The sequence below is a fragment of the Micromonospora sp. NPDC023956 genome, assembly GCF_040639195.1.
In the GTDB taxonomy this organism is placed as follows: Bacteria; Actinomycetota; Actinomycetes; order Mycobacteriales; family Micromonosporaceae; genus Micromonospora.
This window is the reverse complement of sequence record NZ_JBEZZN010000002.1, coordinates 226,053-341,395: the sequence shown is the minus strand read 5'-3', so window position 1 is coordinate 341,395 and position 115,343 is coordinate 226,053. Positions and strand designations below refer to the sequence as shown.

Annotated in this window: 99 protein-coding genes, 1 tRNA gene, 1 pseudogene and 1 riboswitch (2 of these 102 cut by a window edge); of the genes and pseudogenes, 68 read left to right on the top strand and 33 right to left on the bottom strand. The window is 72.6% G+C overall.

The features are described 5' to 3' along the window. Both AB0F58_RS04005 and AB0F58_RS04000 read right to left on the bottom strand, forming a co-directional pair. On the bottom strand, positions 1–211 hold the 5' portion of the coding sequence (locus tag AB0F58_RS04005; protein ID WP_357137545.1) for a hypothetical protein. 146 nt of this gene lie to the left of the window's left edge; the window shows 211 of its 357 coding nt (coding positions 1–211); its start codon is at positions 209–211; the stop codon falls past the left edge of the window. 1,721 nt (positions 212–1,932) lie between these two features. After that, positions 1,933–3,471, bottom strand: a complete 1,539-nt coding sequence (locus AB0F58_RS04000; protein WP_357137542.1) for an NlpC/P60 family protein — start codon at positions 3,469–3,471, stop codon at positions 1,933–1,935. 258 nt (positions 3,472–3,729) lie between these two features. Between AB0F58_RS04000 and mqnE the strand changes: the two genes are divergently transcribed. From mqnE to AB0F58_RS03985, 3 genes are all read left to right on the top strand, one after another. Continuing rightward, positions 3,730–4,899: an aminofutalosine synthase MqnE gene (gene mqnE, locus AB0F58_RS03995; RefSeq protein WP_357137539.1), complete on the top strand. Its 1,170-nt coding sequence runs from the start codon at positions 3,730–3,732 to the stop codon at positions 4,897–4,899. A 58-nt stretch (positions 4,900–4,957) separates the two neighbouring features. Then, complete coding sequence (locus tag AB0F58_RS03990) at positions 4,958–5,389, top strand: hypothetical protein (RefSeq protein WP_357137537.1); 432 nt, start codon at positions 4,958–4,960, stop codon at positions 5,387–5,389. Positions 5,390–5,506: 117 nt separating this feature from the next. Further along, positions 5,507–5,812, top strand: a complete 306-nt coding sequence (locus AB0F58_RS03985; protein ID WP_357137534.1) for a DUF4229 domain-containing protein — start codon at positions 5,507–5,509, stop codon at positions 5,810–5,812. A gap of 74 nt (positions 5,813–5,886) precedes the next feature. On the opposite strand, the gene AB0F58_RS03980 is transcribed toward AB0F58_RS03985, so the two are convergent. Continuing rightward, positions 5,887–7,233 carry a C39 family peptidase gene (locus tag AB0F58_RS03980; RefSeq protein WP_357137531.1) on the bottom strand — a complete coding sequence of 449 codons (1,347 nt, stop codon included), beginning with the start codon at positions 7,231–7,233 and terminating at the stop codon, positions 5,887–5,889. Between the two features lie 215 nt (positions 7,234–7,448). Between AB0F58_RS03980 and AB0F58_RS03975 the strand changes: the two are divergent. From AB0F58_RS03975 to AB0F58_RS03960, 4 genes and pseudogenes are all read left to right on the top strand, one after another. Next, a pseudogene (locus tag AB0F58_RS03975) lies at positions 7,449–8,759 on the top strand (M14 family metallopeptidase); the annotation flags it as partial. Between the two features lie 357 nt (positions 8,760–9,116). Further along, positions 9,117–10,055, top strand: a complete 939-nt coding sequence (locus AB0F58_RS03970) for an ABC transporter substrate-binding protein (protein ID WP_357137529.1) — start codon at positions 9,117–9,119, stop codon at positions 10,053–10,055. A 32-nt stretch (positions 10,056–10,087) separates the two neighbouring features. Next, positions 10,088–11,206, top strand: coding sequence for an iron ABC transporter permease (locus tag AB0F58_RS03965; protein ID WP_357137526.1), 1,119 nt, complete (start codon positions 10,088–10,090; stop codon positions 11,204–11,206). Positions 11,207–11,316: 110 nt separating this feature from the next. Beyond that, positions 11,317–12,087, top strand: a complete 771-nt coding sequence (locus AB0F58_RS03960; protein ID WP_357138675.1) for an ABC transporter ATP-binding protein — start codon at positions 11,317–11,319, stop codon at positions 12,085–12,087. A 35-nt stretch (positions 12,088–12,122) separates the two neighbouring features. Here AB0F58_RS03960 and AB0F58_RS03955 read toward each other — a convergent pair whose 3' ends face one another. Both AB0F58_RS03955 and AB0F58_RS03950 read right to left on the bottom strand, forming a co-directional pair. Continuing rightward, positions 12,123–12,887: a VOC family protein gene (locus AB0F58_RS03955; protein ID WP_357137524.1), complete on the bottom strand. Its 765-nt coding sequence runs from the start codon at positions 12,885–12,887 to the stop codon at positions 12,123–12,125. Between the two features lie 199 nt (positions 12,888–13,086). Further along, the gene (locus AB0F58_RS03950; RefSeq protein WP_357137522.1) at positions 13,087–15,183 is read right to left on the bottom strand and encodes an AAA family ATPase; all 2,097 of its coding nucleotides are present in this window, start codon (positions 15,181–15,183) and stop codon (positions 13,087–13,089) included. 410 nt (positions 15,184–15,593) lie between these two features. On the opposite strand from AB0F58_RS03950, the gene AB0F58_RS03945 reads away from it, so the two are divergent. Continuing rightward, positions 15,594–16,445 (top strand): menaquinone biosynthesis protein, encoded by an 852-nt coding sequence (locus AB0F58_RS03945; protein ID WP_357137520.1) that lies wholly within the window; start codon positions 15,594–15,596, stop codon positions 16,443–16,445. Between the two features lie 181 nt (positions 16,446–16,626). Here AB0F58_RS03945 and AB0F58_RS03940 read toward each other — a convergent pair whose 3' ends face one another. Together AB0F58_RS03940 and AB0F58_RS03935 are read right to left on the bottom strand one after the other, a co-directional pair. Further along, entirely contained in the window at positions 16,627–17,580 is a 954-nt protein-coding gene (locus AB0F58_RS03940) for a hypothetical protein (protein ID WP_357137517.1), read from the bottom strand. After that, positions 17,580–18,518, bottom strand: coding sequence for a hypothetical protein (locus tag AB0F58_RS03935; protein WP_357137515.1), 939 nt, complete (start codon positions 18,516–18,518; stop codon positions 17,580–17,582). Before AB0F58_RS03935 ends, AB0F58_RS03940 begins: the two co-directional genes overlap by 1 nt. Before the next feature lie 368 nt (positions 18,519–18,886). Between AB0F58_RS03935 and paaA the strand changes: the two genes are divergently transcribed. The 5 genes from paaA to paaE are packed head-to-tail and all read left to right on the top strand — an operon-like array spanning position 18,887 to position 22,572. Continuing rightward, complete coding sequence (gene paaA, locus AB0F58_RS03930) at positions 18,887–19,957, top strand: 1,2-phenylacetyl-CoA epoxidase subunit PaaA (RefSeq protein WP_357137512.1); 1,071 nt, start codon at positions 18,887–18,889, stop codon at positions 19,955–19,957. Then, positions 19,954–20,241, top strand: coding sequence for a 1,2-phenylacetyl-CoA epoxidase subunit PaaB (gene paaB, locus AB0F58_RS03925; RefSeq protein ID WP_357137509.1), 288 nt, complete (start codon positions 19,954–19,956; stop codon positions 20,239–20,241). Before paaA ends, paaB begins: the two co-directional genes overlap by 4 nt. Continuing rightward, positions 20,238–20,990 (top strand): 1,2-phenylacetyl-CoA epoxidase subunit PaaC, encoded by a 753-nt coding sequence (gene paaC / locus AB0F58_RS03920; RefSeq protein WP_357137505.1) that lies wholly within the window; start codon positions 20,238–20,240, stop codon positions 20,988–20,990. Before paaB ends, paaC begins: the two co-directional genes overlap by 4 nt. Further along, a complete protein-coding gene (gene paaD, locus AB0F58_RS03915) occupies positions 20,984–21,460 on the top strand; it encodes a 1,2-phenylacetyl-CoA epoxidase subunit PaaD (RefSeq protein WP_357137502.1) in 477 nt (158 codons plus the stop codon). Before paaC ends, paaD begins: the two co-directional genes overlap by 7 nt. Next, entirely contained in the window at positions 21,457–22,572 is a 1,116-nt protein-coding gene (gene paaE / locus AB0F58_RS03910; protein WP_357137499.1) for a 1,2-phenylacetyl-CoA epoxidase subunit PaaE, read from the top strand. Before paaD ends, paaE begins: the two co-directional genes overlap by 4 nt. Here paaE and AB0F58_RS03905 read toward each other — a convergent pair. The 3 genes from AB0F58_RS03905 to AB0F58_RS03895 all read right to left on the bottom strand — a co-directional run bounded on the left by AB0F58_RS03905 (position 22,560) and on the right by AB0F58_RS03895 (position 25,336). Beyond that, positions 22,560–23,480, bottom strand: a complete 921-nt coding sequence (locus tag AB0F58_RS03905) for a DUF559 domain-containing protein (protein WP_357137498.1) — start codon at positions 23,478–23,480, stop codon at positions 22,560–22,562. The two genes, paaE and AB0F58_RS03905, sit on opposite strands and share 13 nt — an antisense overlap. 174 nt (positions 23,481–23,654) lie before the next feature. Beyond that, positions 23,655–24,530, bottom strand: a complete 876-nt coding sequence (locus AB0F58_RS03900; RefSeq protein WP_357137495.1) for an ATP-grasp domain-containing protein — start codon at positions 24,528–24,530, stop codon at positions 23,655–23,657. A gap of 41 nt (positions 24,531–24,571) precedes the next feature. After that, positions 24,572–25,336: an N-acetylmuramoyl-L-alanine amidase gene (locus tag AB0F58_RS03895; RefSeq protein ID WP_357137493.1), complete on the bottom strand. Its 765-nt coding sequence runs from the start codon at positions 25,334–25,336 to the stop codon at positions 24,572–24,574. 351 nt (positions 25,337–25,687) lie between these two features. Here AB0F58_RS03895 and mqnC point away from each other — a divergent pair, with 351 nt between their 5' ends. The 20 genes from mqnC to AB0F58_RS03795 all read left to right on the top strand — a co-directional run bounded on the left by mqnC (position 25,688) and on the right by AB0F58_RS03795 (position 48,807). Continuing rightward, positions 25,688–26,878, top strand: a complete 1,191-nt coding sequence (mqnC, locus tag AB0F58_RS03890) for a cyclic dehypoxanthinyl futalosine synthase (protein WP_357137490.1) — start codon at positions 25,688–25,690, stop codon at positions 26,876–26,878. Positions 26,879–27,392: 514 nt separating this feature from the next. Next, on the top strand, positions 27,393–28,598 hold the full coding sequence (locus tag AB0F58_RS03885; RefSeq protein WP_357137487.1) for an LPXTG cell wall anchor domain-containing protein: 1,206 nt from the start codon (positions 27,393–27,395) through the stop codon (positions 28,596–28,598). Positions 28,599–28,681: 83 nt separating this feature from the next. Next, entirely contained in the window at positions 28,682–29,392 is a 711-nt protein-coding gene (locus tag AB0F58_RS03880) for a demethylmenaquinone methyltransferase (protein WP_357137484.1), read from the top strand. Positions 29,393–29,452: 60 nt separating this feature from the next. Next, positions 29,453–29,683, top strand: coding sequence for a hypothetical protein (locus AB0F58_RS03875; RefSeq protein ID WP_357137482.1), 231 nt, complete (start codon positions 29,453–29,455; stop codon positions 29,681–29,683). 136 nt (positions 29,684–29,819) lie between these two features. Next, the gene (locus tag AB0F58_RS03870) at positions 29,820–31,094 is read left to right on the top strand and encodes a geranylgeranyl reductase family protein (RefSeq protein ID WP_357137479.1); all 1,275 of its coding nucleotides are present in this window, start codon (positions 29,820–29,822) and stop codon (positions 31,092–31,094) included. Positions 31,095–31,185: 91 nt separating this feature from the next. Beyond that, on the top strand, positions 31,186–31,551 hold the full coding sequence (locus AB0F58_RS03865; protein WP_357137478.1) for an NADH-quinone oxidoreductase subunit A: 366 nt from the start codon (positions 31,186–31,188) through the stop codon (positions 31,549–31,551). 14 nt (positions 31,552–31,565) lie between these two features. Continuing rightward, entirely contained in the window at positions 31,566–32,243 is a 678-nt protein-coding gene (locus AB0F58_RS03860; RefSeq protein WP_357137475.1) for an NADH-quinone oxidoreductase subunit B family protein, read from the top strand. A gap of 37 nt (positions 32,244–32,280) precedes the next feature. Continuing rightward, on the top strand, positions 32,281–33,018 hold the full coding sequence (locus AB0F58_RS03855; protein ID WP_357137473.1) for an NADH-quinone oxidoreductase subunit C: 738 nt from the start codon (positions 32,281–32,283) through the stop codon (positions 33,016–33,018). Continuing rightward, positions 33,015–34,340 carry an NADH-quinone oxidoreductase subunit D gene (locus AB0F58_RS03850; protein ID WP_357137470.1) on the top strand — a complete coding sequence of 442 codons (1,326 nt, stop codon included), beginning with the start codon at positions 33,015–33,017 and terminating at the stop codon, positions 34,338–34,340. Before AB0F58_RS03855 ends, AB0F58_RS03850 begins: the two co-directional genes overlap by 4 nt. 53 nt (positions 34,341–34,393) lie before the next feature. After that, the gene (nuoE, locus tag AB0F58_RS03845; protein WP_357137466.1) at positions 34,394–35,440 is read left to right on the top strand and encodes an NADH-quinone oxidoreductase subunit NuoE; all 1,047 of its coding nucleotides are present in this window, start codon (positions 34,394–34,396) and stop codon (positions 35,438–35,440) included. Continuing rightward, positions 35,437–36,753: an NADH-quinone oxidoreductase subunit NuoF gene (gene nuoF, locus AB0F58_RS03840; RefSeq protein WP_357137463.1), complete on the top strand. Its 1,317-nt coding sequence runs from the start codon at positions 35,437–35,439 to the stop codon at positions 36,751–36,753. The genes nuoE and nuoF overlap by 4 nt, the downstream gene beginning before the upstream one ends. Positions 36,754–36,811: 58 nt before the next feature. After that, positions 36,812–39,325, top strand: coding sequence for an NADH-quinone oxidoreductase subunit G (locus tag AB0F58_RS03835; RefSeq protein ID WP_357137461.1), 2,514 nt, complete (start codon positions 36,812–36,814; stop codon positions 39,323–39,325). Continuing rightward, positions 39,322–40,677, top strand: coding sequence for an NADH-quinone oxidoreductase subunit NuoH (gene nuoH / locus AB0F58_RS03830; protein WP_357137458.1), 1,356 nt, complete (start codon positions 39,322–39,324; stop codon positions 40,675–40,677). The genes AB0F58_RS03835 and nuoH overlap by 4 nt, the downstream gene beginning before the upstream one ends. A gap of 1 nt (position 40,678) precedes the next feature. Then, complete coding sequence (gene nuoI / locus AB0F58_RS03825; protein ID WP_357137455.1) at positions 40,679–41,329, top strand: NADH-quinone oxidoreductase subunit NuoI; 651 nt, start codon at positions 40,679–40,681, stop codon at positions 41,327–41,329. Beyond that, the gene (locus tag AB0F58_RS03820) at positions 41,326–42,096 is read left to right on the top strand and encodes an NADH-quinone oxidoreductase subunit J (protein ID WP_357137452.1); all 771 of its coding nucleotides are present in this window, start codon (positions 41,326–41,328) and stop codon (positions 42,094–42,096) included. The genes nuoI and AB0F58_RS03820 overlap by 4 nt, the downstream gene beginning before the upstream one ends. A gap of 58 nt (positions 42,097–42,154) precedes the next feature. After that, the gene (nuoK, locus tag AB0F58_RS03815) at positions 42,155–42,454 is read left to right on the top strand and encodes an NADH-quinone oxidoreductase subunit NuoK (protein ID WP_088981076.1); all 300 of its coding nucleotides are present in this window, start codon (positions 42,155–42,157) and stop codon (positions 42,452–42,454) included. Between the two features lie 13 nt (positions 42,455–42,467). Continuing rightward, entirely contained in the window at positions 42,468–44,393 is a 1,926-nt protein-coding gene (gene nuoL / locus AB0F58_RS03810) for an NADH-quinone oxidoreductase subunit L (protein WP_357137449.1), read from the top strand. Between the two features lie 67 nt (positions 44,394–44,460). Continuing rightward, entirely contained in the window at positions 44,461–45,993 is a 1,533-nt protein-coding gene (locus AB0F58_RS03805; protein WP_357137447.1) for an NADH-quinone oxidoreductase subunit M, read from the top strand. Further along, complete coding sequence (nuoN, locus tag AB0F58_RS03800) at positions 45,990–47,546, top strand: NADH-quinone oxidoreductase subunit NuoN (protein WP_357137444.1); 1,557 nt, start codon at positions 45,990–45,992, stop codon at positions 47,544–47,546. Before AB0F58_RS03805 ends, nuoN begins: the two co-directional genes overlap by 4 nt. Before the next feature lie 175 nt (positions 47,547–47,721). Then, the gene (locus AB0F58_RS03795) at positions 47,722–48,807 is read left to right on the top strand and encodes a polyprenyl synthetase family protein (RefSeq protein WP_357137442.1); all 1,086 of its coding nucleotides are present in this window, start codon (positions 47,722–47,724) and stop codon (positions 48,805–48,807) included. A gap of 30 nt (positions 48,808–48,837) precedes the next feature. On the opposite strand, the gene AB0F58_RS03790 is transcribed toward AB0F58_RS03795, so the two are convergent. After that, complete coding sequence (locus tag AB0F58_RS03790) at positions 48,838–50,034, bottom strand: MFS transporter (RefSeq protein WP_357137440.1); 1,197 nt, start codon at positions 50,032–50,034, stop codon at positions 48,838–48,840. Between the two features lie 185 nt (positions 50,035–50,219). Here AB0F58_RS03790 and AB0F58_RS03785 point away from each other — a divergent pair, with 185 nt between their 5' ends. After that, positions 50,220–51,002, top strand: coding sequence for a helix-turn-helix domain-containing protein (locus AB0F58_RS03785; protein WP_357137437.1), 783 nt, complete (start codon positions 50,220–50,222; stop codon positions 51,000–51,002). Positions 51,003–51,080: 78 nt separating this feature from the next. On the opposite strand, the gene AB0F58_RS03780 is transcribed toward AB0F58_RS03785, so the two are convergent. Then, positions 51,081–53,201: a PhoX family phosphatase gene (locus AB0F58_RS03780; protein WP_357137434.1), complete on the bottom strand. Its 2,121-nt coding sequence runs from the start codon at positions 53,199–53,201 to the stop codon at positions 51,081–51,083. 201 nt (positions 53,202–53,402) lie between these two features. On the opposite strand from AB0F58_RS03780, the gene AB0F58_RS03775 reads away from it, so the two are divergent. Next, a complete protein-coding gene (locus AB0F58_RS03775; RefSeq protein ID WP_357138672.1) occupies positions 53,403–53,918 on the top strand; it encodes a sigma-70 family RNA polymerase sigma factor in 516 nt (171 codons plus the stop codon). Continuing rightward, on the top strand, positions 53,915–54,598 hold the full coding sequence (locus AB0F58_RS03770; protein ID WP_357137431.1) for a zf-HC2 domain-containing protein: 684 nt from the start codon (positions 53,915–53,917) through the stop codon (positions 54,596–54,598). The genes AB0F58_RS03775 and AB0F58_RS03770 overlap by 4 nt, the downstream gene beginning before the upstream one ends. On the opposite strand, the gene rarD is transcribed toward AB0F58_RS03770, so the two are convergent. From rarD to eccE, 4 genes are all read right to left on the bottom strand, one after another. Then, positions 54,583–55,518, bottom strand: a complete 936-nt coding sequence (rarD, locus tag AB0F58_RS03765; protein WP_357137428.1) for an EamA family transporter RarD — start codon at positions 55,516–55,518, stop codon at positions 54,583–54,585. The genes AB0F58_RS03770 and rarD overlap by 16 nt on opposite strands. Further along, positions 55,515–55,958 carry a GNAT family N-acetyltransferase gene (locus AB0F58_RS03760; RefSeq protein ID WP_357137424.1) on the bottom strand — a complete coding sequence of 148 codons (444 nt, stop codon included), beginning with the start codon at positions 55,956–55,958 and terminating at the stop codon, positions 55,515–55,517. The genes rarD and AB0F58_RS03760 overlap by 4 nt, the downstream gene beginning before the upstream one ends. A 79-nt stretch (positions 55,959–56,037) precedes the next feature. Further along, positions 56,038–56,415, bottom strand: a complete 378-nt coding sequence (locus tag AB0F58_RS03755) for a phage holin family protein (protein ID WP_357137421.1) — start codon at positions 56,413–56,415, stop codon at positions 56,038–56,040. Between the two features lie 51 nt (positions 56,416–56,466). Further along, on the bottom strand, positions 56,467–58,224 hold the full coding sequence (gene eccE / locus AB0F58_RS03750; RefSeq protein WP_357137418.1) for a type VII secretion protein EccE: 1,758 nt from the start codon (positions 58,222–58,224) through the stop codon (positions 56,467–56,469). A 380-nt stretch (positions 58,225–58,604) separates the two neighbouring features. Between eccE and AB0F58_RS03745 the strand changes: the two genes are divergently transcribed. Next, complete coding sequence (locus AB0F58_RS03745; RefSeq protein ID WP_357137416.1) at positions 58,605–58,922, top strand: WXG100 family type VII secretion target; 318 nt, start codon at positions 58,605–58,607, stop codon at positions 58,920–58,922. 27 nt (positions 58,923–58,949) lie between these two features. Next, positions 58,950–59,243, top strand: coding sequence for a WXG100 family type VII secretion target (locus tag AB0F58_RS03740; RefSeq protein WP_357137413.1), 294 nt, complete (start codon positions 58,950–58,952; stop codon positions 59,241–59,243). Between the two features lie 73 nt (positions 59,244–59,316). Here the strand turns inward: AB0F58_RS03740 and mycP are convergent, their stop codons facing one another. Further along, the gene (mycP, locus tag AB0F58_RS03735) at positions 59,317–60,507 is read right to left on the bottom strand and encodes a type VII secretion-associated serine protease mycosin (protein WP_357137411.1); all 1,191 of its coding nucleotides are present in this window, start codon (positions 60,505–60,507) and stop codon (positions 59,317–59,319) included. A 151-nt stretch (positions 60,508–60,658) separates the two neighbouring features. Here mycP and AB0F58_RS03730 point away from each other — a divergent pair, with 151 nt between their 5' ends. Continuing rightward, positions 60,659–63,505, top strand: a complete 2,847-nt coding sequence (locus AB0F58_RS03730) for an SseB family protein (RefSeq protein ID WP_357137407.1) — start codon at positions 60,659–60,661, stop codon at positions 63,503–63,505. Beyond that, positions 63,502–63,867, top strand: coding sequence for a hypothetical protein (locus tag AB0F58_RS03725; RefSeq protein WP_357137405.1), 366 nt, complete (start codon positions 63,502–63,504; stop codon positions 63,865–63,867). Before AB0F58_RS03730 ends, AB0F58_RS03725 begins: the two co-directional genes overlap by 4 nt. A 25-nt stretch (positions 63,868–63,892) precedes the next feature. Here AB0F58_RS03725 and AB0F58_RS03720 read toward each other — a convergent pair whose 3' ends face one another. From AB0F58_RS03720 to acs, 4 genes are all read right to left on the bottom strand, one after another. After that, a complete protein-coding gene (locus AB0F58_RS03720; RefSeq protein WP_357137402.1) occupies positions 63,893–64,825 on the bottom strand; it encodes an alpha/beta hydrolase in 933 nt (310 codons plus the stop codon). A gap of 122 nt (positions 64,826–64,947) precedes the next feature. Next, complete coding sequence (locus tag AB0F58_RS03715; protein WP_357138670.1) at positions 64,948–67,338, bottom strand: immune inhibitor A domain-containing protein; 2,391 nt, start codon at positions 67,336–67,338, stop codon at positions 64,948–64,950. Positions 67,339–67,598: 260 nt separating this feature from the next. Further along, positions 67,599–70,391, bottom strand: a complete 2,793-nt coding sequence (locus AB0F58_RS03710) for an immune inhibitor A domain-containing protein (protein ID WP_357137399.1) — start codon at positions 70,389–70,391, stop codon at positions 67,599–67,601. A gap of 345 nt (positions 70,392–70,736) precedes the next feature. Next, complete coding sequence (gene acs / locus AB0F58_RS03705) at positions 70,737–72,701, bottom strand: acetate--CoA ligase (RefSeq protein ID WP_357137397.1); 1,965 nt, start codon at positions 72,699–72,701, stop codon at positions 70,737–70,739. A gap of 194 nt (positions 72,702–72,895) precedes the next feature. Between acs and AB0F58_RS03700 the strand changes: the two genes are divergently transcribed. Next, positions 72,896–73,642 (top strand): oxidoreductase, encoded by a 747-nt coding sequence (locus AB0F58_RS03700; protein WP_357137394.1) that lies wholly within the window; start codon positions 72,896–72,898, stop codon positions 73,640–73,642. A 58-nt stretch (positions 73,643–73,700) separates the two neighbouring features. Here the strand turns inward: AB0F58_RS03700 and AB0F58_RS03695 are convergent, their stop codons facing one another. From AB0F58_RS03695 to AB0F58_RS03680, 4 genes are all read right to left on the bottom strand, one after another. Next, the gene (locus tag AB0F58_RS03695; RefSeq protein ID WP_357137391.1) at positions 73,701–74,333 is read right to left on the bottom strand and encodes a TetR/AcrR family transcriptional regulator; all 633 of its coding nucleotides are present in this window, start codon (positions 74,331–74,333) and stop codon (positions 73,701–73,703) included. Further along, positions 74,228–75,595, bottom strand: coding sequence for a methyltransferase (locus AB0F58_RS03690; protein WP_357137388.1), 1,368 nt, complete (start codon positions 75,593–75,595; stop codon positions 74,228–74,230). Before AB0F58_RS03690 ends, AB0F58_RS03695 begins: the two co-directional genes overlap by 106 nt. Then, positions 75,592–76,485: a hypothetical protein gene (locus AB0F58_RS03685; RefSeq protein ID WP_357137385.1), complete on the bottom strand. Its 894-nt coding sequence runs from the start codon at positions 76,483–76,485 to the stop codon at positions 75,592–75,594. Before AB0F58_RS03685 ends, AB0F58_RS03690 begins: the two co-directional genes overlap by 4 nt. Before the next feature lie 422 nt (positions 76,486–76,907). After that, positions 76,908–77,711: an HAD-IB family hydrolase gene (locus tag AB0F58_RS03680; RefSeq protein ID WP_357137381.1), complete on the bottom strand. Its 804-nt coding sequence runs from the start codon at positions 77,709–77,711 to the stop codon at positions 76,908–76,910. Positions 77,712–78,645: 934 nt separating this feature from the next. On the opposite strand from AB0F58_RS03680, the gene AB0F58_RS03675 reads away from it, so the two are divergent. Both AB0F58_RS03675 and AB0F58_RS03670 read left to right on the top strand, forming a co-directional pair. Further along, a complete protein-coding gene (locus AB0F58_RS03675) occupies positions 78,646–79,497 on the top strand; it encodes a hypothetical protein (RefSeq protein ID WP_357137378.1) in 852 nt (283 codons plus the stop codon). 683 nt (positions 79,498–80,180) lie between these two features. Beyond that, entirely contained in the window at positions 80,181–80,462 is a 282-nt protein-coding gene (locus AB0F58_RS03670) for a hypothetical protein (protein WP_357137376.1), read from the top strand. 76 nt (positions 80,463–80,538) lie between these two features. Here the strand turns inward: AB0F58_RS03670 and AB0F58_RS03665 are convergent, their stop codons facing one another. Continuing rightward, a complete protein-coding gene (locus AB0F58_RS03665; protein WP_357137373.1) occupies positions 80,539–81,627 on the bottom strand; it encodes a sigma-70 family RNA polymerase sigma factor in 1,089 nt (362 codons plus the stop codon). A 73-nt stretch (positions 81,628–81,700) separates the two neighbouring features. Between AB0F58_RS03665 and AB0F58_RS03660 the strand changes: the two genes are divergently transcribed. Beyond that, a complete protein-coding gene (locus AB0F58_RS03660; protein ID WP_357137371.1) occupies positions 81,701–82,534 on the top strand; it encodes an alpha/beta hydrolase in 834 nt (277 codons plus the stop codon). 51 nt (positions 82,535–82,585) lie between these two features. On the opposite strand, the gene AB0F58_RS03655 is transcribed toward AB0F58_RS03660, so the two are convergent. Then, positions 82,586–83,251, bottom strand: coding sequence for a hypothetical protein (locus AB0F58_RS03655; protein WP_357137368.1), 666 nt, complete (start codon positions 83,249–83,251; stop codon positions 82,586–82,588). Between the two features lie 295 nt (positions 83,252–83,546). Between AB0F58_RS03655 and ssd the strand changes: the two genes are divergently transcribed. The 7 genes from ssd to AB0F58_RS03620 all read left to right on the top strand — a co-directional run bounded on the left by ssd (position 83,547) and on the right by AB0F58_RS03620 (position 89,080). Beyond that, on the top strand, positions 83,547–84,644 hold the full coding sequence (gene ssd / locus AB0F58_RS03650; RefSeq protein WP_357137365.1) for a septum site-determining protein Ssd: 1,098 nt from the start codon (positions 83,547–83,549) through the stop codon (positions 84,642–84,644). Then, positions 84,641–85,873, top strand: a complete 1,233-nt coding sequence (locus tag AB0F58_RS03645) for a TadA family conjugal transfer-associated ATPase (RefSeq protein WP_357137363.1) — start codon at positions 84,641–84,643, stop codon at positions 85,871–85,873. Before ssd ends, AB0F58_RS03645 begins: the two co-directional genes overlap by 4 nt. Beyond that, positions 85,870–87,033 (top strand): hypothetical protein, encoded by a 1,164-nt coding sequence (locus AB0F58_RS03640; RefSeq protein ID WP_357137360.1) that lies wholly within the window; start codon positions 85,870–85,872, stop codon positions 87,031–87,033. The genes AB0F58_RS03645 and AB0F58_RS03640 overlap by 4 nt, the downstream gene beginning before the upstream one ends. Before the next feature lie 335 nt (positions 87,034–87,368). Then, the gene (locus tag AB0F58_RS03635; protein ID WP_357138668.1) at positions 87,369–87,953 is read left to right on the top strand and encodes a type II secretion system F family protein; all 585 of its coding nucleotides are present in this window, start codon (positions 87,369–87,371) and stop codon (positions 87,951–87,953) included. Between the two features lie 37 nt (positions 87,954–87,990). Next, positions 87,991–88,146 (top strand): DUF4244 domain-containing protein, encoded by a 156-nt coding sequence (locus AB0F58_RS03630; RefSeq protein ID WP_172900371.1) that lies wholly within the window; start codon positions 87,991–87,993, stop codon positions 88,144–88,146. Positions 88,147–88,259: 113 nt separating this feature from the next. Further along, entirely contained in the window at positions 88,260–88,658 is a 399-nt protein-coding gene (locus AB0F58_RS03625) for a TadE family type IV pilus minor pilin (RefSeq protein WP_357137357.1), read from the top strand. A gap of 53 nt (positions 88,659–88,711) precedes the next feature. Next, positions 88,712–89,080, top strand: coding sequence for an Rv3654c family TadE-like protein (locus AB0F58_RS03620; protein ID WP_357137354.1), 369 nt, complete (start codon positions 88,712–88,714; stop codon positions 89,078–89,080). A gap of 134 nt (positions 89,081–89,214) precedes the next feature. Here the strand turns inward: AB0F58_RS03620 and AB0F58_RS03615 are convergent, their stop codons facing one another. The 3 genes from AB0F58_RS03615 to AB0F58_RS03605 all read right to left on the bottom strand — a co-directional run bounded on the left by AB0F58_RS03615 (position 89,215) and on the right by AB0F58_RS03605 (position 92,605). Beyond that, positions 89,215–89,793: a hypothetical protein gene (locus AB0F58_RS03615; RefSeq protein WP_357137352.1), complete on the bottom strand. Its 579-nt coding sequence runs from the start codon at positions 89,791–89,793 to the stop codon at positions 89,215–89,217. A gap of 145 nt (positions 89,794–89,938) precedes the next feature. Next, complete coding sequence (locus AB0F58_RS03610; protein ID WP_357137349.1) at positions 89,939–90,142, bottom strand: hypothetical protein; 204 nt, start codon at positions 90,140–90,142, stop codon at positions 89,939–89,941. Positions 90,143–90,205: 63 nt separating this feature from the next. Beyond that, positions 90,206–92,605 carry a DEAD/DEAH box helicase gene (locus AB0F58_RS03605; RefSeq protein ID WP_357137346.1) on the bottom strand — a complete coding sequence of 800 codons (2,400 nt, stop codon included), beginning with the start codon at positions 92,603–92,605 and terminating at the stop codon, positions 90,206–90,208. A 142-nt stretch (positions 92,606–92,747) separates the two neighbouring features. Between AB0F58_RS03605 and AB0F58_RS03600 the strand changes: the two genes are divergently transcribed. The 6 genes from AB0F58_RS03600 to topA all read left to right on the top strand — a co-directional run bounded on the left by AB0F58_RS03600 (position 92,748) and on the right by topA (position 100,893). Further along, positions 92,748–93,104 (top strand): STAS domain-containing protein, encoded by a 357-nt coding sequence (locus AB0F58_RS03600; protein ID WP_357137343.1) that lies wholly within the window; start codon positions 92,748–92,750, stop codon positions 93,102–93,104. Beyond that, the gene (locus AB0F58_RS03595; protein WP_357138666.1) at positions 93,104–93,538 is read left to right on the top strand and encodes an ATP-binding protein; all 435 of its coding nucleotides are present in this window, start codon (positions 93,104–93,106) and stop codon (positions 93,536–93,538) included. The genes AB0F58_RS03600 and AB0F58_RS03595 overlap by 1 nt, the downstream gene beginning before the upstream one ends. 337 nt (positions 93,539–93,875) lie before the next feature. Continuing rightward, positions 93,876–96,239, top strand: a complete 2,364-nt coding sequence (locus tag AB0F58_RS03590) for a sodium-translocating pyrophosphatase (protein ID WP_357137341.1) — start codon at positions 93,876–93,878, stop codon at positions 96,237–96,239. A 129-nt stretch (positions 96,240–96,368) separates the two neighbouring features. Then, on the top strand, positions 96,369–96,911 hold the full coding sequence (locus AB0F58_RS03585) for a hypothetical protein (protein ID WP_357137338.1): 543 nt from the start codon (positions 96,369–96,371) through the stop codon (positions 96,909–96,911). Beyond that, on the top strand, positions 96,902–97,567 hold the full coding sequence (locus AB0F58_RS03580; protein ID WP_357137336.1) for a hypothetical protein: 666 nt from the start codon (positions 96,902–96,904) through the stop codon (positions 97,565–97,567). The genes AB0F58_RS03585 and AB0F58_RS03580 overlap by 10 nt, the downstream gene beginning before the upstream one ends. Before the next feature lie 446 nt (positions 97,568–98,013). Further along, the gene (gene topA / locus AB0F58_RS03575) at positions 98,014–100,893 is read left to right on the top strand and encodes a type I DNA topoisomerase (RefSeq protein ID WP_357137334.1); all 2,880 of its coding nucleotides are present in this window, start codon (positions 98,014–98,016) and stop codon (positions 100,891–100,893) included. A gap of 60 nt (positions 100,894–100,953) precedes the next feature. Here the strand turns inward: topA and AB0F58_RS03570 are convergent, their stop codons facing one another. Next, on the bottom strand, positions 100,954–102,270 hold the full coding sequence (locus AB0F58_RS03570; RefSeq protein WP_357137331.1) for a D-arabinono-1,4-lactone oxidase: 1,317 nt from the start codon (positions 102,268–102,270) through the stop codon (positions 100,954–100,956). A 219-nt stretch (positions 102,271–102,489) separates the two neighbouring features. On the opposite strand from AB0F58_RS03570, the gene AB0F58_RS03565 reads away from it, so the two are divergent. Further along, positions 102,490–103,155: a TetR family transcriptional regulator gene (locus tag AB0F58_RS03565; protein ID WP_357138664.1), complete on the top strand. Its 666-nt coding sequence runs from the start codon at positions 102,490–102,492 to the stop codon at positions 103,153–103,155. Between the two features lie 11 nt (positions 103,156–103,166). Here the strand turns inward: AB0F58_RS03565 and AB0F58_RS03560 are convergent, their stop codons facing one another. Next, positions 103,167–104,375, bottom strand: a complete 1,209-nt coding sequence (locus AB0F58_RS03560) for an amino acid deaminase/aldolase (protein WP_357137328.1) — start codon at positions 104,373–104,375, stop codon at positions 103,167–103,169. A 307-nt stretch (positions 104,376–104,682) separates the two neighbouring features. Here AB0F58_RS03560 and tmk point away from each other — a divergent pair, with 307 nt between their 5' ends. The 7 genes from tmk (at position 104,683) to ricT (ending at position 110,996) form a co-directional block, all read left to right on the top strand. Continuing rightward, positions 104,683–106,746 (top strand): dTMP kinase, encoded by a 2,064-nt coding sequence (gene tmk, locus AB0F58_RS03555; RefSeq protein ID WP_357138661.1) that lies wholly within the window; start codon positions 104,683–104,685, stop codon positions 106,744–106,746. Then, positions 106,746–108,008 carry a DNA polymerase III subunit delta' gene (locus AB0F58_RS03550; RefSeq protein WP_357137326.1) on the top strand — a complete coding sequence of 421 codons (1,263 nt, stop codon included), beginning with the start codon at positions 106,746–106,748 and terminating at the stop codon, positions 108,006–108,008. The genes tmk and AB0F58_RS03550 overlap by 1 nt, the downstream gene beginning before the upstream one ends. A gap of 139 nt (positions 108,009–108,147) precedes the next feature. After that, the gene (locus AB0F58_RS03545; protein WP_357137323.1) at positions 108,148–108,477 is read left to right on the top strand and encodes a YbaB/EbfC family nucleoid-associated protein; all 330 of its coding nucleotides are present in this window, start codon (positions 108,148–108,150) and stop codon (positions 108,475–108,477) included. 1 nt (position 108,478) lies between these two features. After that, positions 108,479–108,784 carry a hypothetical protein gene (locus tag AB0F58_RS03540; protein WP_357137321.1) on the top strand — a complete coding sequence of 102 codons (306 nt, stop codon included), beginning with the start codon at positions 108,479–108,481 and terminating at the stop codon, positions 108,782–108,784. Next, a complete protein-coding gene (locus AB0F58_RS03535; protein ID WP_357137318.1) occupies positions 108,784–109,452 on the top strand; it encodes a hypothetical protein in 669 nt (222 codons plus the stop codon). Before AB0F58_RS03540 ends, AB0F58_RS03535 begins: the two co-directional genes overlap by 1 nt. Before the next feature lie 145 nt (positions 109,453–109,597). Then, a complete protein-coding gene (locus AB0F58_RS03530) occupies positions 109,598–109,999 on the top strand; it encodes a hypothetical protein (protein ID WP_357137315.1) in 402 nt (133 codons plus the stop codon). Between the two features lie 157 nt (positions 110,000–110,156). Next, the gene (gene ricT, locus AB0F58_RS03525; RefSeq protein WP_357137312.1) at positions 110,157–110,996 is read left to right on the top strand and encodes a regulatory iron-sulfur-containing complex subunit RicT; all 840 of its coding nucleotides are present in this window, start codon (positions 110,157–110,159) and stop codon (positions 110,994–110,996) included. A 40-nt stretch (positions 110,997–111,036) separates the two neighbouring features. Here the strand turns inward: ricT and AB0F58_RS03520 are convergent, their stop codons facing one another. Continuing rightward, positions 111,037–112,776, bottom strand: a complete 1,740-nt coding sequence (locus AB0F58_RS03520) for a metallophosphoesterase (RefSeq protein WP_357137310.1) — start codon at positions 112,774–112,776, stop codon at positions 111,037–111,039. A 173-nt stretch (positions 112,777–112,949) separates the two neighbouring features. Here AB0F58_RS03520 and AB0F58_RS03515 point away from each other — a divergent pair. From AB0F58_RS03515 to AB0F58_RS03505, 3 genes are all read left to right on the top strand, one after another. Further along, positions 112,950–113,023, top strand: a tRNA-Thr gene (locus tag AB0F58_RS03515). A gap of 860 nt (positions 113,024–113,883) precedes the next feature. Next, positions 113,884–114,068, top strand: a riboswitch (cobalamin riboswitch). Positions 114,069–114,111: 43 nt separating this feature from the next. Then, positions 114,112–115,146 carry an iron ABC transporter permease gene (locus AB0F58_RS03510; RefSeq protein ID WP_357138659.1) on the top strand — a complete coding sequence of 345 codons (1,035 nt, stop codon included), beginning with the start codon at positions 114,112–114,114 and terminating at the stop codon, positions 115,144–115,146. After that, positions 115,143–115,343, top strand: partial view of an ABC transporter ATP-binding protein gene (locus AB0F58_RS03505; RefSeq protein WP_357137308.1) — the 5' end (the start) only. Its footprint extends 633 nt past the window's final position; the window shows 201 of its 834 coding nt (coding positions 1–201); its start codon is at positions 115,143–115,145; its stop codon lies beyond the right edge, outside the window. Before AB0F58_RS03510 ends, AB0F58_RS03505 begins: the two co-directional genes overlap by 4 nt.

Below are 115,343 nucleotides of genomic sequence, written 5' to 3'. Positions count from 1 at the left end.
CGGCCCAGCCCTGGGCGAGGATGTGCCCGGTCAGGGACCCGGTGTTCTCGACCGGGTTCCCGGTCGGCAGGGCGACCGTGGCGAAGCCGGGTCCCTCGGTGACGGATCCGCCGTAGACCGTCCCGGACCGGGCGGACGTGCCGGCACGGTCGTCGGCGTCGTTTCCGGTCGCCGGGGCGGCGGGGATCCCGTTGGACGGCAGGTGGTGCACCGGCCCGCCACTGGTGGGCGCCAGGGGCGGGTACCCGGTCGGTGCCGACCGGGCCGTCGGATCGGCCCCGGTGCGTCCGCCGGGCTCGGTCGGCGGCGGCCAGGTCGGCAGGGCCGGCTCCGGGACGAACGGCGCAGTCGACGCGGAAGCCGGTCCGGCCGGCGGTGTCGCCGTGCCGAAGGTGGACGGGGCCCAAGCTGTCGTCGGAGCCGTCGGGCCTGTCGGGGCCGATGGTGTGGCCGGGCCGGAGGTCGGGGCGGCCGGTGGAGCCGAGGTCGGCGGTGCCCACGGCGCGGACGGAGCGGAGTTCGGGCTCCACGAGGCGGGAGGCCCGGAGGCCGGTGGGCTCCACGAGGCGTGAGGTCCGGAGGCCGGTGGGCTCCACGAGGCGTGGGGCCCGGAGGCCGGTGGGCTCCACGAGGCGGGGGGAGCCGAGGTCGGTGCGGCCCACGACGCGGGAGGCCCGGAGGCCGGTGCGGCCCAGGACGCGGGGGGAGCCGAGGTCGGTGGGGCCCACGGCGAGGACGGGCCCGAGGTGGGGGCAACCGGGGGCGGAGGTGTCGGGACCGGGTGGCCGCCCCGGACGACCGGGGAATCCGGTACGCCAGCCGGAGCCGGAGCCGGATCGACGCTCGGCGGAGCGGTGGACGGAGCCAGCGATCCGGGGACGGCGGCGCTACCGGTCACCCGTGCCGGCACCGGAGCGGGGGCGCCAGCGGCAGGGGCCGGACCACCGGAGACCGGGGCGGTGGAGGCGGGCGTACCCGGGCTCGGGGCGGCGGAGGCCGGAGGCGGCGGGAACGGCGGTGCCGGCATCGGTCCGGGCGGTGACGGCGACGGGGGGATCGGCGGGCCGGGCGGCGGTGCGGGCGGTGTCGGTGTCGGTGGCACCGGACCGGGCGGCGTGGGCGCCGGAGGCTTCGGCAGCGGCGGCACCGGAGGCTCGGGTACCGGCTCGGGGCGCGGTTCCGGGGCCGGCGTGGGGGCGGGCAGCGGCTCGGGGCGTGGTTCCGGGACCGGCGTGGGAGCGGGTACCGGCTCGGGGCGTGGTTCCGGGGCCGGCGTGGGGGCGGGCGGGGGCGGCGGCTCCGTCGGTACGGGCGGCGCGACGGGTTCCGGCTGCCGGGCGGACGGAGCACCGGCGGGTGCGCTGGCGGGTGCGCTGGCTTCCGGGGACTCGGCGGGCGTGGACCGGTACACCTTCGCCCCGCCGGTGCGTACCCCGGCGGCGATACCGGCCTCCTGCGGTGACATGCGTTGCAGGCCCGGCACGGCGGCGCTGGCGCGGGCCGGGGAGGCGGGACCGCGTTGGGCCGGCACGACGGGGGTGTCCGGCGTACCCCGGGGTGGGCTGGCGATGCTGGCCCGCCCCCGAGCCGGGGCGACGGTGTCCGGTCCCGGCCGCGGCCCGGCCTCGGGAAACTCGCCGGTCGGCGTCGCGGTGCTGGTCGGCGCGGTGTCGGGTGGCTGCTGCCGGGGTGCGGCGGACGCGCTGCCGGCACTGCCCGGCGCGGACGGGTCCGGTGCGGAGTCGCCGGCACCGGGTGGACCGGTCCGTGGGCGGGACCCGGCACCTGACTCGACGGTCTCGGCCGGACCCTGCTGCTCGCCCATGTTCGTCCTCCGTGCTCGCACCCGGACCCCTGGCGCCGAGCCGGGAGTGCCTGGCTCTCACGGTGCCACATTCCGGTCCGGCCGCACAGCCGGAGTTCGGTTACCGGTCAGCCACCGGTGCTCGGGCTCGCGGATCCGCTCCGCGTCGGGCTGCCGCTGGGCTCTCCGGTGCTGCTGGCCGAGGCGCTCGGCTCGCCGCCGCCGGTGCTGCTCGCGCTCGGCTCCGGCTCGGTCGAGGCGCTCGGCGTCGGGGTGACCGACGGGGTCGCCGTGGGCGTGGGGTCGGGCGACGTGGACGGCGTGCCGGTCGGCTTCGGGGTCGCGCTGCCGGTGGGCTTGGGCGTGACCGAGTTGGTGGGCTTCGGGGAGGCGGTGTTCGTCGGCTTCGGGGTGGGCGACGTGGTGGGCGGCGGCGGGGTCGCTCCCGGCACCGGCACCGCGTCGATGACCCGGGTGGCCGCGTACAGCCGCGACCAGCGGACGGTGGAGATCTTCACCACGTCGCCGGTGGTCGGTGCGTGCACCATCTTGCCGTTGCCGATGTACATGCCCATGTGATGGATCGTCGTCCAGCTGCTGCCCGAGGCGTAGAAGAGCAGGTCGCCGGGGAGTAGAGCGCTGCGGCTGACGGTCCGCTGCCTGGTGTCGTTGTACTGGTCGCGGGAGACCCGGGGGAGGCCGAAGTGGTCGGCGCCCTTCGACCGGTACGCCGCCCAGATCAGGCCGGAGCAGTCGAAGCGGTCCGGCCCCTCGGCCGCCCAGAGGTAGGGGTCGCCGAGCTGTGCCAGGGCGTACCGGACGGCGGCCATGGCGCGCGGGTGGGAGGTGAGCCCGTTGGCGGTCGCGCCCTGGATGTACTGCTCGCCGAGCTGCTGCTCGGCGGCCTCCTGCTGCCGCTCGATCTCGGCGAGCTGGGCGGCGTTGTCCTTCCGCAGCTTGAGCAGGGCGGCTTCCTGGGTGCGGTAGTTCCGCTGGACGGTGGCGAACTGCTCCGTCGCGGTCCGCAGCCGGCCCTCCGCCGCCGTGTACGCCTGCTGGGCGGCCTGCTCGGTGGTGCGGGCCCGGTTCAGTTCGCCGGTCGCGGCGGTGGTGGTGCCCTCCACCTGCTCGCCCCGGTAGATCCGCTCCAGCACGCTCAACCCGTGCAGGTCCGCCGCGAGGCTGCCCGGGGGCAGTTTGGCGGCGGTCTTCACCGCCTCGGCCGCAGCGGCGTCGGCCTCCCGCTGGGCGACGGCGAGGGTTTCGCGGGCGAGCTTCAGGTCGCGGTCGGCGGCGGCGAGCTGGGTCTTCGCTTCGGTCTGGAGTTGTTCGAGCTTGAGCAACTCCTGCCCGAGCAGGCCGACCTGCGCCTCGGCGGCGGCGATCTGCGCGGCGAGCGGGCCGGTGCCGACCGGGGTGATCGGGGCGGTGCCGAGCGGGCCGTTGCCGCCGGGCACCCCGCCGGGCAGGTGCAGCGGCCCGGCCAGGACCGGACGGGTACCGGTGTCCGGGACGGTCTGGGGCAGGGCGGGGTCGGCGAAGACCGGCGTGGCGATGGCCGCCGCGGCGACCAGCCCGAGCAGCGCCGACCAGAGCCCGGGACGCAGGACCGGCGACACCAGCGGTGTCCTCCGTCGCGGTCGTCGCGTGCGCGTGGTGTCGGTCATTCCGCTTCCCGTCCGGCTGTCGGCCATTCCGCTCCCCGTCCGGCGTGGTGAAGCCGCGCTCTCGAAGAGCGCGGCGTCCGGACGCGGGTTGCGCGTCCTACTTTGTCTTACCTGAATGTTTCAGCTGTGTCGATGGTGGGACGGTAACGACAACCTGAGAGTCCGGTGAAGTACGTCGCTGCCGGTGCCCACCCCCGACGGTAGGGGAGGCGCGCGACGTAGGCTCGACCCGACAGAGGTGGAAGGGACGGGCTTTCAATGGACGCCGGACTCAAGCGCGAGCTCGAAGCCAAGGTGTACGCGGGTGAGCGGCTGACCCGGGAGGACGGCATCGCCCTCTACGACAGCGACGACCTCACCTGGCTCGGCCGCCTGGCCCACCACCGGCGTACCGAGGGCAACGGCGACCGGGTGATGTTCAACGTCAACCGGCACCTCAACCTGACCAACGTCTGCTCCGCCTCCTGCGCGTACTGCTCGTTCCAGCGCAAGCCGGGCGAGAAGGACGCCTACACGATGCGGATCGACGAGGCCGTCCGCAAGGCCAAGGAGATGGAGGACGAGCAGCTCACCGAGTTGCACATCGTCAACGGCCTGCACCCGACCCTGCCCTGGCGCTACTACCCCAAGGTGCTGCGCGAGCTGAAGGCGGCGCTGCCGAACGTCAAGCTCAAGGCGTTCACCGCGACCGAGGTGCAGTGGTTCGAGAAGATCAGCGGCCTGCCCGCCGACGCGATCCTCGACGAGCTGATGGACGCCGGCCTGGAGTCGCTGACCGGTGGCGGCGCGGAGATCTTCGACTGGGAGGTCCGGCAGCACATCGTGGACCATGCCTGCCACTGGGAGGACTGGTCCCGGATCCACCGGCTGGCCCACGGCAAGGGCATGAAGACGCCGTCCACCATGCTCTACGGCCACATCGAGGAGCCCCGGCACCGGGTGGACCACGTGCTGCGGCTGCGCGAACTCCAGGACGAGACCGGCGGGTTCGTGGTCTTCATCCCGCTGCGCTACCAGCACGACTTCGTCGACTCGGCGGACGGCAAGGTCCGTAACCGGATCCAGGCGCGGACCACCATGGCCTCGCCGGCCGAGTCGCTGAAGACCTTCGCGGTCTCCCGGCTGCTCTTCGACAACGTCCCGCACGTCAAGTGCTTCTGGGTGATGCACGGGCTCTCGGTGGCCCAGCTCTCGCTGAACTTCGGCGTGGACGACCTGGACGGTTCGGTCGTCGAATACAAGATCACGCACGACGCCGACTCCTACGGCACGCCGAACACCATGCACCGCGACGACCTGCTCCACCTGATCTGGGACGCCGGGTTCCGCCCGGTCGAGCGGAACACCCGCTACGAGGTCGTCCGCGAGTACGACCCGGCCCCGTCGCTGGCCGAGCGGCGTTCCGAGCCGCAGCAGGTGTGGGCCTGACCGCCGCCGGGCCGGTCGCCGTCGGGCGGCCGGCCTGCTCACGTACCCTGCAAGCGTCATGAGCGAACGCGACGAGACGCCGGTCGGTTTCCCCCGGCGGGACGCTGACGGGCGGGTCGTCGCCCTGGGCGACCTGCTCGGGGTGACCCTGGCCGGCGTGGTCATCGGGCTCCTGGCCCTGGTGCTGTTCGACTGGACGTTCGAGCTGATCGGCTCGGGAGACTTCGGCCAGGCCAACGGCTGGCTCGCGGTGATCCTGCCGGCCTGGCTCTTCCTGGAGGACTTCCGGGCCTGGAGCTTCGGGGCCGCCCGGGTGGTCGCCGCGCTGGTCGCCGCGGTGCTCGGGGTGGCCGGGGGCCTGCTGGTGGCGGGCCTGGCCGACGGGTGGCCGCCGCTGGGCTCCGGCGCGCTGGCGGCGACGGTCTTCACCGTCGTCTACGCGACCGTGTGGTTCAACGGCGTGCACTGGCTGGCCCGCAGGACGGGCTGACCGCCGGCCCGCACGGGCTGGACAGCTGGCCCGTCAGGCGGCCCGGACACCGGCCCGACGGACGGGCCGAGACCTCTCGCCGGGCACCCGTCCGGCGCGGGAGAACGGAGTGGGAACGTGAGCGCGGCGGGCAAGTACACGCTGGGCCGGATCGGGCTGTTCACTGTCGTGCTGCTCGCCCTCTGGCCGGTCGAGCTGAACATCTTCATCAAGCTGATGGTGGCGCTGGCCTTCTCCGCCGCGCTCGCCTTCTTCCTGCTGCGCGGCTGGCGGGACGAGATGGCCGAGGAGATGGCGACCGCGGCCGACCGCCGCCGGACCGAGAAGGAGCGGCTCCGCTCCGCCCTGGCCGGCGAGGACCAGGCCGACAGCACGCGGGGGGCGGGGCCGGACGCCCCGTCCACCGACGAGCCCCGCCGCTGACCGCGTAACCGTCGGGGTCCGCCCGGCCCGGCGGACCGGGCCGGGCGGACCCCGACGATGCGACCGGTGACCGACTACCAGTTGGTGGAGCCGGCCGGGCGGGCCGGCCAGGGGCGGTCGACCGGCTTGATCAGGTAGGCGATGCCCCCGGGGCCGCCGGCGACGCCACCGCTGGCCGTGGTCCGCTTGGTCCGCAGCCAGATCTGCTCGAACTGCTCCCGCTTGTAGACGTTGCGCACCACGTCGTTGCTCGACGACGCCGGGTCGTTGACGATCACGTCACCGTCGGCGGTGAAGCCCACCACCACGAAGAGGTGGCCGGCGGTGCCGTAGTTCGCCCCGTCGAGTTCGCTGGCCAGGAAGGACTGGCTGGTCACCACCGGGATGCCGGCGGCGATGAATCGCTCCAGCTCGTCCAGCGAGTGCAGTCGGGTGACGCGTCCCTCCAGGCCCCGGAAGCTGGCCGCGTACGCGGTGTTGAAGGGCCAGTTGCCGGCCCCCGCGTAGGTGTAGTCGTAGACCATCCGGGCGGCGTGGTTCACCGTCGGGTCCGGGTACGTCGGGTCGACCCACGCGGTGTCCCGGGCGCTGGGCCGGCGGCCCCAGTACTCCACCACCATCTCGGTCGAGGTGGGCGAGCACCAGGCCTGACCACCGCCGTCGTACTCGGGGTAGTGGCCGGAGTGGACCATCTGCGAGTACCGGGGCACCGGCAGCTCGACGCCCCAGGCGATGCGCCCGGCGCTCGGGGTGACGGTGAACCGGTCGGGGACGTGTGAACTCATCGCGCCGGCCATCCGTACCACCGGGGACACCCACTGGTCGGTCGCCCGGTACAGGGTCAGCCGGAGCTGGTACTCGCGCAGCAGCGGTGCGGTCGCCGCGTTCCGGACGGAGAGGGTGTCGGTCCAGACGTCGGAACGCCCGTCCCCCTGGTCGTCGACGCTGGCCCGCCGGATGTCGGCGTCCCCCGAGGCCCAGCGACCCATGACGTACCACGGGGTCTGGACGTCGTCGGCGTAGCGGCCCTGCACCTCGACCTGGATCCAGGTGCCGGCCGGGGTGGTCGCGTTCCAGGAGGCGATCATCTCGCTCGCGTCGAAGCCGATCCGGGTGACCGGCGAGGTCCACGTGCCGTACGCCCAGGTGCGGGTGGTGCCGGTGTGCGGGTCCTGGTAGGTGGTGGTGCCGGCCGGGATGCCGAGGGTGAGCCCGGCCGGGGTGACGACCGTGCCGGCGGTGCTGCCCCGCCGCCACTCGCCCGGCCCGGTCCAGTCCTGCCAGGTGATCTGTTCGTCGTGGGTGGTCTGTCCCCTGCGGTCGGCACCCGGGGCCGCGACGGTGGCGGTGGCGGTGCTGGCGAGGAGGGCGAACGCGGTGACGCCGACGACGGCGACCGCGCGCAGACGTGGTCCGGCCATGGAAGCTCCGCTGCTGGTAGGAGGTGGTACATCGTCGGCTTTCACTATCCCGTTCGGCGGGAAGTTTCGCCAGATGTCCATTGAGGGGAAAATTTTTGCCGATGCGAGGATGCGCTTGGCATGAAAGAGATAGCTGTCAATATTGATATGACCATGTAGCCAGTGGTGAAGTGTGATCCACCCGCGGAGACACTCCGCGCCGTCAGGAGGTTGGCATGGCCATCCGAAAGTCCGTCCCGCTCCGCCGTGGGGTGGTGTTCGCCGTCAGTGCCGCGGTGGGGCTCTTCGCCGTCGTCACCGGACCGGTGTCCGCCGAGCCCCGCGCCGACCGGTCCGCGCCGGCCGCCGAGCAGTACGAGGTGCTCGGCCCGCGCACCCTGGCCGACCGCACGGCAGTGGCCCGCACCGGCGCGTCCATCGACAACGTCGACCACGGTCGGCTGACGATCTCGGCCACCAGGGCCGAGGTCGCCGCGATCACCAAGCTCGGCTTCACGCTCGCGCCGGTGACCGCCCCGCACGACCACTCCCACGAGTCGTCGGACGTCGGCGCCGCCGCCTTCCCGCCCGCCGACTCGAACTACCACGACTACGCCGAGCTGACCGCGGTGGTCAACAAGGTGGTCGCCGACCACCCGACCATCGCCAGCAAGATCAGCATCGGTCGGTCGTACGAGGGCCGCGACCTGATGGCGGTGAAGATCTCCGACAACGTCGGCACCGACGAGAACGAGCCGGAGATCGTGATCAACGCGCAGCAGCACGCCCGGGAGCACCTGACCGTCGAGATGGCGATCTACCTGCTCAACCTCTTCACCGACAGCTACGGCAGCGACTCGCGGGTCACCAACGTGGTGAACAGCCGGGAGCTGTGGATCATCCCGACCGTGAACCCGGACGGCAGCGAGTACGACATCGCCACCGGCTCGTACCGTTCCTGGCGGAAGAACCGGCAGCCGAACACCGGTTCGCGGTACGTCGGCACCGACCTCAACCGGAACTGGGGCTTCCAGTGGGGCTGCTGCGGCGGCTCGTCCAGCTCGCCGGCGTCGGAGACCTACCGGGGCCCGTCGGCGTTCTCCGCCCCGGAGACCACGGCGTTCCGCAACTTCGTCAACAGCCGCGTGATCGGCGGGGTCCAGCAGATCAAGGCGAACATCGACTTCCACTCGTACTCGGAGCTGGTGCTCTGGCCGTTCGGCTACACGTACAACAACACCGCCCCGGGGATGACCACCGACCAGTACAACACCTTCGCCACCATCGGTCAGCAGATGGCGAACCTCAACGGCTACACCCCGCAGCAGTCCAGTGACCTCTACATCACCGACGGCGACAGCATCGACTGGATGTGGGGGCAGCACAAGATCTGGGCGTACACCTTCGAGATGTACCCGCGCGGTGCCACCGGTGGCGGCTTCTACCCGCCCGACGAGGTGATCCCGCGCGAGACCACCCGGAACAAGGACGCGGTCCTGTTGCTCAGCGAGTACGCCGACTGCCCGTACCGGGCCATCGGCAAGCAGACGACCTACTGCTAGTAACGCTCTGACCAGCTGAGTCGAGAGGGCGGGCCGACCACCGGTCCGCCCTCTCCGTTCGTGGTGCGCTACCGTTCCCCCGGACCACCCGCAGCGAAGCCGGTTCGAACCCGGCGCTGTCCCGCAACTGTGACGCCTTCCGCCCCGGCCTTCCGGCCGGTCCGTTCCGACCTCCGGGCCGGGCCGCCGCTCGACGCCGGGTCACCGGCCGAGCCGGGCGAAAGGACGAGCCAGGCCGCCTCGGAGGGTCGCGACCCGCGCTCTCGAGGAAGGGCGCCTCGCGGGCGGTCGGGCTCTCGGCCCCTGTCGGCGAAGCACACTCCTCGACCGACAGGAGGCCAAGTGACACGACGTACCCCTCGACTCCTCACCGTGGCGCTCGCGGTCACCGCGCTCGCGCTCGGTGCCTGCGCCGATCCGGACCGCGACGAGCCGACTCCCGGCGCGAGCGGTGCGGCCGGACAGTTCCCGGTCACGGTGGGCAAGCTGACCCTGGAGAAGCGGCCCGAGAAGATCGTCTCGCTCTCCGCCGCCGTCACCGAGATGCTCTTCGCCGTCGGGGCGGGCCCGCAGGTCACCGCGGTCGACGAGCAGTCGAACCACCCGCCGGAGGCGCCGAAGACCGACCTCTCCGGCTTCCAGCCCAACGCGGAGGCGATCTCCGCGAAGAGCCCGGACCTCGTCCTGCTCTCCGACGACAGGAACAAGATCGTCGACCAGCTCACCGCGCTGAAGATCCCGGTCCACATCCTTCCGGCGGCCCAGAACCTGGACGACACCTACCGGCAGCTCGGCGAGGTGGGCCAGCTCACCGGCCAGGTCGACGGGGCGGCCGACCTGACCCGGCGGATGAAGGACGACATCGCCAAGCTGGTCACGGACCTGCCGAAGCGCGCCGAGAAGCTCACCTACTACCACGAGCTGGGCCCGGAGCTGTACACCGCGACCAGCAAGACCTACATCGGCTCGCTGTACGCGCTGGTCGGGCTGGAGAACATCGCCGACGCCTCCGACGCCGACGGCAAGAGCGGCGGCTACCCGCAGCTCTCGCAGGAGATCATCGTCAAGGCGGACCCGGACCTCATCTTCCTGGCCGACACCAAGTGCTGCCAGCAGAGCGCGCAGACGGTGGCCGCGCGCGGCGGCTGGGCCGGCATCACCGCGGTGAAGAACAACCAGGTCGTCCCGCTCGACGACGACATCGCCTCACGGTGGGGGCCGCGCGTGGTCGACCTGCTCCGCGCGATCGTGGACGCCGTCGCCAAGGCACCGGTCGCGTGACCGTGCCGGGTCGGTAGCAGGGGTCCCCTCCCATGCCTGAAGCGGTAACCGGGGACCCCTCGGCACACGGGGGCAGGGCGCGCACAGCCTCGGCCGGTCGGGCGGCGGTGCGGCCGGCCGGGCTGCGGTTGCCCTGGCTGGCCGCCGGGGTCCTCGCGGTGCTCGTCGCGCTCATCGCCGGGGTGTCGTTCGGCGCGGTCAGCCTGCCGCCCGGCAGCGTCGCCGTCGAACTGCTCAATCTCTTACCCGGGGTACGCCTCGACAGCGGGCTCACCGAACGCGAGATCGCCATCGTCACCGAGCTGCGCCTGCCCCGCGCCGTGCTCGGCCTGCTCGTCGGTGGCCTGCTCGCCCTGGCCGGCGGCTGCTACCAGGGTGTGTTCCGTAACCCGCTGGCCGACCCGTACCTGCTCGGGGTTGCGGCCGGTGCGGGGCTGGCGGTCACTGCGGTGATCGCCCTCGGCGGCACCGACGGCACGCTGAGCCGGCTGCCGTTCACCATCCCGCTGGCCGCCTTCGTCGGCTCGCTCGGGGCGGTGGCGATGACGTACCTGCTCGGCGCCGCCGGGGGCCGCGACCGCTCCCCGGCGACCCTGATCCTGGCCGGGGTGGCGGTCTCGGCGTTCCTCTCCGCCGGCCAGACCTACCTGTTGCAACGCAACTCCGACAACATCCAGCAGGTCTACTCCTGGCTGCTCGGGCGGCTGGCCACCGCCGGCTGGCACGACGTGCTGCTGGTGCTGCCCTACTTCGCGCTGACCGCCGGGGTGGTGCTGCTGCACCGGCGTGAACTCGACGTGCTCGCCCTCGGCGACGACGAGGCGAGCAGCCTCGGCCTGCACCCGCAGCGCTCCCGGTACCTGCTGATCGCCGCCGCCTCGCTCGGCACCGCCGCCGCCGTCTCCGCCTCCGGGCTGATCGGCTTCGTGGGGATCATCGTGCCGCACACCGTCCGGCTGCTCGCCGGTGCCAGCTACCGGGCGATCCTGCCGCTGTCGATGCTCTTCGGCGGGGCCTTCCTGGCGCTGACCGACGTGGTGGCCCGGACCGCCGCCGCCCCCGCCGAGGTGCCGATCGGGGTGGTCACCGCCCTGCTCGGCGGCCCGTTCTTCGTGCTGGTGCTGCGTACCGCCCGGCGGGTGCTGACGTGAGCGCCGCCCGGCCCGCCCCCGCCGCGGGCACCGGCCGTCCCCCGGCGGCCCGGTCGGGTGCCGACCGCTCGGGGAGTGCCGGGGCGGGCCCCGCCGTCGAGGTACGGGGGCTGCACGTCAGCCTGGACGGGGTTCCGATCCTCACCGGGGTCGACCTGACCGTCGCCGCCGGGGAGTGGGTGACCGTGATCGGTCCGAACGGCGCGGGCAAGTCCACCCTGCTGCGCGCCGTCGGCGGTCTGCTGCCCGCGTCCGGCACCATCGACCTGTTCGGTACGCCCAGCGCCGCCCTGCGCCGCCGGGACCGGGCCCGGGTGGTCGCCACGGTCGCCCAGTCCCCGGCCGTACCGGCCGGCATGTCGGTCTTCGACTACGTGCTGCTCGGGCGGACCCCGTACGTCCCGCCGCTGGGCCGGGAGTCCGCCGCCGACCTGACCGCCGTGCACGAGGTGCTGGACCGGTTGGACCTGGTCGGTTTCGCCCGCCGCGAGTTGGCCACCCTCTCCGGCGGGGAACGGCAGCGGGTCTTCCTGGCCCGGGCGTTGGCGCAGGGGGCCACGCTGCTGCTGCTCGACGAGCCGACCAGTGCGCTGGACATCGGGCACCAGCAGGAGGTGCTGGAGCTGGTCGACCAGCTCCGGCACGCGCACGGGCTGACCGTGCTCGCCACCATGCACGACCTCACCGTCGCCGGCGAGTACGCCGACCGGCTGGTGCTGGTCGCCGACGGCCGGGCGGTGGCCACCGGCACTCCCCGCGAGGTGCTCACCGAGGAACTGCTCGCCACCCACTACCGGGCCCGGGTCCGGGTCGTCGACGGCACCCACGGTCCGCTGGTGGTGCCGGTCCGTCCCACCCGGTCGCCCTCCACCACGCCCTGACCGTCAGCCGGGTCGACCGTCAGCCGGGTCGACCGTCAGCCGCCGGGCGTGATGACGGCGAAGAGGGCACCCTGCGGGTCACGGAGCGCGGCGTACCGGCCGGACCGGCTGTCCCGGGGTGGCACCAGGACCTCCCCACCGAGCCGGACGGCCCGGTCGGCGGTCGTGTCGGCGTCGGCCACCGCGAAGTACACCGCCCAGTACGCCGGCAGGTCGGCCGGGAACCCGTCGCCGAGCGGCGGCATCATCCCCGCGACGATCCGGTCGCCGAGCCGCCAGCCGGTGTACCGGCCGTCCGTCGGCTGGTCCTCCGGCTGCCAGCCGAAGACCAGCTCGTAGAAGACCTTCGCCCCCTCCGGGTCGGGGGTCACCAGTTCGTTCCAGGCCATCGCGCCCGGGGCACCGAGCAGCTCCGCGCCGGGCATGGCCATCGGCTGCCAGACCGAGAGCACCGCCCCGGCCGGGTCGCTGAAGACCGCCATCCGGCCCTGGTCGAAGACCTCGAACGGTGGGACGAACACCAGGCCACCCGCTGCGGTGACCCGCCCGGCGAGCAGGTCCGCGTCGTCGGTGGCCACGTAGGTGGACCAGATCGGCACCTGGTCGGGGGCGGCCGGCGGGCCCGCCCCGGCGACCGTCCGGCCGTCGTGCCGGAAGGTCGTGTACCCCTGCGCGTCGGGCTCCGGCGAGACGTGCGCCGTCCAGCCGAACAGCTCCGGGTAGAAGCGCCGTGCGTCCGCCAGGTCGGGGGTGGCCAGGTCGGTCCAGCAAGGCGTACCCGGCGGAACGGTGCCGCGCACCGGACCCCCTCTCGCCGGGGCGTACCCCGCGGCACGCCCTGCCGGCATCCTCACACCGGCGACCGCACCCCGTCCGGGGAACCGGTCAGAACGTCAGGGTCGGCGCCTCACCGAAGCGGCGACCCTCGTCCCGTCGGTACGCCCAGGTGGTCGGGCGTGGGCGACGACCGTCGCGGCTCCCCGGGGTGAGCCCGTTGCGCTAGGCCGGCTCGGTGAGGGGGGCGGGCAGGGGAGTGGTGTGCAGGACGGCGAGGCGGGACACCGCCCGGGTGAGCACCACGTAGAGGCGGTGCAGGCCACGCGGCTCGGCGGCGACGATCGCCGTCGGCTCGACGACCACCACGTGGTCGTACTCCAAGCCCTTGACCAGGGTGGCCGGGACGACGGTGACCCTCGCGGCAGCCTCGACGTCGTCCACGCCGACGCTCGGCACACCGGCGGCGTCGAGGGCGGCGCGCAGGGCGTCGACCGTGTCGTCGGCGGCGATGACCCCGACCGAACCGTCATGGGCGAGCGCCGCACGCACCTCGGCCACCGTCGCCGCCGTCAGGTCGGTCACGGTACGCACGTCGAGCGCACCGTCGCGGCGCAGCGACCGGGCCGGCGGTACGTCCACGGCGAGCGCCGGGAGCAGTCGGTTGGCGAACGCCACCACCACGGCCGGCACCCGGAATCCGACGGTCAGCGGGACCACCACCGCGTCCGGCTTGCCCAGGTGCGCCAGGGTCTCCCGCCAGTCGGTGGCGGCCCACGGGGCAGTGCCCTGGGCCAGGTCGCCGAGGAGGGTGATCGAGCCGTGTTCGCTGCGCCGGGCGATGACCCGGCACTGCATCGGGGAGAGGTCCTGGGCCTCGTCCACCACCACGTGTCCGTAGCCGGTGGGTCGTTCGATCAGGCCGGCGGCCTCGTCGACGAGGACCGCGTCGGCGGCGCTCCACCGGGTCGCCTTCGGGGTCCGGGCCGGCTTCGCCCAGCTGAGCAGGGCCTGTTCGGCCGGGGTGAGCAGGCCGTCAGCCGCCTCGGCGAGCAGGTGCGGGTCGGCGAGCAGCCGGTGCACCAGCCCCTCCGGGGTGAGCGCCGGCCATACCGCGTCGAGGAACGCGGTGACCGGCCGGGCCTTCCCCATCCGGCGCAGCCAGGCGTCGCCCGGGGACTCGGCCCGCCGGGCCTCGGCCTGCCGTTGCAGCAGCCCGACCACCCGGGCCCGGACCCGTTCCCGTCCGGTGGCGTACGGCAACCTCTCCCGGCGGGTCTCCTCGACCACCCGGTGCAGCGGGTCCGACCCGATCCGCCAGCGGAACGACCCGTCCGAGACCACGATCGGCTCGGTCGGCCCGCCCACGTGCGACCGGACCGCCCGGTGCAGCACCTCCGCCATCCGTGCGTCGTGCTTGAGCGTCGCCACCGCCGGGTCGTCGACCGCCCGGACGGTGACCCGGTCGACCAGGTCCTCCACGGTGGCCTGTTCCACCTCCACCTCGCCGAGGGCCGGCAGCACCGCCGCGATGTACGACAGGAACGCCCGGTTCGGCCCGACGATCAGGACGCCGGAGCGGCGCAACCGCTCCCGGTGCAGGTAGAGCAGGTACGCGGCCCGGTGCAGGCCGACCGCCGTCTTGCCGGTGCCCGGTGCCCCCTGCACGCAGATCGAGTCGGCCAGGTCGGCGCGGACCAGTTCGTCCTGCTCGGGCTGGATGGTGGCGACGATGTCCCGCATCGGCCCGACGCGTGGCCGCTCGATCTCGGCGGTGAGGATCCGGCTGGTGGTGCCGAGTTCCTCGCCCCGGTCGAGGCGCTCGTCCTCGAAGCTGGTCAGCGTGCCGCCACTGAAGCCGAACCGGCGACGGACCGCCACGCCCTGCGGGTCGCGGGCGCTGGCCCGGTAGAAGGACCGCGACACCGGGGCCCGCCAGTCCAGCACCAGCGGCTCGCCGGCCTCGTCGCTGACGTGCCGCCGCCCGACGTGGTAGCGGTGCCCGGCATGCTCCGGGTCGCTGCCGCCGCTGTGCTCCCCGTCGGCCGTCCCGCCGCTGTGCTCCCCGTCGGCCGTCCCGCCGAAGTCGAGCCGACCGAAGAAGAGCGGGGTGGTGGGGTCGTCGGCGAGTTCCGCGACCCGTCGGGCCATGTGCCGGCCGAGCTGCTCAGCCGTGTACGCGTCGCCGGCGACCTTGTCGCCGCCGGCGAAGAGGACCTCGGCGCGTTCGCGCATCCGGCGCAGTGCCGTACGGGACGCGGCCAGGTGGGACTGCTCGGCGGCGAGTTCGTCCGCCAGGGACACGGGGGCGTGCAGGGACATCCGACGTACTCCTCGACACGGGGGAGAAGACACTGCCGCTCGCGTTTCCGACCGGCTGGGTCGGCGCGGGACGTCCGCTGCGGTGCTCGATCACCGCGGCCGTCGGCGGGAACGAGGAGTCTACGCCCCGGGGCCCGGCACGGCGGCAGATATTCCGCCCGTCGCGGCGGTGACCGTCGCGGATCAACCGGTTGTCCCGACCGGAGGCGCGCAACTAGTTCCGCGAAATGCCCTCCCCCTCCGCGTCTGCTGCCTGATGGTCCTGGTCAGGGCGGCGGTGCCGGTCGCCCGCGCGGTAACGGGCCGAGCGCCGGCACCGCCCGGCCCCGGACGGTGCCGTAGGTGCGGGGTTGCCCACTCCCCGCCCCGCCCGGTGAGCCGGCCGTTCCCGGCGGGGATACGGTCGGGGCATGGTTGACCGCGTCGCACGCCCCCGGGTCGGGCACATCCAGTTCCTCAACTGCCTGCCGATCTACTGGGGCCTGATGCGCTCGGGTGCCCTGATCGACGTCGACCTGCACAAGGACTCGCCGGACCGGCTCAGCGCGGCCCTGGTCGCCGGTGACCTGGACATCGGCCCCATCTCGCACGTGGAGTACCTGCGCCACGCCGACGACCTGCTGCTCCTGCCCGACCTGGCGGTGGGCAGCGACGGCCCGGTGCTCTCGGTCAACGTGGTGTCGACCCGGCCACTGGCCGAGCTGGACGGCCGCCGGGTGGCCCTCGGTTCCACCTCGCGGACCGGGGTGCTGCTGGCCCAACTGCTGCTCGGCGAGCGCTACGGGGTGCGACCCGAGTACTTCCGCTGCCCACCCGACCTGACCCAGATGCTGCTGGAGGCCGACGCCGGGGTGCTGATCGGCGACGTGGCGCTGCGCGCTCTGTACGAGGCCCCGCGCCGGGGGCTGGCGGTGACCGACCTCGGGCAGGCCTGGCGGGAGTGGACCGGCCTGCCGATGGTCTTCGCCGTCTGGGCGGTACGCCGGGACTTCGCCGCCGCCCACCCGGGCCTGGTCAAGGAGGTGCACGAGGCCTTCCTGCGCTCGCGCGACCTCTGCCTGGCCGAGCTGGACGAGGTCGCGGCCTCCGCGGCCCGGTGGGAGCCGTTCGACGCGGAGACGCTGGCGTCGTACTTCCGGGTGTTGGACTTCTCCCTCGGCGAGCGCCAGGTCGCGGGGCTGCGGGAGTTCGCCCGCCGTGCCGCCGAGGCCGGCGAGGCCCCGGCGCTGCCGAGCGGCGGCCCGGAGTTCTTCGCCGGCTGACCCGGACAGCCGCCCCGACGGCCCGGCGCTCCTCGCCGACCGACCCGACCCACCCGACCGACTTGACCCACCCGGCCGACCTGACCCACCCGGCCGACCTGACCCACCGGACCGGCCCGGCTCACCCGACCGACCTGACCCACCTGACCGGCCCGACCGACCTGACGGTCGTCCGACGAGGTCAGGCGGCGGCCGCCCGCAGCTGCTCGGCGACCTTCTCGCAGTTCGCCATGCCGTACTCGTAGCCCAGGTTGATCGGGTAGCGGACCATCACGCCCATGGTCCAGCCGTCGCCGATGGCCAGGCAGTTGACGTGGATCTCCTGCTCGCGGGTCCGGTCGACCCAGCCGTTCTTGATGGCGATCCGCTTCTGCTCGGCGGTCGGGAACGCCTTGCGGATGCCGAAGTCACCGGTGCCCCGGACCAGCTTCATCTCGTTGAGAAGCCAGTCGGTCCGCTCCGGCCCGGCGGCCCGGCCGTCGGCGATGCAGGCCCCCATCCGGGCGGTGTCGCGTGCGGAGAGGTTGGTCCGGCTCCAGCCCCCGTCGGCGGCCGGGCTGCTGTCGGTCAACTTGCACGTGGCGATCAACCGCTTGATCGACGGCTCGCCGCCGAGGGCTTCGTAGAACTGCTGCGTCCGGGTGTTGTCGCTGTCCCGGATGATCCTGGTGGCGTCGGCGAGCTTCGCCTCGCTCACCGTCCGGTCGGCCTCGTCGGCTCGGCGCAGGTAGTCCGCGACGATCCAGGCCTTGATCAGCGAGGCGGTGGTGTTGGTCTCGCTCATGTTCGCCGAGCCGGCGACCTCGCCGGTGCGGGTGTCCAGCAGGCTCCAGCTCCACCAGCCCTCGGCGTCCAGCGTGACCTCGGTGGGGCGCAGCGGCAGCGGCGGTGGCTCGGGCGAGGGGGTCGGGCTCGGCGTGTCGCGGGCACTGCGGTCGGTGGCCTCGTCGGCGACCCGGCCGGCGGGGTCGTCGCTGACGCCCCAGCGGGCGGCGGCATCCGACTCGAACGGCGATCCGGGCAGCAGCCGGAGGGCGACCAGCACCAGCCCGATCAGGACGACGGCGACGCCGAGCAGCCGCAGCGGCGAGGGATCACCGTCTCCCGGCCGGTTGCGCCGGCGGTTGCCCGCCATCAGGGTTTCACCACCGGCTGCGGGACCTTGAGCGCGGCACCCGGCTGCGGGGTGACGAGCTGGGTGGTCACGCTCTGGCAGACCTGCGCGCCGTAGTCCAGCCCGTGGTCCTTCGGGTACCGCATCATCACCGCGAGACTCCACTTGTCGGTCACGGCCAGGCAGTTCAGGTGCCACTGGAGGTCCGCCCAGAGCATCGTCCAGCCGTTCTTGATGCTGACCGGGCCCTGCGTGGTGATCGACGGGGGCAGGCCGTCGATGATTCCCCACCGGCCGCCGCCCTCCTTGAGCTGCTGGTCCTCGGGGGCGGTGGTGCCCTGGACGCTGGCCATCTCCTTCATCAGGAACGGCGTCCACTTCGGGCCGGCGGCCGTGCCGTCGGCGATGCAGTCGCCCATCCGGACCGCGTCCCGGGGCGACATCTGGGTGTACGCCCACCGGGCCCTCGGGTCGAGCCGGGTGTCGGTCAGCTTGCACACGCTGATCAGCCGTTCGAGGACGGCTCCGCTGCCGCCCGCCTGGTAGAGCGACTGGGCAGCGGTGTCGTTGCTGTTCCGGATGGCGACCACGGCCTGCTTGCGCCGCTCGCCGGAGAGCGGCTTGTCACCGAGCCGGCGCAGGTAGTCGGCGACGATCCACGATTTGATCATCGACTCGGTGGAGTTCGTGGTGGTGAGGTTCTTCGCGCCCGAGATGGTGCCGGTCTCCCGGTCCATCAGCGCCCAGGAGAAGTACTTGCCGTCGAAGGGCACCGACACGGAGGCGTGCGTCAGGGTGGGCGGCTGCGGCGCGGCGGGCGGCGGAGCCGCGACGCTCTCGGTGTCACCACCCGAGCCGCCGTCGTCATCGGAGAGGCGGGCGTAGGCGGCGGGGACCAGCATGCCGCCGCCGAGCAGAACCGCCAGAATGGCGAGCACCAGGGTCACGCGGGGACGCATGAGCGGGCGAACTCCCAGAAGTCAGGCCGGGGGAACCAGCTTTTCCGATGTACGTCGGCGGGACGGCCGGGGCCGGGGGAAGCGGCCGGTCGAGGACGGCGAAGGCCCGTTGCCGATCGGTGTGACCGGCAAAGTCTACGTCCGGAACCGGGGCGCGCCGGAACCCGTGCGCTGTGGGCGCGCCGGAAAACCAGGACATCTGGCGCATTGACCCACTTTGTCCAGCTCACTTTCTGTGACATGCCCCACTGTCGGGCGGTTCCCCCACCGGATCCCCCGGCAGGCGGCCGGCCGGACGTCGGCCGCGCAGTTCCGATCGCTGTTACATCCCTCTGGCGCCCGCTGCGGGGAGCTGTAACACTTGACCCGTGTACGGCAACGACTTCGCGAACCCGGACGAGGCACCCGGCGGGGGCCTGCTCGATCAGGTCGAGGCAGCGGAGGCGGCCCTGCGGGAGGCCGCCGCCCGCGGGCGTCCCGACGGCGCTCCACCCGGAGCCGACCTGGAGGCGTACTTCGCCGAGATGGTCAGGGCCGACCAGAAGATCGAGCCCCGCGACTGGATGCCCGAGGCGTACCGGAAGACGCTGATCCGGCAGATCGCCCAGCACGCCCACTCCGAGATCATCGGCATGCAGCCGGAGGGGAACTGGATCAGCCGCGCCCCCTCGCTCAAGCGCAAGGCGATCCTGCTGGCCAAGGTCCAGGACGAGGCCGGGCACGGGCTCTACCTCTACTCCGCCGCCGAGACTCTCGGGGTCAGCCGGGACGAGTTGGTCGACCTGCTCGTCTCCGGCCGGCAGAAGTACAGTTCGATCTTCAACTACCCGACGCTGACCTGGGCGGACGTCGGCGCGATCGGTTGGCTGGTGGACGGCGCGGCGATCGTCAACCAGGTGCCGCTGTGCCGCTGCTCGTACGGCCCGTACGCGCGGGCGATGATCCGGGTCTGCAAGGAGGAGTCCTTCCACCAGCGGCAGGGCTTCGAGATCCTGCACGTCCTCGCGCACGGCACACCGGGGCAGAAGGCGATGGCGCAGGACGCCGTCGATCGCTGGTGGTACCCGTCCCTGGCCATGTTCGGTCCGCCGGACGGCGACTCCACCCACTCCGCGCAGTCCATGGCCTGGAAGATCAAGCGCTTCTCCAACGACGAGCTGCGGCAGCGCTTCGTCGACATGTGCGTGCAGCAGGCCGGCATCCTCGGCCTCACCCTCCCCGACGACGACCTGCGCTGGAACGAGGAGCGGCAGGCGTACGACTACACCCAGCCCGACTACGCCGAGCTGATGCGGGTCATCAAGGGTGAGGGACCGTGCAACCGGCAGCGGATCGAACACCGCCGCCGCGCCCACACCGAGGGGGCCTGGGTGCGCGAGGCCGCCACGGCGTACGCGGCCAAGCAGGCGGAGCGGAAGAAGGAGCAGGTCGCCGCATGAGCCAGGAACTGTCCCCGCTGTGGGAGGTGTTCGTGCGCGCCCGGCGCGGCCTGTCGCACACGCACGTCGGCAGCCTGCACGCCCCCGACGCCGAGGTGGCCCTGCGCAACGCCCGGGACCTCTACACCCGGCGGCAGGAGGGGGTTTCGATCTGGGTGGTCGCGGCCGGCGCGATCACCGCGTCCAGCCCGGACGAGAAGGACGCCTTCTTCGACCCGGCGGCCGACAAGGTCTACCGTCACCCCACCTTCTACCAGGTGCCGGACGGGGTGGCCCACCTGTGAACCGCGACCTCTTCGAGTTCACCCTCCGGCTCGGCGACGACGCCCTGGTCGCCGCGCAGCGCCTCGCCGAGTGGACCACCCGGGCACCGGAGATGGAGGAGGACGTCGCGCTCGCCAACATCGCCCTCGACCAGCTCGGCGCGGCCCGGCTGCTGCTGACCTACGCCGGTGAGCTGGAGGGTGCCGGGCGGGACGAGGACGCGCTGGCGTTCCTCCGCGACGACCGGGAGTTCCGCAACTGCCTCCTGGTCGAGCTGCCCAACGGCGACTTCGCGGTGACCATGGCGAAGCTGCTCTTCCTCGCCGCCTACCAGCGGCTGCTCTACGAGTGGCTGGTGGCCTCCACCGACGAGCGGCTGCACGCGATCGCCGCGAAGGCGCGCAAGGAGTCCGCGTACCACCTCGACCACGCCGCGCTCTGGGTGCGGCGGCTCGGCGACGGCACCGAGGAGTCGCACCGGCGGATGCAGGTCGCCGTGGACGAGATCTGGCCGTACACCCACGAGCTGTTCGCCACCGACGAGCCGACCGCCCGGCTGGACGCGGCCGGGCTGGCCGCCGCCCCGTCGACCCTGCGGGACCAGTGGCTGAAGACGGTGGAGGCGGTGCTCGCCGAGGCGACGCTGACCCGCCCGGCGGACGGCTGGGGTCCGTCCGGCGGACGCGACGGCGTGCACACCGAGCACCTGTCCTACCTGCTCGCCGAGATGCAGGTGCTGCACCGCGCCCACCCGGGTGCCCAGTGGTAGGTGTGTGGGAGGCGGTGGCGGCGGTGGTGGACCCGGAGATCCGGGTGGTCACCATCGACGACCTCGGCATCCTGCGCTCGGTGGAGGAGGACCCGACCACCGGCCGGGTGGTGGTGACCATCACCCCCACCTACACCGGGTGCCCGGCGATGGACGTCATCCGCGCCGACATCCGTCGCGCGCTGGTCGCCGCCGGCCATCCCGACACCGAGGTCCGCACGGTGCTTGCCCCCGCGTGGAGCACCGACTGGATCTCCGAGGCCGGGCGGGCCAAGCTCGCCGCCGCCGGCATCGCCCCGCCGGCTCCGACCCGTGGCGGCGTAGCCGTGCCGCTGACCCTGGCCGTCCGCTGCCCGCAGTGCGGGTCGCCGGAGACCGAGCAGGTCAGCCGGTTCGGCTCCACCGCCTGCAAGGCGTTGTGGCGCTGCCGATCCTGCCGTGAACCCTTCGACCACCTGAAGGCGCTGTGACTGTCACGATCACCCGGCCGGTCCGTCGTCGGCCGGTCTTCCACCCGCTGCCGGTCGCCGCCGTCGACCGGCTCACCGAGGACGCCGTGGCGATCACCTTCGCGGTGCCCGAGGAGCTGCGCGCCACCTTCGCGTTCCGCGCCGGTCAGCACCTCACCGTGCGGCTGCCCGACGGCGGAACCGACGACGCCGACGTGCGCAGGTCGTACTCGATCTGCTCGACGCCGGACGACCTGGCCCGGCACGGTCGGCTGCGGATCGGGGTCCGGGAGGTGCCGGGCGGGGCGTTCTCGACGTACGCCTGCGGCGCGCTGCGCTCCGGCGACACCGTCGAGGTGCTGCCACCGCTGGGGCACTTCACCACGGCGTTCGCGCCGGACCGGGCCCGACACTACGGCGCGGTGGTCGCCGGGTCGGGCATCACCCCGGTGCTCGCGCTGGTCGCGACCGCGCTGGCCGTCGAGCCGGCCAGCACGTTCACCCTGGTGTACGGCAACCGCACGGCGAACACCGTGATGTTCGCCGAGGAGCTGGCCGACCTGAAGGACCGCCATCCCACCCGGCTGCACCTGGTGCACGTGCTCTCCCGGGAGCCGGGCGAGTCGCCCCTGCTCTCCGGCCGCGTCGACGCCGACCGGCTGGGCCGGCTGTTCGACACGGTCGTGCCGGGCGGAGCGATCGACGAGTGGTTCCTCTGCGGCCCGTACGGCATGGTGGTCGACGCGAAGGCGGTGCTGGCCGACCGGAGCGTGCCGGCGGCAGCGGTGCACACCGAACTGTTCCACGTGGACGCGCCGCCGGAGCCGCCGCGCCGACCGGCGGACACTCCGGGGACCGGCGCCGAGGTCACCATCCTGCTGGAGGGGCGGGCGTCGACCTTCACCATGGGCCGCGAGCAGCGGGTCCTGGACGCCGCCCTGAAGGTGCGCGGCGAACTGCCGTACGCCTGCAAGGGCGGGGTCTGCTCGACCTGCCGGGCGAAGGTGGTCTCCGGCGAGGTGTCGATGGCCCGCAACTACGCTCTGGAACCGGACGAGGTGGCCGCCGGCTACGTCCTGACCTGCCAGTCCTCCCCGACGACCGATCAGGTCGTCATCGACTACGACGCCTGACACGTCGACCACCGCCAGCCCCGGTCCCCGGTGCCGACGGTGGGTCCCGTCGGCCGGGGCGGGAGGATTCGGCGGACCTCTCGGACTATGTGATCCGGGCGGAGGTAGAGGTCCCGATCGGTGAAGTAGCGCATGGTCCAGCCGTGGGCCGAGAGCCAGTTCATCCTGGCCCGGTCGCTCCGGAGGCGCTCGCGGGTCAGGTGGGACCTGCCGTCGTACTCGACGCCGACCCGGTGGGCGCGGTAGCCCAGGTCGAGTCGGAAGGTCGGGCGCCCCCACTCGTCGGTGATCCAGAGCTGCGGCTCGGGCCGGGGCAGGCCGCCGTCGAGGAGCACGAGACGGAGCTGGCTCTCCTGCCGGCACTCCGACCGGGCGTCCGCCAGGGGTACGAGGTGCCGAGCCTGACGCACGCCGCGCAACCGGCCATGTCGGGTCACTTCCTGCGCAAGGTCGCCCGGCCGGCAGGCGCCGGATCGCAGCGCAAGATCGAGCAGGGGCAGCGCCTCGATCCGCCGCAGCGTGCGGGCCAGGTCGATGGCACAACGGGCGGCCGGGGCAGTCGGTACGCCGGAGAGCAGCACCGGATCGGGTACCGGCAGCACCGCCTCGTGGACGGTCACCCCGGCGATTCTCGGTACGACCGAGCCGGCCGGCACGATCACGTGAAGCACATCCTGCGGCACGTCACCGAACCCGTGCAGGCGGGCTCCCGTATGAAAACCGACCACTGCCTCGGCTGGCAGCCGCATGAGCATCGCGCGCACCTGCTCGCCGGGTTCACGGTTCGAGCCGGTGTAGATCCCCCGGGTCACCCGGCGGAGACGTCCCGCCTCGACGGCGTGCCGCACGGCACCGCGGGTGTTGCCGGCGGAGCGCAACTCTGGATAGCGATACAGATCATCGGCCACACCGGGGATCCTCGCCGCCCCTCCCAGCCCTCACCCGCCACCTGTGGACAACTCCGCCCCCTGTGGAAAACCCCCCGATCACCCCCACCCCTGCTACACCCCACCCCACCCCGGCCCGCCCCCACCGCCGTCGATCATGGACTTCGGGCACCACCCAAAGCTCACATCCAAGGCTTAATCGGGCGCCACGACTCCATGATCAACGAGGTTGGGGGTGAGGGCCGGAGTGAGGAGGCGGGCTGGCTCGACGGTGGTGGGTCGATCGCTGACCTGGCCGTCACCCAGCTCGACCACCCGCCAGACGCCGTCGTCGCGCAAGGCCAGGTCGACCGTGACGAAGGGCAGTTGGAGGGCGGCCACCAGCGGTGTGACGACGGTCAGGTCGGGGTCGTCGACGGGTGGCCGGTCCGGGGTGTCCGGGTGCGGGCCGACGAGCACGCACCGGCCGTCGCGCCACCAGGTGCGGACCTCCGCCGAGGTGAACCGCTCGAAGCGACGCAGCACGAAGCCGCCCACGAAGTCGTCCTCGCGCAGCTCCCGGAACCGGCGGGCCACCGCCCAGGCGGCCTCGCCGTCGGTCAGGTCGGGGACGAAGGCCGCCTCGTCCCAGTGGTGCTTCATCGACTTGCAGTAGTCGCGGAGCACGGCCGGGCCGTCGCCCAGCTCGACGCGGGCCAGCTCGAAGGCCTCACGCCCGTCGCCTGCGGTCCAGGTCGTCGCCGGGGTCACCGACGTCAGCGCCGGGTACCAGCCGGGCAGTTCGTGCGCCCGCCGGTACTGCTCGGCGCGGGTACGCAGGGTGACGCCCTGGGCGGACAGCGCCTCCGCGAAGGCCGCGTACCGCTCGGCGTGGAGCATCCAGCCCCGGTAGACCGCCTCGCCCCGGCCGGGCAGGCGTCCCAACGCGCCCTTCACGTCGCCCCGGGCGAGCGCGTCGTGGTCCACCACCGCGACCGGTACGCCGGCCTCCCGGGCTGCCGTCGCCTCCGGTGCGAAGTGCTGGTCGGGACGGTGCGGACGGAGCGGGTCGGCAGGTACCAGCAGCAGCATCCCACCATCCTCGCCGAACGCCGCTGCCCCGGCCGCGCAGGTCAGCTGGGGGCCTTGACCTGACCGTCGTAGGCGATGCTGCGCCAGAGGTCGAACTGGCGGTCGTTCCCGACCAGGGGGTTGCCGGCCAGGGCGACGGCGGCGTGCACCTCCTCGTCGTTGCGCAACTGCCGGAAGTAGCCGGGGCCGACCAGGGCGATGCCCCGGCCGGGCGACTGGATCAGCTTCATGTCGTCCTTCCACAGGTCGAGGGGTGGGTTACCGGTGAGCTGACGGGCCACGTCGGCGCGCATCGAGTCGAGGTCGATGAAGGAGGGGTCGATCTTCCCGCTGGTGCTGGTCTCCCGGTGACCGCGGGCGTGGCTGGCGTCCCGGCCGAGTCGCCGCAGCACGGCGGCGGTGGCGAGCACCGAGGCGGAGTACTGGGCGGGGGTCATCGCCTGGTTGACCCCGTTGTAGTCGATCTCCCAGCCGACCAGCATGGTGTTGCCGTCCCCGGCGGGGATCGGTCCGCTGCCCCGGCTGGTACCGGCGTGGTTGGCCCGGCCGCCGGAGATGACGTGGAAGACGCCGTGGTAGTCGACCAGCGCCTGACAGAGCGGGCCGGGCAGGTCGGACCGGCCGTTGATGCAGATGTTCAGCGCGGGGTGCGGGTTGCTGGCGCTGGAGGTCGCGGCGGTGTGGTGCCAGAGCACGCCGATCGGATCGAACGAGCTGCCGGCGACCCGGCCGAGCCAGTTGCCGTGCTCGACCACGCGGACGCCGGCGGCGCGGAGCACGTCGGCCAGCCAGGGAATGGTCGCCATCAGGCCGGGCCCGTCGGCACGGTTCCGCCGGTGGGTGCCGGTCGGTAACGGCGGCCGGGGGGAGCGGGACGGTCGGCTGCGGATCGTTCGGCAGACATGTCGGGGATCGTAGTCGATCAATGCCTTGCCGGGACAGGGGTCGGTCGCGCCGCGTGGTGTCGGTGCGGGGACGCGGTGCCGGCCGGACCGGCTGAACTCACGCATCGTCCAGCAGGCGGCGGCCAGGTCCGGGCCCGACCCCGCCCCGGCCGACCTGGTCGCCGGTTCCGTGAGTGTCTCTGGAGCTGCTGTTCGTCACACCAGGATCCCGACGTGGCGGGGTGGGTTCGCGGGCGAAGTAGGCTCGCAGGTGTGAGTGTGAGCCGGGAGATCGACGACATCCTGCAGCGCGGCGCGGACGGCGGGCGGATCACGCCCGAGGAGGCGCTGCTGCTCTACACCGAGGCGCCCTTCCACGCCCTCGGTGAGGCGGCCGACGCGGTACGGCGCCGGCGGTACCCGGACAACATCGTCACGTACCTCATCGACCGCAACATCAACTACACCAACGTCTGCGTCACCGCGTGCAAGTTCTGTGCGTTCTACCGCGCGCCGAAGCACCGCGAGGGCTGGACCCACCCGACCGAGGAGATCCTGCGCCGCTGCGGCGAGGCGGTCGAGCTGGGCGCGACGCAGGTGATGCTCCAGGGCGGCCACCACCCGGACTACGGCGTCGAGTACTACGAGGAGCTGTTCTCCTCGGTGAAGAAGGCGTACCCGCAGCTCGCCATCCACTCGATCGGGCCGAGCGAGATCCTGCACATGGCGAAGGTCTCGGGGGTGAGCCTGGACGAGGCGATCGCCCGGATCAAGGCCGCCGGGCTGGACTCGATCGCCGGGGCGGGGGCGGAGATGCTGCCGGAGCGCCCACGGCGGGCGATCGCGCCGCTGAAGGAGTCCGGCGAGCGCTGGCTGGAGGTCATGGAGCTGGCCCACCGGCAGGGGGTCGAGTCGACCGCCACCATGATGATGGGCACCGGCGAGACCGTCGCCGAGCGGATCGAGCACCTGCGGATGATCCGCGACGTCCAGGACCGCACGAAGGGCTTCCGCGCGTTCATCCCGTGGACGTACCAGCCGGAGAACAACCACCTCAAGGGGCGTACCCAGGCGACCGCCCTGGAGTACCTGCGTCTGGTCGCGGTGGCCCGGCTCTTCTTCGAGACGGTTCCGCACCTCCAGGCGTCCTGGCTGACCACGGGCAAGGACGTCGGCCAGTTGGCCCTGCACATGGGGGTGGACGACCTCGGCTCGATCATGCTGGAGGAGAACGTCATCTCCTCGGCCGGCGCCCGGCACCGCTCCAACCTGCACGAGCTGATCGCGATGATCCGGTCGGCCGACCGGATCCCGGCGCAGCGGGACACCCTCTACCGCCACCTGGCGGTGCACCGTACGCCGGCCGACGACCCCACCGACGAGCGCGTCGTCTCGCACTTCTCGTCGATTGCGATTCCCGGCGGCGGAGTCGGTCGTTCGCTGCCATTGGTGGATGTCCAATAAACGGTCGGTAATCATCGCCGAATCTGCGGGGTCGACCGAACGGGCAGTGGTCGTCCGGCGGGCGGGCCGATCATGATGCCCATTGGGGCCAGTGTGACCTGCGGTTCGACCCGGCAAGCACATCAATTCGGACAATCCTTAAGTGATTCTTAGCCGAGCAGCTCACCCCGGCTTCACCGAAGGGGTGGCGGGGGCGACCGCCGACCGCTAACGTGCGGTCGGCGGAGCTGGTCGGGTGTCGTGTCCGGCCATCTTCTTTCCGGTTCTCCATGGGGGACACCTTCATGACCTTCCGTGTTCCGACCGTCGCCGCCGGGCGGTCCTGGTGACCCGGGGCGACGAGACGTCGACCGTCTGACGGTCCTCAGCCGGCCCGTGCGGGCCGTATACATAACGCACCGCGATGGGGGCGGGATGGGCGACCGTCCCGCCCCCGTCGTCTCCGCCAGCGCGGTCCACCCGGGCCGGCCCGTCCCCACCCACCTCTCCCACGCATCCAACCTCGAGGGACCGCATGAACCTGTTCACTCGTTCGGCGCTGGCCCGTACCGGCGCCGTGACCCTGATCACGGCCGGGTTGGTCGCGGTCGGTGCGCCGGCCCAGGCGGCCGACCAGGTCGACCTGGCGCTGATCCCGCTCAGCGGCCAGATCGCCAAGGGCGTCTCCGAGGCCAAGGCCAAGCCCTTCAAGTTCACCGTGGACAACAGCCGGGGTACGGCGGACGCCCGCGACGTCACCGTCACGGTGGATGCCCGGAAGGTCAACCAGAAGAAGATCGGCTTCTTCGTCCCCGGCGGCTGCCAGGAACAGGGGAAGGCCGTCTACTCCTGCGTCCTCGGCGACCTCTCCGCAGGGACCAGTGAGGACTTCGGCATCCCGCTGTTCAGCACCGGCAAGCGCGGTGCCGCCGGAACGCTGGTGGTCAGCATCACCTCCGCGACCGCCGACGCGAACCTGGAGGACAACACCGTCGAGGTCGACCTCAACGTGACCAAGCCCGGCTACGACCTGGTCACCTGGGCCCAGGACGTCTACGCCGACGTCGTGGTCGACGGTGACGAGGAGACCGGCCTGCGGCCGGTCCGCCCGGGTGAGACCGCCCCGCTGGACTGGGCCGTCTACAACGGCGGCAGCCGGCGGGCCACCGGGCTGTTCTACGGCATCACCCTGCCGGCCGGGGTCAGCTTCGTCGAGCTGCCGAAGAACTGCGTCCAGGAGGACTTTCTCGGGCTCGCCCAGGCGTTCTGCGACGACCCGGCGGTGGTGCTGAAGCCGGGCGAGTTCTACAGCGACATCGTGCGGGTGAAGGTGGCCAAGGAGGTCGCCGAGCCGGTGCTGCGGATCGGCCACATCTTCGCCGCCGGGCTGGACCAGGTCGGGCCGGGCGAGCCGGAGAGCGAGCCGGAGGTCGCCGCACCGGCGCAGCGTCGGGCGTTCGACGAGGTCGACGAGATCGACAACAACGCGGTCTTCGACGTCTTCGTCGACCTGAGCACCCCGACGCCGGGCCCGAGCGGCTCGCCGTCCGTCTCGCCGAGCGTCCCGCCGGCGGCCGGTGGCGGTGGCGGTGACGGCGGACTGCCGGTGACCGGTGTCCAGGCTGGTCTGATCGGCGGCGTCGGCGGCACCGTCCTGCTCCTCGGCGGCGCGCTGCTGGTGCTCTCCCGCCGTCGTCGGGTCGTGCTGGTGACCCCGGCCGACGAGCGGTCCACCGACTGACGTCCGGAACACGCCCGGGGCCGGGCGGGGTGGGCGACCATCCCGCCCGGCCCCGTCGTGTACGGGGCTGGCAGAGTGGAGGAGTGAGCCGTACCCCGCAGGGCCAGCGCGCCAGTCTGGACAAGCAGCCGCACGAGGTCGCCGCGATGTTCGACGGCGTGGCCGCCCGATACGACCTGACCAACACCGTGCTCGCCTTCGGCCAGGACCGCGGTTGGCGCCGGGCGACCCGGTCCGCGCTGGCGCTGGAGCCCGGTGAGCGGGTGCTGGACGTGGGCGCCGGCACCGGGGTCTCCACCGAGGAGCTGGCCCGCAGCGGGGCGTACGCGGTCGGCGCCGACCTGAGCCTGGGCATGCTCGCCGCCGGTCGGCGGGCACGGCCGGAGGTGCCGCTGCTCGCCGGGGACGCGCTGCGGCTGCCCTTCGCCGACGGGACCTTCGACGCGGTGACCATCTCCTTCGCGTTGCGCAACGTGTCGGACCCGGACGCGGCCCTGCGTGAGCTGGCCCGGGTCACCCGTCCCGGCGGGCGGCTGGTGGTCTGCGAGTTCAGCACCCCGACCAACCCCGCGTTCCGGACGGTCTACCTGTCGTACCTGATGCGGTCCCTGCCCACGGTGGCCCGCGCGGTCGCCAGCAACCCGGACGCCTACGTCTACCTCGCCGAGTCGATCCGGGCCTGGCCCGACCAGCCGGCGCTGGCCGCGCGGATCGGTGGGGCGGGGTGGAGCCGGGTGGCCTGGCGCAACCTGACCGGCGGTGTCGCCGCCCTGCACCGGGCGGTCCGCGACTAGTCACGCCGACTTTCCCTGTTATCCCTTTTTGGGGTTCTTTGTCCACGTAGGCTGTCCGCCATGACGGGAGCAGACGAGGCGTACCGGGCCACCGCGGACGAGGACGACACGCGTGAACTCGTCGCTCATCTCCGCCAGCTCGCCGGTGCCGACCCGGCCGTCGTCCGGCAGGTGGTGGCCGAGGTGCTGACAGCGCTGGACCGGGTGGCCGGCGGCGCGCTGCGTGACCAGCTGCCCGAGGCGATCCGCCTCGACGTGGGCCTGGATCGGGTGACGCCCGGCCATCCCTGAGCGCTCACTCAGGCCGTCCCGATCCCCCTCCAGCCAACTTAGGGTCACCTAACCCTGGGTGGGGGTAAAGACGGTCATAGACTCCTCCTCGACTGGCTTGTGAAGCGTTTCACGAGCGTAGGGGGAGGAGGCCCGGATGACGACGGTGGAACACGACGCCGACGTGATCGTCGTGGGCGCCGGACCCGGCGGCTCGGCGACCGCGTACCACCTGGCGCGGCACGGGGTCCGGGTGCTGCTGCTCGAGAAGACCGAGTTCCCCCGGGAGAAGGTCTGCGGTGACGGGCTGACCCCGCGCGCGGTCCGGCAGCTCATCCGGATGGGCGTGGACACCTCACCCGAGGCCGGCTGGCTGCACAACCGGGGCCTGCGGGTGATCGGTGGCGGCCTCCGGCTCGAGCTGGACTGGCCCGACCTGGCGAGCTTCCCCAACTACGGGCTCGTGCGGACCCGGCTGGACTTCGACGACCTGCTCGCCCGGCGCGCCGTCGAGGCCGGCGCCGAGCTGCGCACCGGCGTGACCGTCATGGGGCCGGTGCTCGACGCCTCCGGCCGGGTGACCGGCGTCGAGGCCGAGGTCGGCCCGGACAGCGTCCCGGCGACCTTCCGTGCGCCGCTGGTGGTCGCCGCCGACGGCGTCTCCGGCCGGTTCCCCCTCGCGCTCGGCCTGGCCAAGCGGGAGGACCGTCCGATCGGCGTGGCGGTCCGGCGGTACTACCGCTCCCCGGCCAAGCACGACGACAACTACCTCGAGTCCTGGCTCGAACTGCGGAGCAAGGGCAGCGACGCGTTGCTGCCCGGCTACGGCTGGATCTTCGGCCTCGGCGACGGTCGGGTCAACGTCGGCCTGGGCGTGCTCAACTCCTCCTCCGCCTTCGGCAAGACGAACTACCGGCGGCTGCTCACCGACTGGCTGGCCAACACCCCGGCCGACTGGGGCATGACCGACGAGGCGAACGCCGAGGGGCCGATCCTCGGCGCGGCGCTGCCGATGGGCTTCAACCGGGTGCCGCACTACACCCGGGGCGTGCTGCTGGTCGGCGACTCGGGTGGCATGGTCAACCCCTTCAACGGCGAGGGCATCGCGTACGCGATGGAGTCCGGCGAGCTGGCCGCGGAGATCGCGGTGCAGGCGCTGGCCCGTCCGGCGGGCGCGGAGCGGGAGCGGGCGCTGACGGCGTACCCGACCGAGCTGAAGGCGCGGTTCGGCGGCTACTACCGGCTCGGCGGGATCTTCGTGAAGCTGATCGGCCGACCGGAGATCATGCGGATCGCCACCAAGCACGGCATGCCGCACCCGATGCTCATGCGCTTCGTGCTGAAGCTGCTGGCCAACCTGACCGACCCGCGCGGCGGGGACGCGATGGACCGGGTCATCAACGCGATGACGAAGGCGGCGCCAGCCGTCTAGGCCGCACCCCCGGCGTGCGTTGCCGGAGGTGAAGTGAATAGTGTGATTTCGCCATCCACCGAGGGCAGGGAAGGACGAGCAGGAGACCACGATGACGCTCTCGCCTTACGCACCCATCATCGGGCTGTTCGCCCTCGCCGCGGCGTTCGCTCTCTTCTCCATCGCGGCTGCCCGGTTCGCCGGTCCGCGCCGCTACAACAAGGCAAAGCTCGAAGCGTACGAATGCGGTATCGAGCCGAGCCCCCAGCCGGTCGGCGGTGGCCGGTTCCCGATCAAGTTCTACCTGACGGCGATGCTCTTCATCGTCTTCGACATCGAGATCATCTTCCTCTACCCCTGGGCGGTCTCGTTCGACGCCCTGCCGATCTTCGGCTTCGTGGAGATGGTCCTGTTCATCGTCGCGGTCTTCGTCGCCTACGCCTACGTCTGGCGGCGCGGCGGCCTGGACTGGGACTGAGGGAGGAACCCCACATGGGAATCGAGGAGAAGCTTCCCGCCGGCATCCTGCTGACCTCGGTGGAGAAGCTGGTCAACTGGTCGCGCAAGTCGTCGGTCTGGGGCGCCACCTTCGGCCTGGCCTGCTGCGCGATCGAGATGATGGCCGCTGGTGGGCCGCACTACGACATGGGCCGCTGGGGCATGGAGGTCTTCCGTGCCTCGCCCCGGCAGGCCGACCTGATGATCGTCGCCGGTCGGGTGAGCCAGAAGATGGCCCCGGTCCTGCGGCAGATCTACGACCAGATGGCCGAGCCCCGCTGGGTGCTCTCGATGGGCGTCTGCGCCAGCAGTGGCGGGATGTTCAACAACTACGCCATCGTGCAGGGCGTCGACCACATCGTCCCGGTCGACATGTACCTCCCCGGCTGCCCGCCCCGGCCGGAGATGCTGATCGACGCGATCCTCAAGCTCCGCGAGAAGATCGGGCACGAGCCGCTCGGCCCGAACGGCCGCAAGATGCTGGAGGCCCGCCAGGCCCGCGGTGACGTGCCCGTGGTCGCCTACGGCTCGATGCCGTCGTCGTACCGGCACGACAAGGCCCGCCGCGCCGAGTGGACCCAGGCGGTCCGGGAGGGGCGCGAGGAGCAGCTCCGGATCGAGAACTGGATGAAGACCCAGAACCACCTCCAGCCACCCAAGGGCATCAAGTGAGCGCGCGGACCACGGTCGCGAACGGAGGGCAGCAACGGTGACCGCACCGAACGACAAGACGAACGACGGTGGTGTTCCGGTACCGGTGACGCCGGCCGGCGCGAGCAGCACCGCGCCGGCCGAGTACCCGCCGGCCAGCCCGGCCGGTCGGGGCATGTTCGGCATCCAGGGTTCCGGTGACACCTCCGGGTTCGGCGGCCTGGTCCGGCCGCGCCGGCCGATCGAGGAGGCCGCCCGGCCGTACGGCGGCTACTTCGACGAGGTCCGCGACGCGCTGGAGGAGGCGTACCCGGCCTTCAACGAGGCGATCGAGAAGGTCGTCGTCGACCGGGGCGAGCTGACCCTGCACGTGCGCCCGGAGAAGATCGCCGAGGTCTGCCAGGTGATGCGGGACGACCTCGCCCTCCGCTTCGAGCTCTGCTCCTCGGTCTCCGGGGTGGACTACCTCGGCGCGGACGAGCGCCGGCTGCACGTGGTCTACCACCTCACCTCGATGACCTACCGCCGCTGGGTGCGGCTGGAGGTCGCCGTGCCGGCCGAGAACCCGCACCTGCCGAGCGTGACCGCCGTCTACCCGACCGCCGACTGGCAGGAGCGGGAGGCGTACGACATGTTCGGCGTCCTCTTCGACGGCCACCCCAACCTGACCCGGATCCTGATGCCGGACGACTGGGAGGGGCACCCGCAGCGCAAGGACTACCCGCTCGGCGGTGTTCCCGTCGAGTACAAGGGCGCCGAGATCCCACCGCCAGACCAGCGGAGGTCCTACCAGTGAGCACCCCGAGCTACGCCACCGAGCGCGAGACGACCGAGGGCAGGGTCTTCACCGTCACCGGCGGGGACTGGGACCAGGTCGTCTCCGGCACCGACCCGATCAACGACGAGCGGATCGTCGTCAACATGGGTCCGCAGCACCCGTCCACCCACGGCGTGCTGCGGCTGATCCTGGACCTGGAGGGCGAGACCGTCCGCGAGATGCGGTCGGTCGTCGGCTACCTGCACACCGGGATCGAGAAGAACCTCGAGTACCGCAACTGGGTGCAGGGCTCGACCTTCGTCACCCGGATGGACTACCTCGCCCCGATCTTCAACGAGACGGCGTACGCCCTGGCGGTGGAGAAGCTCCTCGGCATCGAGGAGCAGATCACCGAGCGGGCCACCACCATCCGGGTCCTGATGATGGAGCTGAACCGGATCTCCTCGCACCTGGTCTGGCTGGCCACCACCGGCATGGAGCTGGGCGCCATCTCGATCATGCTCTACGGCTTCCGGGAGCGGGAGTACATCCTCGAGATCTTCGAGATCATCACCGGCCTGCGGATGAACCACGCGTACGTCCGACCGGGCGGGGTCGCCCAGGACGTGCCGGACGACGCGATCGTCAAGATCCGCAAGTTCCTCAAGGAGATGCCGAAGAAGCTCAAGGAGTACGAGGACCTCCTCTCCGGGCAGCCGATCTGGATCGAGCGGACGAAGAACGTCGCCGTGCTCGACGTGACCGGCTGCGTGGCGCTCGGCGTGACCGGGCCGGTGCTCCGCTCCGCCGGGCTGCCCTGGGACCTGCGCAAGACCGCGCCGTACTGCGGCTACGAGACGTACGAGTTCGACGTGCCGACCCACCCGGACGGCGACGTCTGGGGCCGCTACCAGGTCCGGCTGGCCGAGATGCGGGAGTCGCTCAAGCTCGTCGAGCAGGCGGTGGACCGGCTGAAGCCGGGGCCGGTGATGGTCGCCGACAAGAAGATCGCCTGGCCGGCGCAGCTCGCCATCGGCGTCGACGGCATGGGTAACTCGCTGGAGCACGTCGCGAAGATCATGGGTCAGTCGATGGAGTCGCTGATCCACCACTTCAAGCTGGTCACCGAGGGCTTCCGGGTTCCGCCGGGCCAGGTCTACGTGGCGATCGAGGCGCCCCGGGGCGAGCTGGGCGTGCACGCGGTCTCCGACGGCGGCACCCGGCCGTACCGGGTGCACTACCGGGAGCCGAGCTTCGTCAACCTCCAGGCGCTCCCGGCCATGGCCGAGGGGGGCCTGATCGCCGACGTGATCGCCGGTGGTGCCTCGCTGGACCCCGTGATGGGTGGTTGTGACCGGTGAGCGCGAGGAGTGAGCTTGCGAGCCCCGCAGTCGCGAACGGAAGGGCGGCGCAGATGAGCGTTTTCACCGAAGAGACCCGGGTCCGGGCACGGGAGATCATCGCCCGCTATCCGGCCGACCGGTCGCGTTCCGCGCTGCTTCCGTTGCTGCACCTGGTGCAGTCCGAGGAGGGGTACGTCTCCCCGGCCGGGGTCGAGTTCTGCGCCGAGGTGCTCGGCCTGAACAAGGCCCAGGTCGGCGCGGTCGCCACCTTCTACACCATGTACAAGCGCCGGCCCACCGGTGACTACCTGGTCAGCGTCTGCACCAACACGATGTGCAACGTGCTCGGCGGGCAGGAGGTCTACGACACCCTCGCCGAGCACCTCGGCGTGGGTCACGACGAGACCACCGCCGACGGGAAGGTCACCCTGGAGCACGCCGAGTGCCTCGCGGCCTGCGACTACGGCCCGGTGATGACGGTCAACTACGACTTCTTCGACGGTGTCGACCCGCAGACCGCCCTCGGCGTGGTCGAGGAACTGCGCTCCGGTGGCCGGCCGATGCCGACCCGGGGTGCCCGGCTCTGCACCCTGAAGGAGATGTCGGTCCAGCTCGCCGGCTTCGCCGACGAGCGGGAGGGCGCGGTCGCCGACGGCGGGCCGGGGGAGCCGACCCTGCGCGGGCTGCGCCTGGCCCAGCAGCACGGCATCTCGGTGCCGGGCTTCGACCCGAACACCCCGATCCGCAGCAAGGCGGAGGCCGACCGGGCCGCCGCCGAGGCGAAGGCGCGGGCCGAGGCCGCGAAGCCGGCCCCGGCGCCCGAGCCGGCCGCGCCGAAGGCGGCCACCGGCAGCACCGCGCCGGACGTGAAGGCCCCGGACGACAAGTCGCCCGAGGTGCGGGCCGCCGAGACCCGGCAGCCGGACGCGAAGACCGCTGTCCCGGACGCGCCGGGCACCAAGGCTCCGGTCGACGGCGCGCCGCCGGCCACGCGCGACGCGCAGGCCGCCGAGGCGGCGGGCGTGGCGACCAACACGCCGGCCAGTGACGGCAAGCCCGCCGGTGACGACGCCACCGCGCAGGAGCACTCGCTCAAGGAAGCGGAGGCCAACAAGTGACGACGCCTCGGCCGGAGACGCTGGCCAAGCTGACCCCGGTGCTGACCAAGCGCTGGCTCTCGCCGGACGCCTGGCAGATCGACACCTACCAGAAGCTGGACGGCTACGCCGCCCTGCGCAAGGCGCTCAAGGCCCACCCGGACGACCTGATCCAGCTGATCAAGGACTCCGGCCTGCGCGGACGGGGTGGCGCGGGCTTCCCGACCGGCCTGAAGTGGGGCTTCATCCCGCAGGGCGACGGCAAGCCGCACTACCTCGTGGTCAACGCCGACGAGGGCGAGCCGGGCACCTGCAAGGACCTGCCGCTGATGGCGCACGACCCGCACTCGCTGGTCGAGGGCGTGATCATCGCGTCGTACGCGATCCGGGCCAACCGGGCGTACATCTACATCCGGGGTGAGGCGGTGCACGCCGCCCGCCGGCTGCGCAACGCGGTCCGCGAGGCGTACGACCGGGGCTACCTCGGCCGGAACATCCAGGGCTCGGGGTTCGACCTGGACCTGGTGGTGCACTCCGGCGCGGGCGCGTACATCTGCGGCGAGGAGACCGCGCTGCTGGACTCGCTGGAGGGCTTCCGGGGCCAGCCCCGGCTGCGTCCGCCGTTCCCGGCGACGCACGGCCTCTACGCCAGCCCGACGGTGGTCAACAACGTCGGCACCATCGCCAGCGTGCCGTACATCGTGCTCGGTGGAGCCGACTGGTGGAAGAGCATGGGCACCGAGAAGTCCTCCGGGCCGATGATCTACTCGCTCTCCGGCCGGATCACCAACCCGGGCCAGTACGAGTGCTCGATGGGCATCACCCTGCGCGAGCTGCTGGAGCTGGCCGGGGGCATGCAGCCCGGCCACAACCTGCGGTTCTGGACGCCGGGCGGCTCCTCGACGCCGCTGCTCACCGCCGACCACCTCGACGTGCCGCTGGACTTCGAGGGTGTCGCCGGAGCCGGTTCGATCCTGGGCACCACGGCCACCCAGATCTTCTCCGACCAGGACTGCCCGGTCTACGCGACGTACCGGTGGCTGGAGTTCTACCACCACGAGTCGTGCGGCAAGTGCACCCCGTGTCGGGAGGGCAACTACTGGATGGTCCGGGTGTACCGGCGGATCCTCGCCGGCCAGGGCACCCACGAGGACCTGGACACCCTGCTCGACACCTGTGACAACATCCTCGGCCGCTCGTTCTGCGGTCTGGGTGACGGTGCGACCAGCTCGGTGACCTCGTCGCTCCAGTACTTCAAGCAGGACTACCTCGACTACATCGAGGGACGCACGGCTCCCAAGTTGTCGGAGAAGACCCTGGTAGGGGCGCACTGATGCGAGCGCGAGGAGTGAGCGGAGCGAGCCCCGCAGTCGCGAGCGAAAGGCTGGCCCAGTGACCGACGTAGCGAAGCAGACCGAGACCGTAACGCTCACCATCGACGGCATCGAGGTCACCGCCCCGAAGGGGACGCTGCTGATCCGGGTCGCCGAGCAGATGGGCATCTCGATCCCCCGGTTCTGCGACCACCCGCTGCTGGCCCCGGCCGGCGCGTGTCGGCAGTGCCTCGTCGACGTGGAGGGGCAGCGCAAGCCGGTCGCCTCCTGCACCCAGACGGTGGGCGAGGGCATGGTGGTCCGGACCCAGCTCACCTCCCCGGTGGCCAAGAAGGCGCAGGAGGGGGTGATGGAGCTGCTGCTCCTCAACCACCCGCTCGACTGCCCGATGTGCGACAAGGGCGGCGAGTGCCCGCTCCAGAACCAGGCGATGTCCACCGGCCGCGCCGACTCCCGCTTCCACGAGCACAAGCGGGAGTACGAGAAGCCGCTGAACATCTCCACCCAGGTCCTGCTGGACCGCGAGCGCTGCGTGCTCTGCCAGCGGTGCACCCGCTTCTCCGAGGAGATCGCCGGGGACAAGTTCATCGACCTGATGGGCCGGTCCTCCGCCGAGGAGATCAACATCTACCGGGACGAGGCGTACGGGGCCGCCGAGGGCGAGGACGACGGCGACGTGCCGTTCAACTCGTACTTCTCCGGCAACACCGTGCAGATCTGCCCGGTCGGCGCGCTCACCGGGGCCCAGTACCGCTTCCGGGCCCGCCCGTTCGACCTGGTCTCCACCCCGAGCGTCTGCGAGCACTGCTCGGCCGGATGTGCCCAGCGCACCGACTGGCGGCGGGGCAAGGTGCTGCGCCGGCTCGCCGGTGACGACCCCCAGGTCAACGAGGAGTGGAACTGCGACAAGGGCCGCTGGGGCTTCCAGTACGCCCGCGCCTTCGACCGGCTCACCACCCCGCTGGTGCGGGACGCGAAGACCGGTGAGCTGCGCGAGGCGTCCTGGAGCGAGGCGCTCACCGTGGCCGCCGAGGGGCTGGCCGCCGCGCGGGACGGCGGGCAGGGCACCGCGGTGCTCACCGGTGGTCGGCTGACCGTCGAGGACGCCTACGCGTACGCGAAGTTCGCCCGGGTCGCGCTGAACACCAACGACATCGACTTCCGGGCCCGCCCGGTCTCCCGGGAGGAGACCGAGTTCCTGGCCAGCAACGTCGCCGGGATCACCGAGGTCACCTACGCCGACGTCGAGAACGCCTCGGCCGTGGTGCTGGCCGGGCTCGAGCCGGAGGAGGAGTGCCCGATCCTCTTCCTGCGACTGCGCAAGGCGTACCTGAAGAAGAAGCTGAAGGTGTACGCGCTGGCGCCGTTCGCCACCCGCGGCCTGGAGAAGCTCGGCGCGAAGCTCGCCCGGGTGGTGCCGGGCGAGGAGGCGCTGCTGCTCGCCGAGCACGACACGGTCCGCGAGGCGCTCAGCGCCGAGGGCGCGATCCTGATCGTCGGCGAGCGGCTGGCCAGCGTGCCCGGTGGCCTCTCCGCCGCCGCCGACGTGGCCCGGCGTACCGGTGCGAAGCTGGCCTGGGTGCCGCGGCGCGCGGGTGACCGGGGTGCGGTCGACACCGGCTGCCTGCCGAACCTGCTCCCCGGCGGCCGTCTGGTCACCGAGCCGGCGGGCCGCGCCGAGCTGGGCGAGGCGTGGGACATCGCGGCCGGGGTGATCCCGAGCCAGGCCGGTCGGGACACCGACGGCATCATCGCGGCGGCGGCGGCCGGCAAGCTCGGCGCGCTGGTGGTGGCCGGGGTCGACCCGGCCGACCTGGCCGACCCGCGGCTGGCCGAGCGGGCCCTCGACGAGGTGCCGTTCCTGGTCAGCCTGGAGCTGCGGATGAGCGCGGTGGCCCGGCGGGCGGACGTGGTCCTCCCGGTCGCGCCGGTGGTCGAGAAGGCCGGCAGCTTTCTGGACTGGGAGGGACGGCTGCGGCCGTTCGACGCGGTGCTCCAGACCCCGGCGATGTCCGACGGCCGGGTGCTCGACGCGATCGCCGACCGGCTCGGCGTCCGGCTCGGCACCGGCGACGTGCTCAGCGTCCGCCGGGAGCTGGGCTCCCTGCCCGGCACCCGGACCGACCGCCCGACGGCTCCGAGCGTGGAGCCGCAGCCGGCGCCCCGCACGGGCGACGGCGAGGCCGTCCTCGCCACCTGGCACCAGCTCGTCGACCTGGGCAGCCTCATCGACGGCGACGAGCACCTGGGCGGCACCGCCCGGCCGCCGGTGGTGCGGCTGGGCAAGGGCACCGCCGAGGCGCTCGGCGTTGCCGACGGTGACGCGGTGACGGTGGGGACCGACCGGGGGGCGCTGACCCTGCCGGCGGCGATCACGGAGATGCCGGACGGGGTCGTCTGGCTGCCGACCAATTCACCCGGTTCGACCGTCCGGCGCAGCCTCGGGGCGACGTCCGGCACGGTGGTACGTGTCTCCGCTGCGACGGAGCCGGCCACCGCGACCGAACGCGTCGCCGCGGACGCCGCCGACCGCCCGGGCCCGCTCCTCAACACCGGGGGTGTATCCCAGTGAACGCGGTCTACCTCGCGCAGGACCCGACGCTGGCCGACTTCGGCAGGGACCCGTGGTGGCTGGTCCTGATCAAGATCCTCTTCGCCTTCGTCTTCGGTCTGCTCGCCACCCTGCTCGGCGTCTGGTTCGAGCGGCGTGTGGTGGGTTACATGCAGGTCCGGCCCGGCCCGAACCAGGTCGGTCCGTTCGGCCTGCTCCAGACCCTCGCCGACGGTCTCAAGATGGCCTTCAAGGAGGACATCCTCCCGAAGGCGGCGGACAAGGTCGTCTACTTCTTCGCCCCGGCCGTCTCGGTGATCTGTGCGGTCACCGCGCTGTCGGTGATCCCGTTCGGCCCGATGGTGAGCATCTTCGGGCACCGGACGCCGCTCCAGGTCACCGACGTGTCGGTGGCGGTGCTGGTGGTGCTGGCCTGCTCCTCGATGGCGGTCTACGGCATCGTGCTCGGCGGCTGGGCCTCCGGCTCGACGTACCCGCTGCTCGGTGGGCTCCGCTCCACCGCCCAGATGATCTCGTACGAGGTCGCGCTCGGGCTGAGCATCGTCGCCGTCTTCATGACCGCCGGCACGATGTCCACCAGCGGAATCGTCGCCGCCCAGGCACACGGCACCCAGATCAACGTGTTCGGGCAGGAGTTCTCCGCCCCGGGCTGGTACGCGATCCTGCTCCTGCCGAGCTTCATCATCTTCTTCATCGCCACCGTCGGTGAGACCAACCGGGCGCCGTTCGACCTGCCGGAGGCGGAGTCGGAGCTGGTCGCGGGCTTCATGACCGAGTACAGCTCGCTGAAGTTCGCGCTCTTCATGCTCTCCGAGTACGTCGCGATGGTGACCATGTCGGCCTTCACCGTGACGCTGTTCCTCGGTGGCTGGCGGGCCCCCGCGCCGATCACCACCTTCTGGGAGGGGGCGAACTCCGGTTGGTGGCCGATGCTGTGGTTCTTCGGCAAGGTCGTCATGCTGGTCTTCGTCTTCGTCTGGCTGCGGGGCACCCTGCCCCGGCTCCGGTACGACCAGTTCATGCGGCTGGGCTGGAAGGTCCTGCTCCCGATCAACCTGGTCTGGATCCTGGCGCTGGCCTGGCTGCGCTCGATCGAGGACTGGGACAGCCGGGGTCGGCTGACCGGCATCGGCGTGCTGGCCGGTCTGCTGCTGCTGGCCGTCCTGCTCTGGCCGAGCCGGAAGCCGGAGCGGAAGCTCACCCCGCAGGAGCAGGTCGACAAGCGACCGCACGGCAGCTTCCCGGTGCCCCCCATGGACCTGCAGGTGCCACCGAGCCCGCGCACCAAGCGGGTGGTGGCCGAGCGGGAGCCGGCCAACATCGGCGCCGGCCCGGACTCGAAGGAGGTGTGACGTGAGCGGGATCACCGGAACGTTCAAGGGCTTCGGCGTCACCTTCTCGCACATGTTCAGGAAGGTCGTCACGACCGACTACCCGTTCAAGCCGCCGACCCCGGCGCCGCGCTACCACGGGCGGCACATCCTCAACCGGCACCCGGACGGGCTGGAGAAGTGCATCGGCTGTGAGCTGTGCGCCTGGGCCTGCCCGGCGGACGCGATCTACGTCGAGGGCGGCGACAACACCGACGAGCAGCGCTTCTCGCCGGGTGAGCGGTACGCGAGCACCTACCAGATCAACTACGCCCGCTGCATCTTCTGCGGACTCTGCATCGAGGCCTGCCCGACCCGTTCGCTGACCATGAGCAACGAGTACGAGCTGGCCCGGGACAACCGGCAGGATCTGATCTTCACCAAGGAGCAGTTGCTCGCGCCGCTGCTCGAGGGGATGGAGCAGCCGCCGCACCCGATGCGCCTGGGCGACAGCGAGAAGGACTACTACGTCGGCGCGTTGGAGAACCCGGGCACCTCGGCCGGGGCCGAGCGCTCCCCGATGGGCCCGGGACGGTACGCGCTCGACGAGACCCCGGGCGTGACGTTCCCCGGCGCCGAGCAGGCGGCCCAGCGGGCCGAGGCGGCCAAGGGCAGCAAGGGAGACAGGGCATGACCACGGCTACGGTGCTGGCCGCGGCGGGCGAGGTGTCCGGCGGCGAGGAGATCACCTTCTGGATCCTCGCCCCGCTGGCGCTGCTCGGCGCGATCGGCATGCTCTGGGCGCGCAACGCGGTGCACTCGGCGCTCTGGCTGGTGCTCACCATGCTCTGCCTGGGCGTCTTCTACGTGCTCCAGGCGGGCCCGTTCATCGGCATGGTGCAGATCATCGTCTACACCGGCGCGATCATGATGTTGTTCCTGTTCGTGCTGATGCTGGTCGGCCGGGACTCGTCCGACTCGCTGATCGAGACGCTGCGCGGCCAGCGCGTCGCGGCGATCCTGCTCGGCCTCGGCTTCGCCGCCCTGGTGGCCGGTGGCCTCTCCCGCGCGCTGGACGGCACCACCCCGGTCGGCCTGGACGAGGCCAACGCCGAGGGGAACGTGCAGGGCATCGCCCGGCTGCTCTTCACCAAGTACGTCTTCGCCTTCGAGCTGACCTCGGCGCTGCTGATCACCGCCGCGGTCGGGGCGATGGTGCTGGCGCACATCGAGCGGCGCCGGGAGGACAAGATGGACCAGATCGCGACCATGAAGGCCCGTTTCGCCCCCGGCAACTACCCCGGCCCGAAGCCCGGCCCGGGTGTCTTCGCCACCTCCTCCTCGGTGGCCACCCCGGCCCGGCTGCCCGACGGCCGGCTGACCGACCGCAGCATCCCCGAGATCATGCCGGTGCGGGAGCTGAGCGCGGACGAGACCACCTTGAAGGGGACCGACCGGTGAGCGCGAGGAGTGCAGCGGAGCGGAGCCCCGCAGTCGCGAACGAAAGGCTGGCTCAGGGATGACCCCCGACTACTACCTGATCCTGGCCGCGGTGCTCTTCACCATCGGCGCGGTCGGGGTGCTCATCCGCCGCAACGCGATCGTGCTGTTCATGTGCATCGAGCTGATGCTCAACGCGGCCAACCTGACCCTGGTCACGTTCGCCCGGATCAACGGTGACCTGAACGGGCAGATCATGGCCTTCTTCGTGATGGTGGTGGCCGCCGCGGAGGTCGTGGTCGGACTCGCGATCATCATGTCGATCTTCCGGACTCGACGCTCGGCGAGCGTCGACGACGCCAACCTGCTCAAGTACTAGAGGGGCCGACGCAGTGGAAGAAACTGTGCGTTACGCAGAGGCCACGGGTTTGCTCGGCAGCGTCTGGCTGCTGGTGGCCATCCCCCTGGCCAGCGCGGCGATCCTGCTGCTGCTGGGCCGGCGGGCCGACCGGTGGGGACACTGGCTCGGCGTGGCCGCCATCGGTGCCGCCTTCGTCCTCGGCCTCACCTACTTCTTCCAGCTGCGTGGCCTGGAGAACAAGTCGGTCGAGCGGAGCCTCTGGGACTTCATCGCCGTCGGTGACTTCCGGGTGGACTTCGGCCTGCTCTTCGACCCGCTGGCCGCGGTCTTCGTCCTGCTGATCACCGGCGTGGGCTTCCTGATCCACCTGTACGCGGTGGAGTACATGGCCCACGACGCGGGTCGGCGGCGCTTCTTCGCGTACTTCAACCTGTTCGTCGCCGCCATGCTCCTGCTGGTGCTCGGCAACAACTACGTGATGCTCTACTTCGGCTGGGAGGGCGTCGGTCTGGCGTCGTACCTGCTGATCTCCTTCTGGTACGACCGGCCGAGCGCGGCCACCGCCGGCAAGAAGGCGTTCCTGATGAACCGGGTCGGCGACGCCGGCCTGGCCATCGGCATCTTCATCATGTTCGCCACCCTGGGCACCACCCAGTACGACGAGGTGTTCAACGGGGTGAGCGGCCTGGCCGGTGGCACCGTCCTGGTCCTCGGCCTGCTGCTGCTGCTCGGCGCGACCGGCAAGTCCGGCCAGTTCCCCCTCCAGGCGTGGCTCCCGGACGCGATGGAGGGCCCGACCCCGGTGTCGGCGCTCATCCACGCGGCCACCATGGTCACCGCGGGCGTCTACCTGATCGCCCGGTCCAACCCGATCTACTCGGCCAACGAGACGCTTCAGCTCGTCGTGGTCAGCGTCGGTGCGCTCACCCTGCTGATCGGCTGCGTCATCGGCGCGGCCAAGGACGACATCAAGCGGGTGCTCGCCTGGTCGACGGTGAGCCAGATCGGCTACATGTTCCTCGGGGTGGGGCTGGGCGGCGGGGCGTACGCGCTGGCCATCGTGCACCTGCTGGCGCACGGCTTCTTCAAGGCCAACATGTTCCTCGGGGCCGGTTCGGTCATGCACGGCATGAAGGACCAGGTGGACATCCGCCGCTTCGGCGGGCTGTCGAAGTACATGAAGATCACCTGGATCACCTTCATGATGGGCTGGCTCGCCATCATCGGCATGTTCCCGTTCTCCGGCTTCTTCTCGAAGGAGCCGATCATCGTGGCCGCTTTCGAGCGGGACGACTGGACGGCGTGGCTGTTCGGCGGGGCGGCGCTGGCCGGTGCCGGGCTGACCGCCTTCTACATGACCCGGCTCTTCGTGCTCACCTTCCACGGCCCGAAGCGGTGGACCGAGGAGATCGAGCACCCGCACGAGTCGCCGGCCCTGATGACGATCCCGCTGATCCTGCTGGCCGTCGGCTCGGTCGGTGCCGGTTTCCTCCTCTCCACCTCCGTGCCGGACTGGCTCACCGCCACCGCCGGCCTGGGCGGCGAGGAAGGGCACCACGAGGCGGTCCTGTCGCACACCGTCATCACGGTGCTCTCCCTGCTGGTCACCGTGCTCGGTGCCGGACTGGCCTGGATGCTGTTCCGCAACGGCACCGCCACCGCGCCGCAGCCGGCCGGGGTGCTGGTCACCGCCGCCCGGCGCAACCTCTACACCGACGCGTTCAACGAGGCGGTCTTCGAGAAGCCGGGCATCTTCCTCACCCGGGCGCTCGTCTACCTGGACAACCGGGGTGTCGACGGGCTGGTCAACGGTCTCGCCGCGGCGGTCGGCGGGGGCTCCGGCCGGCTCCGGCGGCTCCAGACCGGCTTCGTCCGCTCGTACGCGACGTCGATCCTGACCGGCGCGCTGCTGGTGGTGGCGGCGTTCCTGGCCGTACAGGCGGGGTGGTTGGCGTGATCGACCTCTTCCCGGGGGCCGCCGCTGCCGGCGGACCGCGCAGTCACGACGGAGGTAAGGCCGCATAATGTCCGACTTCCCTTTCCTCTCGGTGCTGACCGTGGCGCCGCTGGTCGGCGCCCTGATCGTGGCCTTCCTGCCGCGCAGCCGGCCCGAGTTCGCCAAGCAGGTCGCCCTGGTCTGGTCGCTGGCGGTGCTGGCGCTGACCGTGGTCATGTGGGTGGCCTTCAAGACCGGGGGCGAGCGGTTCCAGTTCCGCGAGTCCTACACCTGGATCCCGCAGTGGGACGCCCGGTTCACCTTCGCCGCCGACGGCATCGCCCTGGTGATGCTGATGCTGATCGCGGTGCTGGTGCCGCTGGTGATCCTGGCCTCCTGGCACGACGCGGACGCCTCGAAGCGGTCGGTGCCGGCCTACTTCGCGCTGCTGCTGGTGCTCGAGAGCACGATGATCGGCGTCTTCGCCGCCGCCGACATCTTCCTCTTCTACGTGTTCTTCGAGGTCATGCTGGTGCCGATGTACTTCATCATCGGTAGCTACGGCGGTCACCAGCGTCAGTACGCCGCAGTGAAGTTCTTCCTCTACTCGCTGGTCGGCGGTCTGTTCATGCTCGCCGCGGTGATCGGCCTCTGGGTCGTCGGCGGGAAGACCTTCGACTGGCAGGCGCTGGTGCAGGCGGACATCTCCGCCGGCACCGAGCGCTGGCTCTTCCTCGGCTTCTTCATCGCCTTCGCGATCAAGGCGCCGTTCTTCCCGTTCCACACCTGGCTGCCGGACGCCGGTGGCGCGGCCCCGGCCGGCTCCGCCGCGCTGCTCGTCGGCGTCATGGACAAGGTCGGCACCTTCGGCATCCTGCGCTACTGCCTGCCGATGTTCCCGGAGGCGTCGAAGTGGTTCGCGCCCTGGGCGCTGGCGCTGGGCCTGATCGGCATCATCTACGCCGCGCTGCTGGCGGTCGGGCAGAACGACCTGAAGCGGCTGGTGTCGTACACGTCGATCGCGCACTTCGGCTTCATCGGTGTCGGCATCTTCGCCTTCACCACCCAGGCCGGCACCGGCGCGGTCCTCTACATGGTCAACCACGGCCTCGCCACCGGCCTGCTCTTCCTGGTGGTGGGCATGCTGATCTCGCGGCGTGGCTCGGCCTTGATCAGCGACTTCGGCGGTGCGGGCAAGCTGGTCCCGGTCCTGGCCGGGGTGCTCTTCTTCGCCGGTCTCGCCTCGCTGGCGCTGCCCGGCACCGCGCCGTTCATCTCCGAGTTCCTGGTGCTGATCGGCACCTTCACGGTGAACAAGCCGGTCGCGGTGATCGCCACCCTCGGCATCATCCTGGCCGCCGCGTACGTGCTCTGGATGGTGCAGCGCACCACGCAGGGCACCCTCAACCCGGCGCTGACCGAGGTCGAGGGCATGAAGCGTGACCTGAACCTGCGCGAGAAGGTCGTGGTCGCCCCGCTGATCGCGCTGATCGTGCTGCTCGGCTTCTATCCCAAGCCGCTCACCGATGTCATCAACCCCGCCGTCCAGGCGACCATGCAGGACGTCGGCAAGTCCGACCCCGCCCCGACGGTCGGCAGCGTCCAGGAGGCAGCAAAGTGACCGAGCAGCTCGAGTTGCCCTCGATCGACTACCTGGCGCTCCTACCGGTCCTGATCATGCTGGGCGCGGCTCTGCTCGGCGTCCTGGTCGAGGCGTTCGTGCCGCGCCGGGGCCGTCACCCGGTCCAGCTCCTGCTCGCCCTGGCGGCCGTGGTGGCTGCCTTCGTGGCGGTGGTCTTCGCCGACGACCGGCGCGGCATCACCATCGGTGGGGCGATCACCGTGGACGGGCCGACCCTGTTCCTCCAGGGCGGCATCCTGCTCCTCGCCGCGGTGGCCCTGCTGCTGATCGGGGAGCGGACGGTCGAGCGGGGCGGGGCGTTCGTGGCCCAGGCCGCGGTCCGGGCCGAGTCGGCCGAGGACCGCCAGCAGGCGGAGGGGCAGAACGGGGCGACCGAGGTCTACCCGCTGACCACCTTCGCCATCGCCGGCATGCTGATCTTCGTGGCGGCGAACGACCTGCTCACCATGTTCATCGCCCTCGAGGTCTTCTCGCTGCCGCTCTACCTGCTCTGCGCGCTCGCCCGTCGGCGGCGGCTGCTCAGCCAGGAAGCCGCGCTGAAGTACTTCATGCTCGGCGCGTACGCCTCGGCGTTCTTCCTCTTCGGTGTGGCGCTGATCTACGGCTTCACCTCCGGCACGCCGGGCCGGGACGCCGGGGTGGACCTGGCCACGGTCGCCGCGGCGGTGGGCGAGTCGACCTCCAGCCGGGTGCTGCTCTTCGCCGGTGTCGCCCTGCTCTCCATCGGCCTGCTCTTCAAGGCCGCGGCGGCCCCCTTCCACGTCTGGACCCCGGACGTGTACCAGGGCGCGCCGACCCCGATCACCGGCTTCATGGCCGCCTGCACCAAGGTCGCCGCCTTCGGCGCGCTGCTGCGGATCTTCCACGTCGCCTTCGGCGGGGCCGCCTGGGACTTCACCCCGGTGCTCGGTGGGGTGGCGGTGCTCACCATGCTGGTCGGCGCGGTGCTGGCGGTCACCCAGACCGACATCAAGCGGCTGCTGGCGTACTCGTCCATCGCGAACGCCGGTTACCTGCTGGTCGGGGTGCTCGCCCCCGGCCGGGACGGCGTCGCCGGCACGATGTTCTACCTGGTCGCGTACGGCTTCTCGGTGCTCGCCGCGTTCGCCGTGGTGACCCTGGTGCGCGACGCCGACGGCGAGGCCACCCACCTGTCCCGCTGGGCGGGGCTGGGGCGGCGGTCGCCGTTCTACGCCGCGCTGTTCACCCTCATCCTGCTGGCCTTCGCCGGTATCCCGCTGACCAGCGGCTTCATGAGCAAGGTCGCGGTCTTCGGCCCGGCCCTCGACGGCGGGCAGGCCTGGCTGGTGATCGCCGGTGTGCTGACCAGCATGGTGCTGGCCTTCCCGTACCTGCGGGTCGTGGTGATGATGTGGCTCTCCGAGCCGGGGGAGTCCACTCCCACGGTCGTCGTGCCCGGTGGGCTGACCGCCGCCGCCCTGATGATCGGTGTGGCCGCCACCGTGCTCCTGGGGGTGGCGCCGGCACCGCTGCTCGAACTGGCAGACGGGGCCGCGCAGTTCATTCGATGATCCATCCGGTCGGCCGGCTCCGGCCGCCGTCGTCGCCTCCGGCCCACCGGACGCCACGGCGGCGATCGGGGCCGGCCGACCGTTTCGTCCGCCCTGCTCCGGCAGCGGGTTCCCGGAACGGCCGGTCGGGTGCCGCCGGGGCCGCCCCGACCGGAACAGGCCGAGCGGGTGTGGCATGGTTGAGGGCGTGGAGACAGCGGCTGGCCAGCGAACAGGTGCCCCCGGCTCCGGCGGTCGTCGGACCCGGCCGGGTACGGGGCAATTCGACTCGCTCGGTCTCTACCTCGCCGACGCCCGGGTCGAGGCGTCCGTCCTCGGACTGCTGGAGACCGTCGAGGCCGAGCTGAGGTCGAGCGTGGCGAGTGCGGACCCGCTCGTCACCGAGGCCGCCCGTCATCTGGTGGAGGCCGGCGGCAAGCGGTTCCGGCCGTTGCTGGTGGCGCTCGGCGCCCAGTTCGGCGATCCGACCGGCCCGCAGGTGGTGCCGGCGGCGGTGGTGATGGAACTCACCCACCTGGCCACGCTCTACCACGACGACGTGATGGACGAGGCGTCGGTGCGCCGGGGCGCGCCCAGCGCCAACTCCCGGTGGACCAACTCGGTCGCGATCCTGGTCGGCGACTACCTCTTCGCCCGCGCCGCGGACATCGCGGCCGACCTGGGCACCGAGGCGGTCCGCCTCCAGGCGCGCACCTTCGCCCGCCTGGTGCACGGCCAGATCGCCGAGACGGTGGGCCCGCGTGCCGGGGACGACCCGGTCCAGCACTACCTGCGCGTGATCGCCGAGAAGACCGGTTCGCTGATCGCCACCTCCGCCCGGTTCGGCGGCATGTTCGGCGGTGCTCCGGCCGCGCACGTCGAGGCGCTCGCCGGCTACGGCGAGACCATCGGGCTGGCCTTCCAGCTCTCCGACGACCTGCTCGACATCTCGTCGGAGTCGGTGCAGTCGGGCAAGACCCCGGGGACGGACCTGCGTGAGGGGGTCCCCACCCTGCCGGTGCTCTACGCGCTGGCCTCCGACGACGCGGACGCCGCGTCGGTGCGGCTGCGGGAGATCCTGGCCACCGGCCCGCTCACCGACGACGACCTGCACGCCGAGGCGCTCGGCCTGCTCCGGGAGAGCCCGGCGCTGAAGCGGGCCCGGGAAACGGTGCGCAGCTACGCCGAGGAGGCCCGGGAGCAGCTCGCACCGCTGCCCGACGGCCCCGCCCGGCGTGCCCTCGAATCGCTCTGCGACTTCGTGGCCGACCGCACCAGCTGACCCCCAGCCCACCCCGGTGGGAGTGCCTGCTCAGTGCGGCGTGGCCGGGGACGGCGGGAGGGTACGGGCAGCGACGAGCATGAGGGCGGCGGCCACCAGCATCGCCGCCGCGCCGGTGGCCCACATGGTCGGGTAGCCGAACCGGTCGGCCAGGAGCCCGAGCGCCAGCGGGCCGAGGCAGCCACCCGCGTACACGCCGGTCTGGGTGATCGAGGTGGCGGCGGCCGGGGCCCGGGGATGGAGCCGGACCACGGCGAAGGTCATCACCCCGGGCCAGGCCCAGCCCAGACCGAAGCCGAGCAGCACGCCGACCACCAGCGGCACCGTCCCGGCCATGGCGAGCAGCACCAGCCCCAGCGCGCCCACCCCCAGCATCCCGGCGATGACCGCCACGTGACTGCCGGTGCGCCGGTCGGCGAGCCAACCCGCCGACACCCGGGCCAGTACGCAGACCGCGCTGCCCAGGGTCAGCGTCAGGCCGGCCAGCCCCGGATCGAGCCCACGGCTGGCGGCGGAGTCGACCAGGAAGGTGCCGAGCGCGTTCGCGGCGGCAGCGGCGAGCGTCGCGGCCACCCCGATCAGCACCAGCGGCGCCGGGGGCCGGTCCCGCTGGCCGGTGCCGGTCCGCCGGACCGGCCCGACCCCCGCACCGGGCACGGCGAAGAGCGCGGCCACGGCCGCGGCCGCCGCGACGCCGAACGCCCACCGCCAGCCGGCGGTCAGCGCGACCGCCGGTACGGCGGCACCGGCCAGCAGGGTGGCGACCGGGACCGCAGCCTGCTTCACGCCGAAGGACAGCCCCTGCCGACGGGCGGGCACGTGCCGGGCGAGTGCGGCGTTGCTGGCGAGCTGTCCGAGGGCGTTCGCCCCGGCGCTCACCGCCAGCAGAACCACCAGGACCGGGTACGATCGCGCGACCGTGGCCACCGCGAGCAGCGAGCCGGCGGCCAGCAGGATGCCGGCCCGAGCCGTCCGGGCGGGGCCGAACCGTTCCACCAGTGCCCCCGACGGGACCGAGGCGAGCGCGCTGACCCCGAAGTAGACGGCGACGGCCATGCCCAGTCCGGTGGCGGAAAAGTCCAGCTCCGCGCCCATCTGCACGGCCAGACCACCGACCAGGAACACCGGCAGCACGCAGACGACGGTGGTGGTGACCGCGCCGATGCCGACGCGTACCGGACGGGCCGGGGCGGGGCGGACGGGGGTGGCGGAGACGGTGTCGGTCATGGTCCGGCCAACCTACCCAGCGGGGGTCAACTCCCGATGAATTCGGGCCAGGATCACAGTCGATCTACCCACTGTGTCTGTCGGTGCACACACAGTCGATGGATATCTGGCATCCTCGATCGGGCAGGCATTTCCTACGAGGCCTGTTTTTCATATGGTGTAGATCCCCGGCGGCGGAGGTGGTTGTGCGCGACCCCTTGGCGGAACCTTCCGATCTCATCCGGAGCGTGTCCCGCGCGCTACGGGTGCTCGAGGCGGTCGGTCGCGCCCCGAAGGGCCTGACCGTCAAGCAGATCGCCCGGCGCTGCGAGTTGACGGTGGCCACCACCTACCACCTCGTGCGGACCCTCGCCTACGAGGGATACGTGATCCGGCGCGAGGACGGTACGTACATCGTCGGGCTGGAGATCGCCGACCGGTACCGGGAGCTGGTGACCGCCTTCCGCGGCCCCTCCGTGGTCGGCGAGACGTTACGCCGGGCCGCCCTGGACAGTGGCTACAGCCACTTCCTCGGCCGGTTCGTGGGTGGTCAGGTGGCGATCACGGCGGTGGCCGAGGGGGCCCGCTCGCCGTACCTGGAGGACCTGATGCCCGGCTTCGACGAGGCGGCCCACGCCACGGCGCTCGGCAAGGCCATGCTGGCCACGCTCACCGCCGAGCAGCGCTTCCGCTACCTGCGGGAGTACGGCATGCGTCCGTTCACGGCCGCCACGCTGACCACGGCCGAGGCGTTCGAGACCGACCTGGCCGCCGGCGACCGGCGCGGCATGCAGATGGAGCTGGGCCAGTTCCGGCAGGGGGTGGCCTGCGCCGCGGTGCTCGTCGCCCCGGACAAGGACATCGAACGCCGGGTGGTGCTCGCCTGTGCCATGCCCGCCGGCGAGCTGATGACCTCCGCCCGGGTGGTCCGCGCCAAACTGCTCACCGTGGCCCGGACCGTCGCCGAGGGCCTCACCGCCGACCCCTGAGCCCCACCGAGCTGAGGTGGTTGGCGGCAGGGGACCCTGGGCACCGCTGTTGCGTGACCAGGGCCCCCTGCACCCACCTCACGCGCCGATGTGGCCGCCGTCGAGGCGCCAGGTGACGACCACGCCGGGCTTGGCGAAGTCGCCGTCCGGCCAGTTCGACGCCGGGTTCTCCAGCGAGGCGCCGCTGATCTCGCCGGGGTGCTGTACGGCCACGAAGACCGAGCGGTCGTCGGTGGTGATGAACGGGCCGCAGGCCTCCGCGCCCAGCGGCACGGTGAGGAACTGCCGGAGGTGCCCCCGCTCGGGACCCTCGATCGGCGCGGCGAAGAGGCCGTCGTTGCTGCCCAGCGCGTTGCCGTCGGTGGAGATCCACAGGTTGCCGGTGCTGTCGAAGGCGACGTTGTCCGGGCAGGAGATGGGGGAGACCTTCGCCTTGTCGTACCCGGCGAAGTAGGTCGACGGGTCGGTCGGGTCGCCGCAGACGATCGGCAGGGACCAGGCGAAGGCCTCGGCCGTGTTGTCGCCCCGGTCCTCGACCAGTTCCAGGATGTGCCCGTGCTTGTTGGCGTTGCGCGGGTTGGCCTCGTCCGCCTTCGGGTTGCTGCCGACGCCCCGGTTGGTGTTGTTGGTCAGGGCGACGTACACCTTGCCGGTGGCGAGGCTGGGCTCGACGTCCTCCGGGCGGTCCATCTTGGTGGCCCCGACCTTGTCCCCGGCGAGCCGGGTGAAGGTCAGCACCTCGGCGGCGGTCATCCCGTCGACGTACGAGCGGTTGCCGCTGACCAGCTTGATCCACCGGCCCCGGCCGTTGAACGCGCCGTCGGAGGGGAGTTGGCCCGAGCCGTCGATCTCGTCGGCGCTGGTGTGGTCGAGCGTGGCGACGTAGAGCGTGCCCGACTCGAGCAGGGTCAGGTTGTGCCGGCGGGCGTGCCAGGAGTTGCCCTTCAGGTACTTCTTGTCCGAGACGAACTTGTAGAGGTAGTCGAACCGCTCGTCGTCGCCCAGGTACGCCACCACGTGCCCGCTCCTGGCGACGATGACGTTCGCGCCCTCGTGCTTGAACCGGCCCAGCGCGGTGTGCTTGCGCGGGCGGCCGTCCGGGTCGAACGGGTCGACCTCGACGATCCAGCCGTGCCGGTTCGCCTCGTTGGGGTGCTCGGCCAGGTCGAAGCGCTCGTCGGCGCGTTCCCACTTGCGGCTGCCGGACGGGTACCGCTTGGCGGTGTCGATGCCGTACCGGGCCAGCTTCGGCTTCAGCTCCGCGGCCACCGCGTCGCCGCCGACGAAGTACTGGTTGAAGTTCTCCTCACCGGAGAGCACGGTGCCCCACGGGGTGATCCCGCCGGCGCAGTTGTTGAGCGTGCCGACGACGGTCCGCCCCTTCGGGTCGGCGGCGGTCCGCAACCACGTCGAGCCGGCCGCCGGGCCGGTCACGTCGAACTTCGTCGCCAGCGCGGTGATCCGCCGGTTGTACGGGCGGGCACCCCGGGTCACCGGCCGCCACTGGCCGGTGTCGTCGACCCGCTCGATCTCGACCACGGAGAGCCCGTGCGCGGCCATCGCGGCCCGTACCTGCTCCACGGTGAGCGCGTCCTGGCTGGTGAAGCCGGGGAACATCAGGTCCTCGTTGGTGTACTCGTGGTTGACCACGAGCAGCGCCCGCCGGCCGCGCCGGTCCAGCGGGAGCACCCCGACGAAGTCGTTGTTGTAGCCGAACTGCTTCGACTGGCGGGCCCCGGTCTGGTGGTGCACGTCCAGCTCGGGCGCGCCCGGCACCACCTCGTCGCCCCAGCGGATGACCACCGCGTGGTCGTACCCGTTCGGCACGACCAGGGTGTCCAGCTTGTTCGGCGGGATGGCCCGGAAGGTCAGCGCGCCGTTGCCGGTCCGCTGCCGGGCCGCGAAGTCCGCCACCTCGGGCAGCGCGGGGGTGGCGGCGCCGGAGGGGGCGGCCGAGGCCACGCCGGCTCCGGCGAGCGAGCCGCCGACCCCGAGGACGAGCGCGCCGACCGCGCCGGCCCGGACGACCCCGCGCCGGGACACCTCGGCGCCGACCAGGTCGCCGAGGTACGGGTTGTCGGAGGTGTTGGGGACCGGGTGGTCGCAGGCGTTGCCGCAGCGGTACAGGCAGGTCATCGAGTCGCGGCTGCCGTGGCGGTTCGCGCCCAGCAGGGGAAGCAGCCGGCGTCGGTCGCTCATGGGGAGGAACCTCCTGGAGGGTGGGTGCGCGCGCGGGACATCTCTGGGCACGCGTCCTGCCGGACGCTAGGAGGGCAGGTTGAGCGGGCGCCGGCCTCGGCGTGAACCGGACGTGAACACCTCCGGCTCGGTGAACCGATCGGGCGTGTGGTGCGTATCTTGCGGCGTACGCCCCGCTGCGGCGACTGCGAGGAGACCGCGATCAGCGACCACGACGCCCACCTGCTCCGGGCCCTGCACGACGAGCACGCCGACGCGCTCCACGCGTACGCCCTGCGCCTGGTCGACGGTGACCGGCAACGGGCCGAGGACCTGGTGCAGGAGACCCTGCTCCGGGCCTGGCGCAATCCCGCGTCCCTGGACCCGGCCCGCGGGTCGGTGCGGGCCTGGCTCTTCACCACCGCCCGCAACCTGGCCATCGACGCCTGGCGGCGGCGGTCCGCCCGGGTCGGTGAGGTGGTCACGGACGCGCTGCCCGAGCCGCCGCCGACGGTGGACGAGACCGAGCGGGCGGTGGAGGCCTGGACGATCGCCGAGGCGCTGTCCCGGCTCAGCCCGACCCACCGGGAGGTGCTGGTGGAGTGCTTCTACCGCGGGCGGTCGGTCGCCGAGACGGCGGCCCGGCTCGGCGTGCCGCCGGGCACGGTCAAGTCCCGCACCCACTACGCGTTGCGGTCACTACGGTTGGTGCTGGCCGAGATGGGGGTGATCCGGTGACCGGCTGCGAGTTCGCCTATGACGACGGCGCGTACGTGCTCGGTGCCCTCGCCCCGGCCGAGCGGGCCGCGTACGAGCAGCACCTGGCCGGCTGCGCCGCCTGCCGGGCCGCGGTCGCCGAGGTCGCCGCCCTGCCCGGCCTGCTGGGGCGGCTGGACCCGGCCGAGGTGGAGCACCTGGTGCCGACGCCGGAGCAGCCCCGGGTGCCCGCGCTGCTCGCCGCCGCCGACCGGCAGCGCCGGCAGCAGCGGCGGCGGACCCGCTGGCGGTACGCCCTGACCGTGCTGACCGCCGCCGTGTTCACGCTGGTCGTGGGCTTCGGCGTGGCCGCGTTGCGCCCCGCCGGGCAGCCCGACGACCGGGTCCGGATGGTGGCGATGCGGCCGGTCGCCGGGGCCGCCCCGGTGCGCGCCGAGATCGGGCTGACCGGCACCGAATGGGGTACCGAGATCACCATGCGCTGCGGGTACGACCCGCGCCCCGACTACGTCAAGGCGTACGTCTTCCGGTTGGTGGCGTACGGCCCGGACGGCGCGTCGGAACAGGTCGGCTCCTGGCGGGCGGCCCCCGGCGACGAGGTCCGGTTCACCGGGGCGACCCGGTTCACCGACGCGGAACTGGTCCGGCTGGAACTGCTCCGCGCCGACGGTACCCCCGTGCTCGGCTACGACGTCCGCTGAGCCGACCGGGGAGCGGGCGCCGCGCCGTCCGGGGCGGTCGCGGCCCGGCGGCGGGCGTGCCGCAGGGCGTCCACGGTGAAGACCACCAGCGCCGCCCAGACCAGCGCGAAACCGGCCAGCCGGGCCGGCGGCATCGGCTCGTGCAGGATCAGCACGCCACAGCCGAGCTGGATGGTCGGGGCGAGGTACTGCAACATGCCCAGCGTGGTCAGGGGCAGCCGGTTGGCCGCCCCGGCGAAGCAGAGCAGCGGCACGGCGGTGGCCGCGCCGAGCAGCACCAGCAGTGTGGTGTGCCCGGCCGAGACCCGACCGAAGGTCAAGCCGTCGGTGGACCAGAGCCAGGCCAGGTAGCCGACGGCGGGCAGGAGCAGCGCCGCCGACTCGATGAGGAGCCCCTCGGCGGCGGGCAGCCCCAGTTGCTTCTTGACCAGGCCGTACCCGCCGAAGCTGACGGCCAGGATCAGCGCGAGGTACGGCAGCCGGCCGTAGTCCACGGCGAGCACGGCCACCGCCAGCCCGCCCACGCCCACCGCCGCCCACTGCGCCGGCCGCATCCGTTCCCCCAGGAGGCCCACCCCGAGCAGCACCGACATCAGGGGGTTGACGAAGTACCCGAGCGCGGTCTCCACCACCTGCCCGCTGTCCACCCCGTACGTGTAGACACCCCAGTTGACCGCGATCAGGGCGGCGGCGAGCGTGATCCCGGCGAGGGTACGGGGGCGGCGCAGCAGGTCCCGCAGCACCGTCATCCGACGGAGCACCGCCAGCAGCAACGCCACCACGACCACCGACCAGAAGATCCGGTGGGCGAGCACCTCGATCGGCCCGGTCGGCCGCAGCAGCCGCAGGTAGAGCGGGAAGAAGCCCCATGCCAGGTAGGCCGTGACGGCGTACAGGTAGCCCAGCCGCGCCGGGGTCACGACAGGCCGCGTGTGTCGAGCTGCATCCAGCGGTCCGGATGCTCCATCGGGGCGAAGCCGACCTTCGCGTACACCCCGTGCGCGTCGTTGGTGGCCAGCACGATCCGGCGTACGCCGAGGTCGGCCAGGTGGTCGCGAACCGCGCCGGCCAGCCAGCCGCCCAACCCGCGTCCCCGCTCGGCGGGCTCGACGTAGACGTCGGCGAGCCAACCGAAGGTGGCCGAGTCGGTGACCGCGCGGGCCACCGCGACCTGGACGCCGTCGCCCGGCCGGTACACCCCGAACGGGACGGAGTTGGCGAACGCGCGGGCCACCGTCGCCCGGTCCCGCCCCATCGCCCAGTACGTGTCGGTGGAGAGCCAACGGTGGACGCGGTCCAGGTCGATGCGGGTCGGGTCGGTGGAGATCCGGTAGCCGTCGGCACGGGTCAGATTCAGCACGTGCGCAGGCTAACCCCGGTCACCGGGGCGTTGAACAGCCACTTCCCGCCATGCGGCTCGGGTCACCCGGCCCGGCGGGTCAGTCCCGGTCGAGCAGGGCGCCGAGGAGCCAGGTGACCACGCTGACCAGGAGCGCGCCGAGCACCGCCGCCGGCCAGAAGCCGTCCACCTCGAACGGCAGGCCGACCTGGTTGGCGATCCAGCTGGTGAGCATGAAGAGCAGCCCGTTGACGACCAGCGCGATGAGGCCGAGCGTGAGCAGGTAGAAGCCGCAGCCCACGGTCTTGATGATCGGCTGGAGGACGGCGTTGACCACACCGAAGATCACCGAAACGACGACCAGCGTGGTGACCGTCTCGGTGGCCGAGTCGGAATGGAGGGCGATCCCGGGAATCAGGAGGGTGGCCAGCCAGAGGGCCACCACGGTGCTTCCCAACCGGATCAGCAGAGACGTCATGGCGGCGATGGTGCCACGCCGGGCCAACCGGTGGAACCCGCCCGGTGCGGGTCAGTGGCGGGTGACGGGGCCGATCAGCTGCACCTCGGCCGGGGTCGGGGCGACCAGCGCCCACCGCAGCGCCCGCCGGTTCACCACCGCCACCATGTCCGCCCGGATCCGGGTCAGCCAGTCGGCGGAGCCGCCCAGCCCGAGCGCGACACCGGCGACGGCGGCCTCCGCCGGGTCCAGTGGTTGCAGCACGGCCAGGTCGGCACGGCCGAGGACGGCGGCGTCGGACGGGGTCAGCTCGTCCCGGACGACCAGGCTGGCCTGCCAACCCGCTCCGGGGGCGGGATCGGTGGACACCGGTCCGGCGTCCACCACCAGGAGCAGCGGATGCAGGGGCGTGCCGGCCACTGCGCCCGGTGGCCGGCCGGGCGGGAGCATCGTGATCGCGCCGCCGGGCACACCGACGCCCCGGACGAACGGCTCCCACACCCGGGGGCGTGCGGTCTGCACCACGACCCGGGCGCCGAGCGCCATCGCCCGTACGGCGACCAGCTGGGCGGCGCGGACCCCGCCGACCAGGACGATCCGGGTGGGCTCCGGGCGGAACAGCCGCAGGGTGACCGGGCGGCCGTGCCGGTTCGCGCCGAGCATCAGACCGGCGCTGCCGAGCGGCAGCGTCACCCCGTCGAGCGATCCGGTGGGCGTGGCCCCCCGGGCCCCGGCCCCGGCCAGTGGCAGCGTGGCGGTGAGTCCGGGCAGGTGGTCGCCGTCGAGTCGGCGTACCGCCCCGCCGAGGCCGCCGACCAGCCGGCGCAGCGCCTGCTCGGCCACGGCGAGGTCGCCGGGCGTGTCGGCGGCCAGCCGCACCGACAGGTCGACCGGCACCGCCGCCGGGTCGCCGCCGCGCGGGCCGGCGCAGAGCGACACGGTGATCGCCGAGGCGGGCAGCCCCAGCAGTCGAGGCACCAACTCCCGACCACCCTCGGTGCGCGGGCCGGGCCACCGCCGCAGCCGGTGGGTCGACTGGAGCAGACCGCCCAGCCGGAGCACCTGCCAGCTCTCCCGCCCCGGTTGACCACCGTCGTGGTGGGCCAGTTCGCCGAGCACGCGCAGCGCGGCCGTCCCGCCCAGCGGCCGGGCGGTGACCGGCGCGAGACGGCGGGCCACCTTGCGAACCGCCCCGGAGAGGGCGCGCCGCAGTTCCTCGTCGGACCAGCCGTCGACCCGCAGCGCCCGCACGGCGAGCACCGCCCGCTCGTACCCGGGCACCCGCCCCTCGGTGAGCTGGCGGTACGAGATCGCCACCTGGCTGCCACCCGCTCCGGGCGCGGGGGCCGGTGTGCCGGCGAGCAGCAGCTGGATCCGCAGTGGCGGCGTGTCCGGGCCGACCGGGGGGAGCAGCGCCGCCGGAGTGGGCAGGTTCCGCTCCCCGTCGCCGAGCAGGCCGCCCGGATCGGTCAGTTCGAGCAGGGCGGTCAGCCCGTCCGGGTCGGCGACCACCGCAGCCGGGTCACCGGCCAGTTCGGCGGCGTGGACCGAGGCGTCCGGCGCGACCAGGGCGAGCAGCGCGGCCGGAGCGGCGGCCGGGGGCAGGACTCGCCGCCGGGTCAGGTGGCCGGCGGCGGTACCCAGCCACTCGAACAGCCACCGTCGGCGGATCCGCAGCCAGGCCACCGCCAGCACCAGCACGGCGACCAGCACCGCACCGGCGGTGGCCGGGACGCCCCGGCCGACGGCGGCGCCGATCAGGGCGAGCGCCACCTGGGCCGCGACGACCTGGCCGACCCGTACGCCGAGCACCGGGCGGGGTCGGCGCACGGTCCACCGGACCGGCGGCGGGGGCCGGAACACGGACCCGGCGTCCGGGGTGGTGGACCCCCCGCTCCGGTCCGGCCGCCCGGTCCGGGCCGGGGCCGGCGGGGTCGGTCGTCCGGTCGTCGCCACCGTCACCGTGCGCCCCCTTCGCCGTTACGACCAGTTCGTCCAGCGGCCCATGGTAGGGGTTCGGGCGGGCCGGAGGGGGTGGCGTCCGTCCACAGAAGACCGGGGCGGGGTAGCAGAAGCAGATGGCGACCGCTACCGTCAGCGACGAGTTCCGCTGACCCGCTCCACTACGGCTCGCCGACCCGGCGGGCGGTCGACGCGTCCCCTCCGGGCGTCGGCGGGCAGCCACGACCACGAGACGAGGTGACGTCCGGGTGTCCCAGACCCAGGCAGAAGCCGCGGTGATGCAGCAGACCGCCGCGAAGTTCGAGCAGGTCGACCAGTCGTTGCAGACGATGCTGACCCAGCTCATGTCCGAGCTGGAGGTGTTGCAGCAGGCCTGGCGCGGGGCCGGTGGCCGGTCGTTCGAGCAGGTCCGGCAGCAGTGGTCGCAGGACCAGGCGGCGTTGCAGCGGGCCCTGCGGGAGACCGCCCAGGCGATCCGCACCGCCGGCACGCAGTACGACACCTCGGACGCCGAGGTGGCCAGCCGGGTGGCCGGCACCAACCGTGGCATCCAGCTGCCGCTCTGACCGATCCGCGACTGAGGGGAAGATCCGATGGACAACGGTGTGCTGGTCGTCAACTTCGCTGCGCTCCACCAGGCGGGCGCGGACATCCAGCGGGCGCTGAACACGCTCGACTCGCAGCTCGGCCAGCTGGAGCGGGATGCCGCCCCGCTGGTGGCCGGCTGGACCGGTGAGGCCCGGGAGGCGTACGCGGTCCGCCAGGCGCGTTGGCGTTCCGCTTCGCAGGACCTCCAGGCGATGCTGCGCGACATCAAGGTCGCCGTGGGCGAATCCGCCGCCGACTACCTCAACACCGAGAAGCGCAACGTCAACCTCTTCCAGTGAGCACCGGCCGGTGGACACTCCCGCCGGTGACGCGTCCCCGGTCCCTCCGTTGCCGGCGGTGACGTGCTCCCGGTCAGCCCGACCGCCAGCGGCGGCGGGAACCGCGCGGCACGATCACCGCCAGCAGCACGGCGGCACCGGCCAGGGCGGCGGTGACGGCGGCCACCCGCAGGGCCCGGTCACGGGCGTCGGCCCGCCGGGCGTCCCGGGCCAGCCGTACCGGATCGACGCGTTCGGCCGGGATCGCGGCGGCCCGTCGGGGCGTGCCGACCACACCGGGCCCGGTCCCGGTGACCGCCCGGTACGGGTTGAGCACCCCGGCGCCGTACCCGGCTCCCCGCCCGGGAGCGGGATCGGCGGTGGCCACGATCCGCTGGGTGACCTGGGCGGCGGTCAGCTCCGGCCGGTACTCGCGCAGCAGGGCGGCGGTGGCCGCCACGAACGGGGTGGCGTAGCTCGTCCCCTCCCCTCGCCGGTGGCCCCGACCCGGGGCGGCCAGCACCACGTCGCTACCCGGGGCGACCACGTCGACGTACCCGCCGACCTGGGAGAACTCGGCGCGGACCCCGTTCGCGGAGATCGCGCCGACGCCGATCACCCCGTGGTAGGCGGCCGGGTACGGGCGGGGGTCGCCCTCGGCGTGCAGGTTGCCGGCGGCGGCCACCACCACGACGTCCCGGTCCAGGGCGTACGCGACGGCCGCCCGGACGGCCGGGTCGTCGGCGTACAGCACCACGGAGAGGTTGAGCACGTCCGCGTCCCGGTCGACGGCCCACCGGATCGCCCGGGCGAAGACCGCCGCGCTGACCGTGCGCCCCGCCTCCCGACCGTCGACGACCTGCTGTTCGCTGACGCGTACCGGCAGGATGCGGGCCTCGGGGGCCAGGCCGCGGAAGGCGACCCCGGCCCGGGGCGCGGCGGCGATCAGGCTCGCCACCCCGGTCCCGTGCCCGGCGCAGTCCCGGCTGCCGTCGTCGCCCGGGTCGAGGTAGTCCGTCCCGTCGAGGACCCGGCCGGTGAGCTGCGGATGCCGGCGGTCCACCCCCGAGTCGACCACCGCGACGACGGTTCCCGCGCCGGTCGCCAGCGGGGCCAGCCGGTCGGGGGCGTACCGTACCTGTGGCCAGGGTGCCTCGGTGACCGGTCGGGTCGGCGCGAGCGGGGCGGCACAGCCCGGTGCGGCCGAGGCCGGTACGGCCGGGATCACGGCCGTGAGGAGGGCTGCCAGCGTGGCGGCGACCGGGCGTGGAGTCGATCGCGGCATTCGTCGCCTCCGTATCGTGTCGGCTCCGGGACGGCATGCTATCGGCTCGAAGTCATCGATGCGGATCGCACCAGCCAGACATTGTGATCTTGTTACAACCTTGTAGGTTGTACGCGATGCCTATGGCCTGTTCACGGGAGGAGAGGTGGCCGTGACCGACTGGGAGCCGGCTACCGAGGCCGAGGCGGCGATGCGGGACGCGCTTCGCGCCAACGACCAGGAACTCTACTTCCGGATCCTGGCCCGGACGGACCTGCTGCTGCCGGTCTCCGCGGAGGCCCTGGCGGGGCAGGCCCCGATGGGCTGGGGCACCTGGACCACCAACGGCCGGACACACGTGCTGGCCTTCACCTCCGACACCGCGCTCCGGGCCTGCCTGGGGGCCAGCGGGGGGTCGAGCCGGCGCTGCGCCTATCACGACCTGGCGGCCGGTTGGCCCAACCACGAGTGGTGGCTGGCGGTCAACCCCGGGCTGCCCATCGAGGGCTATCTGCCGGCCTGGTTCGTGTCGCAGCTCTCCCGGGGCGATGTCCGGCTGCCCGGCCGCACGCTGGGCGCGCGGGCACGTCTGGAGCAGGTGGAACAGCTCGCGCGTAACCGGGCGGCCGGCGGCGAGCCGCCCGCTGCCGAGCCTGCCCGGCCGGCCCCACCGTACGGAGCCAGCCGGCCGTCCGCCGCGACGCCACCCCGCCGGGGTCTGCCGGACCAGTCCGCCGAGGTCACCGAGGCCCTCCGGCCGGGTCAGCCGGACCCGCGCGGTGCGGCCCCGCCGCCGGCGTCGAACGGGGGAGCCGAGTCCGCCTCGAGCTGGTTGACCAATCCGCGCCGCCAACTGCGTCCGGATTCGGCGTACCCCGACCCGGGAGCGGCCCCGCCGCCGGACGGCCAGCCCGCCGGCCGGAACTCCTTCTTCGAGCCCGCCCCGTCGGGTCGCGGCACCGGTGGTCCGGCGCCGGTCTCGCCGCTGCGGGCCCAGGACCGGGCCATGCCCTCCTCCCGGTTGGGCGAACCGGGCCGGGCCTTCCCCCGGCGGCGCCCCTACCGGGCCGACCAGGCCGGGGAGGAGGCCACCCAGGCGTTCCGGTTCACTGAGCCGGCCCCCGCCGAGCAACCCGCCCCACCGCCGGCCCCACCGCAGAACCGGGCTACGGCCGCCGAACCGACCCAGGCACTACCCCGACGCCCGTTGCGACCGGATCCGGCGGTCGGTGAACCGACCCAGGCCCTGCCCCACCGGTCGTTGTCCCAGCCGGTCGCCGAGCCCACCCAGTCGTTGCCCCGGCGGGTGCCGCCGGGTGGCAGCGAGCCGGTGGGCCAGGAGCCGACCCAGCCGATCCCGCAGCCCGCCGGACCGCTGGACCCCACCGAACCGCTGCCGCCGGTCGACCACGCCGACCCGACCGCGCCGACCGGTCACCCCGGTGCCGGTCAGACCCTTCCGGCGGGGTATGCCGAAGCGGAGCCGACGGTGCCGTCCGGTTTCGCGGAGGCGGACCCGACGGTGCCGTCCGGTTACGCCGGGGCCGAGCCGACGGGGTATGCCGGGGTCGAGCCGACGGGGTATGCCGGGGCCGAGCCGACGGGGTATGCCGGGGTCGAGCCGACGGTGCCGTCCGGTTACGCCGGGGCCGAGCCGACGGTGCCGGCGGGGTATGCCGGGGCCGAGCCGGCCACCTCGGTCGGGCACGCCGGAGGCGAGCCGGCCCGGTCGCCGTCGCCGCTGGTCATCGAGGGGACCGTCGTCGAGTCCCGCGACCTCGCCGACCCGTCAGCGGCTCGATCCCGGGAGCAGGACCCCGACGCCGGCCGTCCGCCGGGCACCGCCCACCAGCCGGACCTGACGACCGGCCCCGGGTACGAGCCCGTCGGGTACGAAACCGCCGCCCCGGGCTCCGAGCCGATCTCGGCATCCGGGCCGACCGAACCGGCGTACCCGTCGGCGGTGGCGGAGACGGAACCGGCGCTCGACTCCGGCGCCGAGGCGGCCGGGGCGATCCCGCCGGCATCCCCGGTGCCCGACTTCGAGGCCGCCAACGACGTCGAGGAGGAACTGCTCGCCGCCGCCGGTACCGGCAGCACCGACACGTTCCTGTCGACCCTCCTGCTGGCCCGCGTGCTGCTGCCCGTCGCGCCGGACTCCACACCGGGCAGCCGCCCCGGCGAGAGCGGCTTCGTGTGGCGCACGGAGCAACTCGACGACGAGCCGTACGTGGTCGTCTACACCTCGCCGGAACGGCTGGCCGACCACGTCGACACGCCGGTCGAGACGGTCAAGGTCAAGTTTGTGCAGCTCATCCGGCGGTGGCCCGACGAGCAGTGGTCGTTCGCCGTCAACCCGGGCACCCCGGTCGGGGCGAAGCTGCCCGGTGAACAGATCGTCGCGTTGGCGAGCTGGGCCGCCGAGGTCGGGTTGGGCGACGACGTCGAGCCGGAACCGGTGGAACCGGTCGTCGCCCCGCCGGTCGAGGAGCCGGCCGGCCCCGCCCGGTACGCCACCACGCCGGAGGACCCGAACCGCCCACCGATGATGCAGAAGGTGGTCGCCCCCAGCCAGCTCGCCTACTACCTGGAACGGGGCTACGACCGGGTCTCCGGTTTCGTGCACCGGGCCGGCGAGGTCGCCCACCTGAACACTCCGGCGAAGCTGCACGCGGCGCTCGGGCTCGCCTACCCCGATTCCCCGTTCTCCCCCGACGCGGACGAGATCTACGTGCTGCGCTGGCCCGCGTACCGGCCGAGCCTCTACCGGATCCCGTACGGCGGGCAGCACGAGAGCGCGATGCGGGCGATGGAGGGCTGGGTGATCGAGCGGCCACCCTTCCGGGGCAACGGATTCGCCCCGGGCGAGAGCAGCGACGTGGTCGCCGAGTTCAAGGTGGACAGCGCCCGACTCCCGCACGGGGCGCAGCTCTGGCGGATCGGGGCGGACGGCAGTGAGCGGGTGATCGCCACCCTGGACACCGACGCCCTGCTCTGGCGACAGGTCGGGGAGCGGTGATGCGCGACGGCTACGTGGCCCGCTGGCGCGGGCGGGAGTACCAGGCCAGTCCGGACGGCGGCGACGTCCGGATCTACCAGCCGGAACCGGGCGAGGGCTTCGAGGAGGTCCGTCCCGGCCGCTACGTGCGGGTGCTGCCGGTCGACGAGGTGGACGACGTGGCGTACATCCGGACCACCTGCACCTGGCAGGGACAGCCGTTCATCGTGCTCGCCGAGCACGACGGCTGGTTGCGGGTGGAGTACACCGGTGGGCGCTGGCCGGTCGCTCAGGCGATGGGGCTGGAGGTCTTCGACTTCGGCGTCTACCAGGGTTGGGCCCCGGCCAGCGAGGTCGTCGACCTGCGCGAACACCGGAACTGAACCGGCCGGTACCCCGCCGGTCGGATCAGGACTTCGCCCACCGGAGGATCTCGCCGAGCACCACGTCCGGCGCCTCCAGGTGCGGGAAGTGCCCGACGCCGTCGAGCAGCCGCCACTCGTACGGGGCGATCACGTAACGGCCGGAACCCTGGGCGGTACGCGGCAGCGAGGCGACGTCCTCCGCGCCGTGCAGTTGCAGGGTCGGGGTGATCAGCGGCTTCTGCATCAGCTTGACGAAGCGGTAGCCGTGCAGGCGTAGCACCGAACGGAATGCCCAGCGGTACGTCTCCAGGGCGCAGAAGGCGGCCTGCGGGATCCGCATCGCCTCCCGGCAGCGGGCCGCGTACGGGGTGAAGCCGGGACTGTCCACCCAGCGCTGTCCGCCCCAGCGGCGCAGCATCTCCTCGACGCGGACCGCGTCGTTGCGGGTGAGCATGTGCTCGTAGCGGGGAAGCTGGAACTTCAGGGTCGGGGTGGCGGCGCTGAACTGGCCCCGGGGGTCGGCGAAGATGCCGGCCCGCAACCGCAGCGGGTGCGGTGCGCCGAGCACCACCAGTCGCCGGACCAGCCTGGGGTGGAACGAGGCGGCGGTCCAGCCGAGCAGCCCGCCGGCTCCGGTGCCGACCAGGGTCGCGGAGCGTTCGCCGAGGGCCCGGATCAGGCCGGCGACGTCGGCGGCGAGGGTGTAGCCGTCGTACCCCCGGGGTGGCTTGTCGGTCGCGCCGTAGCCGCGCAGGTCCACCGCGACGGCCCGGAACCCGGCGTCCGCGACGGCGGGCAGCATCTCGTGCCAGGCCCACCAGAACTCCGGGAAACCGTGCAGGAAGAGGACCATCGGGCCGGTGCCGGCCTCGACCACGTGGAACCGGCTGCCGTTCGCCCCGACGAACCGGTGCGTCCACGGTCCTTCGGTCAGAACACAGGACTCGTCGATCGGCCCGTCATGCTGGTCGGTCATGTCCACAGCCTAGGGCCCGGAGGCATCCGGCCTGCTCGGGCGGGTCGACCGGGGCGGATGCGGGGAGAAACGGGGACGGCGCCCGGGGCGGGTGCCCCGGGCGCCGTCGATGACCGGTCGGTTCAGGAGAAGCGGACCTTGATGGAGGTTCCGTCCTGCTCCAGCACCTTGATCTTGGTGCCGGTCGCCGGGAGCTTGACGCCGTGGTTCGGCAGCTCCGGGTACCAGTACTGCTTGGTGTCGTCGAACAGCGGCTGCGCCGCCTGGCCGCGGATGTACTGCGGCTGGCTGTTGTGGTGCAGCGTGAACGAGTCCGCCTTCTTCAGGCTGAACGGCGCGTCGTAGACCTGGACGCGGGCCCGCCAGGGCTGCCCGGTCAGGTTGTAGATCGGCCGCGGGTGCGCGTCGATGATCATGTTGCGACCCTCACCCGGGTGCTCGAACGTGTCGTTGTCCGGCCACCGCAGGTTCCAGTACGAGATCAGCAGACCCTCCTGGTACGCGTAGTGGTCCACGTAGTCCGGGCGGGTGTTCGCGTAGCCGAAGTAGTACGGGCCGGTCTTCAGGTACTTGTCGTACTGCACGTACGACCGGTGACCGGCGATGTAGTAGTTGTCGAAGAGCCGGGTGTAGGTCTCCTCGACGACCGACCAGCCCGCGACGGTCCAGCCGCCCGCGCCGCTCTCGGCACCGTCGGAGAAGACGGTCGCACCGTCGGCGGTCACGGTGATCGCGTCACCGTAGAAGCCACCGGAGGAGACACCGCCGTCGGTCTGGTAGCGGAGCCGGAACTGCACGGTCTTGCCGGCGGCGAAGTTCAGCGGGATCTGGATGTCGACCCACTGGTTGTCGCTGGACCCGTCCAGCGCCGGGCGGCCCGGGGTGACCTCGGCGAGCGGCTCGCCGTCCACCGTGCCGGGCAGGGCGGACCAGGTCTGTCCACCGTCCACCGAGGCCTCGAAGAACAGGTAGTCGTACCCGGCCTCGATGTTGTAGCGGCCCTTCATCGACAGCGACGCCGACGACTTCCCGGTCAGGTCGATCGTCCGGGTCATCGTGTTGTTCAGGTCGTCGTCGTTGCCGGAGAAGAACTGCTTGGTGCCCTCGAACGGCTTGCCGTTCTGGAAGGTGTACTCCCGCTGCGGCAGCACCACCACGGCGGCCTGCGGCTTGTCGGAGTTGTACTCCTGCGGGCCGAGGGTCATGGTGCGCTTCTGCCCGGCCACGACCACCTCGTAGTCGAGCCAGCCGAGCTGGAGCTTGTTCCACGCGCCGAGGTCGCCGCCGCGGTCACCGATACCCGCGTCACCCTTGGCGCCGAGCCGGCTCTGGGCCATCAGGGTCCAGTGCTCGTTGTTGTTGTCGCCGCCGTTGTACAGGTTGTAGTCGTCCGGCAGGCCAAGGTCGTGAGCGTACTCGTGGTAGAAGACGCTCCGGCCGCCGTTCTCCGGCTGGATGGTGTAGTCGCCGACCCAGATGCCGGTGTTGCCGATCTGGGTGCCGCCGGCCGGGAAGTTCGGCGGGCCGGTCACACCCTGGTCGCTGGCGTAGGCGTACCAGCGGTGGCTCCAGATCGCGTCCTCGCCCTGCCACGGGTCGCCGTCGGCCTGGTCGCCACCGGCGTGCACGATCTGGAAGTGGTCGATGTAGCCGTCCGACTCGTTGAAGTTGCCGTCGCCGTCGTGGTCGTACCGGTCCCACTTGTCGAAGGACTTCATGTCGGCGGCGATCTGCGCGTCGGTGCGGCCGGCGGCCTTCTGGTCGGCGACCCACTGGTTCGCGGCGTCCCGGACCAGGGCCCAGACGTTGCTGCAGGTGGTGTCCGGGCACGGGTAGCCGTTGGAACGGCCGTACCGGGCCTCGTTGTACTGGACCTTGACCCAGTCGGTGACCTTGCCGTCGACCGTGTACCGGCCCGAGGACTGGGCCTCGTAGTACTGCTTGACCGACTCGTCGCCCTTGCCGGTGCCGAAGTACAGCTTGCGGAAGTAGTCCGCGCTGTAGTCCTCCTGCCAGACGGTGGAGTTGTCCACCGCGCGGTTCGGCTGGGGGATCTCGTTGCGCAGCGGACCGTCGAACCGGGCCGGACCCGCGGTGTCCGGGTCGGTGTCCTGGTCCGGGTAGCTGGGGTGCCGCTGGTTGCCGAACTCGGCGAGGATCACGAAGATCCGGTCGGTCTGCTCGCGGGCCAGCTCGACGTACTGGTCCTTCGTCGGGGCCGCGCCCCGGGCGGAGCGGGCGGCCGGCCCGCCGGTGCCCTGGGTCTTGCCAACCTTGACGACCGTGCTGCCGTTGATCCGCTCGGCCGTCGCCCGTCCGGAGAGGACCTCGCTGAGGCCCTCCTGGCGCAGCGCGCGCCGCTTGCTCTCCAACGGGTTGGGCAGGTCGTGCTCAGCGTGAGCGGGCTCGGCGGCCGACTGGGCCGATCCCGGCGTGGTGGCCGGGGGCGCGGCGCTGGCGGTCGTGCCGACCGTGAGGCCGGTGGCCGTCAGCGTCAAACCGAGCAGACCCACTGCGACTTTGCGCACGTGGTACCTCCGGTGTGAAGGAAAACCGACCCGTTCGGGGTTCAGGGTCGGAGGAAGAGATCCCTAAGAAGGGACCTGTGGTGAACATAGACACTGCCGGGACTGGTGTGAAGACGCTGACGTCGATTTGTTGCACAAGCCGGTGACGGCGATGCGACAGCGTCACAAGTCGAGGCTGACGTATCGGCGTCGTGGTTTCCGCCGGTGGCCGGGACGCTCCCCGTGGGCAGCGTCCCGGCCGGAATTCAGCGTCGGGCCGGGGTCACGTACACCGCGGCGTACGCGTTGTCCCGCGCGGTGCGCTTGATGGTGATCGAGACGCCGTAGCTCACGCCCTGGTCACCGGGATTGCCCGTGCCCAGGACGGTGAAGCCGAGGTCCTGTCCGTACAGCCCCGTCGCCGGGGTGCCGTCCGGGTTGACCACCCGGGTGGTGTACGCCGCGCCGTTGCGCGACGGGACGACCACCGAGGCGTCGTTGTCCCGGGCGAACAGCTGCGAGCCGTTGCGTACCTCGATACCCGGGTACCAGCCCTTGGCGTCGGTGAAGGTCTTCACCGCCGGCTGCGACGGGAAGCTGGTGCAGTACTCGCTGAACGGCTCGCCGGTCGCCTCCAGGCACTCGGTGAACGGGGACGTCGGGCGCAGCCCGAACGCGGCGTTCGACGACTGCGGACGGCTCGGCAGGTTGTCCAGCTCCGACGGGTCCTTCACGGCCGCCTCGCCGGTGCGGCGCAGCGGGTCGAAGTGCGAGTCGACGATGAGCAGCCCGCCCTTGGCCCCGTAGCTGGGCAGCGCGGTCATCTGCGCGGTCACGTGGTTGACGTCGCCCAGGGCGGTGTCCCGGTACCAGACCAGCATGCCCGGCGCGTTGTACGCGATCCGGTCGACCTTCCAGGCGTCGTTGGAGTACACCGTGTCGTAGGTGTACTTCAGGCCCTTGTCGAAGCCGTCCAGGTTGCGCCACTCGACCAGGTAGTAGTGCGCCTGCACCCGGGTGCCGGAGTCGGTCCGCCAGCCGGCGCCGGTGGTGTCGGTGAACGTGCCGCCGGTCTGGGTCCAGCCGTTCGCGCCACCCTCGACGTCGTCGCTCCAGGTGGTGGCACCGCCGCCGGTGACCGAGAAGTCGTCGGCGAACCAGCCCCGGTCGGCGAACGCGGCGTCGGTGGCGTAGCGCAGCCGTACCCGCACGGTGCTGCCCGCGTACGCGGACAGGTCGACGTAGTCGTGCCGCCAGCCGTGCGAGTCACCGGTCAGGCCGTACTTCTTGCCGCCGTAGTCGGCCATCCGGCCGTTCGGGTCGGAGTAGTTGTCGTTGGTGCTGACCAGGTTGCCGGCCTCGTCGTAGACCTTCAGCTCGGTCCAGGTGCCGCCGCCGTCGGTGGACACCTCGACGAAGCCGTAGTCCCAGTCCTCCTCGATGGTGTAGTTGTTCCACATCCAGAACTTCGCGTCCGCGGCGGCCGGCACGGCCACCTCACGGGTGAGCTTGACGTCCGCCCAGTCCTGGTCGCCACCGCTGAACCACATGTTCGCCCCGCTGTGCGGGGTGGCCAGGGTGATCACCTTGTCCGGCAGGTTGATCTTGATGCCGTCCTTGGTGCCACGCGGGGTGCGGGAGGTCTGCCCGAGCAGCACCGTCCGCGGGTCCGCGCCGACCGGGATCTCCAGCGGGTCGGCCCAGCCGAGCACCCACTTGTCCCAGATGCCCATGTGGGTGGGCAGCGCCTGGAACACCTCACCGGCGTGTGAGCCCGAGCCCATCAGGTCCCAGAAGTCGACGTCCGAGTCGGCGTTGCCGGAGGTGTCGTAGAGGTCCGGCAGACCCAGGTCGTGACCGTACTCGTGGGCGAAGACGCCGACCCCGGCGTCCTCCGGCTGCACGATGTAGTTGGAGACCTGGAGATCGGTGCCGGGGATGCGGTAACCGCCGGCCACCGCCGAGGAGTGCGCCCAGATCGCGTAGGTGCCCTGCGCGCCGCCGCCCCGGGACTTGCCCTGTCCGGCGTGCACCAGCACCAGGTGGTCGATCACGCCGTCCGGCTCGTTGACGTTGCCGTCACCGTCCCGGTCGCCCTGGTCCTCGATGTCGTAGTCGGCCCAGGGGAAGCTCGGGTCCATCGCGGCCAGCGCGTCGACCGCGTCGGTGGCGAGCCGCCCCGCGCCCAGCGGGTTGTCCGGGTGGCCGTTCATCGCCTGCTCGCGACCGGCTACCCAGGTGCCGTTCTCGTCCTGGAAGCAGCGGGACGCGGCGTACCAGCCCTCCGAGCGCGGCAGCTTGATCCACGGGCTGGCCTGCCCGTCGACCGTGTACGCCCCCTTCGACATCTCCAGGTACATGTTGCGCATGCTGCGGCCGGAGATGTCGATGCCCGGTCGGCCGTCCGGACCGGTCAGGTCGGTCCGGATCCGCTGGGTGATGCCCGTCCTGCTGTAGAGCATCTTGTTGTAGTGGGTGGGGGAGAAGTCCGGCACCCACATCGAGTTGTTGTCCTCGTTGGCGTACGAGGCCGGGTTCGGGATGGCGTTGTGCAGCGGACCGTTCTGGACGGTTCCGGGAACGCAGCTCCGGTCCCCGAAAACCGTCTTCGGCACCATGGTCCCGGTGAAGTCGTCGTTCGCCTGGTTGTTGAACTCCACCAGCAGGGTCAGCAGCTTGGCGGTCTGCGTCTGCGGCGCCTTCTTGAACTGGCGCGGGCTCTTGCCGGTGCGGATCGCACGGGCCTCGTTGCGGGCCAGCTCACGGGCGGTGAGCGGGTTGCCCCGGGCGTACTTGCGGTCGTACGCGCGGGCCGACTCGACCGCCGGCGCGTGGATGCCGCCGGCACCCTTGACCTCCCGACCGCCGCTGTCCGGTTGGACCGCGGGTTCGGCGTAGTTGATGTAGAACTCGTCCGCGCCGACCACGGCGCGGACTCCCTCGGCCTCCTCGGCCGAGGCGTTGCCCGGCACGATCAGTGCCGAGGCGGCGAGCGCGAGCACGGGCAGCGCGACGAGCAGACGTCGCCGCGACCCGCGTTGCGAACCAGTTTGGTGCATGCCACTCCAATTCTGGGCATGGGGCGAGAACGCCGGGTTCGTGGACGTTGCGGTAACGATGAACGTCAACGGCTCCGACGGCGTGAACGTAATTCAGAAACCGACCGGGGGACAGGTCCCCGGCCGCTCTCCACCCGATCAGCCCGCTCCCGGTCCCCCGACCGTCCGAACCGGACGGCCGCCCGGCCCGCATCCGCCGCTGTGGACGGTCGCAGGGGCCGCTGCTGCCGCACCTCGCCGGGCCGGGGACCCCCAGCGGCCACCGGTGGGGCAGGCTCCGGCGGGAAACGACGGTGGGTGACGGTCCGCGCGGACCGTCACCCACCGGAAGGGGTACGCGGAGCGTCAGTCCTCGTCGGACTTTCCGCCGCTCATGCCCGAGGAGATCAGCTCCATCACCGAGGAGTCCTGGAGCGTGGTGACGTCGCCGAGGGAGCGGTTCTCCGCCACGTCCCGCAGCAGTCGCCGCATGATCTTGCCGGAGCGGGTCTTCGGCAGCTCCGCCACCAGCAGGATCTGCCGGGGCTTGGCGATCGGGCCGAGGGTACGGGCCACGTGGTTGCGCAGGTCCGCGATGAGCTGCTCGCCCGCGTCACCGGCGGTGTCCACGGTGCCGCGCGGGATGGCGAACGCGACGATCGCCTGCCCGGTCGTCGGGTCGGTCGCGCCGACCACCGCCGCCTCCGCCACCGACGGGTGCGACACCAGCGCCGACTCGACCTCGGTGGTGGAGATGTTGTGCCCGGAGACCAGCATGACGTCGTCCACCCGGCCGAGCAGCCAGATGTGCCCGTCGTCGTCGCGCTTCGCGCCGTCCCCGGCGAAGTACATGCCCTCGAACCGGGACCAGTACGTCTCGATGAACCGGTTGTCGTCGCCCCAGATGGTGCGCAGCATCGACGGCCACGGCTCGCGCAGCACCAGGTAACCGCCACCGCCGTTCGGCACCGACTGGCCCTGGTCGTCCACCACGTCCGCGCTGATCCCCGGCAGCGGGGTCATCGCGCTCCCCGGCTTGGCGGCGGTCACCCCCGGCAGCGGCGAGATCATCATCGCGCCGGTCTCGGTCTGCCACCAGGTGTCGACCACGGGCAGCTCACCTCGGCCGACGTGCTGGCGGTACCAGATCCACGCCTCGGGGTTGATCGGCTCGCCCACGCTGCCGAGCAGCCGCAGCGACGACAGGTCGTACTGCGCCGGAATGTCGTCGCCCCACTTCATCATGGTGCGGATCAGCGTCGGCGCGGTGTAGAGGATGGTCACCCCGTACCGCTGGACGATCTCCCAGAACCGGCCCTTGTGCGGGGTGTCCGGGGTGCCCTCGTACATCACCTGGGTCGCGCCGTTGGCCAGCGGGCCGTACACGATGTAGGAGTGCCCGGTCACCCAGCCGATGTCGGCGGTGCACCAGTAGACGTCCGTCTCCGGCTTGAGGTCGAAGACCGCGTGCGTGGTGTACGCGGTCTGGGTGAGGTAGCCGCCGGTGGTGTGCAGGATGCCCTTCGGGCGGGCGGTGGTGCCCGAGGTGTAGAGGATGAACAGCGGGTGCTCGGCGTCGAACGGCTGCGCGGTGTGCTCGGTCGAGGCGGTCTCCACCATCTCGTGCCACCAGCGGTCCTTCTCCGACCAGGCGACGTCCTCGCCGGTACGGCGGACCACCAGCACGTGTTCCACCGACGGGCAGTTCGCGAGCGCCTCGTCCACGGTCGGCTTCAGCGCCGACGGCTTGCCCCGCCGGAAGCCGCCGTCGGCGGTGATCACCACCTTGGCGCTGGCGTCCTGGATCCGGTTGGTCAGCGCGTCGGCGGAGAAGCCGCCGAAGACCACGCTGTGCGTCGCCCCGATCCGGGCGCAGGCCAGCATCGCGACCGCCGCCTCCGGCACCATCGGCAGGTAGATCGCCACCCGGTCGCCGGCCACCACGCCCAGGTCGGCCAGCGCGTTCGCCGCCTGGCAGGTCAGCCGGTGCAGCTCGGCGTAGGTGATGGTGCGGGTGTCGCCCGGCTCGCCCTCCCAGTGGATGGCCACCCGGTCACCCAGGCCCGCCTCCACGTGCCGGTCCAGGCAGTTGTACGCCACGTTCAACCGGCCACCGACGAACCACTTCGCGAACGGCGGGTTGGACCAGTCGAGCACCTGGTCCCACTCCTGCGCCCAGGCCAGCCGCCCGGCCTGCTTCGCCCAGAAGGCCAGCCGGTCGTTCGTCGCCTCCTCGTACGCGTCGGCCTTGACGTTGGCGTTCGCGGCGAGCGCGGCCGGCGGCGGGAACTGCCGCGTCTCATTCAGCAAATTGGCCAAGGCCTCGCTCATGGGCGTGACTCCTCGTTGCTCGGATGACCTGCGTCTCGTTGCAGAGAGGTTAACTTCGCCGGCCAGCCCCCGCGACCACGATCGTCACTCCGCCGCGCCCAGCGGCCCGCCCCACGCGCTCACCGGTGCCGCTGTGCGGCGTGGGTGTGACGGGCCGGCGCCGGGCGTACGGGTCCGGTCGCTAGCGTGACGTGGTGACCTCCGATCCGCTCGCCCCGCTCCTCGCCCTCGCCGACGTCGCTCCCGCCGTCGAGCGGGCCCGCGACCACGTCGACCAGGCGATGCGGCACCGTGCGCTGCGCCGGCACGGCGGCCAGGTGGCCGCCGAGGTGAGCCTGCGGTCCGCGGTGGCCAGCGCCGCCCTCGAGGGGTACGCCCACGAGCGCGAGACCGTCCGGGCCGGCACGGTCACCGATCCGGTGCTCCAGGGCGCGCTGCGGGTGGCCGGCGCGCTGCCCGGGTTGACCGAGCGTTGGTCGAGGGCGCCTCGGCAGGTGCTGGCGAGGTTGCACGTCCTCGCCGCCCGGGACGTGGTGACCGAGGCGGAGCTGGGACGACCGGTGGCCGATCCGGTGGTCGGCGCCCGGCTGGACGGCCTGGCCGGCCTGGTGGCCGGGGGTACCCGGGTCCCACCGCTGGTGCTCGCCGCCGTGGTGCACGGGGAACTGCTGGCACTGCGGCCGTTCGCCGGTCCGTCCGGGGTGGTGGCCCGCGCCGCCGCCCGGCTGGTGCTCATGTCGACCGGCCTCGACCCGCGCGGCCTGGTCGCGGTGGACGTCGGGCACCGGGAGCGGGAGCCCGAGTACGTCGGCTCGGCCGGAGCCTTCGCCACCGGCACCCCGGACGGCCTGCGGTCCTGGCTGCGCCACTACATGACCGCCACCGAGCGGGCCGCCACCGAACTCACCCTCATCGGCGACGAGGTCCTCGCCGCCCCCTGAACGCCGGTCGGCACCCCGGTCGCCCGCGCCCGGATCTCGATCGGGGTGGAGCGCGTCGTCAGGGCCGGCGGGCGGCCTTGTTGATCCTCCGTTGCAGGATCTGGCGGGTGACGGGACCGAGTTCGTCCACCACCTCGATGAGCACGCCGAGCTGGTCGAGCGCGGCCATCGCCCGTTCCGCGCCGGCGGTGTCCACCCCGTCGTAGAGTTCCAGCCCGACGAAGGCGGCGGACACGGCGCGGGCGAGACCGGCGACGTCGGCGACCTCGGCGAAGGGCGATCCGGCCAGGAGCCGCCGGAGGACGGCCTCGATCTCGTCCACCCAGAGCTGGAGCGCGCCGGCGGTCGGCGCGACGAGCCGCTCGTCACTCTGCGCGCCGGCGAGCATCTGGGCCAGGAACGAGACGTTGCCCAGCCGCCGTTCCTCCGCGTGCAGGCCCCGCCCGACCTCCAGCAGCTCGCGCAGGCTGCTCACCTCGGCCAGCCGGCCCGACCAGCTCGCCACCCGTTCGGCGGTGCCGGCCCGGCAGGCCGCCGCCAGCAGCTCGTCCACGCTGCCGAAGTGGTAGAACACCAGCGCCTGATTCACCCCGGCGGCAGCGGCGATGGTGCGCGCGGAGACCCCGGCGATACCGTGCTGGCGGATGGCCGCCATCGCCCCGTCGACGAGGCGGCGCTTGGTGTCGGACATCGCTCTCCTGGCGGCTGCGGTGGATGGGGCGGTGCGATCATCGCATCGGTCACGAGCTGCGCCAGCCAGGTGAGCCCGGGTAGCCGCAGGATCCAGCCCAGCCAGGCCCAGCCGAGGTGCACGTGCTCGAACGCACGGGCGACGGCGGCCACCCCCCGTTCCCGGTGACCGTCACCGCCCGTGTAGCCGGCGCGCCACAGCACCTCCGTCGGATGCCGTCCGGCGGGCACGATGGTGAGGTTCACCGGGTGACGGCGTTCGAGGAACCGCCGGACCGCCGCGCACGGCCCGCAGTCGTCGTCCAGCCAGAGCACGGCCGGCTCCCCGGGCAGGTACGGCCGCCACCGGGGCCACCAGGCACGGACCTGACGGCGGTGGTTCCGCCAGCGTCGTCCGTACCGGCGGTCGAGGTCGTGGTCCTCGTGCGGCCCGGCCACCGCGACGCTGAAGGCCACTGCCAGCCCCGCCCCCACCGCCAGCGCGGCACTGCCCGTGACCAGCGCGGTGAGCATCATCAGGGCCACCGCGCCGGCCTGCATCGGGTTGGCGAGATAGGCGTACGGGCCGGTGGTGACGAAGCGGTCCGGCGGGTCCCACGGGTACGGCGTCCCGCCGCCCCGGACCGCGAACTCGCGTACCGCCGCCAGCGCGGGCGTGGCGACCAGCAGAGCCACCTGGGCGACGAGCAGCAGCCGGGACGTCGGCAGCCCGGCCAGCCGCGCCCAGGAGCCGCCGGAGAGGGTGAAGGCCAGGGTGGGCAGGACCCACAGCAGCAGGGCGCCGAAGAGCCCGAGTTGGAGCAGGACCCGGGCGGACAGGTGCCGCCGGTCGGCGCTCCACCGGCCCAGCAGTTGCGCCGGCAGCGCCACGCCGAGCAGCCCGACCGCCTCGCCGACCAGCCAGTTCGGCCCGAGATCGAGCAGGGGCTCCAGAGCGGGCATGGTGACGACGTCGAGCCAGCCCAGCAGGCCGAGGGCGATCGGCAGCGGCAGCACCCGCCGGAGCAGTACGGGCACCGCTCCCCAGAGCGCCGCCCAGCCGATCCACAGGTCCACCGGCAGCCCCCGGTACGCCCCGTCCACCGGCGCGAAGGCGTACCAGCCGGTCGCGCGGGCCACCTCGTGCAGGGCGGCGACCCCGATGGCGGCGGCCACGAAGGCCAGCAGCGCCGCCGCGCGGGCGTCGCGGTCCCGGTCGTACCGGGCTGCGGCCAGCACCGCCAGCAGTGGCAGCCCCAGGCAGAGGTACCGGGCGACGGTCACCGCAGCGCCAGCATGTCGAGCAGGTGCCCGCCACCCTGGTCGAGCAGGGCGTCCTGGAGCGGCCCGAAGTACCAGGAGGGATCGAGGCCCCGCCGGTATTCGATGGTCAGGCGTACCTCGGTGTGGTCGGCGTCCACCGCCTGCCAGCGCAGGTCGGCCTGCCGCCACCGGAACCAGCGGCCGTTGATGGAGGTGTCCTCGGGGAAGCGGAAGGTCAGCTGCGAGGGTGCGCTGGTGGCGACCTCGGCGACGAGGTGACCGCCCGGTCCGTGTGCGCTGCCGTGGTAGCCGAACGTCCAGCGGTCGCCCGGGGCGAGCCCGGCCCCGGCGACGTGCGTCGGTACGGGCACCCCGAGCAACCGCAGCACCGGGGACCGGACCGGGGCGGGTCGCGGCCCCGCCGCCAGCCGCTCCGCCACCGCGTCGGCGGGGAGCGCCACCACCCGGATCACCTCGACCGACTGGTCCGGGGCGATTCTCGGCCCGATCCCGCTGCCCTCCAGGCCGGGTACGAGCAGCAGCGGCACCAGGATCACCGAGTAGGTGCGGGAGGAGCGCCGGACCAGGTTGATCAGGGCCATCGCGCCGTGGGCCACCGCGTAGACCAGGGGCGCGGCCAGCACCACGCAGATCGCGCCCTCGTGCAGGGCCACCGCCGCCAGCAGGAGAGCGATGGTGGTGGTGACGAAGACCCGGCCGTGCGAGGTGCGCCCCGGGGTCAGGGCCAGGGCCGCGGCGAGCAGGACCGGCAGCGCCACGAAGAGCAGGGCGCTGTCCGCCCGCCCGTCGTGGACGGCGATCGAGAAGACCACCACCCCGAAGGCGCCGATGAGTCCGGCGAGTAACCAGTTCGCTCTGGTCCGTCGCGGGGGTGCTGCCTGCTCCGTCATGACCCCGTCCTCTCGTTTTGAGCACTCGCTCAAGGGCAGGGTAGAGGCGTTTGAGCAATCGCTCAAGAGGGGCGTGACCTCCGGTCGGACGGGTGCGCTGACAAATGCAGCCGGCAGGCACCGCCTCGACACGCGGCCATGACGATGCGTGGGCCTCGAGGCGGCGGCCACGACGACGCGCGGACATGACGACGCGCGGACACGATGACGCCCGGACATGACGACGCCCGGACATGACGACGCCCGGACATGACGACGCGCGGACACGATGACGCCCGGACACGATGACGCCCGGACATGACGACGCCCGGACATGACGACGCCCGGACATGACGACGCCCGGACATGACGACGCGGACACGACGACGCCCGGTACGCGGGCCGTACCGGGCGTGGTGGGTAGGAAGGGAGTGCGGGGCCGGTCAGGCGACCGGCGCGATGCGGCTCCGGCGGTGCCGGCCGTACCAGGCGATGCCGATGGCGACCCCCACGCCGACGCCGAGCGCGGCGGCGGCCACCGGTACCGCCGGGCGCTCCCGCAGGCGGCGACCCAGCGGGATCGGGTGCCGGAACTCCAGCACCGGCCAGGAGTTCTCGCTGGCCAGCCGGCGTAGCTGCCGGTCGGGGTTCACCACGGTGGGATGGCCGACGCACTCCAGCAGCGGCCGGTCACTGTACGAGTCGGAGTACGCGTACGACTCGGCCAGGTCGTAACCGCGCGCGGTGGCCAGCTCGCCGACCGCGTCGACCTTGCGCGAACCGGCGGCGTAGAACTCCACCTCGCCGCTGTACCGGCCGTCCTGCACGGTCATCCGGGTGGCGATGACGTCGGTGACGCCGAGCAGTTCCCCGATCGGACGGACCATCTCCTCGCCGGAGGCGGAGACCAGCACGACGTCCCGGCCGGCGGCCTGGTGCTCCTCGATGAGGGCGGCGGCCTCGGCGTACACGTACGGGTTGATCAGCTCGTGGAGAGTCTCCGCGACGATCTGACGGACCTGTTCCACCTGCCAGCCCTTGCAGAGGGCGGCCAGGTAGTCCCGGGTGCGGGCCATGGTCTGCTCGTCGGTGCCGCCGAGCCGGAACATGAGCTGGGCGTAGGCGGACTTGACCACGTCCCGCCGGGTGATCAGGCCATCCCGGTAGAACGGCCGACCGAACGCCAGGGCGCTTGACTTGGCGATGACGGTCTTGTCCAGATCGAAGAAAGCGGCACCTCGGCCCACGGCGCGAAAGTCTAGCCCGATGGTCTAGGGTCGGCGGGTGCCCGGGGGTGGCGAACCTCACTCACCTGCGAACATGCACCCGTTGTCCGGAAATAAAGTGACGGCGGTCACATCGGGTAGGCGGAATTTCGCAGGGAGTGGAGGTTGCGCCACTCGACGTGAGTACGTCTGCTACGGCATGCTTGTACTTGCGACGACTTTTCACATCTGTACAGCACCGGCTCTCGGCGGTTGCACCCCCCGTAACCGCTGAGCGAGTTCGGCTCAATCCCCCCCCGGAGCCGAACTCCCCCGACGACCCCCGTCTCCCCCCGACGGGGGTCGTCCCTTTTTCGGCCCCGGGTCACATTCCTGGTCAGCGCCCCACCTGCGTCCGGCCGGTGTCGGTCCGCCGCGTCGATGTGTGGCTCCTCCCCGGGACGACCCGCAGCATCAGCGCCCGATCCCCACCGAACTGCGGTGTCGCCCGCCCGTCGGGCCGCCACCGGCTGCCCCGGCTCCTCGCGTGGCTGGCAGCGGACCGTGGCGGAGCGGGTGGCACCCCGCCGCCTGGGTGCGACTCGGGATCTTTCCCGAGGATCTGAAGCTGTTCGGGGGGTGCGACTTCTGCGGAGAGCTGACCACCCTCGGTCCGGGAGATGGCGGCCCCGTCCTGGGCGTTCGCAGCAACGACGGCCGAAGTCGATCTAGATGCCTTGGAGGAACCAGGTGCCGAATGGTGTCAGTGAGCCCTTTTCATTGTGGGTAGCGGTTGGCTTCGACGTGGTGCAGCACGAGGATGGCCTGCACAATCGAGGTGGCGCGGCGTGCACAGCCACCGAACCGGCACCGTCACGACGGACACCGTGAGCAGGCGGGCACGTCACCTGCGCGTCCGATTCACAGATATCGTCGGGCGTCAACCCCTTCCGTCCCTGACCCTGGGAGCCAGTGAATGCGCATCAGCATGGCGACGAGCGTCGGTCGGGCCGGCCAGTCGAACGAGGACTTCGTCGGCGCTGTTCCCGGCGCTGCGGTACTGCTGGACGGCGCCGGCATCCCGGGATCCGAGTCGATCTGCTCTCATGGTGTCGCCTGGTATACGCACCGTCTCGGCGGCGCACTGCTCGGCCGGCTGTCGCGTGACGACGGGCGAGGTCTCGCGGAGATCCTCGCCGCCACGATCGTCGAGATAGCCGCCGATCATTACGGCACCTGCGACATCACGAACCCCAGCAGCCCACAGGCGACCGTGGTGATTGTCCGTGCCCACCGGGGCCGCCTGGACTATCTCTTGCTCGCGGACTCCTTCCTCGTCCTCGACCAGGTTAGCGGCGGCCTCCAGGTCGTCACCGACGAACGTGAGGTCACCACCAGACGCGTCTGCTCAGTGCCATTAGATGGCGTTCCAAGGGGAACGCCGGAGTACGAGCGCATCCGAGACTCCTGCGTCGAAGCGCTGCGCGCTCGCCGGAACCAGCCGGGCGGCTACTGGATCGCCAAAGATGATCCCCACGCGGCGGAGGAAGCGGTAACAGGCAGCCGGCCCCTCCATGACCTGAACGGCGTCGTGCTGCTCAGCAATGGCGCCAGCCGCATCGTCAGCCCATACGGCCTTACCGACTGGCCCGGGCTACTGGAACTGCTCAACGCCAACGGGCCGGCCGACATCATCCGCCGCGTCCGGCAGGCCGAAGCCCTCGCCGCCGAAGGCCCCGATGCTCCGATCCCTGACGACGCCACCGTTGCACACTGCACCGACCTACCGCGTTCCGAGATTGCGGTAGGGCGGTGCAGCGAGAACTAGCCCCTGATGCCCGCTAGAGCTGACGACCAGGATGGAAAGGCTCAGCATTAGAACAGGCACCACTAGGCTGGCGTATGGAAGCGAATTCACCGAAGAATAGGCCGCGGAAATCGCGAGGTCCCGGATCCGGCTCGGCTTGCCTCCACCTGCACCTTGATGAGCCGATCGCACTCTGTGGAAGTCGGCATCGGTGTGGTTCTCGGACGAGGCGACTGCAACCTCATGCTCCACTTCTTTTTCCAGACGCTCCACCATCGGAGAAAGAGCGTCAGGTAGCGACTCGGCCACCAGTCTCCCTGCCCGACCTCATAATGCACCTCACCCGCGGGCGCTCCGGATGCGAGCACTGCCTCGGCGATTGATCCGACGCAAACCGCATTGGCGGACCGGTGCGGCATGTTGCTGCTGCCACTCAAACGGTGGGCCCGAGCAGGTGCCGAACCGCCTGGCACTTTACCGTTCAAGCGCTGCGCTGGTCTTCCCGCGCCCAGCCCGCTGGCGCAGCGCGAAACCCGGGGAGAGAGCGACCGGGCGAAATCCGCCGGACAATAGGTTGTCAAATATGTGCTCACCGAGACTTTTGGTGGAGAATATCCTATAGAGTTTCGCTGCCACGTCTGTGCGCGACCGGAACCCGGGCCGGGAAGGGCGCGGCCGTCCGGTGGCCCCGGAGAGGAGCAACCATGTGGGACGCTGCGGAGCCCGGCCTCGTACCCGAACACCTGCGGACCATCAGGTATTACGGTGAGCCGGTCCTGCTCACCGTCGACGGGCAGGACTTCCGGGTCCGTACGCGTGCCGGGGAGCCCGGCGTGTACGACTTCGACTGGCTCAGCGGGCCGCACGAGTACGGCTTCACACTCTCCGGGCCTGCCGACCCCGTGATGAGCCGGCCCGAGATGGAGCAGAACATCCGCGACTTCCTCGCCGGCATCGACCCCGCCACCGGATACCTGGCGGAGTGACCGGCGCGCCGCACCCGAGGGCGCACCGCCTGGACCGTCGGGTTCCGCCTCGGGTGGGGACCGATGAGACGCCGGATCAGGGCAGGCTGGCCGGGAGGCCGAAGTGGCGGAAGACCCCGGGGTCCAGGAACGAGGTGATCGCCGTGACGCGGTCACCGCGCAACGTCAGCACGTCGATCGACCAGGCGTGGTGCGTGCCGGTCCCCTCGGCGTCGAGGTAGCCGGCCACCGCAGGCTGCCCGTTGGCGTGCGTGGGCAGGTGCCGCCATGTCCCGCACCCGGTCAGCGGCACCCGTACCGCGAAGTCGGTGACCGCCCGGATACCCGCGTACCAGGCGGGCAGCGGTGGCATGGACCAGGTGACGTCCTCGGTCAGCAGGGCGACCAGGGCGTCCGCGTCGGCGTTCTCCAGCGCCGTGGCGTACCCGTCGACGATCTGTCGCAGCCGCGCGTCGCCGACCTTCCGCAGCGTGTGCTGCTGGCTGGATGGGCCGACCCGGTCCGCGACGAGCCGGCGGGCACGCGCCAGCGCCGAGTTCACCGAGCTGGTCGAGGTCTTCATCATGGTGGCGATCTCGGCGGCCGAGAAGCCGAGAACCTCGAACAGCAGCAGTGCGGCCCGCTGGTTGCCCGGTAGGAACTGGAGCGCGGCGACGAAGGCGAGTTCGACGGCCTCCCGCTGCTCACAGCGGGCGTCCGGATGCGCCGGGCCGTCTGCCAGCTCCCGATCCGGGTACGGGCCGAGCCAGGCGACCCGTCCCAGTGGCGCGTCGCCGATCACGGTGCGGTCGCTGGCCGGACCGAGGTCCACCGGCAGGGCCCGTCGGCCCCGGGCCGCCACGGCGTCCAGGCAGACCCGGGTCACCACGGCGTACAGCCACGAGCGCAGCGAACTACGCCCCTCGAATCGGGCGAGCCCGCGCCAGGCGCGCAGCAGGGCGTCCTGGAGCGCGTCGTCGGCATCGTGGGTCGAGCCGAGCATCCGGTAGCAGTGCGCGTGCAGTTCCCGGCGCAGGGGCGCGACGAGATGGTTGAACGCCTCGTCGTCACCGGCCCGCGCCCGGTCCAGAGCCGGATCGGTCGCCACCTCGGTGGGCCGGTCCAGCGCCGGATCGGTCGGGACGCCGGCGGGCGGGTCCGGGGGCGTTCGAGAATTGTTCCCCACGAGCGACGATTCTGCCTGACGGCGGGAGTCACCCCTTCGACCGGAACGATCCGGCCGTATGACGGAGGACCTGATGAACCGCACCGTGACCGCTTCCCCCACCGTCGGAACCCTGCGCGTCCCCGACGCCACCCTCCACTACGAGGTACGCGGCCGGGGCCCGCTGGTGGTGCTGGTCGGCGCGCCGATGGACGCCGCGTCGTTCGCGCCGCTGGCCGAGCTGCTCGCCGTCGACCACACCGTGCTCACCACCGACCCCCGGGGCATCCACCGCAGCCCGGTCGACGACCCCGACCGGGACTCGACCCCCGAGATGCGCGCCGACGACCTGGCCCGGCTGCTGGCCCACCTCGACGCGGGGCCGGCGGCGGTGCTCGGCTCCAGCGGCGGCGCGGTCAGCGCGCTGGCGCTCGCGCAGGCCCAATCCGGCCGGGTGCACACCGTCGTCGCGCACGAACCTCCCCTCGACGAGCTGCTCGACGACCGGGAGGAGCTGCGGGCGCGTACCGAGGAGATGGTCGCCACGTACCTGGCCGGCGACCCGGTCGGCGCGTGGCGGCAGTTCCTGGTCGTGGCGAACATCGCGATGCCCGACGAGGTGATCGAGGCGATGTTCGGTGGGGAACGCGACCCGCAGACGGTGGCGGACGAGCACTTCCAGTACGCGCACATGCTGATCCCGACCACCCGCTGGCAGCCCGACCTGGCGGCCCTGCGCGCGGGCGCGACGCGGATCGTGGTCGGCATCGGCGAGGAGTCCACCGGTCAGCTCTGCGACCGGACCTCCCGGGCGCTCGCCGCCGGGCTGGGCGTCGCGCCGACCATGTTCCCCGGCGACCACATCGGCTTCGCCGAGGATCCGGAGCGGTTCGCCGTCCGGCTGCGCGAGGTTCTGGCCGAGGGGTGAGGAACCCGCTGGTCGACGGCGCGGCGCACCAGCGGTCGACGGCGAGAGCCGCTAGCGGACGACCGCCCGGGCCGGCGCGGCGACCGGCTGGTAGACGGCCAACGCCCGGCCGTCGCCGTCGGTGACCACCCACGGGTGACCGACCTGCGTGTCGCGCCGGTGGGACTCGCCCGGCGACAGCCGCTCGACGCGTACCCGGACCCCCCAGTGGTTCAGCCAGTGGACGGTCACCTGCCCGGCCCGCTGGTTGACGAACTCGACGGTGGTGTCGGCCCCGCCGTCGACCGAGCGCAGATCCTGTTCCTGCTCGGCGGGGAGTGGACTCAGCTCCACGACGTCCGGGGCGGCGGAGCGGGTCGGGGTGGCGGCGGGCCGGCTACCCGCGGTGGTGCTCCGGTCGGGGGTCGGGGTGCCCGCTGACGGGGAGGCGGAGGTGGGGGAGACGGTCGGGGAGGTCGCCGCGGGGGCGGTCGGGGTGCTCCGCGCGGAGGCCGCCGCCGGCCTCGGTGTCGTGCCGACGAAGGTCGGCAGCGGAAGCGCCGGCACCGACGGGTCGGCCACCGGCCTGGGTACGGGCGTGGAGGCGGTGCCGAGCGCCCAGACCACCGTGACGGTCACCGTCCCCACCATCGCCGCGACCAGCGAGTACCCCCACCAGGACGAACGGAACCGCCGCCCGCTGGTCTCCTGTGGTCCGGATCCTGCCGCACGAGTCATCAGTGGCCGATCTCCGCTCGGGTGCTGCCCCGGAAGGGCGGCACGGGTCCACGATTATCCAGAAGTGATCGTTGCGCGCGTCGATGGACCCCGTTGCCGTGGTCGATGGAGAGCACGGCCGAGGGCTGCGGGAAGGGCGGTCCGGCAGCCCTTTGCATAGCAGATCGACTGCCGGAACAGGCGCTGTCCACAGGCGCTCCGGTTGTCCACAGGCACGGCGGTCACGCGAGCGGGAGAGGCTCCCGTCGGCGCAGTCTCTCGGCAGCACCCCCGAGCCTGACTGCTGGAGGCCGCGATGCCACCCCGTACCGATGTCCGGCCGCGCCGACGACTCCCGCTGGTCGTCACCGCGGACGCCGACCTCCTCGACGACCTCCTCCGGCTCGCCGCAGCCGGCGGTACGGAGGTGGAGGTGGCCGCCGACCCGGCGGCGGCCCGGGTCCGGTGGTCCCCGGCACCGCTGGTGCTCGTCGGCGGTGACCAGGCCCAGCCCTGCCTGCGGGCCCGGTTGCCGCGTCGGGCCCGACTGGTGCTGGTCGGCCGCACCGGTGTCGCCGACCCCGGCTGGGAGGTCGCCGAACTGATCGGTGCGGAACACGTCGCGATCCTGCCGTCGGCGGAGCCCTGGCTCGTCGACCGCTTCGCCGAGTGCGCGCCGCAGGCGGACACCACCGCCCGGGTGGTCGCCGTGCTCGGGGGCCGGGGTGGGGCGGGTGCGAGTGTCCTCGCCGGCGGACTCGCGGTCACCGCCGCCCGGGCCCGGCTCCGGACCCTCCTCGTCGACGCCGACCCGCTCGGCGGCGGGCTGGATCTGGTGCTCGGCTGGGAGCAGCTGGAGGGGCTGCGCTGGCCGGCGCTCACCGACGCCGACGGCCGGGTCGACCCGCCCGCCCTGGTCCAGGCCCTGCCCAGCCGGGGTGACCTGGTGGTCCTCTCCGGGGACCGGGGCGATCCGCTGCCGCTGCCCGCTCCGGCGATGGCCGCCACGCTCGACGCCGCCCGGCGGGGGCGGGACATGGTCGTGATCGACCTGCCCCGCCAGCTCGACGACGCCGCCGTGCTCGCCCTACAGGCCGCCGACCGGGTGTTCCTGGTGGTCCCCGCCGAACTGCGCGCCACCGCCGCAGCAGCCCAGGTGGTCACCGCCGCCGCACCGCACTGCACCGACCTGGCGGTGATCGTCCGTGGCCCCGCGCCGGGCCGGCTGAAGGCGGCCGAGGTGGCTCGGGCGCTCGGCCTGCCGCTCGCCGGCACCCTGCGACCCGAGCCGGGCATCTCCCGGGGGCTGGAGCGGGGTGAGGCTCCGGCGGCGACCGGGCGTGGTCCGCTCGCCGTGCTCTGCCAGCGCATCGTCGCCGACCTGACCGGCCAGTCGGTGGAGGGCGCGGCATGACCGAGCATCCCCGTGCGTCCGACCGTCCGGCCGCCGTCGGTGAACTCTCCGCCCGGGTACGCCAGCGCTTCGCCGCCGAGGCCACCCCGGTCACCCCCGCCACGGTCGTCTCGGCGGTGCGCGCCGAGCCCGCCGCCGCCGTCCTCGGCGACACGGTGGTGCTGCGGATGGCCGACCGGGTGCACGACGACCTCGTCGGCGCCGGGCCACTCGGGCCGTTGCTGGCCGACGAGAGCGTCACCGACATTCTCGTCAACGGCACCCGGGTCTGGGTGGACCGGGGCGACGGCCTGCGGCAGGTCGCGGTCCCGGTCGGCACCGGGGACGACGTACGCCGGTTGGCGCAGCGACTCGCGGCCGGCGCGGGCCGGCGGCTCGACGACGGTTCCCCGTTCGCCGACGCCCGGCTCGCCGACGGCACCCGGCTGCACGCCGTCCTGCCCCCGGTGGCGACCAGTGGCCCCTACCTGTCGCTGCGGACCTTCCGGCAGCGTCCGTTCACCCTCGACGAGCTGGTGGACCACGGCACGGTGTCCCGGTCGGTGGCCCCGCTGCTCGCCGCCGTCGTGGCGGCCCGGCTGGCGTACCTGGTCACCGGGGGCACCGGCTCCGGCAAGACGACCCTGCTCAACACTCTGCTCGGGCTGGTGCCGGGCACCGAACGGATCGTGCTGGTCGAGGACGCCGCCGAACTTCGCCCGTCGCATCCGCACGTCGTCGGGTTGCAGGCCCGCACCCGCAACGTGGAGGGGACGGGCGCGGTGGGCCTCGCCGACCTGGTGCGACAGGCCCTGCGGATGCGACCGGACCGGATCGTGGTCGGGGAGTGCCGGGGCGGTGAGGTGGTCGACCTGCTCGCCGCCCTGAACACCGGCCACGACGGCGGGGCCGGGACGCTGCACGCCAACGCCCCGTCGGACGTGCCGGCCCGGCTGGAGGCGCTCGGTCTGCTCGGCGGGCTGCCCCGCGCGGCCCTGCACGCCCAGGTGACCGCTGCCCTCCAGGTGCTGCTCCAGATGCGGCGGGGACGCAGCGGCCGGGTGTTGGAGTCGGTCTCGCTGCTCCTGCCCGACGGGCCGGAGCGCCTGGTCACGGTCGTGCCCGCCTGGGTACGCGGACGCGGCCCCGGGCGGGCCGCCCGCGCCCTGGGCGTGCTGCTCCAGCAGCGCGGTGTGCCGGTGCCGCCGATCCTGTCGGCGTGGCCCGGCTCCCCGGGGACGCCGTCGTGAGCGCCGTCGCCTGGCCGGTGGTGCTGCTGGTGCTCGCCGCCGCGGCCGTCATCGGCTGGCCGGTGGACACCGGCCGGTCCCGGTACCGGATGCTGTTCCGCTCCGGGCGGCACGTCACTCCGCCGGTCGACGGGGACCCGACGGCACGCCCGGGGCGGGCCGTCCCCGTCCCGGGGCTCCGGCGACCCGGTCCGCTGCGTGACCCGGATCGGTCGCGGCGTCGCCGGGTGGGTGACCGGCTCGACGGGGGTGCGACCGGCCGGCGGACCCCGACGGGGCCGCCCAACCGTCGCGACCCGTCCCGCCCGGCCGGGTCACCCGAGGGCCCGGCCACGGTCTGGTCCGGTGGGCGCGCCGGCACCGGCCCGGCCCCGCCGGGAACGGTGACCGACGCCGGTCGGCGGATCGACGACGATGCCGTCGGCGGCCGGACCGGCCGCTGGACGCTGTCCCGGAGGCGGAGCGTGGCCCTGGCCGCCGGTGCCGGAGCGGCTGGCGGTGGCCTGCTCGCCGGGCCGGCGGCCGCCGTGGTGGCTGCCGCGTACGCCGCCCTCGGCGTGCGGGCCCTGCTCCGGCGTCAGGCGAACCGGTCGGCGGAACGGCTCCGCCGGCACCGGCTCGACCAGCTCGGCGCGCTCGCCGCCGACCTGCGGGCCGGTCTGCCGGTCCCGGTCACCCTCACCGGCGATCGTGCCGGGTCGGAGGCCGGTCACTCGGTTCCGGTCGTGGTCGCTGACGGTCCCGCCGTCCCGGGCGGTACCGACCCGGCCGACCGGCCGGAGCGCTCCGCCGACGCCACCACCGCACCCGTCGGCCCCGATCGGATCGACCGGCTGACCCGGGCGGCGGCCCGCCTCGCGGACCGGACGGGTGCGCCGCTGGCCGACCTGGTGGAGCGGATCGAGGCCGACCTGCGGGCGCTGGACCGTGGCCTGGCCGCCGCAGCTGCCCAGGCCGCCGGGGCGCGGGCCACCGCCTGGCTGCTCGCCGCGTTGCCGCTCGGCGGCATCGCCCTCGGGTACGGCATCGGCGTCGACCCGGTCCGGGTGCTGCTGCACACCCCGGTCGGTGCCGGCTGCGCGGTCGCGGCGACCGCGTTCCAGGTGGTCGGACTGCTCTGGGCCGAGCGGCTCGGCGCGACTCCCGGCGGGGCGGCCTGATGGGCGTCCGGTGCGCAGCCCCGGTCGGCGGCGACCACGCCGCCCTCCCTGACGGCTCCGCCGTGCCGGAGGGCGGCGCCACCGTCCCGGCCGGTGGTCCGGTCGTGTCGACGCACGGTGCGACCCTTGTCAGCGGCTCCATTGTTCTCGCTCCCGGCCCCGTGGCCCGCGCCGATTCGGCCGGTACCGGTGCCGCTCAGCTCACCGCCGCCGGCTGTCTGGTCGTCGCGGCGCTGGTCGTCGCCCTGGCGCACCGACACCCGTACCACCGGGCCGGCCTACGGGAACGTCCGTCGGGCCCGGACCCGGCAACGACCTCCCGACGGCGACCGGACCTGGTCCGGCTCACCGCCGGCCTGGCCGGGATCGCGGTCGCCGTGGTCGTCGGCGGCTGGACCGGACTGGTCGGCGGCGTGCTGGCCGGGGCGGCCCTCGACCGGCTGCTCCGCAGGATCGAGCCGCCGCCCGTCCGCAACCGGCGGCTCGCGGAGGTCGCCGACCTGCCGCTCGCCGCTGACCTGCTGGCGGCGGCGATGCGGGCCGGTGCTCCCGTGGACCGGGCGGTGATCGCCGTGGCGGAGGCGCTCGGTGGGCCACTCGCCGAACGGCTCGGTCGGGTCGGCCGCACCCTCCTCTTGGGCGGAACGCCGGAGGAGGCGTGGGCCCACCTCGTTCCGGTGGCCGGGGCGGACCGGCTGGTGAGCGCCGCCGTCCGGTCGGCGCAGAGCGGCGCGGCACTGGCCGGGGCCCTGGCTCGCCTCGCCGACGACCTGCGGACCGATCGGACGTTGTTCGCGGAGGCGTCGGCCCGTCGGGCGGGCGTGTTGATCGTGCTGCCGCTGGGGCTCTGCTTCCTGCCGGCCTTCATTCTCGCCGGCCTGGTGCCGGTGATCGTCGCCGTTCTCGGTGACGTGCTCTGACAACCGTCGAGAAAGGACACCCACCGTGCGCAAACTGATGGCCCGCCTGCGCGGGGACGCCGGGATGAACACCGCCGAGTACGCCGTCGGCACCCTTGCCGCCGTCGCCTTCGCCGGCATTCTGCTAAAGGTGCTGACCAGCGGCAACGTGCAGTCGGCGTTGACCGCGGTCATCGACCGGGCGCTGAAGTGACCGAGCGCCGGTGGGCCGTCCGGGCCGGTGGACCGGAGGCCGCCGCATCGCCGACCGGTGACAGCCGGGCAGCCCTCGTCGTGCCGCCGAACGGGGGTGGGCGGGGAATCGTCGTGTCGCCTGCCGGTGGTGAACGGGGAGCCGACGTCGCCAGGGCGGTGACCGGCGGTGACCGGGGTTCCTTCACGGCTGAACTGGCGGCCGGCCTGCCGGCGCTGATGCTGCTGCTCCTGGCCGGGCTGACTGCGGTCAGCGCGGCGACCACGAAGGCCACCTGTCTGGACGCGGCCCGGGAGGCGGCGCTCGCCGCCTCCCGGGGGGAGAGCGGACGGACGGCCGGTGCCCGGATCGCCCCGAGCGGGGCGGACGTCTCGGTCGAGGTGGGTCAGGACCGGGTGACCGTGACGGTGCGGGCCCCGGTGCGGGCGCTCGGCGCGAACCTGCCCCGGATCACGGTGGTGGCGACGGCCGTGGCCGCCGTCGAGCCCGGCATCCCGTTCCCCGCGCCGTGACGGTCCCCGCGTCGCCGGCGGAGGGGACGGCATGCAGGAGCGGATCGCCCGTCGTGACCAGACAGCAGACGTGCCCGGCGGCGGACCGGGGTGGGGCGAGCGTCCTGCTGCTCGCGGTGGGCCTCGTCGTCCTGCTCGTCGGGCTCTTCGGGACGGCAGTGGGCGCCGCCCGGACGGCTCGGCAGCAGGCGCGGGTGGCGGCCGACTTCGCGGCTCTGGCCGGGGCGGGCACCAGCCTCCGGGGCGCGGAGGCCGCCTGCCAGCGGGCCGCCGAACTGGCCGCCGCCAATGGTGCCCGGCTGGTCCGGTGTCACCTGGACGGGCTGGACGTCCAGGTCACCGCAGAGGTGACGGCCGAACCGCTCCCCGGGCTGCCCCGGAAGGCCACCGTCACCTCCCGCGCCGGCCCGGTACGCGGCTGAGCCGCCCGGTCGGACCGCCCCGGTCGGACCGCCGAGCACCCGCGCTCGCCGCGCGCTCCGGCCGGACCGGTGAGCACCCGGGCCAGGCCGCCGGTGAACGCCCCGGCCGGGGCGCGGAGGACGACGCGGTCCGGTCAGCGGCCCTGGAGGGCGTCCAACCCGATGGCCATCGCGATGACCAGGCGGCGGTCGATCTGCGGGTGCGCCACCTCGACCGTGTACCGGTCGCGCAGCCCCCACTGCTTGACCACCGAGAAGATCGGCTGGCCACCGGCGGTGAAGTCGAAGTGGTACGGCAGCCAGGAGAGCGAGTCGACGAACCGCCGCAGCAGGGCCACCGGCATGCTGCGTTCCTGGCCGGTCGTCGGGGGCAGGCCGGGCTGCTCGACGTGCCAGGTGGAGCGCAGCAGCGACTGGGCGAAGTCCTTGCGGAACAGCCCGATCGGGTTGCCGAGATGGTCGGTGACGTCGTACGTGGCCCCGACGTCGAGCCGCTGCCGGGCCTTGAAGCCCAGCAGGGGCTGCTGCTTGCTGTCGTCGGTGTAGATGGTCACCTGCTCCTTGAAGGCGAGCCGCTTCTGCTGCGCGAAGGCGAGCAGTCCGCCTTCCGAGCCGTCCGGCGCGACCGCGTGGACCTCGTACTGGTTGACCATGAACCGCAGACGTTGCCGGATGTGGAACCGCTGTTGGGCCTGAAGCTGGTTGAGCTGCATGAAGGTCCCTTCCGTCCGATGCGCCGACTCTTGCACACCGCTTACCCACCGGCACAGTCGATCATCGGTCCGGCACCGCGCACGCCGGTGCGGGTGGCGTGGACCCCATGATCGATGTGTCGGACGCCACCCGCCGGGTGGAGGTTCACCGGGTGTCGTTGGGGGCGCGGAGGACCCAGGTGTTGAGCAGTTGGTGGATGGCCCGCAACCGCTCGTTGATCTGATCCAGCCGCTCGGCCTGGGCGAGTTGGGCCAGCGCCGCGCCGAGGGCGATCTGCTGGTCCCGGGTCAGGTTCTCCTGGTCGACCGTGTAGAGCAGGTCGACGGTCTCGCTGATGGTGTCGGCCACAACTCCTCCTCGGGGGCATGGAAGCGCTCCCAAGCAGATGCCCCGAATGGCAGTGGTCTATTCCTACGTCCCATCTGGCAGGTTGGCCAGCACCACGTCGAGCACCCGCACCGCGTCCGCCCGGCCGAGCGGGTTGTTGCCGTTGCCGCACTTCGGGGACTGCACGCAGGACGGGCACCCGGTCTCGCAGCCGCACTCGACGATCGCGTCCCGGGTGGCCCGCAGCCACGCCGCCGCCGTTCCGTACGCCCGCTCGGCGAAGCCCGCCCCACCCGGATGACCGTCGTAGACGAAGACCGTGGGGGCCTCGGTGTCCGGGTGCAGCGCGGTGGAGAGGCCGCCGATGTCCCACCGGTCGCAGGTCGCCACCAGCGGCAGCAGGCCGATCGCGGCGTGCTCGGCGGCGTGCAGCCCGCCCGGCACGTCGGCCGGCTCCACCCCGGCCCCGGCGAGTGCCTCCGGCGTGACGGTGAACCAGACCGCCACCGTCCGCAGTTCCCGGGCCGGCAGGTCCAGCGGCCGGGTGTCGATCACCTCGCCGGAGGAGAGCCGCCGCCGTTGGTACGAGACCACCTGGCTGGTCACGTCCACCTCGCCGAGGAACAGCCGGACCGGGCCGGCGTCGACCGACGACCGAACCGACACCACCGACAGCGAGGTGACGTCCCGGGCGTGGGTGGACCAGTCCGGCTCCTCGGCGTGCACCAGCGCGCAGCCGTCGGCCAGGTCCAGGTCGTCCACCACGTAGGAGACGCCCTGGTGCAGGTAGACCGCGCCGGGGTGGACCAGGAAGTGTGCCGAGCCGCCGTCGACCGTGCCGAGCAGCCGCCCGGTCGCCGACTCCACCACGCAGACCGGGGCGCCCCCCTCGCCGCGCAGGTCCACCTCCGGCCGTTCCCGGTGCCGCCAGTACCAGCCGGTCGGCCGCTGCCGCAGCGCCTGGGCCGCGACCAGCGCGTCCACCGCCTCCTTCGCCCCGTCGCCGAAGAGTTCCAGGTCGGCGGGGGTCAGTGGGGCCTCCGCCGCCGCGCAGGCCAACTGCGGGGCGAGTACGTACGGGTTGGCCGGGTCGAGCACCGTCGCCTCGACCGGCGCTCCGAACAGGGCCTCCGGGTGGTGCACCAGATAGGTGTCGAGCGGGTCGTCCCGGGCCACCAGCACGGCGAGCGCCTCGCCCCCGGACCGCCCCGCCCGCCCGGCCTGTTGCCAGAGCGAGGCCCGGGTGCCCGGGTAGCCGCAGATCAGCACGGCGTCCAGGCCGACCAGGTCGACCCCGAGTTCCAGCGCGTTGGTCGAGGCGAGCCCGAGCAGGTCACCGTCGAGCAGCGCCCGCTCCAGCTCCCGCCGCTCCTCGCGCAGGTAGCCGGCCCGGTACGCGGCCACCCGTGCGCCGAGCCCCGGCACCGCCTCGTCGAGGGCCCGCCGGGCGGTGCTTGCCACCACCTCGGCCCCCCGCCGGGACCGGACGAAGGCGAGGGTGCGTACCCCCTCGGCGACCGTGTCGGCGAGCAGGTCCGCCGTCTCGCGCAGGGCCGACCGGCGGGTCGGCGTCAGGTCCTGCGGCGGGTCGTCGGCGGTGGCGGGCAGCAGCGGCGGCTCCCAGAGCGCGAAGGTCACCCCACCGCGCGGCGAGGTGTCCTCGGTGACGGCGGTGACCGGCAGTCCGGTGAGCCGCCCGGCCGCCGCCGCCGGGTCGCCGGAGGTCGCCGAGGCCAGCACGAACGTCGGCGTCCGGCGGGCGCCGTCGGCCCCGGTGGCGGGGCGGCGTGGACCGGGTGCGGCGGAGGTGCGCAGCGCACCGGCGCACTGCCGTCGCAGCCGACGCAGCACGTGGGCGACGTGCGAGCCGAAGACGCCCCGGTAGGTGTGGCACTCGTCGACGATCACGTACGTCAGCCGGCGCAGGAAGCCGGACCAGTGCGCGTGCCCGGGGAGGATCCCGTGGTGCAGCATGTCCGGGTTGGTCAGCACGAACCGGGAGTGCCGGCGGATCCACTCCCGCTCGGCGCGCGGGGTGTCCCCGTCGTAGCAGGCCGGGCGGACCCCCTCCAGCTCCAGTCCGGCGACGGCACGGAACTGGTCGGCGGCGAGCGCCTTGGTCGGCGCGAGGTAGAGCACGGTGGCCCGGGGGTCGGCCAGCAGGGTGGCCAGTGCGGGGAGCTGGTACGCCAGCGACTTGCCGGACGCGGTGCCGGTGGCGACCACCACGTGCCGGCCGTCGTACGCCAGGTCCGCCGCCTCCGCCTGGTGCCGCCACGGCGCGACCACGCCGCGTCGCTCCAGCGCCGCGCGCAGCTCCGGCGGGACCCACTCCGGCCACGGCACCGGTACGCCGGGCCGGGGTGGCACCCGCTCGACGTGGGTGACCGGGTCGGCAGCGCTCCGGGCGCGCAGCCGGCGCAGCAGCTCGGCCGGGGAGCGCCCGGGTCCGGAGCCGGTCGACACGGTGGCTGCGGCGGTCACATCGTGCACTCTCGCACCGGAACCCGGAGTTCGACCACCCGGGCCGGGGTAAGGAGGTGCCTGCCACCGGTGACCTGCTCGGCGCGGCGGCGGAGATGGTTAGATGCCCAGGAGAGTTTGCGGCTCTTGCGAGGGAGGACCGATGGAGCTGTCGCTGGCGACGCACGGCGAGGGTGAGCACACGGTGCTCGAGGTCGGCGGTGAGGTCGACGTGTACACCGCCCCCCGCCTGCGCGAGCGGCTCATCGAGCTGATCGACGGTGGGGCCCGCCGGGTCGTGGTCGACCTGGGGCGGGTCGACTTCCTCGACTCCACCGGTCTCGGGGTGCTGGTCGGCGCGTTGAAGCGGCTCCGGTCGGTCGGTGGCAGTTTCGCCCTGGTCTGCGACAAGGAGCCGTTGCTCAAGATCTTCCGGATCACCGCGCTGGACCAGGTCTTCCCGCTGCACCCGACGGTCGCCGCGGCGATCGCCGCCGACCCGTCCGCCCCGGGCGCGTGATGGCGACGGTCCGGCTCTCCTTCTCGCCCGCGCCGGTCCACGTCCGTACCGCTCGCCTGGTGGGCGTGGCGGTCGCCCGACGGGCGGGGGTACGCGAGGACCTGCTGGACGAGGTACGCCTCGCGATCGGCGAGGCGTGCACCCGGGCCGTCGCCCTGCACCGGCAGTACGACATCCCCACCCCGGTGCTGGTGGAGATGTCGGACAGCGGGGCGTACGCGGTGCGGGTGGTCGACCGGGCCCCGATCGAGGCCGGCCTCGGGCTGGCCGCGCTCGACGCCGACCAGTTGGCCAACGAGTCGCTCACCGACGAGGCGCTCACCACCGGCGTCGGCTTCGCCCTGCTCGCCGGCTTCGTCGAGGACCTCCAGGTGCGGCCGGTCGACGAGGGCGTCGGCACCGAGGTCCGGATGGTCTGGCCCGTGGGTCGCTGACCGGGCCGGGCCCGAAGAACAGCACATCAACCGAGGTCGTGTCCCCCGCCGGGGGACACGACCTTCTTGTCGTGATCCCCGCCTATATCAGATTTCCTCACATATCACAGCGACGAAGATCATCCACACCAGGCGTACCCTCGATGTGACCTCTGACACTGGTTGCGGCTACAGTACGCGGGTTGTCAGCAAGTGTCCCGCCCATCACCAGCGGCTATAGGTGATCTTCGCTGTCCGCATTCCGGTGGTGGGCCGGCTCCGCTTGCGAGTCCGCATCCAGGCGTCCGGCTGGTACGTCCCACCGGCCGACGCGAGTGTTCGGTACAGGAGGACACAGATGTCCGGGATCTTGGCCGCCGACGGCGGCGAGCTCTCCCTCACCGGTGCCAACGTGTCGTACGTCGTCATCGCCGCGGTCATCGCGCTGGTGGCGCTCGTCTTCGCCGCCGCCTTGACCAAGGCGGTACTGGCAGCCGGTAAGGGCACCACCAACATGCAGGAGATCTCCGGGGCCGTCCAGGAGGGCGCCTCGGCCTATCTGCTTCGGCAGTTCAGGACACTCGCGGTGTTCGTGGTCGTCGCCGTCGTGCTGCTCTTCCTGCTGCCGGTGCACGACACCGACGGCAGCGAGACCATGGTGAAGATCGGCCGGTCGGCCTTCTTCGTCGTGGGCGCGGCGTTCAGCGCCTTCATCGGCGGGGCCGGGATGTGGCTTGCCACCCGGGCCAACCTGCGGGTCGCCGCCGCAGCCCGGGAACGGCAGGGCGGCCGCGAGGCGGCCATGAAGATCGCCTTCCGTACCGGTGGCGTGGTCGGCTTCCTCACCGTCGGCCTCGGCCTCTTCGGCGCGGCGCTGGTCGTCCTCGTCTACCGGGGCGACGCGCCGACCGTGCTGGAGGGCTTCGGCTTCGGTGCCGCGCTGCTGGCCATGTTCATGCGGGTCGGCGGCGGCATCTTCACCAAGGCCGCCGACGTCGGCGCGGACCTGGTCGGCAAGGTCGAGCAGGGCATCCCCGAGGACGACCCGCGCAACGCGGCCACCATCGCCGACAACGTGGGCGACAACGTCGGTGACTGCGCCGGCATGGCCGCCGACCTGTTCGAGTCGTACGCGGTCACCCTGGTCGCCGCGCTGATCCTCGGCCGGGCCGCGTTCGGCGAGGAAGGCCTGGTCTTCCCGCTGATCATCTCCACCATCGGCGTGCTCATCGCGATCATCGGGGTCTTCATCACCCGGCTGCGCCCCTCGGACCGCTCCGGTCTGACCGCGATCAACCGGGCCTTCTACCTCTCCGCGCTGATCTCCGCGGTGCTGGTGGCGATCGCCGCCTTCGCCTACCTCCCGGCGAGCTTCGCCGACCTGGAGGGTGGCCTCACCGACGCCGACCAGAACCCGCGCCTGGTCGCCATCGGCGCGGTGGTCATCGGTATCGTGCTGGCCGCCGCGATCCAGGCGCTGACCGGCTACTTCACCGAGACCGACAAGCGCCCGGTGCAGGACATCGGCAAGAGCTCGCAGACCGGTGCGGCCACCGTCATCCTCGCCGGCATCAGCGTCGGCCTGGAGTCGGCGGTCTACTCGGCGCTGCTCATCGGGGCCGGCGTGTTCGGCGCGTTCCTGCTCGGCGGCAGCTCGATCACCCTCTCGCTCTTCGCGGTGGCGCTGGCCGGCACCGGCCTGCTCACCACCGTCGGCGTGATCGTGGCCATGGACACCTTCGGCCCGATCTCCGACAACGCTCAGGGCGTGGCCGAGATGTCCGGCGACATCGACGAGCACGGCGCCCAGATCCTCACCGAGCTGGACGCGGTCGGCAACACCACCAAGGCGATCACCAAGGGCATCGCGATCGCCACCGCGGTGCTCGCGGCGACCGCGCTGTTCGGCTCGTACACCGACACGCTGAGCACCGCGTACGCGGACGCCGGGGTGGGCGACGTCGGCACGGAGATCCTCAACTCGCTGAACGTCGCCAACCCGCGCAACCTGGTCGGTCTGATCATCGGCGCGGCGGTGGTCTTCCTCTTCTCCGGCCTGGCCATCAACGCGGTGTCCCGCTCGGCCGGCGCAGTGGTGATGGAGGTCCGCCGGCAGTTCCGTGAGCTGCCCGGGATCATGGACCGCACCCAGCGCCCGGAGTACGGCAAGGTCGTCGACATCTGCACCCGGGATGCGCAGCGCGAGCTGATCACCCCCGGCCTGCTCGCCATCCTCGCCCCGATCGCGGTCGGCTTCGGCCTCGGACCGGGCGCGCTCGCGTCGTACCTGGCCGGGGCGATCGGCGCCGGCACGCTGATGGCGGTCTTCCTGTCCAACTCCGGTGGTGCCTGGGACAACGCCAAGAAGATGGTCGAGGACGGCGCGTACGGCGGCAAGGGCTCCGAGGCGCACGCCGCGACCGTCATCGGCGACACCGTCGGTGACCCGTTCAAGGACACCGCCGGCCCGGCGATCAACCCGCTGATCAAGGTGATGAACCTGGTCTCGCTGCTGATCGCCCCGGCCGTGGTGGCCTGGAGCGTCGGCGACGAACGGAACACCCCGCTGCGGGTGGGCATCGCGGTCGTGGCGACCCTGGTCATCGTCGCGGCGGTGCTGTTCAGCAAGCGCAAGGGCGTGGCGATGTCCGACGCCGACGGCGGCTCGGGCGGAGCCGCCGCCGGCAGCCCGGACCAGCAGCCGGAGCCGGTCCGCGCCTGATTCCGACGCCCCACGGTCCCCGGTCGGCACACCGCCGGCCGGGGACCTTCGGGCGGGCCCGTCGGCGACCGGGCGACCGACGTCGATGGGTGGGTGGCGCATCACGACGAAGGCCGTACGCTGCAACGCATGCGTACGTGCCGGGCGGCAGCCGCCGGAAAACTCACGGTGGTCCTGGCCGCGATCGTCCTCGTGGCCGGCGCGTGCGGTGCCGGCCCGACGCCCCGGGTCTGGGCCGCGGCGGTCTGCGAGGCCCTCACCCCCTGGCGCGCGGAGATCGACAAACTCACCAGCAGCACCCAGCAGCAGATGACCGCGCAGACCACCCCCGCGCAGGCCCGGGAGAACCTGGTCCGGCTCTTCGCCGGAGCCGAGCAGGCCAGCGAGACCGCCCGCCGCAAGGTCGAGGCGGCCGGGGTGCCGGACACCGAGCACGGCGAGCAGGTCTCCGCCGGCTTCCTCGATTCGCTGGAGAAGGTCCGGGACGCCTACGGCCGGGCCCGGACCACCATCGCGGGGCTCGGCACCGGCCAGCCGACCACGTTCTACGACGGGGTGCGGGGCGCCGTGGACACCCTCGACAAGGAGTACGACGCGAGCGCGCTGGACACCAGCAAGCTCAACTCGGAAGAGCTCAAACAGGCCTTCGACGAGGTCCCGGAGTGTCGCTGACACCGCCCTCCGACGCGCCGGCCGGCACCGGGCCGGTCCGCCAGCTCTCCCTGTTCGGTACGGAGGCGGCCGACCCGTCCCTCGCCGACCTGGCCGGGTTGCTCGCCGGGCCGGCCGAGATCGTCCGGATGGGGGGCACCGCCCGACTGTCGGTCGTCGTGGATGTCGCCTGGCGGGTGCACGTGCTCGTCGCCGAGCTGACACGCCGGGGGTTGAACGCGAGCTGGGAGGCGGCCGGGGACCAGCACCGGATCCGTACCTCGTACACCAGCGCCCTGGCCCCGCTCGCGGCAGCCTGGCTCCCCGGCGGCCCGGTCCCCGACGGTCCACCCGCCGTCGGGGAGGACGCGCCGCGCAAGCGACCGCCCGTCACCTTCCACCTCAACGGCCGCCGGCTGCGGCTCTGGCTGGCCGCGGCGGGGGTCGCCGAGCCGTCCGGCTTCCGGTTGCACCTCGGCCCGGCCGACGAATCCGGCCGCGAACCGGTCGGGCGGGCGCTGGCCGCCGTCGGGCTCCCCGGGGTGTTCCTCGACGCCGGGGCGGACGGGTCGGTGTACCGGATCAGTGGCCGGCGACGCCTGGCCCGGCTGGCCGAGCTGGTCGGTGACCGTCCGGCGGCCGCACCGCCGACCGCATGGCCACCCGGCCCGACCTGACGTTGGTGACGGTGAGTAGTGGATCGCCCGCAGAAAGTGCGAACCGGACCGTTGCGGCGTCGTCCGCCGCACCGCCCGCCGCCCGCTGCGGGGACCACGGGGAGCCTTCCCCGGCCGTCCCCCGCATGCTCTGGCCTGCTGTCGGGTAGAGGACAGCGGGTGGTCGGACGGCCCCCCGCCGTGATCCCCCGGCGCGCCGGTCACCGGCCGACGTTCGACACAGTGGCCCGCCCGAGGGCGGATCCGCGGTGTACGGTGACGCCGTCCGGCACATTCGTCCGCATCGCGTCGGGGGAGACCGCGCTGTCGGGTGGCTTCGCCGCCCACGAAACCCCGAACGCGGGCGGCGCGTTACGTTGGACATCCGGACCGCCGGCGGCCCGGACGTACGGCGGTGCCGCCCGGGAGGCGGCCGGGCCACGAGCAGAAGTGAGGTCGCAGGAGACGTGCCGAGCAACGCCAGGACCACCCGTCTGGTCATCGTCGAGTCACCGGCGAAGGCCAAGACGATCTCGGGCTACCTCGGTCCGGGATACGTCGTGGAGGCCAGCTTCGGGCACGTCCGCGACCTGCCCCGCAACGCCGCCGACGTGCCGGCCAAGTACAAGGGCGAGCCCTGGGCCCGGCTCGGGGTGGACGTCGACAACGGCTTCCACGCCCTCTACGTGGTTTCCGCCGACCGCAAGCAGCAGATCACCAAGCTGACCCGGCTGGCCAAGGAGGTCGACGAGATCTTCCTCGCCACCGACGAGGACCGCGAGGGCGAGGCCATCGCCTGGCACCTGGTGGAGACGCTCAAGCCCAAGGTGCCGGTCAAGCGGATGGTCTTCCACGAGATCACCAAGCCGGCGATCCAGGCGGCGGTGGCCAACCCGCGCGAGATCGACCGCGCCCTGGTCGACGCCCAGGAGGCCCGGCGGATCCTCGACCGGCTCTACGGCTACGAGGTCTCCCCGGTGCTCTGGAAGAAGGTCATGCCGAAGCTCTCGGCGGGCCGCGTCCAGTCGGTGGCCACCCGGATCGTGGTCGAGCGGGAGCGGCAGCGGATGGCCTTCCGCACCGCCGAGTACTGGGACATCCTGGCCACCCTGGCGGTCGCCGGGCCTGGCGAGGGGCCGCGTACCTTCCCCGCCACCCTGATCGCGCTGAACGGCGACCGGATCGCCACCGGCAAGGACTTCGAGCCGACCACCGGCCGGGTCCGGCCCGGTGCGGGCGTGGTGCACCTGGACTCGGGCGGGGCGCGCGGACTCGCCGCCCGCCTGGAGGGGCGGCCGTTCACCGTCACCCGGGTCGAGGAGAAGCCCTACCGCCGTCGCCCGTACGCGCCGTTCATCACCTCCACGCTCCAGCAGGAGGCGGCCCGCAAGATGCGGTTCTCGTCGCAGCAGACGATGCGCACCGCGCAGCGGCTCTACGAGAACGGCTACATCACCTACATGCGTACCGACTCGGTGAACCTGTCCGAGACCGCCATCGCGGCGGCCCGCCGGCAGATCGTCGAGCTGTACGGCGAGCGCAGCGTGCCGCCGGAGCCGCGCCGCTACACCGGCAAGGTGAAGAACGCGCAGGAGGCGCACGAGGCGATCCGTCCCGCCGGGGACAACTTCCGCACCCCGGGCGACGTGCGCAACGAGCTGTCCACCGAGGAGTACCGCCTCTACGAGCTGATCTGGCGGCGCACCATCGCCTCGCAGATGACCGACGCGGTCGGCTCCAGTGTCTCGGTGCGGATCCGCGCGGTCTCCAGCGCACAGGAGGAGGCGGACTTCGGCGCCACCGGCAAGACCATCACCGACCCGGGCTTCCTGCGGGCGTACGTCGAGTCCAGCGACGACGAGAACGCCGAGGCCGAGGACGCCGAGCGTCGGCTGCCCAACCTGGTGAAGGACCAGCCGCTCACCGCCGACCAGCTGGTAGCCCAGGAGCACCACACCCAGCCGCCGTCGCGCTACACGGAGGCGTCGCTGGTCAAGGCCCTGGAGGAGCTGGGTATCGGTCGCCCGTCGACGTACGCGTCGATCATGCAGACCATCCAGGACCGGGGGTACGTCGTCAAGCGCGGCCAGGCGATGATCCCGTCCTTCCTGGCGTTCGCGGTGATCGGGCTGATGGAGCGGCACTACCCGCGCCTGATCGACTACGACTTCACCGCCAGCATGGAGAACGAGCTGGACGAGATCGCCGGTGGTGACCACGCGGCGGTCGACTTCCTCACCGCGTTCTACTTCGGCAGCGCCAACGGTGCCGGCGACCAGGACATCGCCCGCTCCGGTGGGCTGAAGAAGCTGGTCACCGAGAACCTCACCGAGATCGACGCGCGCAGCGTCAACTCCATCCCGCTCTTCACCGACGACGAGGGCCGCGAGGTGGTCGTCCGGGTCGGCAAGTACGGGCCGTACCTCCAGCGGACGGTGCCCGGCCAGGCCCCGGCGACGCAGGCCGAGGGCGAGGAGGGCGGCACCCCCGGCGACCGGGCCCCGATTCCGGAGGGGGTGGCTCCCGACGAGCTGACCCCGGAGAAGGTGCACGAACTGTTCCTCGGTGGCGGCGGTGAGCGCAAGCTCGGTGACGACCCGTCCACCGGCGAGCCGATCCTGCTGAAGTCCGGCCGGTTCGGACCGTACGTGGCCAGTGGCGAGCGGAAGTCGTCGCTGCTGCGGTCACAGTCGCCGGACACGCTCTCCTTCGACGAGGCGCTGAAGCTGCTCAGCCTGCCCCGGCGGATCGGGGTCGGCCCGGACGGCGTCGAGGTCTTCGCCAACAACGGCCGCTACGGGCCGTACGTCAAGCAGGGTGAGGAGTTCCGCTCGCTGGACTCCGAGGAGAAGATGTTCACGGTCACGCTGGACGAGGCGCTGGCCCTGCTCGCCGCACCGAAGGCCCGCCAGCGGCGGGCCGCCGCGCCGCCGCTGCGCGAGATGGGCGTCGACCCGCTGACCGAGAAGCCGCTGGTGATCAAGGACGGCCGGTTCGGTCCGTACGTCACCGACGGCGAGACCAACGCGTCGCTGCGGCGTGGGCAGACGCCGGAGGCGCTGACCATCGAGGAAGCCTCCGAGATGCTCGCCGAGAAGCGGGCGAAGGGGCCGGCGCCGAAGAAGACGGCGCGGAAGGCCACCGGGGCGAAGAAGGCTCCCGCGGCGAAGAAGACCACGGCGAAGAAGACCGGCGCCACGAAGGCCGGCGCCAGCAAGGTCAGCGCCGCGAAGACCGGCGCGACGAAGGCCACCGTCACGAAGTCCGCCGTCACGAAGTCCGCCCCGGCCAAGAAGGCCCCGGCGAAGAAGGCCACCCCGCGCAAGGCGGCCGCGGAGGCGGAGTAGCGCGGATCGTGGTGGCGGACGGCCCTTCCGGGGGTCCGTCGGCCACCACGATCAGGTCGATCAGGAGCCGAGGACGCGGGCGAGGTAGGGGTTGCCGAAGACGCGGGCGGGGTCGACGGTGTCCCGGAGAGCCTGGAAGTCCGCGAACCGGGGGTAGGCGGGGGCGAGCGACTCCGCGTCGCGGTAGTGCAGCTTGCCCCAGTGCGGACGCCCGCCGAGCCCCCGGGCCACCTCCTCGAACGCCCGGAAGTACGGCTCGTACGGCATGCCCACGTACTGGTGGACGGCGATGTAGGCGGACTCGCGTCCGTACCCGTGGGACAGCCAGATGTCGTCCGGCGCGGCGAACCGCACCTCGGCCGGGAAGAGCACCGGGAACGGCAGGCCGTCGACGATCCGGCGCAGCGCGTTCAACGCCTCGCCGAGGGCGGCGCGCGGCAGGGCGTACTCCATCTCCACGAACCGGACCCGGCGCGGGGTGCAGAAGATCCGGTCGGAGCGGCCGGTGTACCGCCGTTCGGTCAGGGCCCGGGCACTGACCGCGCTGATCGTCGGAACCAGGCGGGGCGACGCCCGACCCAGCCGGCAGGCCCGCTCGAAGACGGTGTTCGCCAGGAACTCGTCGTCCAGCCAGCCCCGCCACCCCGGCAGCGGCCGGTCGTCGACGGCCACCCGGTCGTTGGTCTTGACCTGCACCCGGTCGGTGTACGGAAACCAGTAGAACTCGACGTGGTCGTGCCGGTCGAGCAGTGCGGGCAGGTCGGCCAGCACGTCGGCGAGCCGCGCCGGGCGTTCGTGGGCGAGCAGCGTGAAGGCGTCCACGCAGCGCAGCGTCACCTCGGTCAGCACGCCGAGCGCGCCCAGCCCGACCCGGGCGGCGGCGAACAGGTCCGGCTGCTCGTCGGCGGAGCAGCGCAGCACCTCCCCGGTGCCGGTGACCAGGGTCAGCGCCTCGACGGTGGTGGCCAGACAACCGAGTCGCGCGCCGGTGCCGTGGGTGCCGGTGGAGATCGCCCCGGCGATGGTCTGGGCGTCGATGTCGCCCAGGTTGGGCATGGCCAGGCCGTGCCCGGCGAGCAGGTCGTTGAGCTTCCGCAGGGTGATCCCGGCGGGTACGGTGACCAGCCGGCGCTCCCGGTCCACCCGGACCGGCTCGGTGAGGTCGGCCAGCTCCAGCCGGTGTCCGTCGGTGACGGCGATGGAGGTGAAGGAGTGGCCGCTGCCCACCGGCCTGATCCGTACCCCCGCCTCGGCGGCGGCCCGTACCGCCTCGGCCACCTCACCGGTGTCGCGTGGTCGGGGCACCGCCCCGGCGATGCTGCGTTGGTTGCCCGCCCAGTTCGTCCAGGCGGTGCCGACCGTGACCGTCCGCGTCATGTGCGCCTCCGTGCGCCAGGGGAACCCATCAGAACGTCGTGCCTGGTAAACACCACATTGCCGGCCCGATCGTTAGTACCGGTAGCGTCACGCTTCGGTGACGTGCAGAAATGTTCATCCGTCGAAGGGGGGTGGCGTCGAGTGTCCACACCAGCCGCCACGACCGGGCCGTTGCGCCGGGTACCGGTGCAGGGGCGAAGTGTCGCGCGGGTCCAGCGGATGCTGGACGCCTGCGCCGAGCTCGTCGACGAGGTGGGGTACGAGGGTCTGACCACGACGCTCCTCGCCGAGCGGGCCGAGGTCGCGATCGGATCGGTCTACCAGTTCTTTCCGGACAAGCGGGCCATCGTGCAGGCGCTGACCCTGCGCACGATGGAGTCCTACCTCCAGCGGCTCGACGCGCGGTTCGCCTCGGACGACCTGACCGACTGGTGGGACGGCGTCGACGCGGCGATCGACGAGTACATCACGATGCACCGCACCGTTCCCGGTTTCCGTACCCTGCACTTCGGCGACGTGGTCGACCTGCACCTGCTCGACGAGCAACGGGACAACAACGGCGTGATCGCCGACCAGTTGGCCCGGGTGCTGACCGAGCGGTTCGGCCTGACCGACGGGCCCCGGCTCCGGTTCATCCTGGAGATCGCCGTCGAGGCGGCCGACGCGTTGATCAAGCTCGCGTTCCGCCGCCAGCCGGAGGGGGACGAGCGGGTGCTGGACGAGGCCAAGGCCTTGATCCGGGAGTACCTGCACCGCCAGGTCCAGGCCTCCGGCCGCGCCGTCGAGGCGGCCGACGCGGTGGGTGCCGGCGGTACCGGGGAGAGCGCGGACGGCGCCGCGCCGGCCGGTCCGTCGGCCGCCCCGGTGGCCGTCGACGCCGGCTGACGTCCGCCCGGTCACAGGAACGCGCATCCCTCGCCCCGGTAGGTGGGGACCGTCGTCACCACGGCGTCCCCGTCCACCAGGTGCAACTCGTTCACCCGTTCGCAGACCTCGCCGGCCTTGGCGTGGCGGAACCAGACCCGGTCACCCACCCGGAGCCGGTCGGCCGCCGCGCCGGTCAGCGGGGTCTGCACCTCACCCGCGCCCTCCGTGCCGACCAGTCGTAACCCGGCCGGCAGCCAGGGCCGGGGAAGCCGGCTGCGCTCGGCGGGGCCGGAGGCCACCCAGCCGCCACCGAGCACCGTGGCCACCCCGGCTGCGGGGCGGCGGACCACCGCGCAGGCGAAGAACGCCGCCGGGGTGGGGCGCCAGGCACGGTACGCGTCGAAGAGCGTCGGCCCGTACAGCCCGGATCCGGCGGTGACCTCGGTGACCGCCGGGTCGGCGCTGGTCGCGGCGATGCTGCCGGTGCCGCCGCCGTTGACGAACTCGAGGTCGGTGTGCGCCCGCACGGCGTCCACCGCCGCGCCCCGGCGGGCCAGCAGCTCCCGGTACGACCGGCGCTGCACCGCCCGGATCGCGGTGCCCCGCAGCGCCTGTCCCGGCGGGGCGTCGCCCAACCCGGCGATCTGCGCCTCGTACGCCATCACCCCGACCAGCCGGAAACCGCGCCGGCCGGTGACGGTGGCGGCGAACGCGCCGGCCGCCGCCGCGTCGTGCACCGGGGAACGGCGCACGCCGACGTGCACCCGCCCGCGCAGGGGTCGCCAGGAGGCGTCCAGGTCGAGGCAGACGCGCAGCTCGGGGCGCTGCCCGGGGGCGCGCACCGCGTCGACGAGGTCGAGTTGCGCCGGATCGTCCACCATCAGGGTCACCGCCGCGGCGAGGTCCGGGTCACCGGCCAGCTCGGCCAGGGCCGCCCGGTCGGCGGTCGGGTACGCCACCACCACGTCGTCGCTGACGTCGGCGCGGACCAGCCGGATCGCCTCGGGCAGGGTGAACGCGAGCACGCCGTGCCAGCCGGGCCGGTCGAGAACCCGGGTGAGCAGGTCGCGGCTGCGGACCGACTTGCTGGCGACCCGGACCGGTTTGCCGGCGGCCCGGCCGACCAACGCGGTGGCGTTGCTGTCGAAGGCGGCCAGGTCGACCACGGCGAACGGCGGGTCGAGGTGGGCGGTCGCCCGGTCCAGACGGTCGCGGAGCAGGTCGCGTTCGATGGCCACGTGAGCACGCTAACTGTGGGAACGGATAATGCGAAACACCCTCGCGTACAACCTGGTCTGTGGTGATGTGCGCAGAGGCCCTAGGCTCGCGAGCAGCAGGATGTCACTCGGCGGGATGACCGCCCACCGCGACTAGAGTGTGACACCGGGGAACGCCCAGGGATGGGCCGGCACTGGAGGTACGGCCATCGAAAGCCAGCAGAACGGCGAGTCGGCCGGCGTGTCGTCACCGAGCCAGGGCGACCGGACGGGCTACGCCGCCCTCCGCTCCGTACTGCGCATCCGACCGTTCCGCCGGTTGTGGATCGTGCTCAGCGCCGCGTCGTACGGGGACTGGCTCGGTCTCCTCGCCACCTCCATCTTCGCCGCCGACCAGGTCGAGGGGAGCACCGCCAAGGGTGCCGCGTTCGGCACCGTCATCGCGATCCGGCTGCTGCCCGCGCTGGTGCTCGGCCCGCTCGCCGGGGTCTTCGCCGACCGGTTCGACCGCCGCTGGACGATGGTCATCTGCGACGTGCTCCGCTTCCTGCTCTTCGCCTCCATCCCGTTGGTCGCGCTCCTCGGCGCCAGCGGCGGGGTGGTGGTCGGCTGGGCCACGGTGGCCACGTTCCTGATCGAGACGATCACGCTGATGTGGCTCCCGGCCAAGGAAGCGGCGGTGCCGAACCTCATCCCGCGCGCCCGGCTGGAGATGGCCAACCAGCTCAGCCTGATCAGCACCTACGGCCTCACCCCGGTCCTGGCCGCGCTGAGCATCGCCGGGCTGGACGCCAGCGTCCGGGCCGCCACCGGCGGCGAGGTGCCCGACTGGTCCGAGCCCGCACAGCTCGCGCTCTGGTTCAACGCCTTCTCCCGGCTGGCCACCGCGCTGGTGGTCGCCTTCGGCATCAAGGAGATCAGCCAGCGGAAGGAGGAACGGGAGGCCCGCGCCGAGCAGAGCATGCTGACCCAGTTCAAGGAGGGCTGGCAGTTCATCGGCCACACCCCCCTGGTGCGGGGGCTGGTGCTCGGCATCTTCGGCGCGTTCGCCGGCGGCGGCATCGTGATCGGCACCGCCCGGTTCTTCGCCAACTCGCTGGGCGCCGGTGACGCCGCCTTCTATCTCCTCTTCGGCGCGATCTTCATCGGTCTGGCGATCGGCATCGGCGGTGGCCCGATGATCGTCCGGGACCTGTCCCGCCGTCGCTGGTTCGGCATGAGCATCGTGCTGGCCAGCGCGTCCGTGCTGGCGCTCGCCTTCGCCATCCACCTCTCCATGGCGATGCTCGGGGCGATCCTGGTCGGCGCGGGCGCGGGCATGGCCTTCCTGGCCGGCACCACCCTGCTCGGCGGGGAGATCGCCGACGAGGTCCGGGGCCGGGTCTTCGCCGTGGTGCAGATCGGCACCCGGCTGGTGCTGATCTTCGCGATCGCGCTGAGCAGCCTCCTGGTCGGCGTCGGCGGGTCCCGGGAACTGCGCATCGCCGACCTCGGCATCTCGATCTCCTCCACCCGGCTGCTGCTGCTCGCCGCCGGGCTGGCCGGCATCTTCGCCGGGATCAGCGCCTTCCGGCAGATGGACGACAAGAAGGGCGTGCCGGTCCTCGCCGACCTGTGGGGCTCGATGCGGGGCCGTCCGCTCACCCCGGCCGAGCCCTTCGTCTCCGCCGGGCTCTTCGTGGTCTTCGAGGGCGGGGAGGGGTCCGGCAAGTCCACCCAGGTCACCCGGCTCGCCGAAACCCTCGGCGGGCAGGGGCGCGAGGTGGTGATCACCCGGGAGCCTGGGGCCACCCCGGTCGGGCAGCGGATCCGTACGCTGCTGCTCGGCGCGCCCGGCTCGGACACCCCGTCGCCGCGCGCCGAGGCGCTGCTCTACGCCGCCGACCGGGCGCACCACGTGGCCACCGTGGTCCGGCCCGCGCTGATCCGGGGCGCGGTGGTGGTCAGCGACCGGTACGTCGACTCCTCCCTGGCGTACCAGGGGGCCGGGCGGACGCTGCCGACCGACGAGGTTTCCTGGCTCTCCTCCTGGGCCACCGGAGGACTCAAGCCCGACCTGGTGGTGCTCCTCGACGTCGACCCGCGTACCGGCCTGGCCCGGGTCGCCGCCCGGGGCGGGGAGACCGACCACGTCGAGGCGGAGTCGCTCGCCTTCCACGAGCGGGTCCGGTACGCCTTCCTCGACCTCGCCGCCGCCGACCCGAAGCGCTACCTGGTGCTCGACGCGTCCCGCCCGCAGGAGGAGATCGCCGCCCAGGTGGCCCGCCGGATCGAGGAGATGCTGGACGACCCGGCGGCGATCGTGCACCCGGCTCCGGCGAAGCAGCCGGACACCTCGACGCAACCGGAGTTATCCGACGCGGAGCTGGTGACGATGGAGCAACGCCGCTGATGCCGGAGGTCTTCGCCGAGCTGGTCGGCCAGGACGAGGCGGTCGACACGCTGCGCCGGGCCGTCGGCGCGGCCGCCGCCGTGCTGCGTGCCCCCGTCAGCCACCCCACCGGCCCCGGCCGCACCGCCGTCGCCGAGGCGACCGGCCCGGACGGCGGCGGGACGGGCCCGGACCCGGGTGCGGGGATGACCCACGCCTGGATCTTCACCGGCCCGCCCGGCTCGGGGCGGTCGGTGGCCGCCCGCGCCTTCGCCGCCGCCCTCCAGTGTGTGCACGGCACCGGCTGTGGCAGCTGCGCCGGCTGCCACACCACCATGACCGGTACGCACGCCGACGTCCGGCTGGTCGTGCCCGACGGGCTCTCCATCGGCGTGAACGAGATGCGGGCCCTGGTGCTGCGGGCGGCGAGCACCCCGTCCGGCGGGCGGTGGCAGGTCGTGATCATCTCCGACGCCGACCGGCTCACCGAGGCGGCCGGCAACGCGCTGCTCAAGGCGATCGAGGAACCACCCCCACGAACCGTCTTCCTGCTCTGCGCCCCGTCCACCCACCCGGACGACATCTCGGTGACCATCCGGTCGCGCTGCCGGGTCGTACCGCTGCGGCAGCCGTCGGCGGGCGCGGTGGCCGAGGTGCTGGTCCGCCGGGACGGGATCGCCCCCGACGTGGCCGAGTGGGCGGCGTCGGCCGCCCAGGGCCACGTGGGTCGGGCCCGCCGGCTGGCCGGGGACCCGGAGGCCCGCACCCGGCGGGACACGGTGCTGGCCGTGCCCCGCCGGCTGACCGGGGTGGGGGCCGCCTTCGACGCCGCCTCCGCGCTGATCGAGGCCGCCGAGGCGGAGGCGGCGGCGACCGTCGCCGAGACCGACACCGCCGAGAGGGCCGCGTTGCAGACCGCGCTCGGCGCGGGCGGCACCGGCCGGGGGGCCGCCGGCGCGATGCGCGGCGCCGCCGGGCAGCTCAAGGACCTGGAGAAGCGGCAGAAGTCCCGGGCCACCCGGGCGCAGCGGGACGCGCTGGACCGGGCCCTGGTCGACCTGGCCGGGTTCTACCGGGACGCCCTGGTCGCCGCGCTGCGGGCGCCGGTCGCGCCGGTGCACACCGACACCGTGGCGATGGCCCGTGCCGGGGCCGAGAAGTGGGACGCCGAGGGGGCCCTGCGGCGGCTGGAGGCGGTGCTGGAGTGCCGCACCGCGATCGAGGCCAACGTCAAGCCGAAGATCGCCGTGGAGGCGATGATGCTCGCCCTCTGGAAGGGCTGAGCCCCACCCGGTACCACCCGACCGGTACTTCCCCTGCTCCCCGGGCCATCGACAGTGTCGATTGATTGCGGTACGGTCCCTGTGCCGTGGTGACGGCGACGGCACCCTCAGTGACACCGCTTGCGGGAGGAGTCCGCCCATGCCGCGGGGGGAGATCGACGAAGCCTGGATCGAGGAGGCAGTCCGGCGGTACCGCCGGATCGAGTCCCTCCAGGCCGAGTTCGACGCGGCGGTGGCAGGCGTCCAGGTCACCGTCCGGTCCCCCGACGGGCTGGTCGAGGTGGTGGTCACCGCCGCCGGCACGATCACCGACGTCCGCTTCCTCGGCCCGCTGCACAACCGCCACCCCCGGGACGTCGCCCACTCGGTGCAGGCGGCGGTCACCGCGGCGGCCGACGCCGCGCAGTGGGCCCGGGAGAAGCTGCACAACGAGACGTTCGCCGCGTACCGACCGCTGGCGGGGGCGTGAGATGGACGAACTGCGCGTACTCGCCGCCCGGCTCGACGAGGCGGGCGGCGACCTACAGGCCCTGGCCCGCGCGGCGACCGCCACCGACCCACCACACCCCGCCTTCGGCGTCCACCTTCCCGGGCGGCCCGGCGAGATCGGTCGGGCACTGCACCGGCGGTGGCTCGAGGCGACCGATGACCGGGCCCGGGAGGCGACCATCGCTGCCGCACGGCTGGCCGCCGCCGCGTCGGCCGTGCGGGGTGCCGCCGACCGGTACGCAGAGGTCGACGACACCGCCCGACGGCGGATGGGCCGGGAGACGTGATGGACGCCCTGGACCGTCTCGCCGAGCCAGGGCTGGACCTGCTCGATCGGGTCGACACGCTGCTCGCCGTCGGGGCACCGGACGGGCACCGCCTCTGGCCGCTGCTGCGCCGAATGCAGGTGTTGCCCGGTGAGGCCGTGCGCGGCTTCCTCGACCTGCACCCGGAGCCGTTGGCCAGGGCCGGCCGCGCGGTGCGCGGGCTCATCCCGACCTGCGACGCCGTCTGCGGGACCCTGAGCGATCCGGTCATCTGGTCCGGACCGACCGCCTCGGCGTACGACCAGGCGAGGTCGGCGCTGCTGCGGCACCTCGACGAGGGGCCGGAGAGTCTGGTCGGCCGGCTGGAGTCGACGGCCGGGTACGCCGACGCGCTGGCCGACTGGGTGGAGGGCAGCCGCCGGGCGTTGGCCCGAGCCCTGGCCGATGTGCTCGGCTCCGTCGAGGCGGTCCGGGTGCGTGCCGCCACCGTGCCCGGAGCGGAGCCCGGGAGCGCGGCACTGCTTGCCGCAGCCGACATCGCCCACCGGGTGCTGGCGGTGTTGGGGGTGGCGTACGACGGTGCGGAGACGCTGCTGCGCCAGTGGTCGCCGAGCCTGGCCGAGTCGATCTGGCGGGGACCGGTGGTCGGCCCCGCCCCCTACGACCGGGTCGTCCGGGTCGGTTACTGATCGGCCTTCTTGCCTCGGTGTCACCGAGTGTGTCAGTCAATCGGTCGATTTGCCCAGGGTGGACTCAGATGTGTGGAAAAGGACCCACGCATATGGAAATTGCTAGATATATTCGAGCTTCCCGACAGGACAGGAAGGGAAGCCTGTGAAGATCGTCAAGAGTCTGCTCGCGCTCGTGGCCACGGCGGGGCTGGTCGTCGCCGCACCCGGTGCCGCCTCGGCGGCCCCCGACGAGGCGCCGCCGCGTACCGGCGCCGTCGCCTCGGTCGCCCCCCAGCAGGTCGGCGTCAACCACACGACGAGCTGCCCGACGGGCTGGGTCGTCTCCGACGCGAACAACCTGCCGGTCCGCACGAGCCCGAGCACCACCGCGTCGCTCATCGAGTGGGGGCAGAGCGGGTGGCTGTACGAGTGCTACCCGAACACGTACTACCTGGGTGACCGGTACACCGCCTGTGGCGTGACCAACGCCAACGGGTGGATCGCGGTCTGGGTGCCGGGGACCGGCTGGGGCTTCACCTACATGACCTGCCTGGACGACTACTAGGCCGGTTCATACCGTGGGCCCCGGCGCGCCGCGCCGGGGCCCACCCCCGTCCGGGCCGGGACGACGACCTCGTCGGAGTCGATCGACGACTGCGGGGGGTGACCGGGTGGCGACGCCGGGGTGGGTGAAGGCGGTGGATTGGCCGTAGGGTGAGGGCATGGGGATGCTCTGCGCGGTCAGCTTCAACCGGTACGGCCGCCTCTACTACCTCGACCCGGGCGAGTTCCGCCCGCAGGTGGGCGACCGCGTGCTGGTCCCCACCGAGGACGGCCCCGAGGTGGCCGAGTGCGTCTGGGCACCCCAGTGGGTCAGCGAGGACACCGACGGTTTCCCCAAGCTCGCCGGCCTCGCCGTCGAGGAGGACCTGCACCGCGACGAGCTGCTGCGCAAGCGCAAGGCCGAGGCGAAGGTCGCCTCGAAGCGGCTGATCCGCGAGCACGGGCTGCCGATGAAGGTCGTCGCCGTGGACCACGTCCTCGGTGCCGAGGTCGGCGGCAGCGGCCGGACCACGATCTACTTCACCGCGCCGCACCGGGTGGACTTCCGCGCCCTGGTCCGGGACCTCGGGGCGACCCTGCACTGCCGGGTCGAACTGCGCCAGCTCTCCGCCCGCGACTCGGCCCGGGTGCAGGGCGGGATCGGCTCCTGCGGCCGGGACCTGTGCTGCGCCACCTTCCTCAACGACTTCGAGCCGGTCACCATTCGGATGGCCAAGGACCAGGACCTGCCGCTCAATCCGCTGCGCATCTCCGGGGCGTGCGGCCGGCTGATGTGCTGCCTCAAATACGAACATCCGTTGTACCAGCGCTTCCAGGAATCCGCCCCGGCCGTCGGCACCCGGGTGTCGACTCCGGAGGGCGACGGCAAGGTGGTCGGCCACAGCGTCCCGAAGGACTCGGTGACCGTCCGGCTGGACGCCGACGGCTCCCGCTGTTCCTGTTCCCGGGCGAGCGTCTGCGCCCCCCGCCAGGCCCACGACCAGCACTACACCTCGTGAGCCTTCGTGAGCCTTCGTGCGGCGGAGGGCACCGGCGGGGTCAGGGCCGCAGGGTCACCGGCGGTTCGGCCAGGCGGGGAGCCAGCGGAGCCTGCGGGGTGAGCCAGGAGGCGGTCGGGGACTGGTCCGGGTTGACCTGCCAGCCCCGGGACACCCGGTCGACGGCGATCGGGTAGATCGTCAGGGTGCCGTCCGGATCGATCCGCAGACGCAGGAACGACTTGGCGTCCTCGATGCCCTGGCCGGCGAAGAGTTCGTTCACGTTCACCCCGAAGCTCCCGGCGACCAGCAGGTACAGGGCAGTGAGCTCGCTCGCCACGAATCCGATCACCGGCCCGTAGACCACCGCTGCCGCGACCACCGGCATCGGCCACGGCCAGTCGTGGAACGGTAGTTCCAGCCAGAGCCACGTGCCCCCGGCGGCCAGCGCCACGTGAGCCAGCCCGTGCGTGACGCCGAGGATCCAGTGCCGGGAGTGGCGCTTGCCGCTCGCGCTGGGCGGCTTGGCGAAGAAGCCCGCGCCGAGGACCGTCACCAGCAGCATCGCCATCAGCGGCACGCTGAACAGCCGCTGCTCGACGCTGTCCGCCCGGTTCGCCGCCACCCCGGCCATCGCCAGCATCAGCAGGGTGTGCAGGGTGCCGAGCAGCGCGGTGAAGCCGGGGTTGCGGAACGGCAGCCGGCGGAAGATGCCCCAGCCGTACCGCCGGGAGCGCGTCGCGTCGGGGTAGCGACCCGCCAGTTCGTACGGCTCGGAGCGGCTGGCCCGCCGGGCGAGCGTGTCGCGCGGCGGCACCTCGATCTGCTCCGGGAGCTTGTGCGTCGGGTAGAGGTACGCCCCACCGCCGCCGCAGGTGACCAGGTGCCGGTCCGGTCCCGCGTACCGGGCGTAGTGGTGCAGGTCCCCGGTGACCACCAGCCGTACCGTCGCCCCGGTCGGCGCGACGACCGTGCGGATGAAGTAGTCGAGTGAGTCGTACGCGGTGGGGGTGTCGACGGCCCGTACCCAGGTCGGGGCCGGCACCGCCAGGATCACCCGCGACTGCGGGCCGAGCCGCGCGGCGGCCGTCTCGAAGTAGGTGAGCTGCGGATCGTCCAGGTACGACCCGGACTGGTCGTCGAGCCCGAACAGCCACCAGTCGGCGGGCAGCTCGACGGCGAAGTAGGAGCGGGACTGCGCGGTGCGCCAGCCGCCGAAGTACTGGTCCCGGGAGCGGACGAAGAGCCGCAGGAACGCGGTCAGGCCGTCGTACCAGTCGTGGTTGCCGGGCACCGCGAACAGCGTCGGCCCGCCCGGCGTGGCCAGCGGCAACGCCGCCTGGTACGGCCCCTTGCAGCGGTCCTCGTACGCCTCGTACCCGGCCGACGGGTAGACCTGGTCGCCCCCCATCACCAGGACCTGCGCGCGGGGCAGCCGGTGCCCGTCGACGTCCAGCTCGGGCTGGGCGATCAGGTACGCCACCGAGTACGTGGCGTCGAACCCGTCGCCCAGGTCGGCGACGTAGTCCAGCCAGAGCCCACCGTCCGGCCCGACCTGGCGGAACACCCCGTCCGAGAAGGCGTTCTGCAACTCCCGCTTGTCCAGGTACGCCCCGAAGAACATCGCGAGCAGCGTACGGATGCCGGTGCTGATCAGCAGGAACGGCGCGAGCCACGGCACCGCCTTGCGGGGGGTGAAGCCCAGCTCCCGGGGCTCCGTGCTGCGCGGGCGGCGGGGGTGACCCCCGTCGGCGCTGGTCGCCTCCGGCGGGGTGGTGGGCGAGGGGCGGTCGTCACTCACGCCGCGGAGCGTATCCGGCCCGGATGGGTAACGCTGTCTGGTGCTGGACGGTCCGACCGTAGTTGTCCGGTTCACCGCCGGGTGAGGTGCGGCTGCCCGGCCCCGGAGGGGACGGCGTCGGAGGGATCCCGGGGGACCGGGGCGGGGTGCGTGCCGTACACTTGACGATCGTTGCCGCCTTAGCTCAGTCGGCTAGAGCGACGCACTCGTAATGCGTAGGTCGACGGTTCGATTCCGTCAGGCGGCTCGGCAACCGAAAGGCCCTGGTCAGTACATCTGACCAGGGCCTTCGTCGTATCCGCCGCCCTCTGCCGCGGATCATCCGCATCGGGCCAGATGGATATGAGGACAATCCTGAGGACAGTGCCGACGGAGCAGGACACCGAGCCGGTGCGTCACGCCGCCTCGCTGCTCGGCGTCGAGACCACCGAGTCGCGCTCCTTCGGTGGGGGCGCGGCTTCGGGGGTCGCCCCACGACGCAACGCCTGCCGAGGCCCTCGTCAAGAATCCCGTCGAGATCCAGGCCACCCAGTTACTGAGCAGTTCCACCGGCCGGGATCTGCGTCCCACCATCCAAGTCCAACGACCGCGTCTTCTTCTCCACCGGATCCGTGTATGCGAACCCCGTCACCGGCTCACATTCCTGAACAGCAGTGGCAGGTCGTGAACGCATCCGCACAGGATGCCCACCACGCCTGAGCCAATCCAGCCGAACAACTGTCGGCAACCGGACCGCAGTGAAGCGTGAATCCGGCCCGGCCTGTCGGCGGCACTTCGACCGGGCCGCCCCACCGCCCTCGGGTGTGGCCGGCGGCTGGCGGGTGACCTCGCTGACCCGGTCAGCGTGCCGGCAGTCCTTGAAGTGCAGCCGCAGCAGCGGGCCGAAACCAGTGGCGGACCGGGGGCGGGTGGCCAGCTCACCCTCGGCGTACCTTGGAACTCTTCGATCGATGCGGACGCGGTCGTTGAAGGAACAGTCGTCATCTGCGGGCCGCTGAGATCCCGGCGATCGCGGGGAATCTCGCACACGCTGTGGCGGCTCGACGCAGAGCAACGGTCGATGTCACGAGGGTGGGATCCTCGGTGGCGGAATCCGCCTGGTGCGGGTACTGTCCCGGTCGAGTCGACCGCATCCTGAGGGATGCCAGGGAACTCCGGTGAGATTCCGGGACTGGCGCGCAGCGGTACGGGCGACGGCGGCACGATTTCGCCACTGGAGACTACTTCTCTGGGAAGGCCGTGCCGCCGGTTGACCCCAAGTCCGAAGACCTGTCGGCTCACATGCTCGTCGGTGGACTCTCGCGATCAGAGTCTCCAGACTTGAGAGGCCGCATCATGCCCCGGCGTAGGCTGCCGTTCTGGCCGCTGTTATTCGTGCTGGCCGTCGCGTCGGTCCTGAGCGTGATCGCCTCGCTGGCCTTCGGTTCCGAGCGAATCCCGCTCACCGAGGTCGTCGCGGCGGTCACCGACCGTTTCTCCGGCGAGCCGGCCGGCCGTTGGGACGTCATCATCTGGGAACTGCGCCTGCCCCGCGCGCTGCTGGCGCTGGTCGTGGGCGCGGGCCTGGCGATCGCCGGGGCCGGCATGCAGACCCTGGTACGCAACTCACTGGCCGACCCCTACCTGTTGGGTATCAGCTCGGGCGCCTCGGTGGGCGCCACCGCGGCCCTCACCACCGGCGCGCTTGCCGGGCTGGGCCTCTACGCAGTCTCGACCGGGGCGCTGCTGGGGGCGGTCGGATCCGCGCTGCTGATCTGGCTGATCGCCACCGCGCAGGGCGGACTGACCCCGATCCGGCTGGTGCTCTCCGGTGTCGTCCTTTCCTCCGGGTTCTCAGCGATTGCCTCGCTGCTGGTCTTTCTCAGCGACGATGAGCGCGCGGCGAACTCGGTGATGTTCTGGATGCTGGGTAGCGTCGGCGGAGCCACCTGGGAAAAGCTCGTGATACCCGCCGCGTTCGTCGTCGTCCTCGCGGCCGGCTTGCTGGTGGTGCATCGCTGGCTCGACGCGCTGGCAGCCGGGCCGGAGACGGCCGCAGCTCTCGGGATCAACGTGGCCGCGTTGCGTACGGCGCTGTTCGTGATCCTGTCCGTGGTCGTCGGTGTGCTGGTGGCGGTCAGCGGGGGAGTGGGGTTCGTCGGGCTGATCGTTCCGCACGCGGCCCGGCTGGTGGTGGGCGCCCGGCACCGGGTCGTCCTGCCGGTCGCGGCGGTGGCGGGTGCGGTGTTCCTCGTCTGGGTCGACGTGCTGGCCCGGGTGGTGGTGCGACCGCAGGAGATTCCCCTGGGCGTGGTGACAGGCGTGCTCGGGGCGCCCCTGTTCCTGCTGCTCATGGGCCGAGGTTCGTACCGGTTCGGTGGTGACCGATGACCCCCGCCCTGCGCCTGCACGACGTCTCCGCCCGGATGGGCGGTCGTACCGTGCTGCGTGGAGTCGACCTCGACGTCGCCGACGGCAGCCGGCTCGGCATCGTCGGGGTCAACGGCGCCGGGAAGACGACGCTGCTGCGGGTGCTGGCCGGAGTGCTGCACCCCAGCTCCGGAACCGCGCTGATCGCCGACGGGCGG

Coding starts and splice junctions, on each gene's coding strand:
- AB0F58_RS04000 (WP_357137542.1), bottom strand. CDS start 3,471: ATGACCGACACCACGCGCACGCGACGACCGCGACGGAGGACACCGCTG.
- mqnE (WP_357137539.1), top strand. CDS start 3,730: ATGGACGCCGGACTCAAGCGCGAGCTCGAAGCCAAGGTGTACGCGGGT.
- AB0F58_RS03990 (WP_357137537.1), top strand. CDS start 4,958: ATGAGCGAACGCGACGAGACGCCGGTCGGTTTCCCCCGGCGGGACGCT.
- AB0F58_RS03980 (WP_357137531.1), bottom strand. CDS start 7,233: ATGGCCGGACCACGTCTGCGCGCGGTCGCCGTCGTCGGCGTCACCGCG.
- AB0F58_RS03965 (WP_357137526.1), top strand. CDS start 10,088: ATGCCTGAAGCGGTAACCGGGGACCCCTCGGCACACGGGGGCAGGGCG.
- AB0F58_RS03950 (WP_357137522.1), bottom strand. CDS start 15,183: ATGTCCCTGCACGCCCCCGTGTCCCTGGCGGACGAACTCGCCGCCGAG.
- AB0F58_RS03945 (WP_357137520.1), top strand. CDS start 15,594: ATGGTTGACCGCGTCGCACGCCCCCGGGTCGGGCACATCCAGTTCCTC.
- AB0F58_RS03940 (WP_357137517.1), bottom strand. CDS start 17,580: ATGGCGGGCAACCGCCGGCGCAACCGGCCGGGAGACGGTGATCCCTCG.
- AB0F58_RS03935 (WP_357137515.1), bottom strand. CDS start 18,518: ATGCGTCCCCGCGTGACCCTGGTGCTCGCCATTCTGGCGGTTCTGCTC.
- paaB (WP_357137509.1), top strand. CDS start 19,954: ATGAGCCAGGAACTGTCCCCGCTGTGGGAGGTGTTCGTGCGCGCCCGG.
- AB0F58_RS03900 (WP_357137495.1), bottom strand. CDS start 24,530: ATGCTGCTGCTGGTACCTGCCGACCCGCTCCGTCCGCACCGTCCCGAC.
- AB0F58_RS03895 (WP_357137493.1), bottom strand. CDS start 25,336: ATGGCGACCATTCCCTGGCTGGCCGACGTGCTCCGCGCCGCCGGCGTC.
- AB0F58_RS03885 (WP_357137487.1), top strand. CDS start 27,393: ATGAACCTGTTCACTCGTTCGGCGCTGGCCCGTACCGGCGCCGTGACC.
- AB0F58_RS03875 (WP_357137482.1), top strand. CDS start 29,453: ATGACGGGAGCAGACGAGGCGTACCGGGCCACCGCGGACGAGGACGAC.
- AB0F58_RS03870 (WP_357137479.1), top strand. CDS start 29,820: ATGACGACGGTGGAACACGACGCCGACGTGATCGTCGTGGGCGCCGGA.
- AB0F58_RS03865 (WP_357137478.1), top strand. CDS start 31,186: ATGACGCTCTCGCCTTACGCACCCATCATCGGGCTGTTCGCCCTCGCC.
- AB0F58_RS03860 (WP_357137475.1), top strand. CDS start 31,566: ATGGGAATCGAGGAGAAGCTTCCCGCCGGCATCCTGCTGACCTCGGTG.
- nuoE (WP_357137466.1), top strand. CDS start 34,394: ATGAGCGTTTTCACCGAAGAGACCCGGGTCCGGGCACGGGAGATCATC.
- AB0F58_RS03820 (WP_357137452.1), top strand. CDS start 41,326: ATGACCACGGCTACGGTGCTGGCCGCGGCGGGCGAGGTGTCCGGCGGC.
- nuoK (WP_088981076.1), top strand. CDS start 42,155: ATGACCCCCGACTACTACCTGATCCTGGCCGCGGTGCTCTTCACCATC.
- AB0F58_RS03805 (WP_357137447.1), top strand. CDS start 44,461: ATGTCCGACTTCCCTTTCCTCTCGGTGCTGACCGTGGCGCCGCTGGTC.
- AB0F58_RS03795 (WP_357137442.1), top strand. CDS start 47,722: ATGGTTGAGGGCGTGGAGACAGCGGCTGGCCAGCGAACAGGTGCCCCC.
- AB0F58_RS03790 (WP_357137440.1), bottom strand. CDS start 50,034: ATGACCGACACCGTCTCCGCCACCCCCGTCCGCCCCGCCCCGGCCCGT.
- AB0F58_RS03780 (WP_357137434.1), bottom strand. CDS start 53,201: ATGAGCGACCGACGCCGGCTGCTTCCCCTGCTGGGCGCGAACCGCCAC.
- AB0F58_RS03755 (WP_357137421.1), bottom strand. CDS start 56,415: ATGACGTCTCTGCTGATCCGGTTGGGAAGCACCGTGGTGGCCCTCTGG.
- AB0F58_RS03740 (WP_357137413.1), top strand. CDS start 58,950: ATGGACAACGGTGTGCTGGTCGTCAACTTCGCTGCGCTCCACCAGGCG.
- mycP (WP_357137411.1), bottom strand. CDS start 60,507: ATGCCGCGATCGACTCCACGCCCGGTCGCCGCCACGCTGGCAGCCCTC.
- AB0F58_RS03720 (WP_357137402.1), bottom strand. CDS start 64,825: ATGACCGACCAGCATGACGGGCCGATCGACGAGTCCTGTGTTCTGACC.
- AB0F58_RS03710 (WP_357137399.1), bottom strand. CDS start 70,391: ATGCACCAAACTGGTTCGCAACGCGGGTCGCGGCGACGTCTGCTCGTC.
- acs (WP_357137397.1), bottom strand. CDS start 72,701: ATGAGCGAGGCCTTGGCCAATTTGCTGAATGAGACGCGGCAGTTCCCG.
- AB0F58_RS03695 (WP_357137391.1), bottom strand. CDS start 74,333: ATGTCCGACACCAAGCGCCGCCTCGTCGACGGGGCGATGGCGGCCATC.
- AB0F58_RS03685 (WP_357137385.1), bottom strand. CDS start 76,485: ATGACGGAGCAGGCAGCACCCCCGCGACGGACCAGAGCGAACTGGTTA.
- AB0F58_RS03675 (WP_357137378.1), top strand. CDS start 78,646: ATGCGCATCAGCATGGCGACGAGCGTCGGTCGGGCCGGCCAGTCGAAC.
- AB0F58_RS03670 (WP_357137376.1), top strand. CDS start 80,181: ATGTGGGACGCTGCGGAGCCCGGCCTCGTACCCGAACACCTGCGGACC.
- AB0F58_RS03660 (WP_357137371.1), top strand. CDS start 81,701: ATGAACCGCACCGTGACCGCTTCCCCCACCGTCGGAACCCTGCGCGTC.
- AB0F58_RS03655 (WP_357137368.1), bottom strand. CDS start 83,251: ATGACTCGTGCGGCAGGATCCGGACCACAGGAGACCAGCGGGCGGCGG.
- ssd (WP_357137365.1), top strand. CDS start 83,547: ATGCCACCCCGTACCGATGTCCGGCCGCGCCGACGACTCCCGCTGGTC.
- AB0F58_RS03645 (WP_357137363.1), top strand. CDS start 84,641: ATGACCGAGCATCCCCGTGCGTCCGACCGTCCGGCCGCCGTCGGTGAA.
- AB0F58_RS03630 (WP_172900371.1), top strand. CDS start 87,991: ATGGCCCGCCTGCGCGGGGACGCCGGGATGAACACCGCCGAGTACGCC.
- AB0F58_RS03615 (WP_357137352.1), bottom strand. CDS start 89,793: ATGCAGCTCAACCAGCTTCAGGCCCAACAGCGGTTCCACATCCGGCAA.
- AB0F58_RS03600 (WP_357137343.1), top strand. CDS start 92,748: ATGGAGCTGTCGCTGGCGACGCACGGCGAGGGTGAGCACACGGTGCTC.
- AB0F58_RS03595 (WP_357138666.1), top strand. CDS start 93,104: ATGGCGACGGTCCGGCTCTCCTTCTCGCCCGCGCCGGTCCACGTCCGT.
- AB0F58_RS03590 (WP_357137341.1), top strand. CDS start 93,876: ATGTCCGGGATCTTGGCCGCCGACGGCGGCGAGCTCTCCCTCACCGGT.
- AB0F58_RS03585 (WP_357137338.1), top strand. CDS start 96,369: ATGCGTACGTGCCGGGCGGCAGCCGCCGGAAAACTCACGGTGGTCCTG.
- AB0F58_RS03570 (WP_357137331.1), bottom strand. CDS start 102,270: ATGACGCGGACGGTCACGGTCGGCACCGCCTGGACGAACTGGGCGGGC.
- AB0F58_RS03565 (WP_357138664.1), top strand. CDS start 102,490: ATGCTGGACGCCTGCGCCGAGCTCGTCGACGAGGTGGGGTACGAGGGT.
- AB0F58_RS03550 (WP_357137326.1), top strand. CDS start 106,746: ATGCCGGAGGTCTTCGCCGAGCTGGTCGGCCAGGACGAGGCGGTCGAC.
- AB0F58_RS03545 (WP_357137323.1), top strand. CDS start 108,148: ATGCCGCGGGGGGAGATCGACGAAGCCTGGATCGAGGAGGCAGTCCGG.
- AB0F58_RS03540 (WP_357137321.1), top strand. CDS start 108,479: ATGGACGAACTGCGCGTACTCGCCGCCCGGCTCGACGAGGCGGGCGGC.
- AB0F58_RS03535 (WP_357137318.1), top strand. CDS start 108,784: ATGGACGCCCTGGACCGTCTCGCCGAGCCAGGGCTGGACCTGCTCGAT.
- ricT (WP_357137312.1), top strand. CDS start 110,157: ATGGGGATGCTCTGCGCGGTCAGCTTCAACCGGTACGGCCGCCTCTAC.
- AB0F58_RS03510 (WP_357138659.1), top strand. CDS start 114,112: ATGCCCCGGCGTAGGCTGCCGTTCTGGCCGCTGTTATTCGTGCTGGCC.